This is a genomic window from Bartonella sp. A1379B, assembly GCF_002022485.1.
GTDB lineage: Bacteria > Pseudomonadota > Alphaproteobacteria > Rhizobiales > Rhizobiaceae > Bartonella > Bartonella rochalimae.
Genome location: NZ_CP019780.1, coordinates 346,028 through 461,370, shown reverse-complemented (window position 1 = coordinate 461,370; position 115,343 = coordinate 346,028). Strand labels below are relative to the sequence as shown.

The 115,343-nt window shown below is 36.0% G+C and carries 100 protein-coding genes, 6 tRNA genes, 1 other RNA gene and 3 pseudogenes (2 of these 110 running past the window's edge); 22 read left to right on the top strand and 88 right to left on the bottom strand.

Translation table 11 applies throughout. The annotated features are described in order from the left end of the window. The 8 genes and pseudogenes from bamA to BA1379B_RS01895 all read right to left on the bottom strand — a co-directional run. On the bottom strand, window positions 1-781 hold the 5' end (the start) of the coding sequence (gene bamA, locus BA1379B_RS01930) for an outer membrane protein assembly factor BamA (RefSeq protein WP_035005990.1). Its footprint begins 1,616 nt before the window's first position; 781 of the gene's 2,397 nt are visible here — the first part of the coding sequence; it begins with the start codon at window positions 779-781; its stop codon lies beyond the left edge, outside the window. A gap of 169 nt (window positions 782-950) precedes the next feature. Then, window positions 951-2,119, bottom strand: a pseudogene (locus BA1379B_RS01925) (M50 family metallopeptidase). A 20-nt stretch (window positions 2,120-2,139) separates the two neighbouring features. Then, a complete protein-coding gene (locus BA1379B_RS01920; RefSeq protein WP_035005991.1) occupies window positions 2,140-2,949 on the bottom strand; it encodes a phosphatidate cytidylyltransferase in 810 nt (269 codons plus the stop codon). 463 nt (window positions 2,950-3,412) lie between these two features. Continuing rightward, the gene (frr, locus tag BA1379B_RS01915; protein WP_035005993.1) at window positions 3,413-3,973 is read right to left on the bottom strand and encodes a ribosome recycling factor; all 561 of its coding nucleotides are present in this window, start codon (window positions 3,971-3,973) and stop codon (window positions 3,413-3,415) included. Window positions 3,974-4,010: 37 nt separating this feature from the next. Next, window positions 4,011-4,730, bottom strand: a complete 720-nt coding sequence (gene pyrH, locus BA1379B_RS01910; RefSeq protein ID WP_035005994.1) for a UMP kinase — start codon at window positions 4,728-4,730, stop codon at window positions 4,011-4,013. A gap of 145 nt (window positions 4,731-4,875) precedes the next feature. After that, complete coding sequence (tsf, locus tag BA1379B_RS01905) at window positions 4,876-5,799, bottom strand: translation elongation factor Ts (RefSeq protein ID WP_078692327.1); 924 nt, start codon at window positions 5,797-5,799, stop codon at window positions 4,876-4,878. A 103-nt stretch (window positions 5,800-5,902) separates the two neighbouring features. After that, complete coding sequence (gene rpsB, locus BA1379B_RS01900) at window positions 5,903-6,703, bottom strand: 30S ribosomal protein S2 (RefSeq protein WP_035005998.1); 801 nt, start codon at window positions 6,701-6,703, stop codon at window positions 5,903-5,905. 173 nt (window positions 6,704-6,876) lie between these two features. Beyond that, on the bottom strand, window positions 6,877-7,713 hold the full coding sequence (locus BA1379B_RS01895) for an EipB family protein (protein WP_035005999.1): 837 nt from the start codon (window positions 7,711-7,713) through the stop codon (window positions 6,877-6,879). Window positions 7,714-7,848: 135 nt separating this feature from the next. On the opposite strand from BA1379B_RS01895, the pseudogene BA1379B_RS07145 reads away from it, so the two are divergent. The 4 genes and pseudogenes from BA1379B_RS07145 (at window position 7,849) to BA1379B_RS01875 (ending at window position 11,478) form a co-directional block, all read left to right on the top strand. Then, window positions 7,849-8,274, top strand: a pseudogene (locus BA1379B_RS07145) (RidA family protein). Window positions 8,275-8,434: 160 nt separating this feature from the next. After that, window positions 8,435-8,869: an HIT family protein gene (locus BA1379B_RS01885; protein WP_078673687.1), complete on the top strand. Its 435-nt coding sequence runs from the start codon at window positions 8,435-8,437 to the stop codon at window positions 8,867-8,869. Between the two features lie 952 nt (window positions 8,870-9,821). Then, a complete protein-coding gene (locus BA1379B_RS01880; protein ID WP_078692326.1) occupies window positions 9,822-11,171 on the top strand; it encodes a D-alanyl-D-alanine carboxypeptidase in 1,350 nt (449 codons plus the stop codon). Between the two features lie 31 nt (window positions 11,172-11,202). Next, window positions 11,203-11,478 carry a hypothetical protein gene (locus BA1379B_RS01875; RefSeq protein ID WP_078673685.1) on the top strand — a complete coding sequence of 92 codons (276 nt, stop codon included), beginning with the start codon at window positions 11,203-11,205 and terminating at the stop codon, window positions 11,476-11,478. Between the two features lie 364 nt (window positions 11,479-11,842). On the opposite strand, the gene BA1379B_RS01870 is transcribed toward BA1379B_RS01875, so the two are convergent. From BA1379B_RS01870 to BA1379B_RS01800, 15 genes are all read right to left on the bottom strand, one after another. Beyond that, window positions 11,843-13,240 (bottom strand): L-serine ammonia-lyase, encoded by a 1,398-nt coding sequence (locus BA1379B_RS01870; protein ID WP_035006007.1) that lies wholly within the window; start codon window positions 13,238-13,240, stop codon window positions 11,843-11,845. Window positions 13,241-13,556: 316 nt separating this feature from the next. After that, the gene (locus tag BA1379B_RS01865) at window positions 13,557-14,243 is read right to left on the bottom strand and encodes a nitroreductase (protein WP_035006008.1); all 687 of its coding nucleotides are present in this window, start codon (window positions 14,241-14,243) and stop codon (window positions 13,557-13,559) included. Between the two features lie 1,155 nt (window positions 14,244-15,398). Continuing rightward, window positions 15,399-15,785, bottom strand: a complete 387-nt coding sequence (locus tag BA1379B_RS01860; RefSeq protein ID WP_035006010.1) for a MerR family transcriptional regulator — start codon at window positions 15,783-15,785, stop codon at window positions 15,399-15,401. Window positions 15,786-16,255: 470 nt separating this feature from the next. Further along, entirely contained in the window at window positions 16,256-20,467 is a 4,212-nt protein-coding gene (rpoC, locus tag BA1379B_RS01855; protein ID WP_035006011.1) for a DNA-directed RNA polymerase subunit beta', read from the bottom strand. A 172-nt stretch (window positions 20,468-20,639) separates the two neighbouring features. Further along, on the bottom strand, window positions 20,640-24,788 hold the full coding sequence (rpoB, locus tag BA1379B_RS01850; protein ID WP_035006013.1) for a DNA-directed RNA polymerase subunit beta: 4,149 nt from the start codon (window positions 24,786-24,788) through the stop codon (window positions 20,640-20,642). A gap of 282 nt (window positions 24,789-25,070) precedes the next feature. Continuing rightward, on the bottom strand, window positions 25,071-25,439 hold the full coding sequence (gene rplL, locus BA1379B_RS01845; protein ID WP_035006015.1) for a 50S ribosomal protein L7/L12: 369 nt from the start codon (window positions 25,437-25,439) through the stop codon (window positions 25,071-25,073). Between the two features lie 113 nt (window positions 25,440-25,552). Then, complete coding sequence (gene rplJ / locus BA1379B_RS01840; RefSeq protein ID WP_078674090.1) at window positions 25,553-26,062, bottom strand: 50S ribosomal protein L10; 510 nt, start codon at window positions 26,060-26,062, stop codon at window positions 25,553-25,555. Between the two features lie 357 nt (window positions 26,063-26,419). Then, window positions 26,420-27,124: a 50S ribosomal protein L1 gene (rplA, locus tag BA1379B_RS01835; RefSeq protein ID WP_078673683.1), complete on the bottom strand. Its 705-nt coding sequence runs from the start codon at window positions 27,122-27,124 to the stop codon at window positions 26,420-26,422. Window positions 27,125-27,128: 4 nt separating this feature from the next. Beyond that, window positions 27,129-27,557: a 50S ribosomal protein L11 gene (gene rplK / locus BA1379B_RS01830; RefSeq protein ID WP_035006020.1), complete on the bottom strand. Its 429-nt coding sequence runs from the start codon at window positions 27,555-27,557 to the stop codon at window positions 27,129-27,131. 171 nt (window positions 27,558-27,728) lie between these two features. Further along, window positions 27,729-28,259: a transcription termination/antitermination protein NusG gene (nusG, locus tag BA1379B_RS01825; RefSeq protein WP_035006021.1), complete on the bottom strand. Its 531-nt coding sequence runs from the start codon at window positions 28,257-28,259 to the stop codon at window positions 27,729-27,731. A gap of 20 nt (window positions 28,260-28,279) precedes the next feature. Further along, window positions 28,280-28,492: a preprotein translocase subunit SecE gene (gene secE, locus BA1379B_RS01820; RefSeq protein ID WP_035006022.1), complete on the bottom strand. Its 213-nt coding sequence runs from the start codon at window positions 28,490-28,492 to the stop codon at window positions 28,280-28,282. Window positions 28,493-28,707: 215 nt separating this feature from the next. Further along, window positions 28,708-28,780 (bottom strand) — tRNA-Trp (locus tag BA1379B_RS01815). A gap of 48 nt (window positions 28,781-28,828) precedes the next feature. Next, entirely contained in the window at window positions 28,829-30,004 is a 1,176-nt protein-coding gene (gene tuf / locus BA1379B_RS01810; RefSeq protein WP_035006025.1) for an elongation factor Tu, read from the bottom strand. A 168-nt stretch (window positions 30,005-30,172) separates the two neighbouring features. Beyond that, window positions 30,173-30,246, bottom strand: a tRNA-Gly gene (locus BA1379B_RS01805). Window positions 30,247-30,269: 23 nt separating this feature from the next. Beyond that, window positions 30,270-30,353 (bottom strand) — tRNA-Tyr (locus BA1379B_RS01800). Window positions 30,354-30,573: 220 nt separating this feature from the next. Here BA1379B_RS01800 and BA1379B_RS01795 point away from each other — a divergent pair. Beyond that, on the top strand, window positions 30,574-31,392 hold the full coding sequence (locus BA1379B_RS01795; RefSeq protein ID WP_078673681.1) for a TrmH family RNA methyltransferase: 819 nt from the start codon (window positions 30,574-30,576) through the stop codon (window positions 31,390-31,392). 34 nt (window positions 31,393-31,426) lie between these two features. Here BA1379B_RS01795 and BA1379B_RS01790 read toward each other — a convergent pair whose 3' ends face one another. Together BA1379B_RS01790 and BA1379B_RS01785 are read right to left on the bottom strand one after the other, a co-directional pair. Then, window positions 31,427-32,212, bottom strand: a complete 786-nt coding sequence (locus BA1379B_RS01790) for an ATP12 family chaperone protein (RefSeq protein ID WP_078673680.1) — start codon at window positions 32,210-32,212, stop codon at window positions 31,427-31,429. Between the two features lie 839 nt (window positions 32,213-33,051). Beyond that, a complete protein-coding gene (locus tag BA1379B_RS01785) occupies window positions 33,052-34,035 on the bottom strand; it encodes an RluA family pseudouridine synthase (RefSeq protein ID WP_035006030.1) in 984 nt (327 codons plus the stop codon). A gap of 200 nt (window positions 34,036-34,235) precedes the next feature. On the opposite strand from BA1379B_RS01785, the gene BA1379B_RS01780 reads away from it, so the two are divergent. Continuing rightward, a complete protein-coding gene (locus BA1379B_RS01780) occupies window positions 34,236-36,023 on the top strand; it encodes a glucan ABC transporter ATP-binding protein/ permease (protein ID WP_078692325.1) in 1,788 nt (595 codons plus the stop codon). 94 nt (window positions 36,024-36,117) lie between these two features. On the opposite strand, the gene alaS is transcribed toward BA1379B_RS01780, so the two are convergent. From alaS to rpsL, 35 genes are all read right to left on the bottom strand, one after another. Beyond that, a complete protein-coding gene (gene alaS, locus BA1379B_RS01775) occupies window positions 36,118-38,781 on the bottom strand; it encodes an alanine--tRNA ligase (RefSeq protein ID WP_078692324.1) in 2,664 nt (887 codons plus the stop codon). A gap of 204 nt (window positions 38,782-38,985) precedes the next feature. Then, on the bottom strand, window positions 38,986-40,029 hold the full coding sequence (gene recA, locus BA1379B_RS01770) for a recombinase RecA (RefSeq protein ID WP_035006036.1): 1,044 nt from the start codon (window positions 40,027-40,029) through the stop codon (window positions 38,986-38,988). Between the two features lie 372 nt (window positions 40,030-40,401). Then, window positions 40,402-41,721 (bottom strand): replication-associated recombination protein A, encoded by a 1,320-nt coding sequence (locus tag BA1379B_RS01765; protein WP_078673677.1) that lies wholly within the window; start codon window positions 41,719-41,721, stop codon window positions 40,402-40,404. Between the two features lie 9 nt (window positions 41,722-41,730). Continuing rightward, window positions 41,731-43,125: a DegQ family serine endoprotease gene (locus BA1379B_RS01760; protein WP_078692323.1), complete on the bottom strand. Its 1,395-nt coding sequence runs from the start codon at window positions 43,123-43,125 to the stop codon at window positions 41,731-41,733. 295 nt (window positions 43,126-43,420) lie between these two features. Further along, window positions 43,421-43,849 (bottom strand): 50S ribosomal protein L17, encoded by a 429-nt coding sequence (gene rplQ, locus BA1379B_RS01755; protein WP_035006041.1) that lies wholly within the window; start codon window positions 43,847-43,849, stop codon window positions 43,421-43,423. Between the two features lie 23 nt (window positions 43,850-43,872). Then, window positions 43,873-44,886, bottom strand: coding sequence for a DNA-directed RNA polymerase subunit alpha (locus BA1379B_RS01750; RefSeq protein ID WP_035006046.1), 1,014 nt, complete (start codon window positions 44,884-44,886; stop codon window positions 43,873-43,875). Window positions 44,887-44,981: 95 nt separating this feature from the next. Next, a complete protein-coding gene (gene rpsK / locus BA1379B_RS01745) occupies window positions 44,982-45,371 on the bottom strand; it encodes a 30S ribosomal protein S11 (protein ID WP_035006048.1) in 390 nt (129 codons plus the stop codon). Window positions 45,372-45,505: 134 nt separating this feature from the next. Next, on the bottom strand, window positions 45,506-45,874 hold the full coding sequence (gene rpsM, locus BA1379B_RS01740) for a 30S ribosomal protein S13 (protein WP_035006050.1): 369 nt from the start codon (window positions 45,872-45,874) through the stop codon (window positions 45,506-45,508). 183 nt (window positions 45,875-46,057) lie between these two features. Further along, window positions 46,058-46,636, bottom strand: a complete 579-nt coding sequence (locus BA1379B_RS01735) for an adenylate kinase (RefSeq protein WP_078673674.1) — start codon at window positions 46,634-46,636, stop codon at window positions 46,058-46,060. Next, a complete protein-coding gene (gene secY / locus BA1379B_RS01730; protein ID WP_078673673.1) occupies window positions 46,633-47,979 on the bottom strand; it encodes a preprotein translocase subunit SecY in 1,347 nt (448 codons plus the stop codon). The genes BA1379B_RS01735 and secY overlap by 4 nt, the downstream gene beginning before the upstream one ends. 152 nt (window positions 47,980-48,131) lie before the next feature. Beyond that, entirely contained in the window at window positions 48,132-48,599 is a 468-nt protein-coding gene (gene rplO, locus BA1379B_RS01725; RefSeq protein WP_078673672.1) for a 50S ribosomal protein L15, read from the bottom strand. Window positions 48,600-48,619: 20 nt separating this feature from the next. Continuing rightward, window positions 48,620-48,826 (bottom strand): 50S ribosomal protein L30, encoded by a 207-nt coding sequence (rpmD, locus tag BA1379B_RS01720; protein ID WP_078673671.1) that lies wholly within the window; start codon window positions 48,824-48,826, stop codon window positions 48,620-48,622. A gap of 30 nt (window positions 48,827-48,856) precedes the next feature. Beyond that, complete coding sequence (gene rpsE, locus BA1379B_RS01715; RefSeq protein ID WP_035006058.1) at window positions 48,857-49,405, bottom strand: 30S ribosomal protein S5; 549 nt, start codon at window positions 49,403-49,405, stop codon at window positions 48,857-48,859. 116 nt (window positions 49,406-49,521) lie between these two features. Then, complete coding sequence (gene rplR, locus BA1379B_RS01710) at window positions 49,522-49,884, bottom strand: 50S ribosomal protein L18 (RefSeq protein ID WP_035006059.1); 363 nt, start codon at window positions 49,882-49,884, stop codon at window positions 49,522-49,524. A gap of 12 nt (window positions 49,885-49,896) precedes the next feature. Continuing rightward, window positions 49,897-50,430, bottom strand: a complete 534-nt coding sequence (gene rplF / locus BA1379B_RS01705) for a 50S ribosomal protein L6 (RefSeq protein WP_035006061.1) — start codon at window positions 50,428-50,430, stop codon at window positions 49,897-49,899. Between the two features lie 39 nt (window positions 50,431-50,469). Beyond that, complete coding sequence (gene rpsH / locus BA1379B_RS01700; protein WP_035006063.1) at window positions 50,470-50,868, bottom strand: 30S ribosomal protein S8; 399 nt, start codon at window positions 50,866-50,868, stop codon at window positions 50,470-50,472. 14 nt (window positions 50,869-50,882) lie between these two features. Beyond that, window positions 50,883-51,188: a 30S ribosomal protein S14 gene (gene rpsN / locus BA1379B_RS01695; RefSeq protein WP_035006064.1), complete on the bottom strand. Its 306-nt coding sequence runs from the start codon at window positions 51,186-51,188 to the stop codon at window positions 50,883-50,885. A gap of 24 nt (window positions 51,189-51,212) precedes the next feature. Then, complete coding sequence (gene rplE / locus BA1379B_RS01690) at window positions 51,213-51,770, bottom strand: 50S ribosomal protein L5 (protein WP_078673670.1); 558 nt, start codon at window positions 51,768-51,770, stop codon at window positions 51,213-51,215. Then, a complete protein-coding gene (gene rplX / locus BA1379B_RS01685; RefSeq protein WP_035006067.1) occupies window positions 51,763-52,077 on the bottom strand; it encodes a 50S ribosomal protein L24 in 315 nt (104 codons plus the stop codon). The genes rplE and rplX overlap by 8 nt, the downstream gene beginning before the upstream one ends. A gap of 12 nt (window positions 52,078-52,089) precedes the next feature. Further along, window positions 52,090-52,458, bottom strand: coding sequence for a 50S ribosomal protein L14 (gene rplN / locus BA1379B_RS01680; RefSeq protein WP_013545242.1), 369 nt, complete (start codon window positions 52,456-52,458; stop codon window positions 52,090-52,092). Window positions 52,459-52,605: 147 nt separating this feature from the next. Next, the gene (gene rpsQ, locus BA1379B_RS01675) at window positions 52,606-52,845 is read right to left on the bottom strand and encodes a 30S ribosomal protein S17 (protein ID WP_035006070.1); all 240 of its coding nucleotides are present in this window, start codon (window positions 52,843-52,845) and stop codon (window positions 52,606-52,608) included. Window positions 52,846-52,856: 11 nt separating this feature from the next. Continuing rightward, window positions 52,857-53,057, bottom strand: a complete 201-nt coding sequence (gene rpmC / locus BA1379B_RS01670; RefSeq protein ID WP_035006072.1) for a 50S ribosomal protein L29 — start codon at window positions 53,055-53,057, stop codon at window positions 52,857-52,859. 12 nt (window positions 53,058-53,069) lie between these two features. Then, entirely contained in the window at window positions 53,070-53,483 is a 414-nt protein-coding gene (gene rplP, locus BA1379B_RS01665; RefSeq protein WP_078673669.1) for a 50S ribosomal protein L16, read from the bottom strand. A 36-nt stretch (window positions 53,484-53,519) separates the two neighbouring features. Further along, on the bottom strand, window positions 53,520-54,230 hold the full coding sequence (gene rpsC, locus BA1379B_RS01660; protein WP_078673668.1) for a 30S ribosomal protein S3: 711 nt from the start codon (window positions 54,228-54,230) through the stop codon (window positions 53,520-53,522). Continuing rightward, complete coding sequence (rplV, locus tag BA1379B_RS01655) at window positions 54,230-54,619, bottom strand: 50S ribosomal protein L22 (RefSeq protein WP_035006076.1); 390 nt, start codon at window positions 54,617-54,619, stop codon at window positions 54,230-54,232. Before rplV ends, rpsC begins: the two co-directional genes overlap by 1 nt. Window positions 54,620-54,621: 2 nt before the next feature. Beyond that, on the bottom strand, window positions 54,622-54,900 hold the full coding sequence (gene rpsS / locus BA1379B_RS01650; protein WP_035006078.1) for a 30S ribosomal protein S19: 279 nt from the start codon (window positions 54,898-54,900) through the stop codon (window positions 54,622-54,624). Between the two features lie 15 nt (window positions 54,901-54,915). After that, on the bottom strand, window positions 54,916-55,749 hold the full coding sequence (gene rplB, locus BA1379B_RS01645; protein ID WP_078673667.1) for a 50S ribosomal protein L2: 834 nt from the start codon (window positions 55,747-55,749) through the stop codon (window positions 54,916-54,918). 20 nt (window positions 55,750-55,769) lie between these two features. Beyond that, the gene (locus BA1379B_RS01640) at window positions 55,770-56,063 is read right to left on the bottom strand and encodes a 50S ribosomal protein L23 (RefSeq protein ID WP_078673666.1); all 294 of its coding nucleotides are present in this window, start codon (window positions 56,061-56,063) and stop codon (window positions 55,770-55,772) included. Beyond that, the gene (rplD, locus tag BA1379B_RS01635) at window positions 56,060-56,680 is read right to left on the bottom strand and encodes a 50S ribosomal protein L4 (protein WP_078673665.1); all 621 of its coding nucleotides are present in this window, start codon (window positions 56,678-56,680) and stop codon (window positions 56,060-56,062) included. Before rplD ends, BA1379B_RS01640 begins: the two co-directional genes overlap by 4 nt. After that, window positions 56,680-57,420: a 50S ribosomal protein L3 gene (gene rplC, locus BA1379B_RS01630; protein ID WP_035006084.1), complete on the bottom strand. Its 741-nt coding sequence runs from the start codon at window positions 57,418-57,420 to the stop codon at window positions 56,680-56,682. The genes rplD and rplC overlap by 1 nt, the downstream gene beginning before the upstream one ends. A gap of 27 nt (window positions 57,421-57,447) precedes the next feature. After that, the gene (rpsJ, locus tag BA1379B_RS01625) at window positions 57,448-57,756 is read right to left on the bottom strand and encodes a 30S ribosomal protein S10 (RefSeq protein ID WP_007477064.1); all 309 of its coding nucleotides are present in this window, start codon (window positions 57,754-57,756) and stop codon (window positions 57,448-57,450) included. Between the two features lie 67 nt (window positions 57,757-57,823). Continuing rightward, window positions 57,824-58,999, bottom strand: coding sequence for an elongation factor Tu (tuf, locus tag BA1379B_RS01620; protein ID WP_035006025.1), 1,176 nt, complete (start codon window positions 58,997-58,999; stop codon window positions 57,824-57,826). Between the two features lie 75 nt (window positions 59,000-59,074). Next, window positions 59,075-61,159 carry an elongation factor G gene (fusA, locus tag BA1379B_RS01615; protein ID WP_078673664.1) on the bottom strand — a complete coding sequence of 695 codons (2,085 nt, stop codon included), beginning with the start codon at window positions 61,157-61,159 and terminating at the stop codon, window positions 59,075-59,077. A gap of 31 nt (window positions 61,160-61,190) precedes the next feature. Then, window positions 61,191-61,661, bottom strand: a complete 471-nt coding sequence (gene rpsG, locus BA1379B_RS01610; protein ID WP_035006087.1) for a 30S ribosomal protein S7 — start codon at window positions 61,659-61,661, stop codon at window positions 61,191-61,193. A 21-nt stretch (window positions 61,662-61,682) separates the two neighbouring features. Further along, window positions 61,683-62,054 (bottom strand): 30S ribosomal protein S12, encoded by a 372-nt coding sequence (gene rpsL, locus BA1379B_RS01605; protein WP_035006089.1) that lies wholly within the window; start codon window positions 62,052-62,054, stop codon window positions 61,683-61,685. 453 nt (window positions 62,055-62,507) lie between these two features. Between rpsL and xth the strand changes: the two genes are divergently transcribed. From xth to BA1379B_RS01580, 5 genes are all read left to right on the top strand, one after another. Beyond that, entirely contained in the window at window positions 62,508-63,290 is a 783-nt protein-coding gene (gene xth / locus BA1379B_RS01600; protein WP_078673663.1) for an exodeoxyribonuclease III, read from the top strand. A 125-nt stretch (window positions 63,291-63,415) separates the two neighbouring features. Then, the gene (locus tag BA1379B_RS01595) at window positions 63,416-64,321 is read left to right on the top strand and encodes a transporter substrate-binding domain-containing protein (RefSeq protein ID WP_078673662.1); all 906 of its coding nucleotides are present in this window, start codon (window positions 63,416-63,418) and stop codon (window positions 64,319-64,321) included. 140 nt (window positions 64,322-64,461) lie between these two features. After that, window positions 64,462-65,214, top strand: a complete 753-nt coding sequence (locus BA1379B_RS01590; RefSeq protein ID WP_078673661.1) for an amino acid ABC transporter permease — start codon at window positions 64,462-64,464, stop codon at window positions 65,212-65,214. 2 nt (window positions 65,215-65,216) lie between these two features. Then, window positions 65,217-65,924, top strand: coding sequence for an amino acid ABC transporter permease (locus BA1379B_RS01585; protein ID WP_078673660.1), 708 nt, complete (start codon window positions 65,217-65,219; stop codon window positions 65,922-65,924). A gap of 14 nt (window positions 65,925-65,938) precedes the next feature. Next, window positions 65,939-66,685 (top strand): amino acid ABC transporter ATP-binding protein, encoded by a 747-nt coding sequence (locus BA1379B_RS01580; protein ID WP_035006097.1) that lies wholly within the window; start codon window positions 65,939-65,941, stop codon window positions 66,683-66,685. 475 nt (window positions 66,686-67,160) lie between these two features. Here the strand turns inward: BA1379B_RS01580 and BA1379B_RS01575 are convergent, their stop codons facing one another. From BA1379B_RS01575 to BA1379B_RS01555, 5 genes are all read right to left on the bottom strand, one after another. Continuing rightward, window positions 67,161-69,884: a valine--tRNA ligase gene (locus tag BA1379B_RS01575; RefSeq protein ID WP_078673659.1), complete on the bottom strand. Its 2,724-nt coding sequence runs from the start codon at window positions 69,882-69,884 to the stop codon at window positions 67,161-67,163. Window positions 69,885-70,047: 163 nt separating this feature from the next. Further along, on the bottom strand, window positions 70,048-70,602 hold the full coding sequence (locus BA1379B_RS01570) for a DUF2497 domain-containing protein (protein WP_078692322.1): 555 nt from the start codon (window positions 70,600-70,602) through the stop codon (window positions 70,048-70,050). Between the two features lie 242 nt (window positions 70,603-70,844). Next, entirely contained in the window at window positions 70,845-72,146 is a 1,302-nt protein-coding gene (locus BA1379B_RS01565) for a TolC family outer membrane protein (RefSeq protein WP_153300822.1), read from the bottom strand. Window positions 72,147-72,196: 50 nt separating this feature from the next. Continuing rightward, on the bottom strand, window positions 72,197-72,880 hold the full coding sequence (locus tag BA1379B_RS01560; RefSeq protein WP_078673656.1) for a protein-L-isoaspartate O-methyltransferase family protein: 684 nt from the start codon (window positions 72,878-72,880) through the stop codon (window positions 72,197-72,199). A gap of 191 nt (window positions 72,881-73,071) precedes the next feature. Beyond that, a tRNA-Cys gene (locus tag BA1379B_RS01555) sits at window positions 73,072-73,145 on the bottom strand. A 189-nt stretch (window positions 73,146-73,334) separates the two neighbouring features. Here BA1379B_RS01555 and BA1379B_RS01550 point away from each other — a divergent pair. Further along, a tRNA-Asn gene (locus BA1379B_RS01550) sits at window positions 73,335-73,409 on the top strand. Between the two features lie 743 nt (window positions 73,410-74,152). Here the strand turns inward: BA1379B_RS01550 and BA1379B_RS01545 are convergent. Then, complete coding sequence (locus BA1379B_RS01545) at window positions 74,153-75,400, bottom strand: DEAD/DEAH box helicase (RefSeq protein ID WP_078673655.1); 1,248 nt, start codon at window positions 75,398-75,400, stop codon at window positions 74,153-74,155. A 265-nt stretch (window positions 75,401-75,665) separates the two neighbouring features. Further along, window positions 75,666-76,196 carry a hypothetical protein gene (locus tag BA1379B_RS01540; protein WP_078673654.1) on the bottom strand — a complete coding sequence of 177 codons (531 nt, stop codon included), beginning with the start codon at window positions 76,194-76,196 and terminating at the stop codon, window positions 75,666-75,668. 1,122 nt (window positions 76,197-77,318) lie between these two features. On the opposite strand from BA1379B_RS01540, the gene BA1379B_RS01535 reads away from it, so the two are divergent. Further along, window positions 77,319-77,404 (top strand) — tRNA-Leu (locus BA1379B_RS01535). 301 nt (window positions 77,405-77,705) lie between these two features. Here BA1379B_RS01535 and BA1379B_RS01530 read toward each other — a convergent pair. From BA1379B_RS01530 to BA1379B_RS01460, 17 genes are all read right to left on the bottom strand, one after another. Beyond that, a complete protein-coding gene (locus BA1379B_RS01530; RefSeq protein WP_078692321.1) occupies window positions 77,706-77,969 on the bottom strand; it encodes a helix-turn-helix transcriptional regulator in 264 nt (87 codons plus the stop codon). An 86-nt stretch (window positions 77,970-78,055) separates the two neighbouring features. Beyond that, entirely contained in the window at window positions 78,056-78,679 is a 624-nt protein-coding gene (locus tag BA1379B_RS01525; RefSeq protein ID WP_078692320.1) for a lambda exonuclease family protein, read from the bottom strand. A gap of 71 nt (window positions 78,680-78,750) precedes the next feature. Continuing rightward, complete coding sequence (locus BA1379B_RS06985) at window positions 78,751-79,323, bottom strand: tyrosine-type recombinase/integrase (RefSeq protein ID WP_236829069.1); 573 nt, start codon at window positions 79,321-79,323, stop codon at window positions 78,751-78,753. Further along, on the bottom strand, window positions 79,320-79,490 hold the full coding sequence (locus BA1379B_RS06980) for a phage integrase central domain-containing protein (protein WP_236829068.1): 171 nt from the start codon (window positions 79,488-79,490) through the stop codon (window positions 79,320-79,322). Before BA1379B_RS06980 ends, BA1379B_RS06985 begins: the two co-directional genes overlap by 4 nt. Next, on the bottom strand, window positions 79,480-79,782 hold the full coding sequence (locus BA1379B_RS06975; protein ID WP_236829067.1) for an Arm DNA-binding domain-containing protein: 303 nt from the start codon (window positions 79,780-79,782) through the stop codon (window positions 79,480-79,482). Before BA1379B_RS06975 ends, BA1379B_RS06980 begins: the two co-directional genes overlap by 11 nt. Before the next feature lie 1,304 nt (window positions 79,783-81,086). Then, a complete protein-coding gene (locus BA1379B_RS01515; protein WP_078673651.1) occupies window positions 81,087-82,001 on the bottom strand; it encodes a YopJ/AvrA family T3SS effector serine/threonine acetyltransferase in 915 nt (304 codons plus the stop codon). 2,011 nt (window positions 82,002-84,012) lie between these two features. Beyond that, window positions 84,013-85,638 (bottom strand): BID domain-containing T4SS effector, encoded by a 1,626-nt coding sequence (locus tag BA1379B_RS01510; protein ID WP_194284899.1) that lies wholly within the window; start codon window positions 85,636-85,638, stop codon window positions 84,013-84,015. A 413-nt stretch (window positions 85,639-86,051) separates the two neighbouring features. Beyond that, window positions 86,052-86,903 (bottom strand): YopJ/AvrA family T3SS effector serine/threonine acetyltransferase, encoded by an 852-nt coding sequence (locus BA1379B_RS01505; RefSeq protein WP_078692318.1) that lies wholly within the window; start codon window positions 86,901-86,903, stop codon window positions 86,052-86,054. Window positions 86,904-87,055: 152 nt separating this feature from the next. Continuing rightward, a complete protein-coding gene (locus BA1379B_RS01500) occupies window positions 87,056-87,859 on the bottom strand; it encodes an outer membrane protein (protein ID WP_035006142.1) in 804 nt (267 codons plus the stop codon). Window positions 87,860-88,345: 486 nt separating this feature from the next. After that, window positions 88,346-89,080, bottom strand: a complete 735-nt coding sequence (locus BA1379B_RS01495) for a pyridoxine 5'-phosphate synthase (protein WP_078673646.1) — start codon at window positions 89,078-89,080, stop codon at window positions 88,346-88,348. 80 nt (window positions 89,081-89,160) lie between these two features. Further along, a complete protein-coding gene (locus BA1379B_RS01490; protein WP_035006145.1) occupies window positions 89,161-90,282 on the bottom strand; it encodes an ATP-dependent DNA helicase in 1,122 nt (373 codons plus the stop codon). A gap of 275 nt (window positions 90,283-90,557) precedes the next feature. Then, on the bottom strand, window positions 90,558-91,433 hold the full coding sequence (miaA, locus tag BA1379B_RS01485) for a tRNA (adenosine(37)-N6)-dimethylallyltransferase MiaA (protein ID WP_078673645.1): 876 nt from the start codon (window positions 91,431-91,433) through the stop codon (window positions 90,558-90,560). 73 nt (window positions 91,434-91,506) lie between these two features. Continuing rightward, window positions 91,507-92,991 carry a Do family serine endopeptidase gene (locus tag BA1379B_RS01480; RefSeq protein ID WP_035006148.1) on the bottom strand — a complete coding sequence of 495 codons (1,485 nt, stop codon included), beginning with the start codon at window positions 92,989-92,991 and terminating at the stop codon, window positions 91,507-91,509. A 128-nt stretch (window positions 92,992-93,119) separates the two neighbouring features. Further along, entirely contained in the window at window positions 93,120-94,043 is a 924-nt protein-coding gene (gene hflC, locus BA1379B_RS01475; protein WP_035006150.1) for a protease modulator HflC, read from the bottom strand. Window positions 94,044-94,045: 2 nt separating this feature from the next. Continuing rightward, a complete protein-coding gene (gene hflK, locus BA1379B_RS01470; protein ID WP_078673644.1) occupies window positions 94,046-95,176 on the bottom strand; it encodes an FtsH protease activity modulator HflK in 1,131 nt (376 codons plus the stop codon). 131 nt (window positions 95,177-95,307) lie between these two features. Beyond that, window positions 95,308-95,817: a dihydrofolate reductase gene (locus BA1379B_RS01465; RefSeq protein WP_035006153.1), complete on the bottom strand. Its 510-nt coding sequence runs from the start codon at window positions 95,815-95,817 to the stop codon at window positions 95,308-95,310. Next, window positions 95,814-96,608: a thymidylate synthase gene (locus BA1379B_RS01460; protein ID WP_035006155.1), complete on the bottom strand. Its 795-nt coding sequence runs from the start codon at window positions 96,606-96,608 to the stop codon at window positions 95,814-95,816. The genes BA1379B_RS01465 and BA1379B_RS01460 overlap by 4 nt, the downstream gene beginning before the upstream one ends. A 182-nt stretch (window positions 96,609-96,790) precedes the next feature. On the opposite strand from BA1379B_RS01460, the gene BA1379B_RS01455 reads away from it, so the two are divergent. Further along, window positions 96,791-98,098, top strand: coding sequence for an MFS family transporter (locus tag BA1379B_RS01455; RefSeq protein WP_035006156.1), 1,308 nt, complete (start codon window positions 96,791-96,793; stop codon window positions 98,096-98,098). A gap of 80 nt (window positions 98,099-98,178) precedes the next feature. Here BA1379B_RS01455 and BA1379B_RS01450 read toward each other — a convergent pair whose 3' ends face one another. Next, a complete protein-coding gene (locus BA1379B_RS01450) occupies window positions 98,179-98,484 on the bottom strand; it encodes a DUF2853 family protein (RefSeq protein WP_078692316.1) in 306 nt (101 codons plus the stop codon). A gap of 87 nt (window positions 98,485-98,571) precedes the next feature. Between BA1379B_RS01450 and ssrA the strand changes: the two genes are divergently transcribed. The 4 genes from ssrA (at window position 98,572) to BA1379B_RS01430 (ending at window position 102,634) form a co-directional block, all read left to right on the top strand. Then, window positions 98,572-98,931, top strand: a transfer-messenger RNA (tmRNA) gene (gene ssrA / locus BA1379B_RS01445). 169 nt (window positions 98,932-99,100) lie between these two features. After that, a complete protein-coding gene (locus BA1379B_RS01440) occupies window positions 99,101-99,646 on the top strand; it encodes an SspB family protein (protein WP_035006160.1) in 546 nt (181 codons plus the stop codon). Window positions 99,647-99,658: 12 nt separating this feature from the next. Further along, window positions 99,659-99,838 (top strand): DUF4169 family protein, encoded by a 180-nt coding sequence (locus BA1379B_RS01435; protein ID WP_078673642.1) that lies wholly within the window; start codon window positions 99,659-99,661, stop codon window positions 99,836-99,838. Between the two features lie 348 nt (window positions 99,839-100,186). Further along, window positions 100,187-102,634, top strand: a complete 2,448-nt coding sequence (locus tag BA1379B_RS01430) for an ATP-dependent helicase (RefSeq protein WP_078673641.1) — start codon at window positions 100,187-100,189, stop codon at window positions 102,632-102,634. 331 nt (window positions 102,635-102,965) lie between these two features. Here BA1379B_RS01430 and BA1379B_RS06855 read toward each other — a convergent pair whose 3' ends face one another. After that, window positions 102,966-104,597 carry a hypothetical protein gene (locus BA1379B_RS06855; protein ID WP_194284898.1) on the bottom strand — a complete coding sequence of 544 codons (1,632 nt, stop codon included), beginning with the start codon at window positions 104,595-104,597 and terminating at the stop codon, window positions 102,966-102,968. A 256-nt stretch (window positions 104,598-104,853) separates the two neighbouring features. Here BA1379B_RS06855 and BA1379B_RS01420 point away from each other — a divergent pair. Next, a pseudogene (locus BA1379B_RS01420) lies at window positions 104,854-105,832 on the top strand (M24B family metallopeptidase); the annotation flags it as partial. A gap of 181 nt (window positions 105,833-106,013) precedes the next feature. Here BA1379B_RS01420 and BA1379B_RS01415 read toward each other — a convergent pair. Further along, window positions 106,014-108,935: an autotransporter outer membrane beta-barrel domain-containing protein gene (locus BA1379B_RS01415; RefSeq protein ID WP_236829066.1), complete on the bottom strand. Its 2,922-nt coding sequence runs from the start codon at window positions 108,933-108,935 to the stop codon at window positions 106,014-106,016. 377 nt (window positions 108,936-109,312) lie between these two features. On the opposite strand from BA1379B_RS01415, the gene BA1379B_RS01410 reads away from it, so the two are divergent. From BA1379B_RS01410 to BA1379B_RS01400, 3 genes are read left to right on the top strand one after another with little or no spacing between them, the layout of a single operon-like run. Further along, entirely contained in the window at window positions 109,313-109,912 is a 600-nt protein-coding gene (locus BA1379B_RS01410) for an SCO family protein (RefSeq protein ID WP_035006167.1), read from the top strand. Between the two features lies 1 nt (window position 109,913). Further along, window positions 109,914-110,783 carry a 50S ribosomal protein L11 methyltransferase gene (locus BA1379B_RS01405; protein ID WP_035006169.1) on the top strand — a complete coding sequence of 290 codons (870 nt, stop codon included), beginning with the start codon at window positions 109,914-109,916 and terminating at the stop codon, window positions 110,781-110,783. Between the two features lie 17 nt (window positions 110,784-110,800). Continuing rightward, complete coding sequence (locus BA1379B_RS01400; RefSeq protein ID WP_078673640.1) at window positions 110,801-112,627, top strand: aminopeptidase P family protein; 1,827 nt, start codon at window positions 110,801-110,803, stop codon at window positions 112,625-112,627. Between the two features lie 181 nt (window positions 112,628-112,808). On the opposite strand, the gene BA1379B_RS01395 is transcribed toward BA1379B_RS01400, so the two are convergent. Beyond that, a protein-coding gene (locus tag BA1379B_RS01395; protein ID WP_236829065.1) for an autotransporter outer membrane beta-barrel domain-containing protein crosses the window boundary here: on the bottom strand, window positions 112,809-115,343 show its 3' portion. The gene runs 384 nt beyond the window's last position; 2,535 of the gene's 2,919 nt are visible here — the last part of the coding sequence; its start codon lies off the right edge, out of view — the gene reads right to left on this strand; its stop codon occupies window positions 112,809-112,811.

The window sequence follows — 115,343 nt, the reverse complement described above, 5'->3', positions numbered from 1 at the left end:
CATCATAAACTGCCTTAGATGAAATAACGCGAAAATCAGCATAACCACGACTATAATAAAAACGGCGAAGGGCCTCTTCATCTGCAGCTAGACGATCCTCTGTATAAACGTCACCCTTCAACAATAACGAAAATATTCCTGAAGGCTTCGTTAAAATCACATCACGCAAACGACGCACTCCAAATGTATTATTCCCTTGAAACGTAATATCGGCAATCTTTGTCCTCTGGCCTTCAACGATATTGAAAACCACATTTACACGTCCTTTACCCAAATTAATAGTTTGAACTGTAACAGAAACATTGTTGCGACCAACAGTCTTATATGCTTCACGAATCACTTTTATATCGGCTGAAAGCTTATCAGAACTGAAAGTTTCATTTTGTTTTAGAGTAATGAAACGTTTAAGATCAGGATCTTTAAATGTTTTATTCCCTTGAAAGAGTATCCGATTAACAACCTCATATTCTTTAACGGCTACAACAAGCTTATTGCCTACCTGATTTATTTTAATATCATAAAATAATCCTAGCTCAAAAAGACGTTTCACTTCAGCATCAATATCGCCTTCAGAAAAATTTCTTCCAGCTTTAATTCTCATATTATCTCTAATAGTCTGAGCAGCTACATACTTGTTACCACGAACTTCAATAGAATGAACAATTGATGCTTGTGTTTCCTCAACCATTGCAATTGACATAACAGCTGCTGCTGGAACAACTGCAACTATAGCTAGCACCAATGCAGATGTTGCGTTTAAAAATCTCGAATTCGCAGTCATTAGCCTCTTCACCTTAATACTCTCTTTGTTTTTAGGCACATATCCCTATAAGTTAAGTTACAGCAACTCCTTATTAGGAACTATTTATGCACTTAATTACCATCCCTAGCTTACTACGCCACAATATCTTGCGAATATAGTAAACAACCTGCTAATCTTTAATTATTCCTCAATTTATACAATATTCTCCATAAATAATAGCAAAACCAACAAAATAATCATTAAATAGCGCAAAAATCATAAATACAATGACAATAAAAAATCCTATACGAAAAACAATTTCCTGAATTTTAGCTGGAACTGACTTACCAGTCATAGCTTCAGCAATATAAAACAATAAATGTCCACCATCAAGCGGTGGAATAGGAAAAAGATTAATAAGCCCAATGCGAATTGAAAAAAAGTTGTAAAATGCAACATAGAGGACAAACCTGTTTCACTAATTTTCCAAGCAATCTAAACAGTTTTAGAGGGACCGCTTAATTGGCAATGGTCTTCCTTGCACACCGATTAAACAACTAAAAAAGATTTTTTTGGATAATAATCAATGTTGTACTCTTTAATGACTCTGCTATTGATTCTATCCAATTATAGCAAATATGTTTCTTATAAATTGGATCTAAACGCTCAGAATTATAGAAAACAATAGAAACTCTCACACCAATCATATCGACCTAAACCTGATTGCCAAATCCATCATCTCGCTTGATTACTATAGGTTTAATTAATACCGTTAAAATTTGATCCACATACTCTATTTTAATTCTATAGAATCTCTACCATGTAAAATTACATAAGCTACTAAATCTCCAAAACTTTCAATCTGTTTACCATCCATTTCAACCAAAATGATTCCCCCGTATTAAAACAGCTTGAATAACTGAAGAATCTTTTTCTAGATAACCAAAAACCGGTTCAACAACTACACGTCCATAAAAAAGAAAAAAATGTTAAAATAACAACAGTAAAAAAAAACCTTGAATAAGGGACCAGCAAAAACAGTCATTGCTCTTTTCCAAGCATGAGCGCCCATAAATGAACCAGGTGTAAATGAAGATAATTTGGACGATGATGTTAGTCCATTATTATCTTCAATGAATTTTACATATCCTCCTAATAAAAAAAGCTTTAAACACCACCTTGTACCTCTCTTATCTGTATAACTCAGAAATTCTGATCCAAATCCAATCAAAAAACAGACGCCCGAATACCACACCATCTTCCAATAAGATAATGTCCCATCCCATGTACAAAAACGATAATTAAAATGGTAAAAATAACATTTAAGCCTCTTAAAAAGAGACCACCCACATTAAGTATATGACCTAAAAATTCCAAAGTATCATTTTCCAATAAAATCACATAAAAAAGATTAAAGGAGTATTCATATCAAACATAAACGAGCCAATTATATAAAAAAGAGAAGTAGCACCCACCAACCCGTCCATACGATCCATAAATCCTCCATGTCCAGGTAATAAAAAACCAGAATCTTTAACAGAGAATCGCCTTTTTAGCCATGATTGCCATAAATCACCTATTTGTGAAATAATGGATAATATTAAAGCAAGGAAGAATACAAAATAATTCACTGCACTGATACCAAAAACATAAATCACAACCACTATGCCACTAGAAAGCCCAGCAAGTGTTCCAACGATTGCCCCTGACCATGTTTTGTTAGGAGAAAATCGTGGTGCTAACTTCGGGCCACCAAAAACACGACCACCGAAATACGCAGCGATATCTGTACTCCACACTACTGCAAATAAAAAAATCACTCTCCAAAAACCCAATAAATCGTAGCCTCGTAAACAAGACAAAGCCACTACTGGAAAAGATGCGTATATAAATCCTCCAAAAATCCAACCAGCATTCCCAATAGACAGGAGAGCTAACAATACTGCTAGAATCATTAAAACACTGAACACTAATGAAGCAGATGTACTAAAAATCAACAAGAAACCACAAACACAATAAAAAACACTAGCTAATATTTTTTGTAAGAGGCCCCATTTCTCTTCAGTGATATCAATCCACTCATAAAGAATAAAACCACCAATTCCCCACGTAAACAAAAAAAACAAAGTTCCGCCACACCACGTTAGATACAAAGTAATAGTACCCAAAATAATGGCTGTCAGAATGCGAGACATAAGATTAGACAAAACAATCTCCAAACGATAAAAAAAGAAGAATCAAGTGAAGAGATAATATCCAAAATTTTCTATGCAATATTTTATACCCGTACTTTTCTAAGATTTACTAATAATGATAGTAAAATTCGATAAAAAATGACACTTATAAAACTAACATCATCTATAATTACTTCAAAATTTTATCGATTAAAATAAAAATAAAAACAAAAAGAAAAGAGAGTTAAAATATGTTACCCAATTTTAAAAATCAGAAAACTTCTGCTCATTACTCATGAAAAATTTACGCAAATAATTAAATTTGATATCTATATTCTGTTCACATAAGATATTTTATTATTACAATCGTAAGTCATTTACTGAAGAATTAAAAGATTATCAAAAAAATTGCGAAATAATATATTTTTACCATTCTCTTAATCTATAGTAAATGGCAGATAACAAGAATATGATATCCTTGTCCAATGATAAAAATCTAAACCTGCATAATTTCAGTTTCTTTCAAAACCAAAATTTTATCAATCTCAGCTATAGTTTCATCCGTAAGCTTTTGAACTTTCTCAGACAAACTACGTGCTTCATCTTGTCCAATTTTTCCTTCCTTTTCTAACTTCTTTAAATTATCCATGCCATCACGACGAACATGGCGAGCAGCAATACGAGCTTGCTCTGTATATTGATATGCAATTTTTACTAATTCCTTTCGACGCTCTTCATTTAATTCAGGTAAAGGAATACGCAAATTCACACCATCAGTAATAGGATTTAAACCAAGACCAGAATCACGAATAGCACGCTCAACAGCCCCAACCATCGTTTTATCCCATACAGAGACTGACAGCATTCGTGATTCCGGAACAGAAATATTGGCAACTTGATTTATTGGAACAATAGAGCCATAAGCCTCAACTGTCAAATGTTCTAATAAACTAGCCGATGCTCGCCCAGTCCGCAAACTACCTAATTCATGTTTAAAAGATGAAATAGCACCTTCCATGCGACGTTTCAGATCATCCATAATTAGTGTTATATCCATATTTATGCTTCCCTTCATTGTATCCTGAAAATCACTTTCATTCTGATACTATCGTAAACTGTCCCTCTCCATTCAACACCTTAGCCAAGCCACCCTTTTCATGAATAGAATATACAATAATAGGTAAATTATTCTCACGTGCTAAAGTCACAGCTGTTGTATCCATAACAGATAACCCCCCTTGTAAAATCTCAATATGCGTTAATTTATCAAAACGCTTAGCCATGGGATCTATTTTAGGGTCTGCAGAATAAATACCGTCCACTTGTGTTCCTTTCAACAACACATCTGCACCTATTTCTGCTGCACGTAAAGTAGCTGCAGAATCAGTGGTAAAAAATGGATTACCTGTACCACCAGCAAAAATAACAACTTTTCCTTGATTCATATAGCTTATTGCTTTGCGCTGCGAAAAACTTTCGCAAATTTGCGGCATAGCAATTGCCGATAAAACAACTGATTCAATCTTTAATTTCGTCAATGATGTCCATAATGCCAAAGAATTAATAGCAGTTGCAAGCATTCCCATATGATCGCCAGTTACACGATCCACACCACGTGAAGCAACAGCAACGCCACGAAAAATATTACCTCCACCTATAACAATAGCAACCTCTACGCCCATTGCTCGGACTTCAGCAATATCAGTAGCAATACGATCTACAACTGAAACATCAATGCCAAAACTTTGTCCTCCCATAAGTGCTTCACCAGACACTTTCAACAAGACACGTTTATATCGAAGAGCTAATGTCATTATAATCTCCCAAAAAGCATTTGTACTTTTTGTCTTCGATACACTAAGGGCACCATCTTGTCACGTAATACCCCTGAAATAATTACAATTTTTAATATTTATTGTGCTATAATTTGATGTTTCTAACAAATAATTCGGAAAATAACTAGCTCTTAACTACAGCTGCAACTTCTGCAGCAAAATCAGACTCTTCTTTCTCTATACCCTCGCCTAAAGCAAAACGGATAAAGCCTGTGATTTTAGCTGGTGCGCCAATGGATTGCTCTGCATTTTTCAAAGCAGTTTCAACAGTAATATCGGGATTCATAACAAAAGCTTGAGAAAGCAAAACCACTTCTTCATAAAACTTGCGCATGCGCCCTTCCACCATCTTTTCAATGATATTTTCAGGCTTTCCAGATTGACGTGCTTGATCTGAAAAAATCGACTTTTCCCGTTCAATAGCACTAGCATCAATATCTTGCGCTGTTAATGCTAATGGGTTAGTTGCAGCAATATGCATAGCAACTTGACGACCAAAAGCAGCAGCAGCTTCTTTATTCCCAGAAGTCTCAACAGCAACTAAAACACCAAGCTTACCAAGACTATCAGCAACAGCATTATGCATATAGGAAGCAACAACACCATCAGTAACAGATAATTTAGCTGAACGACGAAATGTCATATTCTCGCCAATTGTACCAATTGCATCTTTAATAACTGTCTCTACAGTCTCTTTAGAACCTGGATAAACAGATACAGAAACAGACTCAGCATCTCCTTTCGTATCTAAAGCAGCAATTGCTACATTGCGCACTATTTCCTGAAATGCATCGTTACGAGCAACAAAATCTGTTTCAGAATTAACTTCAACCAAAACAGCACTTAAACCTTTTGATAAAACGCCAATCAACCCCTCAGCTGCTGTACGGCTAGCCTTTTTGTCTGCTTTGGCTATTCCTTTTTTACGAAGCCAATCAACTGCAGCCTCCATATCACCATTGCTTTCTGCTAAAGCTGCTTTACAGTCCATCATACCAGCACCTGATAATTCTCGAAGTTCTTTCACTTGTGCAGCGGTAATACTCATATTTTCCTCTTTAATTTGATAATAATGAAAGCGCGTACAGAGAAATCCAACGCACACTCAAAACCTTTTCTATAAAAAAAGTGCTTTAACAGAAGTTTTTAAATTATTCTTCAGTAACAGTAGCCGAATCTTCTAAAACAGGCTCCACAGGCACATCTAACACAGGCTCCATAGGCGCATCAACTTGAGCTCCTAAATCAACTCCCATCGTACTTTGCTGACGAGCAATACCGTCAAGAGCAGCACGCGCAATAAGATCACAATAGAAAGTAACTGCACGCGAAGCATCATCATTACCCGGAATTGGATAATCAATATTATCAGGATCACAGTTAGTATCAATAACAGCAACAACTGGAATACCTAAACGCTTCGCTTCTTGGATAGCAATATTCTCTTTATTCGTATCAATGATAAACATAAGATCTGGAACAGATCCCATATCTTTAATACCACCAAGCGCACGATTAAGTTTTTCACGATCACGTTCAAGATTTAAACGCTCTTTTTTAGTAAAGCCCTGCACCCCAGAAGAAAGAGTTTTATCCAACTTTCGTAAACGATGGATCGAATTAGAAATTGTTTTCCAATTTGTTAGCATACCACCCAGCCAACGTGCATTAACATAGTATTGTGCAGAGCGATTTGCTGCATCAGAAATAATATCAGATGCCTGCCGTTTAGTGCCAACAAATAAAACACGCCCTCCACGTGCAACTGTATCTGAAACAACCTTAAGCGCTTGATGTAAAAGTGGAACAGTCTGAGAAAGATCAATAATATGAATATTATTACGCTGACCATAAATATAGGGAGCCATCTTTGGATTCCAGCGATGCGTCTGGTGACCAAAATGCACACCCGCCTCTAAAAGCTGGCGCATAGTAAAATCTGGTAATGCCATAATTTTATCCTTTCCGGTTTGACCTCCGCGGAAAAAGTAAGCAAGCCTACTACCGGTGGACATTTTCCAGAATCACTCTGCACTAGAATCACTCCGTAAACACCCAAAAATCCGCGTGTGAGATAATGCTACCATAATAACATTTGATTTTTTTTCAAGTTATTTTCTGCACATCATTTAATGTTATTAAGTTTGCAGTTATGCAGATCATTTTTCTCATCGAGAAATTGAAGACTCTTCAATTTTAAACGTATTGAGAAATCCCCATAATCTATAAGCAAGTGACGCACTACACCATTTTCATATAAATGAAAACTCTGACGATAAATCGGTAAACCATCCTTGTTTTTTGTATCATCAAAATGAGAAACTATAACATGCCAATAGCCACTCTCATCTAATTTTTTCAATTCCTTTATCTCAGAATCAGATACTGACTTTTTCTTTTCTCCAATAACAACACTTTCTTTTATCACTCTATCGCCACCATTATCTCCATCAAACAAAGTTGTATTATAAAAACGATGACCAGCCTTTGCGTGTCGAATAATATTTTTCAGGCTTGTAATTGGAAAATCAGCTTTCTCAAGCCTATACACATTTTCTTCTGGTTTCTTTAATTTAACTAAAGTTCCATTTTTAGTAAGCTCAGCAATTCCTTCGGTACTCTTTCCCACATTTTTTTCCATTACCTTTTTTATGTCAAAGTGGAATCTGTGACCATCACCTGTTGTATAAGTTTTTACCTCCTGACTCATTAAACGAACAGGCATACCTTCCGTATAAACGCGAACACCAAGGCTAGTATGTGTTGTATATCCCTGACATGCAGACCCCTTGATCTCATGAACCATGCGCCCAGACATTCCTATAACGACCGGATCCCAAGAAGCATTATCCATCTGAAAATCATAAACTACTCGATGAGGAGCTAAAAAAATAGCTTCTTCAGCTCTTACAGAACATAAATAAATAATATAAAAACCTATTATAAACAACAACTTAAGCATTCTTAACTTCCAGACTTATCTCATACCCATCAAATAATCAAAAACAAGAAAAGCTTCTACCTTAATTAACGACAGCATTTTCATTAAATCAAAACTATGCAGCAGGTTATTATATAATAATCATGAGACTAAAATATGACCGAATCAATTGAAAATCATTTAGAAAAATTCAACACTATTATTCTTGAAGTATTACAACCTGTTACAAACTGTAATAGTATTACAAAATGGTAATCAGCTTTTTATCTCTAGTCAGTTACCTCTTACTAATGAAAACCAGTAGAAATTGGGAAAATTGCTGCAACTGTCAACAATAAACAAGCCCAAAACTCAGCACAAGTGTAAGCTATTCCCTGCACAAATAAAAACAGCCCTTGGTAATTTAAATAAAATAAAAAAGTACTTAAAATCAGCGTCTTTGTTGCAGCAGATTCCAACTTTACCAATATTTCTCTCGTTGCTAATGGAGCTTCTGATCTACTTGTAAACCTCCTTGGTGATGAGCCTGGAAAACATGCTTGCTCTGCTATTGGGGTTGCTGTTCTTCCTATGATCGAGTAGAAATAGAAGCCCTTCTTTATAGAAATCTAATATCTTAGATAAAAACAAAAAATTCATTCATATTCTACCAAGTTTTCACATTTCTTCTTTTGCTTTAAGATCTAAACCATTGTAACTAACACTCTTTCTGGATTAAGGACGCTATCAAAGGAAATGCTTCATGCAACAAATTTATGATAATAATAATATTTTTGCTCGATTAATTCGTAATGAAATTCCATCTATTAGAGTCTATGAAAATAAAGATATTATTGCATTTATGGATATCATGCCTCAAGCGGAAGGTCATACGCTAGTCATTCCTCGAAAAAGCTGTAGAAATCTATTGGATGCAGATCCTGAAATATTATTTCCAGTTATTAAAGCTGTTCAAAAAATCACCAAAGCAGTAAAAAAAGCCTTTGAAGCAGATGGAGTAACCGTTATGCAATTTAATGAAGCAGCTAGCAAACAAACAGTTTACCATCTTCATTTCCATATTATACCGCGTATGGAAGGAGTAGAGCTCAATGCCCATACTAATGTAATAACACCTACAGAAATACTTGAAGAAAATGCAAAAAAAATCCGAGCAGCCCTTTTAATGCACCCTTAGATTGCAAAAGTTCCTCTGATCTGTCTCTTTGACAGAAACAAATGAAATACTATCAACTTTTCCCACTTTGAGACAAGTAAACATACTAGAAGGTGAAATTTTAGCAACAGCTCCCCTTCTCCTCCATCCAATTTGAAGATAATTATACTGATTGTACTATTATTTCATAGTTTACCAAATAAAATTTCACCAGTTATTATAAAATTAGTTATTTTAAAATTGGCGTCTCGATCCATCAACTGTGCCTTAAGCTAAAAAGTAGATTTTTGCACAGTCTAACTGATGATTAATTGAGATAAATTTCAAATAAAACAATAGTATCGGACTAATTATGAAATTTCGATATAGATAACTAATTAGTTGCTTATATATTAGCATCGTTGCGATACATTTCAACAACTTCAACGACCTGATTGTGCTATATTTGAGTTAAGCACTAATAGCATAATTAAAATATACAATAATCAAATTTTCTTACTATTCTATTCTGTTAATTGACTATAATGTACCATCGACAATAAAATATTAAATAATTTTAGATGAATCTTCTCAACATCATTTAATAATGATAACTGTTTAAAAATTTTGGTCAATGATCTTTATAAAAAGATCCTTAAATATAATTAATTTAAACCTTTAAAATTTTGAATAATATAATGTATAATAGCGACAATTTTTTTATTCCCCAATTTTTGCCTTTTTCATTATTATAATCTTTTTATTTAGATAATTTCATTATAAATTTAAATTACAATTATTGTAATGTGATTACACATAGAATAAAAGCCCTCTCTGACGGCGATATTTTTTATAATTAGATTAAATTGGGTATAAAAATTCATAAAATGATGTTTATAAATAAATTAGTAATATCATTCGTTTAAATTATATAAAATCAACTAAAAATGTAAATATTAATAAAAAATTTTTAGCATAAATAGGATGTTATTAAGTGTATATCAACTGGTCAGAAATTGTGCATTGCTATAAAAAAGTAGGAATCGCTCTCACTGTTTTAGTTATTTTTTGCTCTTGGGCAATAGCCACTCCTAAAGAAGCTTATCCTGATAAATATGCAGCTATTGTTATAGATGCAAATACAGGAAAGACATTATTTCAAGCCAATGCAACTTTAAAGCGTTATCCTGCTTCTTTAACAAAAATGATGACAGTATACATGATCTTTGAAGCTATAAAAAACGGTCGCGTAACACCAAATACACCCATTCCTATTTCTAATTATGCAGCAACACGCCCACCAACAAAAATTGGTATTAAGGCAGGACAAACAATTTCTATAGAAGCCGCTACTAAAGCTCTTATTACAAAATCAGCAAATGATGTAGCTACCGCTATTGGCGAATATCTTGGTGGAAGTGAACAAAAATTTGCTCAAATGATGACAATAAAAGCGCGCACACTTGGTATGAAAAATACTCATTTTGCCAATGCTTCAGGCCTCCCAGATACACGTAATTATTCTACAGCGCAAGACATGGCCACCTTAGCGTTAGCCTTACGTAGACATTTTCCGGAACAATACAAGCTATTTAAAACAACACATTTTACATTTCGTGGACAGACAATTAATAACCATAATACATTAATCAAAACAATAAAAGGTGTTGACGGAATCAAAACAGGCTATACACAAATGTCAGGCTCTAATTTAGCAACATCAATGCGTATCAATGGACGTTCTGTTGTTGCTGTCGTTATGGGAGGAAAATCATCTAATACACGTAACATTCACATGGCTAATTTATTAAAGCAGTATTTGCCAAAAGCAAGCCGTGTAGAGAGTAATGAACATTTGGTGGCTACTGCTCGCTATAAATTACCTACTGGAGCTGCTACACCTATACCTCTTACAAAAAACAATTTAATTAATTCTGATGATGAAATTTCTAGCCTTTTAACAGCACTTGCAGAACAGCCTAACGATTCTAATACAGCTGTAGCTGCCGTAAACCAGGTTATTATACCAATTCCTAATCCTCACAAAACTGAGACTGTTAAAATGAATACAGTTATTTCTGCTTCTTTATCTAAAAATAGTGGATGGGCTATCCAAATTGGCTCTCTTCCTAGTGAAAAGCAAGCTAAGATCATGCTTTCAAAAGCAACAAATGTTGCTCATTCTACCTTACGATATGCATCTCCGCAGATGCAACCTTTTCAAAAAGATGGACATCATTATTATCGCGCTCGATTTATTGGCTTTCCATCAAAAAAAGCTGCACTGAATACTTGTATGGCTTTAAAGAAAGCAAATTTTAACTGCTATACTGTAGCTTATTAAAAATTTTGAATTCCATGTTAAGGATAGTGCTATGACACATAATGCTACTAACCCATCTGAAAAAGAAAAGCTTTTCAAACAACCATCTCTTCTTTCATTACGATCACTTCACGAAGCTGCAACAAAACTAGCTAATTTAAAACATAACTCAACTACATTGAATACTCATTCTCTTGTCAGCCTTCTCATTTGCCAAACAACTCGAAATCGTCGTTTAGCCATGCCTTCTGTACATATCCACTTACGTGTCGCAAGTAAAACTGGCAATGTACCTATTAAACTCCGCCTAGGAGCAACAAATAAATAGTTTACAATTAAATTTCAGAAAAATATTTTATAAATTTGAATAATTCTTATCTTAAAATCTATAAAGATTATAATGAGCCTGACATTTTTTACTGTCAGTTTTAAAATAATATTATCCTTACAATAAAAGCTGAGAATAGAAAAATATTATATTTCCTTAGTCTATTAAGACCTAAAAAACTCAATTGTATTTTTCATTATCAGAAAAGAAAATCCTATAGAAATTAACAAAAATATTCAGTATTTCTACTCAATAACTTAAAAACTTTCTTAATAGTGCATTACTGCTTAAGTAAGAAAGCATACATTACTGATATTATTGAATTTCTTTACTAGGTTGATGACTTTCTTACACACTAAATGATTTAACAAGATAAAACATTCAACGCAAGACCACCTTTGCTTGTTTCTTTATAACGTTCACTCATATCATGCCCTGTCTGACGCATTGTTTCAATACAAGTATCAAGAGAAACAAAATGGTTTCCATTACCGTGCAAAGCAAGAGAAGAGGCTGTTACAGCTTTAACAGCACCCATCGCATTACGTTCAATACAAGGAACCTGAACAAGACCAGAAACTGGATCACACGTCATACCTAAATGATGCTCAAGAGCAATCTCAGCTGCGTTTTCAATCTGCGCTGGCGTTCCACCCAATGCAGCTGTCAACCCTGCTGCTGCCATAGCAGACGCTGCTCCAACTTCACCCTGACAGCCGACTTCAGCACCAGAGATAGAAGCATTATGTTTAATAATACCACCTATAGCTGCTGCTGTTAATAAAAAATTATGAATTCCCTCTTTATCTGCACCATCATGAAATTGAGTATAATAGCGCAAAACAGCAGATACAACACCAGCTGCACCATTTGTCGGAGCCGTAACAATACGACCACCCGCAGCATTCTCTTCATTTACTGCCATAGCATATACAGAAAGCCAATCATTTGCTAAAAGTGGTTTATTGCAATTTTTTTTCTGATCCTCCAACAGCTTATCATGAAGTCTTTTAGCTCGTCTTGGGATACATAATCCACCTGGTAACTCACCTTCTTGTAAAAGCCCCCTATCAATACAATTTATCATAGCAGAAAAAATCTCATCAAGTGCAGTATTCAAAGCAGCACGGTCCATTTTGGTTTCTTCATTTATACGTTTCATTTCAGCAATTGAAAAACCCGAAGCTTTAGCCATTGATAACATTTTATCAGCCGAATCAAAGGGATATGGCACCTGTGATGTTTTTACTTTTGTGTTATAATCTGCACGATTTAATTCATCCTCAGTTACAACAAAACCACCACCAATAGAATAATAAATCTGTCGTAAAAGAACACTTCCCTCAGCATTAAGCCCTTCAAATGCGAGACCATTAGCATGTCCAGGCAAAATCCTTTTTCTTTCAAAAATGAGATCACTTTCTAAATCAAAGCGATAAACAGGATGACCTTCTGGCCATACTTTTTTTTCACGTTTCACTTGTTCAAAAAGCAACCCTATACAATCAGGATCAACAGTAGATGCTTTTTCCCCTAAAAGCCCTAATACAACAGCTCTATCGGTAGCGTGACCTATTCCTGTAAAAGCTAATGAACCATGAAGATAAACTCGAATATGAGAAATCTTAAGACGCGATGGCTGAGAAAGATTCCTTGCAATAATCTCCTGCAAAAACATATTAGCAGCTAGCATTGGACCCATTGTATGAGAACTAGAAGGACCAATGCCAATCTTAAAAATTTCAAAAACAGATAAAAACACCGCCCACCTCAAAATCAAACGCGGATCTTGAGTACACGTTTTTCATTAAAATTAAATTGTAAAGTAAATAAAAAAAATAATAGCTACAAACATGAACGTAGCACGTCTTGCTACCATCCAGCAATCCTTTTCTATAGCATTTTCCATATCTAACCCTTAAGGAGTAAACAATAACCTAAAACACCCCCATCTCACTATATGAAATATAGTAAAATAAGTATTAAGACGCAATATTAAAATAAAATGTAAAATGAAAAGTTTCATAAAACATTTTGTGTAATTCTTCATTTTATACTCAAACAAATAAAAATAACTCCTAACATGACTGAATAAAACGCACAAAGTTTCTGATCGGTTCGCGCTCAGTCTCAAAATTATTTTCTGGAGCATTTGCATCACGATAACCAAGAGCCATACCACAAATAATACGCTCTTCGGAAGGTACTGACAAAAGTGCACATAATTGCTTATGATAATCAGCAAATGCAGCTTGGGGACACGTATCTAATCCAAAGCCACGCGCAACTAACATAATGGTTTGCATAAACATACCTAAATCAAGCCAACTCCCAATCTCCATATCTTGGTCCATTGTGAATAAAAATCCAACAGGTGCACCAAAAAATGAAAAATTCCGTGCTTGTTGGCGTAACATTTTTTCTTGCTCACCTTTTTGAATTCCAAGACTTTTATAAAGATCTAAACCAACTTTTCTACGTCGAGAAAGATAAGGCTCACGCCATTGACGTGGATAATATTGATATTCACGCTCCCCTTTTATACCCGATAATACCAATTGTGAAAGCTCCTCTCCAACTTTCTGCAACGCTTCCCCTGTCAAAACAATCACTTTCCAGGGTTGAAGATTTGTTCCAGATGGAGCCCGTGCTGCAAATCTTAATATTTGCTCAATTACTTCTCGCTTAACAGGTTGATCAGTGAAAGCTCGAATTGATTTTCGTGATAAAACAGATTGAAAAACATCAACAATAGAACCCTTCATTGTACTTACTTTCTCTTATATGAAAGATAATTTAAATGCCGCTCTTCTTTAATGAAAAAAATAAAAAACTCTTATACTTCCTAATTTAGGATCTCTAGTACACTGGATAAGGCAAATTTGTTGGTTACATGCTTTATCTGCTAATCTTATCTCTTTTTTTCTGCTTACTATGGCTTTCTCTCACCAATGAATTATATAAAAATGGGATAAAATCAATAGATTCTATATTTTTAAAATCATTTGCAGAAACTATACTTTAATGCATATTTCAATTGCCTAATCTTTATAAAATATAAAAACTCACCAAGCTTTAACAAAAACAATAAGGAAAAAATAGCGCGAGTATCATAATGCACATAAATATTCAATAAAGCATAAAATAACCTTTATTATTACAACATTAAACCGCATAATCTGCTCTTATTATGGTATTAAGAAGAACTCATTAAAATTATCAATAAAATCAACTATATGTATTTCTGAAAATCTTATTTTATTTAACAACGGGAACCATTAATTGCAAAAAATATGATTATGTAAAAATTTATAAACACATAGAATATTAAATAAAGAACAAGACAAAATACATCGTACCAAACATAAACAGAAATACGGTGGTATCTCTTGAACGCTTATTGTTTACATTATTTTGCGAAAAAATCCTATCATAAAGTATGATAACTGCATTTAAAATTGTTATTTGACTGCTATAATCTCTACAACTTCTCTTGTAAGTTTTTATTTCCTTACAAAAATATTATAATACATAGAACAAATAGTAATTCTATGATATAATTTCCGTGTTTATACAACAAATTAATTTTTGATACTGTAATCAATAATTTAAGTGTTTCATGCACTATATCAATATGTATTACTTATTCTTGAAAAGACATAAAAATTGTTCACACTAAGTTTGCTCTTATTCCTAGATCAAAAAAAGAGGATAACCGTCTGCCCCAATTCCGGCTACTGCAACAGCTAAAATTACTCAAATCAATTTTGAGTTTAGTGTTTCTCAATCCAAGTTTTGATATTTAGTATTTTAGTGTTACACGTAATTTCTTTTTATATTAGTATAAATATCACTAAAAGACACCTTAATTTTGAGATAGAATTTTACTAAGTTTTTAGTCAAACTTATAAAACTTAAAGTTAACGATTAACTCCTAATTCAGCTAAACTCTCAAAAAAAGTCTCTTCGATACATTCTAAATCATTTAATAAATCAGTAATATCGCTCTGCATCTGCCGCAAATCAGCACGTTTTTTATTGATAGTTTCAATTAATTCTTTAAGTTTTTTTTCATTATCAGGTGGTTTTCTATCTATTGCGAATATATTGGATATCTCAGATAAGGAAAAATTAACCCTCCTAGCCTGTAATATTTGCTTCAATTTACAACGGTCCATTTGCGTATACAACCGCTTACGCCCACGCCGAAAAGGCGTAAGTAATCCTTCTTCTTCATAATAACGCAAAGTCCGAGCAGTTATTGAAAACTCTTGAGTTAAATCATCAATTGAATAATATCCTTGCATTCTAATATCTGTTCAATAAATCAACTACATTGTTATCCAAAACGTATAGGCTTTTTATCAAATCTTAGTTAGAATTTTCTTATTGTTTTCTTTTGAAAGATAAAAAATATAAACTGAAGAAAACTTTCTAAAAAGAATACCTTTTTTATCAAATAATCTAACTTCTTTATCTTATCCCTTGAAAGGTAACAAACAACTACCATTTATTTTATAGATCTTTCAATTTTCAATATACAAAAATAAATTTCTCTTCCTAATTACCTAAATATCGCAAACTTATAGTAGAACAATCAAAATACTAAATATTATAATTAAAAATTTTAATTTACATTAAAATTTCTTAAATCTAAGATCACCTTATAAAACTTTTATAAAAATACATTTATCAGAAATGCTATTCTGAATTTTAAAGCCTAATAAAAATGCCTAATTTTATTTCAGGCGCTTTACATCTTTCTTAGCATTATTAATCATTCTGCAACAGTACTAGTTGTCATATTTGTTAACATAGCTTTCGTGGTTTCGTCATCACTGGATTTTCGGCGCTCATTCATAATCAAATCATCACGAACAGTAGCAATACGACGAATTTGGGCAATCGCACCACCTGTACCTGCAGGTATAAGCCGACCAACAATAACATTTTCTTTAAGCCCTTGCAGAGTATCAATTTTTCCAGAAACTGCCGCTTCAGTAAGCACACGCGTTGTTTCCTGAAATGACGCTGCTGAAATAAAAGAGGGTGTCTGAAGAGATGCTTTTGTAATTCCAAGAAGTATAGGATTACCTACTGCAGGTTTTTTACCTTCCGCAATTAGATTATCATTGATTTCGTCTAACTCAATACGATCAACATGATCACCTGCAATATAACCAGAATCACCAGCTTCAGTAATTTCAACTTTTTGCAACATCTGGCGAACAATCACTTCAATGTGCTTATCATTAATCAAAACACCCTGTAAACGGTAAACTTCCTGAATCTCATTAACAAGATAAGACGCCAAAGCTTCAACACCTTTAATTGCCAAAATATCGTGAGGCGCTGGATTACCATCAAGGATATAATCACCTTTCTCAATCTGATCACCCTCTTGCAAATGAAATAATTTACCCTTTGGAATTAAATATTCTATTGGTTCAAGGGATTCATCATGTGGTTCAATAATAATACGGCGTTTATTTTTATAACCACGACCAAATCGAACTGTACCACTAATTTCAGCAATAATAGCATGATCCTTTGGACGACGTGCTTCAAAAAGCTCAGCTACACGTGGCAAACCACCGGTAATATCCTTAGTTTTAGCGCTTTCCATTGGCAAACGTGCAATAACATCGCCTGCCTTAACATAAGAACCAGGCTCAACAGAAAGAATTGTCTCTACCGACATCATATAACGGGCCTCGCCACCTTTATACAATTTAGCAATAGTTTCGCTTTTCTTATCTGTATAGATGATAATCGCTGGTTTTAGCTCAGCACCACGTGGGTTAGCACGCCAATCAATCACCAAACGCTTAGTAATACCTGTAGATTCATCAGCTGTTTCAGTAACTGATAAACCATCAACCATATCTTCAAAACCTATATAACCATCGACTTCAGTCAGAACTGGCCGTGTATAAGGATCCCACTCTGCTATACGTTGACCGCATTTTACAACATCACCATCATCAACAAAAATACGTGCTCCATAACTAATACGATGTACAACACGTTCTTTACCAGCCTCATCCTTAATAATAATAGCCATATTGCGCCCCATAACCACCAAATGGCCTTCAGAATTCCTAACCACGTTGCGGTTACGAATTTCTATTGTACCCTCATAAGACGCCTCAAAATAAGATGAATCAACAACCTGTGCTGTTCCACCTAAGTGGAAAGTACGCATCGTAAGTTGAGTTCCTGGCTCACCAATTGATTGAGCTGCAATAACACCAACTGCTTCCCCCTGATTAACCAATGTTCCACGTGCTAAATCACGACCATAGCACTTAGCACAAACACCAAGACGCGTTTCACAGGTCAAAGCAGAACGTATTTGAACAGACTGAATCCCTGCCTCTTCAATCTTAGCAACATCAGATTCTTCAATCATTGCACCACCTTCAAGAATAACCTCACCAGAAACTGGATGCAAAATATCAAGAAGTGCCGTACGACCAAGAATTCTCTGACCAAGAGAAGCAACAATTTGTCCTGAATCAACGATTGGCTGCATAGTAAGGCCTTTCATAGTACCACAATCAACCGTTGAAATAATAGCATCTTGCGCAACATCAACAAGACGCCGCGTTAAATAACCAGAGTTAGCAGTTTTTAAAGCAGTATCAGCAAGCCCTTTACGTGCACCGTGCGTTGAATTAAAGTATTCATTAACAGTCAAACCTTCTTTAAAATTAGAAATAATTGGTGTTTCAATAATTTCACCCGACGGTTTTGCCATTAACCCGCGCATCCCAGCCAACTGCCTCATCTGATTAGCAGAACCACGCGCACCGGAATGTGACATCATATAAATTGAATTCATTTGCCGTTTACGACCTGTCTTAGGATCAAATTCAATTGCTTGAATACGCTTCATCATCTCATCGGCAACACGATCGGTACATTTACCCCAAGCATCAACGATTTTGTTATATTTCTCACTTTGGGTAATTAAACCATCACTATATTGCTGCTCATATTCCTTAGCAAGAGCTTCCGTTTCTGCTACTAAATGAGACTTACTATCAGGAATAACCATATCATCTTTACCAAATGAAATTCCAGCACGACAAGCATGAGAAAAGCCAAGCTGCATGATACGATCACAGAAAATCACAGTTTCTTTTTGCCCACAATGTCTATAAACTTGGTCAATCATTTTAGAAATATTCTTTTTAGTCATTTCTTGATTAACAATATCAAACGAAATATTCGGATTTTTTGGTAAAAGTTCACCAATAATTAAACGACCAGGTGTTGTATCATAGAGTTTCGAAACAACTTCACCATCCTTATTAAGATCCTTAAAACGGCCTTTAATTTTTGTATGCAAAGTTACAATTTTATTTTCTAGAGCATGATGCAATTCACCCATATCTGCAAAAGCCATCCCTTCACCTGGTTCTTTTTCAGAAACAATTGAAAGGTAGTAAAGACCAAGAACCATATCCTGTGATGGAACAATAATCGGTGCACCATTAGCTGGATGAAGAATATTATTGGTTGACATCATCAAAACACGAGCTTCAAGCTGCGCTTCAAGAGAGAGAGGGACGTGAACAGCCATCTGATCACCGTCAAAATCTGCGTTAAATGCTGTACACACTAACGGATGAAGTTGTATAGCTTTCCCTTCAATCAAGATAGGTTCAAAAGCCTGAATTCCTAAGCGGTGAAGTGTCGGCGCACGATTCAGCAACACAGGATGTTCACGAATAACCTCATCTAAGATATCCCAAACTTCTGGATGTTCCTTTTCAACAAGCTTCTTGGCCTGCTTTACAGTAGATGAATATCCCTTTGCATCAAGTCGCGCATAAATAAAAGGCTTAAATAACTCAAGAGCCATTTTTTTCGGAAGACCACATTGATGTAATTTCAATTCAGGACCTGTTACGATAACAGAGCGACCTGAATAATCAACACGCTTCCCAAGTAGATTCTGACGGAAACGTCCTTGCTTACCTTTTAGCATATCTGAAAGGGATTTTAATGGACGCTTATTTGCGCCAGTAATCACACGCCCGCGACGACCATTATCAAATAACGCGTCAACGGCTTCTTGCACCATACGCTTTTCATTGCGGATAATAATTCCAGGAGCACGCAACTCAATTAATCGCTTTAAGCGGTTGTTCCGGTTAATAACACGTCGATAAAGATCATTCAAATCTGAGGTAGCAAAACGACCACCATCTAATGGAACCAATGGACGCAAATCTGGTGGAATGACTGGAATAGTTTTCATAATCATCCACTCTGGTTTATTACCAGATTCAAGAAAATTCTCAACGATCTTAAGCCGTTTAATCAGTTTTGCCTGTTTTAATTCTGAAGTTGTTTCCGCTAACTCCATACGCAAATCATTAGCAATTTTATCCAATTCCATTCCCGCAAGAAGCTCATAAATAGCCTCTGCACCAATCATAGCTGAAAATTGATCCTCTCCAAATTCATCAACAGCAAGCATATATTCTTCTTCTGATAAAAGCTGATGTAACTTAAGAGATGTCAATCCTGGTTCTGTAACAATATAATTCTCAAAATAAAGAACTCTTTCGATATCTTTTAAAGTCAAATCTAAAAGAGTAGAAATACGACCAGGTAATGACTTAAGAAACCAAATATGAACTACGGGAGCTGCAAGCTCAATATGACCCATACGCTCACGACGCACCCGTGAAAGAGTGACTTCTACACCACATTTCTCACAGATAATACCCTTATATTTCATACGTTTATATTTACCACATAAACATTCATAATCTTTAATAGGGCCAAATATACGAGCACAAAAAAGACCATCACGCTCTGGCTTAAATGTCCGGTAGTTGATAGTCTCTGGTTTTTTAATTTCACCATATGACCAAGACAGAATCTTCTCAGGACTCGCAATAGAAATACGAATAGAGTCAAATGTCTGCACTGGTGCCTGAGGATTGAAAAGATTCATGACCTCGTGGTTCATGCTGTTCTCCTTCAAAGATTCTAAAACTAGCCACAATAGCTTTTCTCTTTGTTAAAGCTTTATTTGAGACTTGTTTTCACTTTTAAAATGTTCCGCCATCTAATAGAAATTTCTCTATTATAACTTTATAAAAAAATCAGAGCATACTATTTTAAAATATGCTTCCTCAAAATTAACCTTCTGAATCAGATATTACTCGTTGTGCAATAAGTTCACGTGCATCATCAAGCTCTACATTAAGACCAAGAGAACGCATTTCCTTAACTAATACATTAAAGCTTTCAGGAATACCTGCTTCAAATGTATCATCACCACGAACAACAGCTTCATAAACTTTCGTTCGACCGGCCACATCATCTGATTTAACCGTCAACATCTCCTGCAAAGTATACGCAGCACCATAAGCTTCAAGTGCCCAAACCTCCATCTCACCAAAACGTTGACCACCAAATTGAGCCTTACCTCCTAACGGCTGCTGTGTAACAAGTGAATAAGGTCCAATTGAACGCGCATGTATCTTATCATCAACAAGGTGATGCAATTTAAGCATATAGATATATCCTACAGTCACTGGACGATCAAAAGGCTCTCCAGTACGACCATCATAAAGCGTAACTTGTCCTGAACTATCTAAGCCTGCATCTTCCAACATCATATTAATATCAGCTTCATGGGCTCCATCAAAAACAGGTGTTGCAATCGAAACGCCTTGCTTCATCTGAAGTGCTAACTTAATAAGACTTTCATTATCATAGTGGCGAACCGGCTCATTACGATCATCATCAGGAATGAGATTTTCAATACGTTGACGCAAAGGCAATATATCTCCGGTTTCCTGATAAAGCTTTATTAAATCACCAATTTTTTTACCCATACCCGCACACGCCCAACCAAGGTGTGTTTCAAGAATTTGGCCAACATTCATACGACTTGGCACACCCAAAGGATTCAAAACAATATCGGCATGCGTTCCATCCTCAAGAAATGGCATATCTTCTACTGGAAGAATACGTGACACAACACCTTTATTACCGTGACGTCCTGCCATTTTATCTCCTGGTTGAATTTTGCGCTTCACTGCAACAAAAACCTTCACAATCTTCATAACACCAGGAGGCATTTCATCGCCTCTTTGAACTTTTTCAACCTTATCCATAAAACGACGTTGCAGTGCTTTTTTTGATTCATCATACTGCTTATGCAAAGCTTCAATTTCATTCTGAAGTTTCTCATCCTCAACAGCAAACTGCCACCACTGATATCGTGGATACTGTTCCATCACTGTACTATCAAGAGTCTTTCCTTTGGAAAAACCTTTTGGACCTTCTATCGCAACTTTACCCGTTAATATATCCGCAAGACGTGCATAAACACTCCGATCCAAAATTGATTGCTCATCATCACGATCTTTAGCCAAACGCTCAATTTCTTCACGTTCAATTGCCATTGCGCGCTCATCTTTTTCTACGCCATGGCGGTTAAAAACACGAACTTCTACAACAGTACCAAAAGTTCCAGGAGGCATTCGCATAGAAGTATCACGAACATCCGAAGCTTTTTCACCAAAAATCGCACGTAAAAGCTTTTCTTCCGGCGTCATTGGACTTTCACCTTTTGGTGTAATTTTACCAACTAAAATATCACCTGGATGAACTTCAGCACCAATATAAACAATACCTGCTTCATCAAGATTTCTTAATGCCTCTTCTGCAACATTAGGAATATCGCGGGTAATTTCTTCTGGCCCAAGCTTTGTATCACGTGCAGCAACCTCAAACTCTTCAATATGAATCGAAGTAAATACATCATCAGCAACAATGCGCTCAGAAAGTAAAATAGAATCCTCATAATTATAACCATTCCAAGGCATAAATGCCACAAGAACATTTCTCCCAAGAGCTAAATCACCAAGATCTGTAGATGAACCATCAGCAATAATATCACCCTTTTCTATCCGATCTCCTACGTGTACGAGAGGACGCTGATTAATACAGGTAGACTGATTGGAACGCTGAAATTTCTGCAAACGATAGATATCAACACCAGACTTTGAAGGATCTAAATCCTCTGTTGCACGAATAACAATACGCATTGCATCAACTTGATCAACAATACCACCACGTTTTGCACCAATAGCAGCACCCGAATCACAAGCAACTATTGCTTCCATACCTGTACCAACAAGAGGTGCCTCTGCACGCAAAAGTGGAACTGCTTGACGTTGCATATTAGATCCCATCAGCGCACGATTTGCATCATCATTTTCTAAAAATGGAATAAGGGCAGCAGCTACAGAAACTAACTGTTTTGGCGAAACATCCATCAAATCTATATGATCACGCGGCGCCATTAAAACTTCACCAGCATGACGACAGACAACAAATTCTTCCGTAAAACGTCCTTCTGCATCCAATGAAGAGTTTGCCTGAGCCACATAATGTTTTGATTCTTCCATAGCAGAAAGATAAATAACTTCTTTCGTTACCTTACCATCAATAATCTTTCGGTATGGACTTTCAATGAAGCCATACTTATTAACCCGAGCAAATGTTGCTAAAGAATTAATCAGACCAATATTCGGTCCTTCCGGTGTTTCAATCGGACAAATACGACCATAATGCGTAGGATGCACATCGCGCACTTCAAAACCTGCCCGCTCACGGGTTAAACCACCTGGACCAAGAGCAGAAAGACGACGCTTATGGGTAATTTCTGACAATGGATTGGTTTGATCCATAAATTGCGATAATTGTGAGGACCCAAAAAACTCGCGAACTGCAGCTGCTGCTGGCTTTGCGTTAATCAAATCCTGTGGCATAATAGTATCAATTTCAACCAACGACATACGTTCTTTGATTGCACGTTCCATACGAAGTAAACCAATCCGATATTGATTTTCCATCAATTCTCCAACCGACCGAACACGACGATTGCCAAGATTATCAATATCATCAATCTCACCACGACCATCACGCAATTCAACTAACATTTTAACAACAGCAAGAATATCTTCTTGGCGCAAAATGCGAACTGTATCTGGACAATCAAGCCCCATACGCAAATTCATCTTAACTCGCCCAACAGCTGAAAGATCATAACGCTCTGGATCAAAAAACAATGAATGAAACATAGCCTCTGCTGTATTAATTGTTGGCGGTTCACCTGGACGCATTACTCGATAAATATCAAATAAAGCATCCTGCCGGCTTTCATTTTTATCCACTTTTAAGGTATTACGAATGTATGCACCAACATTCATATGATCAATATCAAGAATATTAATCTGATCAGCACCAACATCAGACAAAATCTTTAATGTTTTTTCATCAATTTCATCTCCAGCTTCAAGATAAATCTCACCTGTTTGATAATTTACGATATCTTCTGCAAGATAGGATCCCAACAAATCATCTTCACTAACTTCAATCGCTTTTAAACCTTTTTCTTCTAAAAGCTTTGCAGCGCGAACTGTTAGTTTTTTACCAGCTTCTGCTACAACCTCACCACTATCTGCATCAACAAGATCAGAAACCAGTTTCATGCCCCTAAAACGATCAACTGAATAAGGAGTACGCCACCCATTCTTAGTACGTTCATAAGAAACTTTATTATAAAATGTCGACAAAATATCTGATGCATCCATACCCAGTGCCATTAAAAGACTTGTCACTGGAATCTTTCGCCGCCGATCAATACGAACATAGACAATATCTTTAGCATCAAACTCAATATCAAGCCACGAACCACGATAAGGAATCACACGAGCTGCAAAAAGAAATTTACCTGATGAATGAGTTTTTCCTTTATCATGATCAAAAAAGACACCTGGAGAGCGGTGCATCTGCGAAACAATAACACGCTCTGTACCATTAATTACAAACGTACCATTATCAGTCATTAAAGGCATGTCCCCCATATAGACACCTTGCTCTTTAATGTCTTTAATATCTTTTGAACCAGTATCTTCATCAACATCAAAGACAATTAAACGCAATATCACCTTTAATGGCGCTGCATATGTCAAATCACGTTGATGACATTCTTCTACATCAAATTTAGGTGGATCAAATTCGTAACGAACAAATTCAAGCATAGCTGTTCCGGAAAAATCCGAAATAGGAAACACCGATTTAAAAACAGCCTGCAAACCTTCATCTAAACGCCCGCCTTCCGGTTCCTCAATCATAAGAAATTGATCATATGAAGCTTTCTGAACTTCAATAAGATTCGGCATTTCTGCTACTTCAGGAATCTTACCAAAAAATTTACGCACACGTCTACGGCCATTAAATTGGGACATCATCGCTAAAGTCTGAGCCATTGTTGCTCCTCGATCTTTACTGCTCAAGGTAGACTAAACCTTGATAGCTTTATGTCATCAGTCTGCATACATACAGACCAGCTCATTTGATACCCTTTTAAGTATCTCTAATTTTTATATATCTAAACAACCAATATATCTACTTAATTTGACTTTACCATTAGGCCGTTTACAACAGCCCATTCCCTTACAGCTACTAAACTGTAAGGAAAAGGATTATCTCAATCAAGCCCCTTTTCTCAGGGAAATTGGCACACATCAATATTTACCAATAAAATAAACTTACTTAAGCTCAACCTTAGCACCAGCAGCTTCAAGTTGGGCCTTAATTTTTTCTGCTTCTTCCTTAGAAGCACCTTCTTTAATAGGCTTAGGCGCTCCCTCAACTAAGTCTTTTGCTTCTTTAAGTCCAAGCCCCGTAAGAGCCCGAACTTCTTTAATAACATTAATCTTTTGAGCACCACCATCTGTAAGAATAACATCAAATTCTGTTTTCTCTTCGGCAGCTGGAGCAGCAGCACCAACAGCAGCAACCGCCACAGGAGCAGCAGCAGAAACACCCCATTTTTCTTCAAGTAATTTTGAAAGCTCTGCAGCCTCCAAAACAGTAAGGTTAGAAAGATCTTCTACGATCTTTGCTAGATCAGCCATTTTAAAATTCCTTCACTTAAAAGATTTGAATTATTGTTTAGAAATTATCCAAAAAAACAGAAAACTATCAAGAATTTCTGTAAGCTTAGATTACAAAAAACAGCATAGCTGCTTCATCCTCCTCGAGCATATGCACCAATAACACGCGCAACCTGACCAGCAGGCGCATTAATAACCTGAACAATACGGGTTGCAGGAGTAGAAACCATACCCAAAATTTTTGCCCGCAATTCGTTCAATGAAGGCAATGAAGCCAAAGATTTTATAGCATCAACACTTAAACTTGTTTCACCCATTGAGCCACCAAGGATAACAAATTTATCATTAGCCTTTGCGAAATCAACAGCAACTTTCGATGCTGTAATTGGATCTTCTGAATAAGCAATAAGTGTTTGCCCAGTGAACAGATCCATCATTTCTTCAGATTTTGTACCCTGAAGAGCGATTTTAGCAAGACGGTTTTTGGCGACTTTAATAGCACCACCTGCTTCACTCATTTTTGAACGAAGATCGTTCATTTGCGAAACAGTCAAACCAGAATAATGTGCAACAACAACAGAACCTGACTCTTGAAAAGTCTTGTTAAGCCATGCAACAAATTTTCCTTTTTCCGCTTTATTCACTGTCTTTCTCCATTTAACAGATCTATTAAAACAAATCTGTTGGTTACCTTTGATAGCATGAAATTCTTCTATGCTAACGATGAGGATCCTGCCCCCTTCTTCACGCATAAACGATCAAAGGCAATCTTGGCTCAAACCTTTTAAGTTTATTAACTTCAAAGTTCTTACCCCAATCTCATGCAGGCCTTTTCTAATTAAGACACCTAAACAAGGTATCACCTACAATCTCGGACAGGACATTCCGGAATTTCTCCCGGTATGACCTGAGCTTAATAAAGCTCAGATAACTGAATGCCAACTAAAACTGATAACTAAAATAATCTCAGCCATCAGATACACAATAAAACCACAAGTTTTTCATATTGTCTCTGAACGAACTGTTGCAGGATCAACCTTTATTCCAACACCCATAGTTGAAGAAACTGCAACTCGCTTAATATATTCTCCCTTTGCACCTTGCGGCTTAGCTTTATTAACGGCACTAACAAAAGCTCTAATATTTTCCACTATTTTCTCAATTCCCAGAGAAGCCTTACCGATGCCAGCATGCACAATACCAGATTTTTCAACACGAAATTCAACAGCACCACCTTTAGAAGCCTTAACAGCACTAGCAACATCAATTGTTACAGTACCAACTTTTGGATTCGGCATCAAACTCCGTGGACCAAGAATTTTACCAAGACGACCAACAAGAGGCATCATATCTGGTGTTGCAATACACCTATCAAAATTAATTGTTCCACTATTAACAGTTTCAAATAAATCTTCAGCCCCCACAATATCTGCACCAGCAGCTTTAGCCTCTTCGGCTTTAACGCCACGCGCAAAAACAGCAACACGAACATTTCGACCTGTTTCATTAGGCAAATGAGCAACACCCCGAACCATCTGATCTGCATGACGAGGATCAACACCCAAATTCATCGAAATCTCGATTGTTTCATCAAATTTAGCAACAGCGCGTTCTTTGACCATTGAAATAGCATCTGTTAAAGCGTAAAGCTTATTAAAATCAACACCTTCACGAATTTTATGTATTCTCTTTGCTATCTTTACCATAATATTAGCCTAACACCTCTAAGCCCATAGAGCGAGCAGAACCTTCAACCATGCGCATTGCTGCTTCAATATCATTTGCGTTAAGATCTTTCATCTTTGCCTCCGCAATCGAATGAATCTTATCACGAGAAATCGTCCCCACAAACACTTTACCTGGCTCTTTAGAACCACTTTTTAAATTTGCTGCCTTTTTCAAAAAAAAAGATACCGGAGGCGTCTTCAATGAAAACGTAAAAGACTTATCTTGATAGTAAGTAACAACTACTGGAATCGGCGCACCTTTTTCCATTTCCTGCGTAGCTGCATTAAAAGCCTTACAAAACTCCATGATGTTAATACCACGCTGCCCAAGAGCAGGACCAATCGGAGGTGATGGAGTAGCCGCCCCTGCAGGAATCTGTAATTTCAACTGACCTACACTTTTTTTTGCCATAATACCCTGCCTCTAAATTTATACTGGTAAATTGGCTACTTAAATTATGCCAAAAAACCACTGCAGTTTGATAGTCTGGATCATTAAGCTGGCAAAAGCCATAAATCACCTTCTATCTTGATACATTTCTCTATATTTTTAAAGTGATCAAAAAAATCACTTTAAGCCCAATCAAAGCTTTTCAACCTGATCAAACTCTAAATCAACAGGCGTAGGACGCCCAAAAATTAACACTTCAACCTTAAGGCGAGAGCGCTCTTCTTCAACCTCTTGAACGATACCATTAAAAGAAACAAAAGGCCCATCTGCTACTCGAACCTGCTCACCTACTTCAAATGACATAGAAGATTTTGGAGACTCAACCCCTTCCTTAACCTGTTTAAGAATTTGCTCAGCTTCGCGATCAGAAATAGGAACAGGACGCGCATCTGAGCCTAAAAATCCTGTCACTTTAGGAGTATTCTTAATAAGATGATAAACCTCATCTGTCAACTCAGCACAAACAAGAATATAACCAGGAAAGAATTTACGCTCAGAATCGACCTTACGACCACGACGAATTTCAACAACACGCTCAGTCGGAACAAAAATTTTTTTAAATAAATGATCAAGCCCTTTTTGCTTTGCTTCTTTATCAATAGCTTCCGCTACCTTTTTTTCAAAGTTTGAATATGCTTGAACAATATACCAACGAGCAGCCACAGTCACATTTCCTTGCACTATCAACTAAAAAGATACTTTAGAAGATCAATACCCTGCCATACACCAAAATTTACCGTCTGATCCACAACAAAAAAGAAAACTGAAGCCAATGCAGTTACCACTAACACCATAACAGTAGAAATCACTGTTTCACGACGCGAAGGCCATTTTACTTTAGCTGTTTCTGCGCGAACTTGTTTTAAAAAGGTAATAGGATTGATTTTAGATACCATTAATCACACTACATTCTTTCTAATCTTATTGCAAACTATACAATAAAAAACATGACAAAAATGCGAAAAGTTACAACAATCCTTACGCAATCCCATCATCTTTTACTCAATACAGATTCATGTACAAAAAAACAAGCCCTATATAAAAAAAAGAAAATAAACATAACTAATCTGTCTATCCTCTCTCTAACTGTGATTCAAATCACAATCCACGGCAGGGGCAGCAGGACTTGAACCCGCGACCTGCGGTTTTGGAGACCGCCGCTCTACCAACTGAGCTATACCCCTAATCTTTTAGAAAAATATTTTAAATATATCCTAAGTAATTTATCTCACCTATTCAATAATTTTAGATACGATACCGGCCCCAACGGTGCGACCACCTTCTCGGATCGCAAAACGAAGCTTCTCTTCCATTGCGATTGGAACAATCAAAGAAACATCCATTGCAACATTATCACCCGGCATAACCATTTCCGTTCCTTCAGGAAGCGTAACTATACCTGTAACATCGGTCGTACGAAAATAAAATTGAGGACGATAGTTTGTGAAAAACGGTGTGTGACGTCCCCCCTCATCTTTCGTTAAAATATAAGCCTCAGCTTTAAATTTAGTATGAGGTGTAACAGAACCAGGTTTCGCCAATACTTGACCACGTTCAATCCCCTCACGATCAACTCCACGAAGCAAAGCGCCTATATTATCACCAGCCTGACCTTGATCTAAAAGTTTCCGAAACATTTCAACCCCGGTAACCGTCGTCTTAGATGTAGGACGAATTCCAATAATCTCTATCTCTTCACCAACTTTAATAATGCCACGCTCAACACGACCTGTAACAACCGTACCACGACCAGAAATAGAAAAAACATCCTCGATAGGCATCAAAAACGGCTGATCAACTGGACGCTCAGGGGTCGGTATATATTTATCAACTTCACTCATCAAAAGACGAACAGAATCTTCACCTATACTCTTATTTGAATCCTCAAGCGCAGCCAAAGCCGAACCCTTAACTATAGGAATATCATCTCCCGGAAAATCATATTTCGATAAAAGCTCACGAACTTCAAGCTCTACAAGCTCTAAAAGCTCGCTATCATCAACCTGATCAACTTTATTGAGAAAAACAACAATCGCTGGAACTCCAACCTGGCGGGCCAACAAAATATGCTCACGCGTTTGAGGCATAGGTCCATCTGCTGCAGAAACAACTAATATCGCACCATCCATTTGGGCCGCTCCTGTAATCATGTTCTTAACATAATCCGCATGACCAGGACAATCAACGTGAGCATAGTGACGGCTCTCCGTTTCATACTCAACGTGCGCAGTAGATATCGTTATACCACGTGCCCGCTCCTCAGGCGCCGCATCAATTTGGTCATACGCTTTAAATTCACCAAAATACTTCGTAATCGCTGCTGTCAATGAAGTCTTCCCATGATCAACATGACCAATCGTACCTATATTAACATGCGGCTTCGTACGTTCAAATTTGCTCTTTGCCATCGCCGTCAATCTCTTGTCTTAAATTAGTTAGTATAAAAAGGTTCTCAGAACCAAATCAAACCGGACTAATACCTCAGTCCGGCATAACAACTATAAAACGAAAATATTCGTCTCTTTATTATGATGATGGAAAACACCCACCATTTTACTCAATCGCCAGCTTATGTCTGGAGCGGGTAGCGGGAATCGAACCCGCGTATTCAGCTTGGAAGGCTGCTGCTCTACCATTGAGCTATACCCGCACATATCAGCTCTATTTGATGAATGGTGAAGGGGGTTGGATTCGAACCAACGTAGCATACGCAACGGATTTACAGTCCGTCCCCTTTAACCACTCGGGCACCCCTCCATTACATCGGTAGAGCTGGGCGATAAAGCATCACTACAACCAATCTCTTTCTACTAAGTTTAGACTGGCTGAGGGTTGGTTATGGCGTTTAGTATTGCATCTGTCAACAAAATAAATATGGTTCTTTACAAATTTTCTATTAAATAATTTAAAATTTTATATTTTTTCTATATACAAATTTCTATATACAAATCCATTATAAACATAATATGAAAAAAATATGCCTAAAGACTCTCATTATGCTCGTCTTCGTCGCCGATATCGTGATACAAAAGGCTCTTTTTTTCAATCTACAACATATGTAAAACAACCACCTATCCCATTACAAAAAGAACAAATTTACCTTTATGGTATTCATCCAGTTCATGCAGCGTTGAAGAATCCTAGAAGAATTTTAAGACATCTGTATGCTACACCAAATGCTTTAAAGCGTCTTGATATAAACGAATCAAATATAGCGTGTCCTATAACACCATGCTCACCGAAAAAACTGGAAATGTTTGTAGGAAGGGAAGCAGTTCATCAAGGAATTGTATTAGAAACTGAACCTCTAAAATCACGTTCTTTATCGGAACTGACAAATACCGATCTTATCATTATCATGGATCAAATTACTGATCCACATAACGTTGGTGCTATTATGCGCTCTGCCGTAGCCTTTAAAGCTGGAGCAATCATTACTACTAATCGCCATTCACCACAAGAAAGTGGTGTACTTGCCAAAGCAGCGTCTGGAGCTTTAGAACTCATTGAATACATTACTGTACGCAATCTTTTTAAAGCACTTCAAGAACTTCACCAAATGAACTTTATTAGTTTTGGACTTGATTCAGAAGGTAAATTTCCTTTAGAAACAGCGTTAACAGGGACTAAAATCTCCCTTATTTTAGGAGCAGAAGGTAAAGGCTTACGTCAAAAAACACGGGAAAATGTGTACTCACTAGCACGCCTTGATCTGCCTGGAGATATTAAGTCATTAAACGTTTCAAATGCTGCAGCAATCGCGCTCTACGCAGTATACAAATACCTTAGACAGTAACTTTATTCTCCTATAGTAAATTGAAATGAGAATTTCATTTTGAGCAAACAGTAATAATTGTAGCTGCTGCATTAAACTCAGACTTTTTATAAGCACGACGTGTTATTGTTTCCTCATCTTTTCCCCATTGTTCCATTGTCCAATCTTCATCTAAATGTGCTATAGCCCAAGCATCATCTGTACAAATCTTCCCCTCAGCTACAGCAAAAGCAATAAGAGCTGATCCTGTCAATGTAGTCATTGCATGAAGTGCAGCTAACGTATAAGGAGATTCTATCTTGCGTAAATAATTGCTCACCGCTTGAATAGACTCAGGTGGTTGTTCAACATGCATAAGACCTTCTACTAAATTAAAATGTGTACCTAATCTTTCTTCTGCCCAATCAAGTAAAAAGTCCCATTTTTCAGATTGTCGTTTCACTAATTCTTTTGGTGTTTGTGCTCGATAAAAAATCATATCACATGCAACAAAACGCAACAGATCTTCAAAAATAATTTGCATATTATCAATTATACCGTCAATAACAGTATTAACCAAACGCGTAATTGGCATTTTTGCTGGATCAATCACCGCTTTTTGGGCAGTAAATTCTTGTGCTACCAATCCAGCAAGCATTTCTACCGGTAGAAAAAAATCACGTTTTGCAGGTGTCTTTAATAGTTTCCCATCTAGTAAAATAAAAAATTTTCCTTCTTTACAGGTGACGTCTACTTTTTCGTAAAACCGCTTAGGCAATGGCCGACATGATAATTTTTGAGGATGATGAAAAGAATTACCTTCATTCAATAACGTATCAACATCACCTAAAATTTCACGCATTTTTTTTCTACCTTTAATATTTTCAACAAGCCTAATAAGGTTTCTAGAATAAAATTTGCAATTATTAGCTACAAAAATACTGTACAGCAATTTTAAAACATATCAACTACAGTCATTCCAACAAATACTAAAGTATTATGCCATTTAACTATCAACAATCTTATACTATATCTCTGTATGATAATCTCAACATCAGCTCATAAGCTCTTATAATCATTGATTTATAAATCAATATCCTTAATTTTCATGGAACAATAAATGCTAAAGCAATGTCTTATAAAGTAGAAAAGGTTCATCCAATATTACTTATAGTAATAATATCACCATCTCATAGGAAAATAAGGAAGAGTTTAATTTAAAAAGCAATGTAATTTCAATCGACAATATAATACTCACAACACCATAATATATCAGTTATAGGAGATGTTTTATAAACATATTGAGTATTTAAACTGCATATTGCTTTTGATGCTTTTCAGTAAGTACCCGCTAGTTTTAATAAGATAGATCATTCATTCAAAAGATAATTTTTAAAAATCCTTCCACACGATCTTTCTTCTGGATTTTTTATTAATTTTTATTTAAGAATCAATATATTAAAAGACTTTTATCTAATATCTTGATATCATTACTGCTTCTAGAGTTCTTAAAGGATTTTCATTTATATGTTAACTATTTTTGTAACACATAAATGATTTTGTATTTGTTTTAAAATGAGATAGGTTGAAATAAGAGAATGTTACTCTATTTTAAACTTTAATTCAAAATAAAGTAATATATTACCTTTATAAATCAATTAGTTATAAATATTAAGGAAAAAAAGTACAGTATTGTTTCTATTATTCTGTATCACCATCGATTTCGTTAAAAGCGAAAAGATTAAAACTTTGCACCATATGAGGTGGTAAAGGTGCAGTAACATCTAATATGCCTCCTGAAGGATGAGGTATACGGATACGACGTGCATGAAGATGAAGCCGATTTTGCATTCCTCCTGGCAAGTCCCAATTACTATCAGAAAAAAAATATTTTGAATCGCCAATAATCGGATGATTTATATAAGCAGCATGAACACGTAATTGATGTGTTCTTCCTGTATAGGGTTCCATTTCAAGCCAAGAAAGAGCTTTTCCTCGCGTATCCAAAACACGATAATAAGACACTGCATGATTGGAATCTGGTTGTCTACGTTCACAAACACGCATTTTATCACCTTGTGCAGTTATTTCTCTGACCATCCATGTCGAAATTTTATCCTGCTTTTTTCTAGGCACCCCCCGGACCAATGCCCAATAAGTTTTCTTTGTTTCTCGTGTTCTAAAAGCAGCAGTCAAAGCCTGCGCAGCTCCTCTTGACCGTGCCACAACAAGAACACCAGATGTCTCACGATCAATGCGATGAACCAATCGCGGTTTTTCGCCTTTTTTATTGCGCCATACTTCAAGCATACTATCAACATGACGCGTCAAGCCAGAACCGCCTTGTACCGCTAAACCTGCTGGTTTATTAAAAACAAAAATTTTTGAATCTTCATAAAGAAGCATATCTTTTAAGATTATGTCATTGTCCTGTCCACAAACGATTTTATTGATTACAGGAAAGCTATCCTCTTTATCTATAAGTAAAGGGGGCACACGAATAGATTGCCCCATAACAAGGCGCACATCATTTTTAACACGTCCACCATCAACCCGTATCTGTCCAGAACGTAGAAGTTTTTGTAAATATCCAAACCCAACATCTGGATAGTACACCTTAAACCAACGATCTAAACGCATTCCATTTTCATCTGCTTCAACCTTTTTTATTTTTACGCCCACCATAATAATTCTCTTATCATAAAATTTGTTATTAACATTCTCATCCTACTGTATATAAACACAAAAAATGATTTTATAAATTGACGTTATCACGCTGCGTTACAATCCGTATTCAAAATTGCATTCTCCTACTGCATAAATTTTATTAGTTTCAAAGACCAATCGCTAAGAGAATCTTGAGTGAGAATTGGAGATAATCATCTGTGTCTTTATTTAAAATTTATGCTCGTGTTCTTTCTTATCTCAACAAAGAAAAAAATGCATCCATTTTAATCTGCTCAGCTAATGTTACTTTAGCTATAATTACGATTATAGAACCTATTTTATTTGGACACGTTATTGATGCAATTGCAGATAAATCTGGCATTATTTCGACCCTCATAATGTGGGTAGGCTTTGGTGTTTTTAATATTATTGCTTACGTACTCGTAGCACGTAGTGCTGACCGCTTAGCACATAGACGTCGCTTGACTGTTTTAATAGAATCTTTTGAACGTATCATTGCTATGCCATTAATCTGGCATCAACAACGTGGAACTTCTAATGCTCTTCATACACTACTACGTGCAATAGATTCTATGTCAACCATATGGCTTGACTTTATGCGTCAACATCTCTCAACTCTTGTTGCATTACTTGTTCTCGTGCCAATAGCTTTCAAAATGAATTGGCGTCTTTCAATAGTCTTGCTTGTCCTCGCTATTATCTATGTATTAATTGCACGTTTAGTAATGCAAAAAACAAAAGATGGACAAGCAGCCGTAGAACGCTACCACCATAATCTTTTTAAGCATGTCAGTGACTCAATTTCTAACGTTTCGATTGTACAAAGTTATAATAGAATATTAGAGGAAACCTCCATACTTCATCAACACGCAGCTGATCTTCTTAAAGCCCAAAATCCTGTTTTAAATTGGTGGGCTCTCGCTAGTGGCTTAAATCGAATGGCCTCAACAATTTCAATAGTGTGTGTCCTGATTCTAGGCGCCTTTTTTGTAACAAAAGGCCAAGTGCGAGTAGGAGAAGTTGTTGCTTTTGTTGGATTTGCTCAATTAATGATTAATCGTCTTGATCAAATTAGCAATTTCATCAATTTAGCTATATCTTCACAAGCAAAACTAAAAGATTTTTTTGAAATGGAAGACTCTACTGTTCATATCAATACACCAGAAAATCTTCCTTCTCTTCAAAATGTTAAAGGTGAAATTCAGTTTCATCATGTGTCCTATAAATTTCTTAATTCCTCTCAAGGTGTTTTTGATATTTCATTTAAAGTTAAAGCAGGACAAACCGTTGCGATTGTAGGGCCAACAGGTGCTGGAAAGACAACATTAATCAATTTGTTACAACGCGTATATGATCCTACAATTGGGCACATCAGTATTGATGAAATAGATATACGCACAGTTAATCGTGAATCCTTGCGCAAAGCTTTAGCAACAGTCTTTCAAGATTCTGGTCTTTTCAACCGTAGTATTCGCGATAACATTTCAATAGGCAAAACAACCGCAACAGATGAAGAACTTTATGAAGCTGCAAAGATAGCTGCTGCTCATGACTTTATTCTAGAAAAAAATGATTGTTATGATACATTAGTTGGTGAGCGCGGTTCACAATTATCAGGTGGAGAAAGACAACGATTAGCAATCGCACGTGCTATCTTAAAAAATGCACCCATCCTTATTTTAGATGAAGCAACAAGTGCTCTTGATGTTGAAACAGAAGCTCGTGTTAAAGATGCTATCGATTGTGTAAGTCAAAACCGCACCACTTTTATTATAGCACACCGTCTTTCAACAGTTCGCAATGCTGATCTTATATTATTTTTAGATCATGGCCGTTTAATTGAAAAAGGTAGCTTTCAAGAACTGATTAGCAAAGGCGGTCGCTTCTATAAATTATTACAAACTGGCGGCTTAATGAGTGATCAAGAAACAACGAAAACAGAAAATGAAAACATAGTGCCATTACACAAAGCTATTGCATCATAAAATTTTTGTTTTCTACGCTTTTACACAAAAATTTAATGTAACGATATACAGTTTAAGCTTTCTTAAAAACTGTAACATACAACAAGAATAAAAATTACCCTTTAAGAAAAGCTTTTAATGCCGTAATCGCTTCATCAGCTTTATCTCCTTTGGAACCACCAGCCTGTGCCATATCAGGACGGCCACCACCACCTTGGCCACCAAGAACAGTGGAAACAACACGCACTAAATCAACAGCATTCAACATATTTATTAAATCATCAGTAACCCCAACAACAGCGCTTCCTTTGCCATCTTCCGAAACACTAATAAAAGCAACCACCCCAGATTTAATTTGCTTCTTTCCAGAATCTACCAACGCTTTAAGATCCCGCACCGCAATGTTTCTAAGAACGCCCCCCATAAAAGAAATACCATTAATAATTGTAATGTCCTCTTTTCTACCCTGTAGAGCTCCACCATTCAGCGCAACATTTTTACGTGTATTATTCAACTCTTTTTCAAACTTACGACGATCATCAAGCAAATTCCTTATACGTTCTTCCAAATTAGCAGGAGAAGTTTTTAAAAAACTCGCCATTTCATAAATTCGCTTATCTTGTTGACGTAAATAAAGGCGTGCAGTTGTACCCGTTAAAGCTTCAATACGACGAACTCCAGAAGCTACAGAACTTTCACCAACAATATGAATCAAACCAATATCACCTGTTCTCTGCACGTGCGTGCCCCCACAAAGCTCAATTGACCAATGCCTTGTTAATTCTGTTGGTTCACATCTCTCTCCCATAGAAACAACACGAACTTCATCACCATATTTTTCCCCAAACAATGCCATTGCTCCTCCCAAAATTGCATCATCCAGCGCCATCAAACGGGTTGTGACCTTACTATTTTGCAGCACAATATCATTTGCCAAATCTTCTACTCTTTTTAATTCTTCTGATGAAATTGGCTTTGGGTGAGAAAAATCAAAACGCAACCGACTAGGAGATACTAAAGATCCCTTCTGTGCAATATGCGGCCCTAATATACAACGCAAAGCTTCATGCAATAAATGGGTAGCAGAATGATTAGCACGAATTTTTCTACGACGTTCAGAATCAACGGCCAGTTCCACACAATCAGATATCTGTGCTTGGCCAGATTTTACTTCTCCAATGTGAATAAAAACCCCATCACCCCTTCTCTGGGTATCATGCACTTCAAAAACAAAAGACTCACCAGAAATAACGCCACTATCACCTACCTGCCCACCAGACTCAGCATAAAAAGGTGTTTGATTCACAACAAGCATAGCATCTTGTCCTGAAGAAATATGATCAACAATTTCACCATCACAAACAAGAGCTGTAATAACGCCCTCAGCTTTTTCTGTTTCATAACCTAAAAATTCTGTAGCGCCTACCTTATCACGAATAGAAAACCAAATTGTTTCTGTTATTGATGCGCCAGAACCAGACCAATTGGCGCGATTTTCGGCTTTCTGAAGCTCCATTGCTTTTTCAAAAGCATCAATATCAACAGATATTCCGCGACAGCGAAGGGCATCTTGCGTCAAATCAAGTGGAAAACCATATGTATCATAAAGTTTAAAGGCAACTTCACCGTCCAAATGATCACCTTCTTTAAGATCAATGCTTGCTTCATTTAATAAACTAAGCCCTCGTTCAAGAGTTTTATGAAAACGCGTTTCTTCTAGCTTTAAGATTTCTGAAATTAAGGACTCAGCACGCACTAACTCGGGATAAGCTTGCCCCATTTCGCGTATTAAAACAGGCAAAAGTTTCTTCATTAATGACTCTTTAGCACCAAGAAAATGAGCATGACGCATAGCACGACGCATAATACGACGTAAAACATATCCTCGTCCCTCATTGGAAGGAAGAACACCATCAGAAATCAAAAACGCAGAAGAACGGAGATGATCAGCAATAACACGATGGCTGGCAACAAACTCACCCGTTGCCTTTATACCTGTTATCTCCTGTGAAGCGTGAATTAATTTACAAAAAAGATCAATATCATAATTATCATGAACACCTTGCAAAACAGCTGCGATGCGTTCTAATCCCATACCAGTGTCAATAGAAGGACAAGGTAATTCAGTTCGCTCTTCTTTATTAACTTGCTCATATTGCATAAAAACAAGATTCCAAATTTCAATAAAACGATCACCATCCTCATTAGCACTTCCAGGAGGCCCACCAAAAATTTCATCGCCATGATCATAAAAAATCTCTGAACAAGGACCACATGGACCTGTATCTCCCATCGACCAAAAATTATCATTGGTTGCAATACGGATAATTTTTTCGTTCGGAAGCCCCGAAATTTTACGCCATAATTCAGCTGCAATATTATCAGTATGATAAACTGTGACCAACAATTTATCTTGCGAAAGACAAAACTCTTTGGTTAAAAGATTCCATGCAAAAAAAATGGCTTCTTCTTTAAAATAATCACCAAAAGAAAAATTCCCAAGCATTTCAAAAAAAGTATGATGACGCGCTGTATAACCAACATTATCAAGATCATTATGCTTTCCACCCGCACGAACACATTTTTGCGCTGTTGTTGCTCGTTTATAAGGGTATTGTTCAAGTCCAGTAAAAACGTTTTTAAACTGAACCATTCCTGCATTTGTAAACATCAATGTAGGGTCATTGCGTGGAACCAGTGGACTCGAAGAAAGAATTTCATGTCCATTACGACGAAAATAATCCAGAAAAGCTGACCTGATACTATTAACACTATTCATATTTACACCTGTAGAATACAGTAAAAAATCGCAAAACCAAATAACTACCTAATACAGCACTCTTTGCTCGCTTTAGTGCTTTAATCAAGACAAAAATATTCTCTGCAAAAAAATAAAAAGTAAACGATCTTGTACTTCAAAATTCTAACAAATAAAAACAGAATAAACTTTAAATAAAGGAATCCTATTCAAACTAATATTATATCAGATTGTTTCCTCACCCTCTGTACTTTCTACTCCAGAATTTTCTAGCAATTCAATTGCGATTAGACCAGCATTCTGTCGTAAAGCTGTTTCAATCTCAGCCGCTATCTCTGTATGTTCACATAAAAACTGCTTTGCATTTTCACGCCCCTGCCCTAAACGCTGAGAATTATAAGAGAACCATGAACCAGATTTTTCTACAAGACCAACTTTAACACCTAAATCTATTAATTCTCCTAATTTAGAAATGCCCTCACCATAAATAATATCAAACTCAACTTGCTTGAATGGAGGTGCTAACTTATTCTTTACAATTTTAACGCGAGTCTGACTCCCAATAATTGTATCACGATCTTTAATAGCTCCAATGCGACGAATATCCAAACGAACAGAAGCATAAAACTTTAAAGCATTTCCACCTGTTGTTGTTTCAGGAGAACCAAACATCACACCTATTTTCATACGAATTTGATTGATAAAAATAACCATACAGTTAGAGCGAAAAATCGATGCTGTTAATTTTCGTAATGCTTGACTCATCAACCTAGCTTGTAATCCAGGTAAAGAATCGCCCATTTCACCATCAATTTCTGCACGTGGTGTCAAAGCTGCAACTGAATCAACAACCAGTACATCAACGGCACCAGAACGAACAAGTGTTTCTGTAATTTCCAATGCCTGTTCACCAGTATCTGGCTGAGAAATAAAGAGATTTGCTAAATCAACACCAAGTTTACGTGCATAAATAGGATCAAGAGCGTGTTCTGCATCAACAAAAGCACAAACTCCACCATTTTTCTGCGCTTCAGCAATAGAATGAAGAGCTAATGTTGTTTTCCCAGAACTTTCTGGCCCATAAATCTCAATAATGCGCCCTTTTGGTAGTCCACCTACCCCCAAAGCAATATCCAAAGATAACGAACCAGTCGAAACGGTCTCAATTTCAACAACTTGCTCTTTCTGCCCAAGACGCATAATCGAGCCTTTACCAAATGAACGTTCAATCTGTGAAAGAGCAGCCTCTAGAGCTTTTGTTTTATCCACAACTATATCCTTAGTGAGTTATAACAAATTTAATATACAGTATATACTGTTCTCTTCGCCTAATTAAAGCCTCGAATTTGGATGTTCACAGACTATTTCTTTTATTCTTAGTTAGATTCAACAAAATCCAATTCCCTCCACTTAAAAGAAACTACGTTTTCTTCAAGAGATAACATATTAGAGAGAGTCGCTTACACACTAAATTTATATACCGTTAATACCTTTTTCTTTAAATAAATCAAATACCCCCTACTCTATAGAACAGCAGTAAGTTCTTTTAGTTTAATCTGAATCTTAATTAAAATTATAATAATTATGACTAAATACAAAAAAACAATCAAAAATACATTCTCTCTTACTCTCTCTAAAATTTTATTTTTGATTAACTCGTTTTTGTCGTAACTTCTTCCACCAATCAAGACGCTTTATAATTTCCCGCTCAAAACCACGTTCTTGTGGCTGATAATAGATCTGATGCCCAAGTTCTTCAGGAAAATATTCTTGCCCTGAAAACGCATCTTGTTCGTCATGGTCATAACGATAACCATGCCCATATCCCTCTTCTTTCATAAATTTTGTAGGAGCATTAAGAATGTGCTTAGGAGGAGATAAAGAACCGTTTTTGCGAGCACTATGCATTGCCGCTTTATAAGCAAGATAAGTTGCATTTGATTTTGGTGCAGTTGCAACATAAAGACATGCTTGCACAAGAGCTAACTCTCCTTCAGGTGATCCTAAATAACTATAGGCATCTTTTGCTGCATTACAAATTACAAGAGCTTGTGGATCTGCTAAACCAATATCTTCAATAGCTATGCGAACCAACCTACGCCCAATATATAAAGGATCTTCACCCGCATCAAACATACGTGCAAGATAATACAGTGCAGCATCAGGGTCAGAACCACGAACTGACTTATGCAGTGCTGAAATAAGGTTATAATGACTATCTCGTCCTTTATCATAAATCGGAGTTCGACGCTGAATTATGGCTTGCAGAGTTTCGGCATTAAAAACTTCTTCTGACTGTGCAGCACGCCAAATATCTTCTGCTAATGTTAAAGCTGCTCGTGCATCACCGTCAGATATCCTTATTAAAACTTCTCTCGCATGATCATCTAAAGGCAGTGATCTTCCCTCTACTTTTTCAGCGCGTTTCAAAAGTATGTCCAAACTTGCATTATCATGCGCGCGAAAAGTTAAAACACGTGCACGTGAAAGAAGAGCAGCATTAAGTTCAAATGAAGGATTCTCAGTTGTTGCTCCTACAAGAATTATAGTTCCATCTTCCATAAAAGGTAAAAAACTATCCTGTTGAGAGCGATTAAAGCGGTGAATTTCATCGATAAATAATAATGTCTGACATCCAGACATCAAACGGGCTCGGGCTACTTCAAAAATTTTCTTTAGTTCCGATATTCCAGTAAAAATAGCAGAAACTTGTTCAAAGGCAAAATTTGTTTCAAGTGCCAACAAACGTGCTACCGTCGTTTTACCTGTGCCTGGTGGTCCCCAGAAAATCATAGAACTAAAAGAGCCAGACGCAACCATGCGCGAAAGAAAGCCCTCCGCTCCAATTAAATGGTTTTGCCCTACCACTTCATGAAGAGAGCGAGGACGCATCTTTTCTGCAAGGGGACGATTTTGATTAACACAAGAATCAAAGGGTAAAGTATAAAAATCTTTATTCAAATAAAACTCTCAACGAATCAATTGACGAATATGTAAACCATTGCGCTCATATTCTATTTCCCAAATATGTGAGTGTTTTTGCATAAGCACTTTTTTTAACTGACTTACAGTTTGAATTTTATGACCATTAACAGTATGCAAAATATCTCCAGGACGAAAAATACCCGCAGCATTACTTCTTTGGTCAACCTCAGTAATTATCACACCTTTCACAGTAACAGGAAGATGAAATCGTCGACTATTGTACCGCGTTAAATCTAATACTTCAGCACCAGAAAGGGGATTTTCTCCCACAATTTTTTCAGATTGTACAAATGCAGATTCTGGTGTTGATAATACAGTTATTTCTGTTTTAAAAATTTTTCCATCCCGTAAATATTCTAAAACAAGGCTCTGCCCAATCCTAGTTGTCATCAAACGATATCCAAGACTATCTGGACTCTCAATTTGCATCCCTTGCACACTCAAAATAACGTCACCCACTTTCAAACCAGCTTTCTCAGCCGGACTACCTTTGATAATCTCAATAATGAGTGCACCATACGAATGTTCTAAACCCAAACCACTTGCAATATCAGGTGTAATACTTTGAAAAGATGCCCCAATATAAGGGGGCACAAGAAACTTTTCACCACGCTTCACTGTATCAAGCACAACTTTAATAAGATTAACTGGGATAGCAAATCCAATCCCTACAGAACCACCTGAACGTGAATAAATAGCCGTATTAATCCCAATTAATTGACCTTTCATATCAATTAAAGCCCCACCAGAATTACCTGGATTAATAGCAGCATCTGTTTGAATGAAAAAATCAAAATCAGAAATACCTATACGCGTACGTGCTTGTGCTGAAACAATGCCACTTGTAACCGTCTGACCAACACCAAAAGGATTACCAATTGCTAGAACAAGGTCTCCAACTTCCACTGCATCAGAATCTCCCAAAGGGAGAACAGGAAATTGAGCATCTTTTGAATTAATTTCAAGTACTGCAATATCTGTTGTTTCATCCTTTAATATAACTTTACTTTCAAATTCCCGGCCATCAGAAAAAGCAACTTTAATTTCGCTAGCATCCTTAATAACATGGTAACTAGTAACAATCAAACCACGTGCATCAACAATCACCCCAGATCCTAATGATGACTGAGTACGCAAAGATCGCTTACCTTGATAACGACCAAAAAATTGTTCAAAAAATGGATCTCCCTCAAAAGGCGAACGTACTCTAACTTTTCGTGCAGCATAAATATTCACAACGGATAGAACAGTCTTTTTCACTAAAGGAGCAAATGAAAAAGTAATATCTGACTGTTTTTGTGGAATTTGAGCATTCGCATAACAAAACGTTATTTGTGCCATAATCACAAAAAAAAGCCCTATTAAAATAGAATATTTCATTATTAGCTCCTTCAAAAACAAAAGCTTACTTCTTAATAAGATAAGAAGACCTCCTTACTTACCTTGAAAATCGGTGATCATCACTAAATAATCAATGATTTAGGCACAAAAAATTTATCCAAACAACAAACAATATAGAAATTAAACAACTCAACGAATAAAGTCACCTCTCTCCTTTTTACATAATAGAAAAAATTAGCTCTACAATTTTAATGAAAAAACGCCCTTAAAATTTAATAAAAAAACCGCCTTTAAAAGACGGTTTTTAAAAAGCTAATAAGAAAAATTGCTCCTTTTATGAAGCAGCTTCTTCTTTAACAGCTGTTGTTTCCATACGTGCACGATCAACAGCACCTTTTGCGTCAACATCGCGATCAACAAACTCAATAACAGCCATAGGAGCATTATCACCGGTACGAAAACCTGCTTTCATAATACGCAAATAACCACCTTTACGTGATGCATAACGTACCGCTAACGTATCAAACAATTTCGCAACATGCTTCGCATCACGAAGAGCTGAAATCGCTTGCCGACGTGCATGCAAATCTCCACGCTTACCAAGCGTAACTAATTTTTCAACGACAGGACGAATTTCTTTAGCCTTTGGAAGCGTCGTCATAATCTGCTCATGCTCAATAAGCGAAGCCGCCATATTTGCAAACATTGCTTTACGATGACTAGCAGTCCGGTTCAGCCTACGACCTGATTTACTGTGGCGCATAAGCCTTCTCCTTCAATGTTAATTTAATACTGATCTTCATAACGTTTCGCAAGATCATCAATGTTATCAGGAGGCCACGCAGGAATTTCCATCCCAAGATGGAGTCCCATACATGCGAGAACTTCCTTAATTTCATTCAATGATTTCCGTCCAAAATTTGGTGTCCGAAGCATTTCAGCTTCTGTTTTTTGTATAAGATCACCAATATAAACAATATTATCATTTTTAAGACAATTTGCTGAACGCACTGAAAGTTCTAATTCATCCACCTTTTTGAGCAAGGCTGGATTAAAGGAAAGTTCAGAATCCGGCTCTTCCACCAATTCTTTTTGTGGTTCTTCAAAGTTAACAAATACCAACAATTGATCTTGAAGAATACGAGCTGCAAAAGCAATCGCATCTTCACCATTAACAGCGCCATTCGTTTCGATTGTTAATGTCAATTTATCATAATCTAGAATCTGTCCTTCACGTGTATTCTCTACTTTATAGGATACTTTACGAACTGGCGAATAAAGGCTATCAACAGGAATAAGTCCTATTGGTGCATCATCAATACAATTTCTCTCCGATGGAACATAACCCTTTCCTGTATTGACAATAAGTTCCATGCGAACTTCTGCGTCCTCATCCAATGTGCAAATCACATGCTCCGGATTAAGAATTGCCATATCTCCAACTGTTTGTATATCTCCAGCTTTAACCACTCCGGGTCCCTCTTTACAGAGAATAACCCGCTTAGGCCCCTCCTCTTCCATACGTATAGCAATCTCTTTGATATTTAAAATAATATCTGTAACATCTTCACGAACACCCGGAATTGACGAGAATTCATGTAAAATACTATCAATTTGTACAGCAGTAACTGCAGCACCACGAAGTGATGATAACAACACACGACGCAATGCATTTCCTAATGTCAAACCGAAACCACGCTCAAGAGGTTCTGCAACCACACTTACAATATTCGGATCATTATGCGCGTGAAACTCAACTTTACTGGGTTTAATTAATTCCTGCCAGTTTTTCTGGATCATATTTTTATTCCTGTTCTTTAGTTCCGTTACCATTCAATCGCAACGGCCAGCGTGAACATCGGAGAAACCTCCGACAATGAAAAACAATACCCAAATTAAACACGCCGCCTTTTTCGCGGACGACATCCATTATGAGGAATTGGTGTCACATCACGAATGGAAGTAATTAAAAAACCAACAGATTGCAATGCACGTAAAGCGGATTCACGACCTGCTCCGGGCCCACAAACTTCAACTTCCAACGAACGCATACCATGTTCTTGTGCTTTTTTGGCACAATCCTCTGCAGCAACCTGTGCAGCAAAAGGCGTAGACTTACGTGATCCCTTAAATCCTTGAGCTCCAGCAGATGACCATGCAATTGTATGTCCCTGAGAATCAGTAATAGTAATCATTGTATTATTAAATGTTGAATTGATATGTACAACACCTGATGAAATATTCTTACGCTCGCGACGACGAATACGTGTGGCTTCCTTGGCCATAGCCTTCCTTTCAACGATCTCTTTACTGCCGTAATACCAGCAGCTCCACCTTATTCGCTCTTGTTTTAAATATTCAACAAAAACAAAATATCTAAAATAAAACCTTCACAATCAATTAAAGCAATTAAAGATTTTTACTTCTTCTTACCAGCAATTGCTTTAGCAGGACCTTTACGTGTACGCGCATTTGTATGCGTACGCTGCCCACGAACGGGCAAAGAGCGACGATGGCGTAAACCACGATAACAGCCAAGATCCATCAAACGCTTTACACTCATCGCAACCTCCCGACGGAGGTCCCCTTCAACCTGATAGCTTTGGTCTATTGTCTCACGAATCTGTAAAACTTCTGCATCCGAAAGCTCATGTACACGACGCTCTGGAGAAATACCAACTTTCTCGATAATTTCCTGAGCAAATTTTTGTCCAATCCCATAAATATATTGAAGCGCAATAACTACACGCTTATTTGTCGGGATATTGACGCCAGCAATACGGGCCACGCCTATTCTCCTTGAGTATGTTAACAGTTTACCATAAAATACTTGAAGCATTTTATAGAAAAAAATGGCTTCGGTTCAAACATATTCCGAATCCTGTTATTCCTACTGAAATGAATCAAAGCGATTTCTGATAGATTTCATTATAAAAGTCAACTCTTTTCAATTTATTTCTGATAAAGTCCTTCATTTAAAAAGCTCTTTAATTGCGCGCGATACATCAGAAATATCAGCCATTCCATCAACCGTTTTTAGTAATCCAATATCTGAATAAAACTTTGATACAGGAGCTGTTTTCTCACGATACTCAACTAGTCGTTTTGCAAAAGCACCAGGATTATCATCTGAACGAACCTGCCCACCAGAAACAACGGTTTCCTGTACACGCTTTTTTATACGCTCAATCAACGCATCTTCATCAACAACAAGCTCAATAACCGCATCAAGTTGTACATTTTTTGATTTTAAAATTTGCTGCAATGCCTCTGCTTGTGCCAAGGTCCGCGGATACCCATCCAATATAAAACCACCCACGCAATCACTTTCACTAATACGATCTGATACAATTCGATTAACAATATCATCAGAAACCAAAGAACCAGATTCCATTATTGCTTTAGCTTTTTTACCAACTTCTGTTTCTTTCATAATAACTGCACGCAGCATGTCACCGGTGGACAACTGAGGAATAGTATATTCCTCAGTAAGCATTTTAGCTTGCGTACCTTTGCCAGCACCAGGAGGACCTAAAAGAATCACCTTCATCGTCTTCTTCTACCTCCACGAAGTTTTGATTTTTCAATCAATCCCTTATATTGGTGCGCAACAAGACTCCCCTGAATTTGAGCAACTGTATCAAGTGTAACAGTAACAACAATGAGTAAAGATGTACCACCAAGATAAAAAGGAATATGCAATGTTGATATCATAAACTCAGGAAGTAAACAAATCAGAATAATATAAATAGCTCCAATAACAGTAATACGCGTTAAAACGTAATCAATATACTCAGCCGTACGCTCACCAGGGCGAATCCCTGGGATAAAACCAGAATGCCTTTTTAATTGTTCAGCTGTATCACTTGGACTGAATACAATAGCTGTATAGAAAAAGCAAAAAAATGCCATCAAAGCAGCGTAAACAATCATATAAAGTGGTTGTCCATGACTAAGGAAAAAAGAAATATTTTGAACCCATTGCGGCATTTTATCAGAAAAATTATTAATAGTTGCAGGTAATAATAATAAAGATGAAGCAAAAATTGGCGGAATAACACCAGCAGTATTTAACTTCAAAGGAAAATGAGACATATCACCTTGAAACATCTGATTTCCAACTTGACGCTTTGGATACTGAATAATAATCCTCCTTTGTGCCCGCTCTACAAAAACAATAACTCCAATAATAAGAACAGCAACAACAACAATTCCTATTAATAAAAAAGTTGATAAATCAGCTTGACTATGAGCAGTTAAAAGTTGAGCAAACGTAGAAGGAAAATTTGCTACAATACCTGTAAAAATAATGAGAGAAATTCCATTACCAATGCCACGTGATGTAATCTGCTCACCAAGCCACATCAAAAATATTGTGCCACCAACTAATGAAATAACTGCTGAAATACGAAATATTATACCTGGTTCTATAACTATTTGGAGACCTGTTCCTATACCAGTTTCAAGCGCAACTGCAATACCAAAAGCTTGTAAAATTGCCAATATAACAGTCATATAACGAGTATATTGATTGATGATCTTACGACCCAATTCCCCCTCTTTTTTGAGAGCTTCTAATGAAGGAACAATCGATGTTAATAACTGTACAATAATTGATGCTGATATATAAGGCATTATACCTAAAGCAAAAATTGCCATACGCCCAACAGCACCCCCAGCAAACATATTAAACAGCCCTAATACACCAGATGCATGATGTTCAAATGTTTGTCGTAAAACATCAATATTAATACCCGGTAGAGAAATATAAGTACCAAAACGATACACAAGAAGCGCAGCCAAAGTAAACCAAATACGTTTTTTTAATTCAGTTGCACGCGAAAAAGCGCCAAAATTCATATTGGAAACCAATTGCTCTGCAGCCGATGCCATAAATTTTCTCCAGTTTATAGGCTAAATCTTTAACTTAAATAAACATAACCTTTAGAATTCATACCACCATATAAAAAACGAAAGGCTCAATATTCTTTATAAATAATGAAGTAAAAGAGAGTTCATATTTCCCTGCATTATTTAGTCCGTAATTATTGAGTAACTTTGCAAAAATTAACCTGACCACCAGCCTTTTCAATCTTTTTACGAGCCATTTCAGAAGCCCCAGAAACATTAAATGTCATCTTAACTTTTAGCTCTCCATCAGAAAGAAGACGCACACCATCTTTTACCCGACTAATAATACCAGCTTCTTTTAATGTAACAACATCAACTGATTTCTCAATATCCAATTTACCCGCATCAACTGCTAACTGAATACGGCCTAATGAAACTTCATTGTAAGCTTTAGAAAATAAATTCTTAAATCCGCGCTTTGGTAAACGGCGATAAATAGGCATTTGCCCTCCTTCAAAACCATTAAGCGACACACCAGAACGTGACTTCTGACCTTTAACACCACAACCACCAGTTTTACCGGTTCCAGAACCAATACCACGCCCAATACGCTTATAGCTCTTTGTTGCGCCCTCACGATCACGTAATTCATTGAGCTTCATTTTATATACTCCTGCAACCTTTAATTTTTTTCTATAACGCGAACAAGATGCTTAACCTTAGCAATCATACCCCGCACACAAGGTGTATCTTCCAAAACACGACGACGATGCATTTTATTTAATCCAAGTCCCTTTAATGTTGCACATTGAACTCGCGGTTTTCGAATCGCACTTCTAATTTGTTCTACCGTCACAGTCTTGCTAATCTGAGATTTTTTTTGAATCATTTTTAATTCCCTTTTCGACAAGCCTAGACATTATTCTTCCGAATCAATCATATTTTGACGACGCGACTGCAATACTGAATACTTAATACCTCGCTGGGCCGCAATACTTTTAGGATGCACTTGGCGCTTTAACGCATCAAAGGTAGCACGTACCATATTATAGGGATTTGATGACCCTAATGATTTCGCAATAACATCCTGCATACCAAGTGTCTCAAAAATAGCACGCATTGGCCCGCCAGCGATAATACCAGTACCAGCAGAAGCTGCGCGTAACAAAACATAACCAGCACCATGACGACCTTCAACATCATGATGTAATGTACGTCCAGACCGCAGCGGTACATGAATCATTTCACGTTTTGCAGACTCTGTAGCCTTACGAACTGCCTCAGGCACTTCACGCGCTTTACCATGACCAAAACCAACACGCCCCTTTTGATCTCCAACAACAACAAGAGCAGCAAAACCAAAACGCCGACCACCCTTCACAACTTTAGAAACACGATTAATATGAACAAGCTTATCAACAAACTCACTATCACGTTCATCCCGATCACTACGCTCTTTTTGTGCCATTCCTCATTCCTTTTTTCTTTTCCGGAAGCACGCTAACAAAGTCCCAGCACGAAATCAAAGGAACTTGCATGAAATATCCTAAAGATCTCCTTACTAAACTTTCTAAGCTATACACTTTAAAAATTTAAACCACCCTCACGAGCAGCTTCAGCCAAAGCTTTTATTCTACCATGATAAACATATGGCCCACGATCAAAAACAACTTCATTAACACCAGCTTTTTTCGCACGCTCAGCAATTAACTTACCAACAACAAAAGCAGCTTCTTTATCAGAACCACTTTTTAAAGAGTTCTTTAAATTCTTTTCAAGAGTACACGCAGAAACAAGAGTATGTCCACGTGTATCATCAATAATTTGAGCATAAATATTCTGATTTGAGCGATAAACACTAAGCCGTAGACGACCATTATCAACCGCTTTAATTTGACGACGAACACGTTGGGCTCTACGTTGAACAATCCGCTTAGAAGAAACCATGTCATGAAATCCTTATTTCTTTTTACCTTCTTTACGAACAATATGCTCATCTGCATACTTCACACCTTTACCCTTATAAGGTTCAGGCGCACGATATTTGCGAATTTCTGCCGCTACTTGTCCAACCTTCTGTTTATCAATTCCGAAAACAACAATTTCTGTCGGCTTAGGAACTGTTATAGTAACGTCAGCTGGTACTTTATAAATGACATCATGAGAAAAACCTAATGATAACTGAATATCTTTACCCTGCAACGCAGCACGATAACCAACACCATTAATTTCCAGTTTCTTTTCAAAACCATCTTTTACACCACAAAAAATATTCCCAATCATTGAGCGTGACATACCCCACTTAGAACGAGCACCCTTTGATTGATCACGTGGCTCTACTAATACAACATTTTCCTCAAGCTTAACTAAAACCTCATCATTAACGACATAACTCAGCTCACCTTTCGGACCTTTTACCTTAACCAACTGGCCGTCAATGATAGCGGTAACTCCAGAAGGAACTGGAATGGGTTTTTTTCCAATACGAGACATTATTCTTAACCTGTTTTTCTTCCATTTTCTTTAAATTAATCAGAAAACACGACAGAGAAGCTCTCCACCAACATTTTGTTTACGCGCCTCATGATCCGCCATCACTCCGTTAGGAGTTGATAAAATTGAAATACCAAGACCATTCGCCACTGGAGGAATAGCTTTAGCAGAAACATAAACACGACGACCTGGCTTTGAAACACGCGAAATTTCACGAATAACGGCTGAACCTTCAAAATATTTTAGCTCAATTTCAATTGAAGATTTTCCATTACCTAAATCAACCTGATTATATCCACGAATATAACCTTCCAATTTCAGAGCATCAAGAACCCCTGCACGAAGTTTAGATGCAGGAGTAATGACCTTTCCTTTTTTACGACCAAGCGCATTCCGAATACGGGTTAACATATCACCAAGAGGATCTGACATAGACATCTAATAACCTCTCCCTACCAGCTAGACTTAACAATTCCAGGAATATACCCCAAAGACCCAAGATCACGCAATGCAATCCGTGACATCTTTAATTTACGATAATAAGCACGCGGACGACCCGAAATTTCACAACGGTTACGAATACGAACTTTTGCAGAATTACGAGGCAACTGTGCCAACTGAATAGAAGCTTTAAAGCGCTCTTCAAGCAAAACTTCCTGATTCATCACTATTGCTTTTAAACGCGCACGACGTGCAGCATAACGCTTCACCATCCTTTCACGACGTTTATTTTTTTCAACGGCACTCACTTTAGCCATAACTTCACCTCGCTATATTTGCCGTTACGAACGAAACGGAAAATTAAAAGCACGTAATAACTCACGCGCTTCATCATCCGTTTTCGCTGTCGTACAAACAATAATATCCATACCCCAAATCTGATCAACTTTATCGTAGTTAATTTCTGGAAACACAATATGCTCTTTAATACCCATAGCAAAATTGCCACGACTGTCAAAACTTTTTGGATTCAAACCACGAAAATCACGAACCCGTGGAAGCGCAATTGTAATAAGACGATCCAAAAACTCAAACATACGATCTTTACGTAGTGTTACCTTAGCTCCAAGAGGCATCCCTTCACGTACTTTAAAGGTCGCAATAGAATTACGTGCACGGGTAACAATAGCTTTTTGACCCGTTATCAATGCCAAATCTCCAGCTGCAATAGAGGGCTTTTTTGAATCAGCCGTCGCCTCACCGATCCCCATATTAATCACAATCTTATCAAGACGGGGTATTTGCATTTCATTTTTATAATTAAACTTTTCTTGAAGTATTTTACGAACCACTTCAAAATAATGCGCCTTCATACGCGGCTTTTGTTTTTCCTCAGCCATTAATTAATTCTCCTGAACGCTTGGCAAAGCGAACCTTATCACCATCCGCATTCAAACGAAAACCTACACGAGTAGGCTTACCATCTCTAGGATCAGAGAGTGCTAAATTAGATAAATGAATAGGAGCCTCCTTAGAAATAATTCCAGCTTCTTGCTTTTGCGTTTGACGTTGATGACGTTTAACCATATTAAGCCCAAGCACAAGAGCATTATTCTCCTTTGGATTCACCTTGATGACTTCACCTTTACATCCCTTATCCTTACCGGACAAGACAACCACTTTATCACCTTTTCGAATCTTTTGCATAATATCCACCCCTTATAATACTTCAGGAGCAAGAGAAATGATCTTCATATGGTTTTTACCACGAAGCTCACGGGGAACCGGCCCAAAAATACGTGTACCAATTGGTTCTTTCTTATTATCAACTAAAACAGCAGCATTCCTATCAAAACGAATTACACTACCATCCACGCGACGAATATCTTTGGCAGTACGAACCACTACAGCTTTCATCACATCTCCTTTTTTTACACGTCCACGAGGAATAGCGTCCTTAACCGAAACAACAATAATGTCGCCGACCAAAGCATACTTCCGCTTTGAACCGCCTAACACTTTGATGCACATGACACGACGTGCACCAGAATTATCTGCAACATCGAGGTTTGTTTGCATCTGAATCATGAATGGCCACCTTTTCTTAAACACCCATATCCGGATAAATATTTGATATACCTGAACTCACCCGCCAAATAACGATAAAGTTTTTATTTCAAAACCCACCAATGAATATAAACCAAAATTAAATTTTAAAACAACCCACCTAGTTAACTACGCTACACTATCTTTAACGACAATCCAACGCTTATCTTTCGAGATTGGCTTAGATTCCTGAATAAAAATCCGATCTCCAATTTTGAACTGATTATTCTCATCATGTGCTTTATATTTTTTAGATTGCCGAACCGTCTTTTGAAGCAACGGATGAGAATAGCGACGCTCCACCTTAACAACAACAGTTTTATCACTCTTGTCACTAACGACAACACCTTGCAAAATGCGTTTAGGCATATCTTACTTCCTTAAGCCTTGTTTTCGTTCATTTTCTGACGAAGAAATGTTTTAATACGTGCAATATTACGACGAACTTGTTTAACCCGTGTAGTCTTCTCTAACTGACCTGTTGCTTTCTGAAAACGCAAATTAAACTGTTCTTTTTTTAATTTAGCCAATTCATTTTTCATTTGCTCGAGCGTTTGCGCTCGTAATTCTGCAGCTTTCATTGCCTAACCTCTTTATTCAGAAATACGCTGTACGAAACGAGTCTTAACAGGAAGCTTTGCTGCACCTAACCTAAGTGCTTCACGCGCCACATCCTCAGAAACCCCATCAAGCTCAAACATAACACGCCCAGGTGCAACACGCACCGCCCAATAATCCACACTCCCCTTACCTTTACCCATACGAACTTCAGTTGGCTTAGACGTAACAGGAACATCCGGAAAAATACGAATCCATACACGACCAGAACGCTTCATATAACGTGTAATTGCACGACGCGCTGCCTCAATTTGACGGGCAGTAACACGCTCTGGCTCAATAGCTTTCAAACCATAAGCACCGAAATTCAAGCTTGTTCCTCCCTTTGAAGAACCATGAATACGCCCCTTAAATTGTTTACGGAACTTTGTGCGCTTTGGCTGCAACATTGCTCTCTACTCCAAATTTCTAACTCAACCACAAAATTAAACATTTTCGCGGCGACGATTCAATAAAGAACTCGAATGATCACCCTCTACAGCACGACGCTCCGAAGCCATTGGATCATGTTCAAGAATTTCACCCTTAAAAACCCAAACTTTAACACCACAAATACCATAGGCAGTTTTAGCTTCTGCTGTACCATAATCAACATCAGCTCGCAATGTATGAAGTGGAACACGACCTTCGCGATACCATTCCATACGAGCAATCTCAGCCCCTCCAAGACGACCAGAGCAATTAATACGAATCCCTTCAGCTCCAAAACGCATAGCAGACTGAACAGCACGCTTCATTGCACGTCGAAAAGCAACACGACGCTCAAGTTGCTGAGCAATAGACTGAGCAATAATTGTGGAATCAATTTCTGGTTTACGAATTTCAACAATATTCAGTGAAGTTTCAGCATCAGTCATTTCTGAAAGCTTGCGACGCAACTTCTCAATATCAGCACCTCTTTTACCAATGATTAAACCAGGGCGTGCTGAATGAATAGTTATACGACACTTTTTATGAGGACGCTCAATAACAACCTTAGAAATGGCAGCTTGCTTTAATTCCTCAATTACATACAAGCGAATTTTTACATCTTCATGAAGAAGACGCCCATATTCACCACTATCAGCATACCACCGTGAATCCCAGGTCCGATTAACTCCAAGACGAAGTCCTATTGGATTGATCTTCTGTCCCATTATGCAACCTCCCCTTTTTCTACAACTTCACGAACAATAATAGTGAGATGAGAAAATGGACGCTTCACTCGACTAGCTCGACCACGCCCTCGAACATGAAAACGCTTCATTACAATAGATTTACCAACATATGCTTCTGCAACAATCAAGGAATCAATATCAAGATTATGATTATTTTCCGCATTAGCAATTGCCGATTCAAGAGCACTTCGAACAGTACCAGCAATACGCTTACGCGAAAATGCCAAATCAGCCAATGCCATATTAACTTTTTTACCACGTATCATTTCAGCAACCAAATTAAGCTTCTGCGGACTTACACGAACTGTTCGGGCGACAGCTTTTGCTTCAATATCTTTAAGTTGGCGTGGAACCTTAGCTTTGCCCATTCCTACTTCCTCTTCGCTTTTTTATCTGCACCATGCCCATAATAGGTCCGGGTGGGAGCAAATTCACCAAATTTGTGCCCGACCATTTCTTCAGAAACAGAAACAGGAATATGTTTATTGCCGTTGTAAACACCAAAAGTCAAACCAACAAATTGTGGTAAAATAGTAGAACGGCGACTCCACATTTTAATTACCTCATTACGTCCACTAGCGCGAACTTTTTCTGCTTTCTTAAGAAGATAGCCGTCAACAAACGGACCTTTCCAAACTGAACGAACCACTTTAGACTACCTTTCCTATTTCTTACGCTGGTGACGAGAACGCATAATAAACTTGTCAGTGGCTCTATTAGAACGTGTACGCCTACCTTTCGTAGGCTTTCCCCAAGGAGACACTGGATGACGACCACCTGATGTGCGACCTTCACCACCACCATGCGGATGATCAACTGGATTCATAGCAACTCCACGAACATGTGGACGCTTACCACGCCAGCGTGACCGACCAGCTTTACCATCACTAATATTCCCATGATCAGGATTTGAAACAGCACCAACCGTTGCAAAACAATTACCTGAAACCAAACGTTGTTCACCAGAATTAAGACGAAGAATAGCCATCCCTTCATCTCGCCCAACCAATTGCACATAAGCCCCTGCTGAACGCGCAATCTGACCACCTTTTCCAGGCTTCATTTCAACGTTATGAACAATAGTACCAATAGGCATATTACTAAGAGGCATCGCATTGCCTAACTTAACATCAACATTTGAACCAGCAATAACAGAGTCACCAACATCAAGACGCTGCGGTGCAAGAATATAACTCAAGTGCCCATCTTCATAACGAATCAACGCAATAAAAGCCGTACGATTTGGATCGTATTCCAAACGCTCAACTTTTGCAAACATATCACGCTTGATACGCTTAAAATCAATAAGCCTATAACTACGCTTATGACCACCACCTTGAAAACGAGCAGTAATTCTGCCACGATTATTGCGACCACCTTTTGACGGCAAGCCCTCTGTTAATCTCTTTACAGGTTTACCTTTATAAAGATCAGAACGATCCACAATAACGAGCTGACGCTGTCCGGGCGTAGTCGAATTAAAATGCTTAAGTGCCATTCTTCTAACCTCTGAACCTTCTATAAGCCTGCTAAAAAGTCAATTGATTGATCTTTGACAAGCGTTACAATTGCTTTTTTAACATCACTTTGCCGACCAACAATACCTTTGAAACGCCTCATTTTGCCCTTACGAACTATTGTATTCACTGCCTTAACCTTTACACTAAAAAGTGCTTCAATAGCAGCTTTAATTTCAGATTTTGTTGCTTTCTGAGCAACCTTAAAAACAACTTGATTATACTCAGAAAGCATAGTCGACTTCTCAGTAACAACTGGACTTAAAATTACATCATAATAACGAAGATCCGTCATTTGAAACGCTCCTCAAGTGTCTCAACAGCCTCTTTTGACAAAACAAGCTTGCTGCGACGCAAAATATCATAAACGTTAATCCCCTGAACTGGTAAAACATCAATATTAGGAATATTAGATGCTGCACGAAAAAAATTCATATCAACTTCTTTTCCACCAATTAACAAAGCATTATTGAAACCAAGTTTAGAAAAATTCATATTCAGCATTTTTGTCTTTGCGTCTCGAATACTAAGCTCGTCAACGATAATCAAATTATCTGTTTTTAATTTGACCGATAAAGCTAAACGCAACCCAAGAGCACGAACCTTTTTAGGAAGGTTATGCGCATGACTCCGCATCACCGGACCATGTGCTTTACCACCACCTCGGAATTGCGGTACCCGAGCAGAAGAATGACGGGCACGTCCAGTTCCTTTTTGTTTAAACATTTTCGCCCCTGTTCGCGATACATCAGACCGCCCTTGTGACTGATGCGTACCTTTTTGACGACGTGCAAGCTGCCAACGAACAACACGTTGCAAAATATCCTCACGAGGAGTAAGACCAAAAATATTTTCAGAAACTTTCAATTTACCGGCTTCTTTACCATCAAGAGTTTTTATAACAAGGTCCATCATTCGGCTCCCTTAGATTCAGAAATTTCCGCCATTAAGGGAGTTGATCCCTTTTCCTCTTTAACAAGTCGGCGAATACCAGCAGGTTTTGGTGCATTATCAGGAAGACGCTTTTTTATAGCATCTCGCACTAAAATCCAAGACCCTTTAGAACCAGAAACAGAACCACGCACTAAAATCAAACCACGATCAACATCCGTAGAAACAACTTCAATATTTTGAGTTGTTACACGTGCTTGCCCCATATGACCAGCCATTTTTTTGCCTTTAAATACTTTTCCAGGATCTTGACATTGACCTGTTGAACCATGAGCACGATGTGTAATAGAATTACCATGGGAGGCACGATGCCCACCAAAATTATGCCGCTTCATAACACCGGCAAACCCTTTACCAATACTTACACCTGTTACATCAACCCTTTGACCTGGCACGAAATGTTCCACTGTAATTTCAGTACCAACATCAAGTAAATTATCAGGACTAACGCGAAATTCTGCTATTTTAGCCTTTGGCTCAACTACAGCTTTAGCAAAATGCCCACGAAGAGCTTTAGATGTATTTTTAATTTTAGCAAATCCTACACCTAATTGAACAGCAGTATAACCATTTTTTTTAACTGTACGTTGAGCAATAACCTGACATTTATCTAGACGAAGCACAGTTACTGGCACATGCTCACCAGCATCATTATAAATACGGGTCATACCTAACTTCTGTGCTATTACACCTGAACGCATTGGGGCAGTTCCTTCTGTCTTCAAACCTCAGAGCTTGATTTCAACATCTACACCAGCAGAAAGATCAAGCTTCATCAGCGCATCTACCGTTTGTGGTGTTGGATCAACAATATCAAGAAGACGTTTATGCGTACGCATTTCAAATTGTTCACGACTCTTCTTGTCAATGTGTGGGCCACGATTAACCGTAAACTTCTCAATCCGTGTTGGAAGCGGAATAGGACCACGGACATTAGCACCAGTACGCTTAGCGGTTGACACAATTTCACGCGTCGATGCATCAAGAATCCGATGATCAAATGCCTTTAAACGAATACGGATATTCTGGCCATTCATGCTCTTTATTTCCTTAACATATGAAATGTCCTCAACAATCAAAGACATTTCTCAATGATTATCTCACCTATTCAATAATTTTAGATACGATACCGGCCCCAACGGTGCGACCACCTTCTCGGATCGCAAAACGAAGCTTCTCTTCCATTGCGATTGGAACAATCAAAGAAACATCCATTGCAACATTATCACCCGGCATAACCATTTCCGTTCCTTCAGGAAGCGTAACTATACCTGTAACATCGGTCGTACGAAAATAAAATTGAGGACGATAGTTTGTGAAAAACGGTGTGTGACGTCCCCCCTCATCTTTCGTTAAAATATAAGCCTCAGCTTTAAATTTAGTATGAGGTGTAACAGAACCAGGTTTCGCCAATACTTGACCACGTTCAATCCCCTCACGATCAACTCCACGAAGCAAAGCGCCTATATTATCACCAGCCTGACCTTGATCTAAAAGTTTCCGAAACATTTCAACCCCGGTAACCGTCGTCTTAGATGTAGGACGAATTCCAATAATCTCTATCTCTTCACCAACTTTAATAATGCCACGCTCAACACGACCTGTAACAACCGTACCACGACCAGAAATAGAAAAAACATCCTCGATAGGCATCAAAAACGGCTGATCAACTGGACGCTCAGGGGTCGGTATATATTTATCAACTTCACTCATCAAAAGACGAACAGAATCTTCACCTATACTCTTATTTGAATCCTCAAGCGCAGCCAAAGCCGAACCCTTAACTATAGGAATATCATCTCCCGGAAAATCATATTTCGATAAAAGCTCACGAACTTCAAGCTCTACAAGCTCTAAAAGCTCGCTATCATCAACCTGATCAACTTTATTGAGAAAAACAACAATCGCTGGAACTCCAACCTGGCGGGCCAACAAAATATGCTCACGCGTTTGAGGCATAGGTCCATCTGCTGCAGAAACAACTAATATCGCACCATCCATTTGGGCCGCTCCTGTAATCATGTTCTTAACATAATCCGCATGACCAGGACAATCAACGTGAGCATAGTGACGGCTCTCCGTTTCATACTCAACGTGCGCAGTAGATATCGTTATACCACGTGCCCGCTCCTCAGGCGCCGCATCAATTTGGTCATACGCTTTAAATTCACCAAAATACTTCGTAATCGCTGCTGTCAATGAAGTCTTCCCATGATCAACATGACCAATCGTACCTATATTAACATGCGGCTTCGTACGTTCAAATTTGCTCTTTGCCATTTGAGCTCTCCATTTTCTGTTCAAATTATGAACTAAGTTTAAAATTAATATACGATTATAAATTACGTATATTGATTATGCATATTTTTTCTGAATCTCCTGTGCTACAGCTAAAGGAACAGGCTCATAATGATCAAATTGCATTGTATATTGAGCTCGCCCTTGACTCATCGACCGAAGTGTATTCACATAACCAAACATATTCGCCAAAGGAACCATTGCATTCACAACTGTCGCAATACCACGAGCTTCCGTACCTGAAATTTGACCTCGACGAGAATTTAAATCACCAATCACATCACCAACATAATCTTCTGGCGTCACAACCTCTACCTTCATAATTGGCTCAAGAAGCTGAGCACCAGCCTTTTGCGCCCCTTCCCGAAATGCTGCACGCGCAGCAATCTCAAAAGCTAAAACAGAAGAATCAACATCATGATAGCCACCATCAATCAAAGTAGCTTTTACACCAAGCATAGGAAATCCTGCAAGAGGGCCTGACCCCATAACACTTTCAATACCTTTTTGAACACCTGGGATATATTCTTTAGGAACGGCACCACCAACAATCTTTGACTCAAAAACGAAGTCATCACCATCATGAGGCTCAAAAATAATTTTTACACGAGCAAATTGTCCAGCACCACCAGATTGCTTCTTATGGGTATAATCAATTTCAGCAACTTTTGTTATTGATTCACGATAAGCTACTTGAGGCTGCCCAACATTAGCTTCAACCTTAAATTCACGCCGCATACGGTCAACAATGATATCAAGATGAAGCTCACCCATTCCAGCAATAATTGTCTGACCAGATTCTTCATCCGATTTAACACGAAATGAAGGATCTTCTGCAGCCAAACGACTAAGAGCAAGCCCCATTTTCTCTTGATCTGCCTTTGTTTTCGGCTCAATAGCAATCTCAATAACAGGTTCAGGAAATTCCATCCGCTCCAAAATAACAGGCTTCAAAGGATCACAAAGAGTATCACCTGTTGTTGTCTCCTTAAGACCAGCAAGAGCAACAATATCACCAGCAAATGCTTCTTCAATATCCTCACGAGAATTAGAATGCATCTGAAGCATACGCCCCAAACGCTCTCTCTTTCCCTTCACAGTATTCTCAAGAGAAATACCTTTTTGGATTTTGCCAGAATAAATACGACAAAAAGTCAAAGACCCAACAAATGGATCATTCATAATTTTGAAAGCAAGCATAGAAAGCGGAGCTTCATCTGAAGATTCACGCGTTGTTTCAGATTCAGTCTTAACATCAACACCACTAATAGCGGGAACATCAACAGGAGAAGGAAGATAAGAAACAACAGCATCTAAAAGCGGTTGAACACCTTTATTTTTAAAAGCTGTACCACAAAGAACCGGATGAAACTGAACCTCCACTGTTCCTTTACGAATAAGAGCCACAAGCTGTTCATTGGTTGGCATAACCCCTTCCAAATAAGCTTCTGTCGCAGCCTCATCGACTTCAACAGCCATCTCGACCAATTTTTCTCGATATTCCTCTGCCTTCTCCTTTAACTCAGCAGGTATCTCACCTACTACGGCCGAAGCTCCAATGGAACCATCCCATGTCAATGCCTTCATCTCAACAAGATCAACAACACCTTCAAAATCATTTTCAGCACCAATCGGTAACTGCAAGACAAGAGCCTTAGCTCCCAATCGAGAAGCAACCATTTCTACACTACGATAGAAATCAGCCCCAATCTTATCCATTTTATTAACAAATACCATACGGGGCACACGGTACTTCTCAGCCTGCCTCCAAACAGTCTCCGTCTGAGGCTCCACACCTGCATTCGCATCCAACAACGCTATCGCACCATCAAGAACACGCAAAGAACGCTCAACCTCAATTGTAAAATCAACGTGACCAGGCGTATCAATGATATTAAAGCGTCGTTTTCGACCATCACGACCTTCCCAAAAAGTCGTCGTAGCAGCAGATGTAATTGTAATACCACGCTCTTGCTCTTGCTCCATCCAATCCATTGTAGAAGCACCATCATGCGTTTCACCAATCTTGTGATTCTTACCAGTGTAGAATAAAATACGCTCAGTCATCGTGGTTTTACCGGCGTCAATATGCGCCATAATACCAAAATTACGATAATCCTCAATTTTATATTCGCGAGCCATTCTTTTTGCCTTAGATCTTTTCTAAACACACCTACCAGCGATAATGAGAAAATGCACGATTAGCCTCAGCCATACGATGAACATCTTCTCGCTTTTTCACTGCAGAACCACGATTATTAGCAGCATCAACCAACTCACCAGAAAGGCGACCAACCATTGTTGTTTCATTCCGCCCACGCGCCGCTGCAATTAACCAACGAATAGCTAAAGCCTGCCGACGATCAGGACGAACATCAATTGGAACTTGATAAGTTGCACCCCCAACACGACGTGACCGAACCTCAACATGTGGAGCTACATTTTCTAACGCTTGATGAAACAGAGCCACAGGATCTGTCTTAACTTTATTCTCAACCAAATCAAGAGCGCCATAAACAATACGCTCAGCCACTGACTTTTTACCATCAAACATAATGGCATTCATAAATTTTGTAATAACCAAATCACCAAATTTAGGATCTGGATTAATTTCACGTTTCTCTGCTCTATGACGACGGGACATTGGCTTTGTCTCTCAAAATATTTATTTCGGACGCTTTGCGCCATATTTAGAACGACGCTGTTTACGATTTTTAACACCCTGCGTATCAAGCAATCCACGAACAATGTGATACCGAACCCCCGGTAAATCCTTTACACGACCACCACGAATCATTACAACAGAGTGCTCTTGAAGATTATGCCCTTCTCCAGGAATATAACCAATCACTTCAAATCCATTTGTCAAACGAACTTTAGCAACTTTACGAAGAGCAGAATTTGGCTTCTTCGGTGTCGTTGTATATACACGAGTACAAACACCACGCTTTTGCGGATTTGCCTGAAGAGCAGGAACCTTATTGCGTTTAACTGGCACTACACGTGGCTTTCTAATCAACTGATTTACGGTAGGCATGCAACCTTCCTTTTTAACAATCTGCGTTCGTCATTCCCACTTGGGCTTCTATTATCTATTCCGATAATATTCAGAATAAATATATATTCATAATACAAAATCGGGCATGACTGCATAAACAGCTTACCCGACTACTAGCATAGGAGGTTACAACCTCTTGCATTAGCATTTGTTTTTAGATCTTACAAACTTCTCTTAAGATGAACTAGATCATCTTAAATCTCAATGCGCTTTCGTACTGAACATGATAGTTTTTAATAGCGAGAACATACACATTCGTCAAGTACTAAACATCAGAAAAGTTTCTAAAAGTAAAAATTCAAAAAACAAAAAAAGCTAATACACAAAATAACAAACTCATAAAATAAAAATAGCCCAATATATTGGGGGTAATTACGTAATATTTAACAGAACAACTTGCTAATTACAATTCTGATACTTAAAACTAACAGTATGAAAATAGCAACGTGGAATATAGCCGGTATAAAAGCAAGACATGAAACATTATGTAAATGGCTAAAACAGAATCAACCTGATGTAGTTTGCTTACAAGAAATTAAAAGTGTTGATGAAAATTTCCCACGCGATACAATTGAAAATTTAGGTTATCATATAGAAACGCATGGACAAAAAAGCTTCAATGGTGTTGCAATTCTTTCTAAAACAGTACCTGATGAAGTTATTCTTCGATTACCAGGTAATAATAATGATATGCAAGCACGTTATATTGAAACTGTTTATTCAACAAATACAGGAAGCATTCGTGTTGCTTCTCTCTATCTTCCAAATGGCAATCCCATCAATAGTGAAAAATACTTGTATAAAATAGAATGGATGAAAAGATTGTACACACATGCAAAATTATTACTTGCATATGAAGAACCTCTAATCCTTGCCGGTGATTATAATGTTATTCCAACCCCATTAGATGCAAAAAATCCCCAAGAATGGAGTAACGATGCTTTATTCCTTCCACAAATAAGACAAATATTTCAATGTATTACTCATTTGGGTTTTTATGACGCTATCCGAAATGTAACAGATGCTCCATCATTCAGTTTTTGGGATTTTCAAGCTAACGCATGGAAAAAAAATAATGGTATACGCATTGATCATTTATTATTATCACCAGAAGCTGCAGATCAGCTGATTTGTGCCTATAGCCAAACAGAGGCAAGGGGATATCAAAAACCATCAGATCACGTTCCCATTTGGATCGAGCTCAACTGCAATTAATTAAGATATGATAAGATATATAAAAAAAATCCCACCTAAAACAATAAATATGCTACATCATACATTGAAATATATCCTGAATACAGCAAACAATAATAAAAAATTATATAAAAACGGAGGAAATAATGAGAAAATCATTTGTAATATTTATTGCAGCAATTTTTATGGGATTAACAAACATTGCTCACGCTACAAACGATACACTGGAGAAGATTAAAAGAACGGGAGAAATCACTTTAGGTGTTCGCGAATCATCAGGTTTGGCCTACGCACTTGGTAACGGTAAGTATACAGGCTTCCATACTGAAATGGCAGAACGTATTATTAATGATATCTCAAAAAAAATTGGTCAACCAATCAAAGTTAATTATCAGCCCATTACATCACAAAACCGAATTCCTTTGCTGAAAAACGGTACTTATGATTTTGAATGTGGATCAACAACAAATGATTCTGCTCGCAGTAAAGAAGCTGCTTTTGCATACACAACCTATGTTGAATCAGTTAAAATCGTTGTAAAGAAAAATTCTGGCATTCAATCTATTGATGATTTAAATGGTAAAAAAGTCGCAACAACTACTGGTACAACAGCTGTGCAGCTTATCCGTAAAAATAAACGTCAAAAAAATATTCATTTTGAAGTTGTGAACGGTAAAGATCACGGAGATAGCTTCTTATCACTAGAATCTGGTCGAGCTGACGCATTTGTTATGGATACATCAATTCTCTCTGCGCATATTGCTAAATCAAAAAATCCATCCGATTATATAATTCTTGACACTACACTTTCTGTTGAACCTATCGCTTGTATGCTCCGACTAAATGACAAAAACTTTGAACAAACCATTAACGATAGTATCGTACGCCAAATCAATGATGGATCACTAGAAAAACTTTATAATAAATGGTTCATGGAACCAATCCCTCCTACAAATACTATCATTAATCTTCCTCTCTCTAAAGAAACCCAATATGCTTGGGAGCACCCAAATAATAAGCCACGGGAAGCCTATATAGAAAATAATCTATAAAATCATTATAAGAGAATGACTATACTCTTTATAAATTAGGTATAGTCATATTCTAAATTTTTCAATACACTTAGCCTGTATCAATATAGCTGATCTATTTTCTCTACTTAGCAGCTAATTAACTTGAGGAAAATCAATTAATGGACTTTTCGTTCCTTTGCACAGATGATCTTAATCATACACTGGTAGCCGGATGTCTCGGAACTCCTGGCATAAGTCATACCTATTTGGATACACTCCTCGATGGTTTTAAAAATACAGCCATATTATCTATCTATTCATTGGTACTAGCTGTATTTATGGGTGTTATTATAGGAATGATACGTACTCTGCCTAAAACTTCCATCATTAATAATTTTTTACGTGCTGTTGGTACTTTTTGGGTAGAAATTATGCGTAATATTCCTTTACTTGTTCAAGTATTTTTATGGTATTTTGTCGTACCTAAAATTTATCCACCTGCAATGAATTTTCCACCCATTTTATTAATAATCTGCGCTTTAGGTTTTTTTACATCCGCGCGTATCGCAGAACAAGTTCGCTCCGGTATTGAATCTATTCCTTCTGGACAACATTATGCTGCAATGGCAATGGGATTTAACACTTACCAGAGCTACCGTTACATCATATTGCCACGTGCTATTCGCACAATCATGCCCCCACTCACTTCAGAAGCAATGGGTATCGTAAAAAATTCATCTATAGCATTCGCTGTTTCTATTAATGAACTAATGCAATTCCAATATCAAACAATTGAAGAAGTAAGTCATGTTTATGAAAACTATCTACTTGTTACACTCCTTTATATTGTCATATCTCTGTTCATATTCATCCTTATGACCATAATTGAGAGAGCAATTAGGATTCCTTGTTTTCAAACAGAGGGGCGCTAAATATGATAATAGAATTTATAAATACCTATTCTCCTTTTAATTTTTCAGAATTTGATTTTTCGTTTTTTACTTTTGATATATTCTGTTCTTATATTTTATCAGGTTTGCTTTTTAGCATTTTTCTAACGATTGTTACGACGGTATTTGGTCTTATCTTTGGCGTATTATTAGCAATGATGCGTCTTTCTTCTATTAAATTGCTTTCTACACTTGCTATAATTTACATTACTGCCATGCGATCAATACCACTTGTAATGGTTATTTTATGGTTTTTTGTGCTTCTGCCTTTGATAACAGGTACATCAATCGGTGCGAATAAATCAGCATTAATTACTTTTACTGCATTTGAAGCCGCTTATTTTGCTGAAATTATGCGTGCTGGCATACTTTCAATTTCGCAAGGACAAAAACATGCAGGTCAAGCTCTCGGAATGACGTACTGGCAAAATATGCGTATTGTGATTCTTCCACAAGCATTCAGAAATATGCTACCAGTCTTTCTAACACAAATTATTATACTGTTTCAGGATACAACACTTGTCTATGCAATCAGTGGCAATAGCCTTTTGAATGGATTTGATATTGTCTCTAACAATTTCGGTGTAAAACAAGAAGCTTATATTTTAGCAGCAATTTTCTATTTCCTGATCTGCTTTACATTATCGCAAATAGTTTTACTCTTGCAAAAAAAAATATCCATTATTCGCTAACAGGGGAGAAAATAATGTCTACTCATATGATCGAAATGAAAAATGTTTCTAACTGGTATGGCGAAGTTAACATTCTTAAAAACTGTACAACCAATATCAATAAAGGAGAAGTAGTTGTAGTTTGTGGACCGTCAGGATCTGGTAAATCAACCCTCATAAAAACTATTAACGCCTTAGTGCCTTTTCAAAAAGGGGAAATTTGGATTGATGGCATACCAGTTCATTCAAAAAAAACTAATTTATCCAAATTGCGTAGCCATGTAGGAATGGTATTTCAACACTTTGAGCTTTTTCCACATTTATCCGTCATGGAAAATTTAACTATTGCACAAATTAAAGTTTTAAAACGCAGTAAAAAAGAAGCGCTTGAGCGTGGCTTATTATATCTTGAACGTGTTGGACTCATCGAACATAAAGATAAATATCCTGGTCAGCTTTCTGGAGGACAACAGCAACGTGTTGCTATTGCGCGCTCTTTAACTATGGACCCATTTGTTATGCTCTTTGATGAACCAACTTCTGCTTTAGATCCAGAAATGGTAGGTGAAGTATTAGACGTCATGATAGGCCTAGCAGAAGAAGGTATGACAATGATTTGTGTTACACACGAAATGAGCTTCGCACAAAAAGTATCAAAACGTATAATTTTTATGGATCAAGGAATGATCCTCGAAGATTGTTCATCTGAAGACTTTTTCTCCAACCCACAAGCTAGAACACCAAGGGCTCAAGAGTTTTTATCAAAAATCCTTAATTATTAATCATTACAGTGTAATTCAGCTTATACATAACCTAAATTTTTAATTATGTGCTTTTATGAATTGTTAATTTTATTCAAAATTAACAATTCATAATGCTATTGTTTATTATATTTAAATTTTCTCTAAAAATAAAAAAGTGAGTTCTTAAATGGACAACCCAATATCGACCTTATACATTAATTGTTTAATAAATCTCAATTAATATTGTTCTACACAGATTGTTTCCTCAAAAAGAGTATATTTCCAAAAATAATGCGAATAAACAAACCGCTTTTTTCAATTACAAACCAAAATTATCATACTTCTGTATAAGATTTTCTTCTTCTATTAATTTTTTCCTAAATAGTATCTAGAATATTTACTAATTTATAAAACTCCACTTAATCATAAATTGAGTGACCAATGTACGCGCATAAGTCACCCACAATACCATTTCAAATCTTTTTTAACTTTCAAAAAATAAGAAAAATCTGAATTAAGCTAGCCGTTCTAAAGCAATAGATACTTTCTTTTTTGCTTCATACAACTCTGTAATTCTTCTACGTTCAAGCTCAATAATTTCCTGCCTTGCATTTGCTATGAATTTTGGATTATCTAATTTAATTGATATTTTCTCAATATCCTGTTCAATTTTATCCATACCCCTTTTCAAACGAGCACGTTCGGCATCTAAATCAATCAACTGCCCCAATGGTAAGCAAAAAGTTGCCTCTCCCAAAATTATTTGAGCTGATATAGCAGGAACCTGATCAGAAAAATGAATCTCTCCGATACGCGCTAATCTTTTAAGAATAGCCTCATAACGATGTACACGTTCTTGTATTACTTGCCCTCCTTCTAAAATTACGAGAGGTGCCAGTGCACTTACTGGAACGTTCATCTCAGCACGCACAGAACGAATACCACTAACTACATCAATAATCCAACTAATATCATTTGCAGCTTCTTCATCTTTAAACATCATTTGTGGCCATTGCGTTAATGCTAACATATTCTCACGCTTCATGTCTTGCATTGCCGTAAGAGACCACAACTCCTCTGTTACATGAGGCATAAAAGGATGGAGAAGTTTATAAACTTCATCAAGAACCCAAGCTGTACACGCTTGTGCTTCCTTTTTAGAATCTTCATTTGAACCTTGAAACACAGGTTTAAGAAGTTCAAGATACCAATCGCATAATGCATTCCAAACAAACCGATACAACGCGTGAGCAGCATCATTAAATTTATAGTTTTCAATGCCCTTAGTAACTGCCAAAACAGTTTTGGATAATTCTGTTAAAATCCAACGGTTAATTGCAAGTTTCGTTTTTTCTGGTTTGAAAGCCAAATCATGCCTAACACCATTCATTTCAGCAAATCGAGTGGCATTCCACAATTTCGTAACAAAATTACGATAGCCTTCAACACGTGAAGGATCAAGTTTTACATCACGACCTTGCGCGACCATAATAGCTAAAGTAAAGCGTAGTGCATCTGCACCGTATTGATCAATGAGTTCCAATGGATCAACAATATTTCCTTTTGATTTTGACATCTTTGCACCGTACTGATCCCGCACTAGAGCATGTACATAAACAGTTGGGAAAGGAACTTCTCCCATAAAGTGCATACCCATCATCATCATACGAGCAACCCAGAAAAAGATGATATCAAATCCAGTAACCGATAAAGATGTTGGATAAAAAGTTGTTAACTCAATTGTTTTATCAGGCCACCCTAGCGTCGAAAAAGGCCAAAGAGCAGATGAAAACCAAGTATCTAAAACATCCTGATCACGTGTTAATTGAACTGTTTTACCATAATGAGATAAAGCTGAATCTAAAGCCTCTTTTTCACTTTTTTCAACAAAAATCATACCATCAGGACCATACCAAGCAGGTATCTGATGTCCCCACCATAATTGGCGAGAAATACACCAAGGCTGAATATTTTCCATCCAATTGAAATAAGTTTTTTCCCAACTAGCCGGAATAAATTTCGTTTTCCCTTGGCGAACAGCTTCTATCGCTGGCTTTGCTAATTCAACAGCATCAACATACCACTGATTTGTTAAAAGCGGCTCAATGGGTACTCCACTTCGATCACCATGAGGAACGACGTGAAGATGCTCATTAACAGTTACACAATAACCTCTTTCTTGCATCCAAGAAACGATACGATTTCGTGCAACAAAACGATCAACTTTATCTAAATATTCCACCAACGCATTCAATTCATCAGACAAGACTAAGCCATTAAAAAATGCCTCATTATCACGCAAAAAAATCTCAGCTTTTTGCGTCAAAATATTAATTAAGCCTAAATTGTGCCGCTTTCCTACTTCAAAATCGTTAAAGTCATGTGCTGGTGTGATTTTTACAGCTCCACTCCCCTCATCAGGATTAGCATAAGAATCACCAACAATTAACAACTTGCGACCAACGAGGGGGAGAATAACATTTTGTCCTATGAGATCTTTATAACGATCATCTTCAGGATTAACCGCAACACCCGTATCCCCCAACATTGTTTCAGGACGTGTTGTTGCAACTGTTATAAAAGTTGTAGAATCATTCGGATCAAAAACTTTTCCTTCAAGCGGATACCTAAAATGCCACAAATAACCTTTGACCTCTTTCGGTTCAACTTCAAGATCCGAAATAGCCGTCAACAACTTTGGATCCCAATTGACTAAACGCTTGTCCTTATATATTAACCCTTGCTTGTAAAGCTTAACAAAGACTTCACGGACAGCCTGAGATAAGCCCTCATCCATTGTGAATCGCTCGCGTGACCAATCACACGAAACGCCAAGGCGTTTGAGTTGATTAGTGATAATCCCTCCAGCTTCATGACGCCACTTCCAAACGCATTCAATAAACTTTTCTCTTCCCATTTCTTGACGCGTTAGCTCTCGACGTTCTGCAAGTTGGCGCTCAACAACCATTTGCGTTGCAATCCCTGCATGATCCATACCCGGCTGCCACAGCACATTTTTGCCTTGCATCCGTTGAAAACGCACCATAATATCCTGAATTGTCGTATTTAATGCATGGCCCATATGAAGTGAGCCTGTGACATTCGGCGGCGGCAGCATAACGCAAAAAGATTCTGCATCAAGCTCTAAATCTATCTTTGTTTTAAAAGCCCCACACTTTTCCCATTCTTTTGCAATTCGCGGCTCTACAGAGCTAGCATCGTAGTTTTTTTCTAGCATCTTATCCACTTAATTTCACAATACCGCTGAAAAAACAATTCATGATCAAAAACTAGCTACATCACATCAAAATACTATTTACCTAAATAGCTTTATAAAACCACGTCAGAACTCTGATAACCAAGTTAATAAATAGCAGATTATATAACGAATTTAAAAGCTCTTAAGATAAATTCTTAACGGTTTTGACAATTTCTTCACGTAGGATTTTTTCAAGTAAAATAGGCAATTGACATTGTAACCATTCCGCTATAGCGGGACGCAACACATCTCTTGCAACCTTTTCAGCAGAGGAAACAACATACGCAGATAACTCTACACAATCAGAAGATGAATTTCTTTTCTGTGATACAAATGCCTCATCATATTGTTTTACTTTATGAACAGAATTTTGCTCTTCAGAGGAAATATTCATCCCTTGCATATCTATCTTATCTTCCAATCTTGCACCATCCTTAAAAGGAGAAATTCCATCTTCAGCAGAAAAACCAATACGATCAGCCAAAGCCTTCATCGCATCATCGACGGATAAAGTCGCATCATAAATACCTTCTGATGGCTTTACTGAACTCTTTGCAGAAGCATTTGCTGCAATAGACTCACCATATTCACCTGAGAAATTATCAGACTGAACTGTATTTTCTTCAATTATTTCACGGATAGATGTTAAAATCTCATCCATACTTGGCTCATGTAACGCATTTGAACTCTGTACCATACTTTAAACCTCTCGAAACGCAAAAACAAATGAAACTACCATTTTACTGTAGTAAAAGAACGACAAAGTCAACACATCTCTTTGTCTTAAATATGATACTACACACAACTTTTTTCTAACGTCATATAAAATGTTATTTAGGCAAAACATATTTTCAATATTAACAATTAATTTATGATCTACCCTTTATGCAAACTAAAATTATTTTAATATGTGAAAACTACTAATTATATCCTCGTTTCTCAGCGAATATATTTAACCGTTTTCAAACCCAAATAATTTGCAGTCAATTTACCAACAGAATATTGAACACTATAACTCGCAACAATAACATTACATTCTGCTGTTATTAGCGCAATTTGAGCATTAATTAACTGCATCTGAGAGTTTAAAACATCTAATGTGGTTGCCTGCCCTACACGATTTTCTTGAATACGACCTTTAAAAGCAATGTCAGCAGCACGAACACTCTCACGATAAGCTGCAACAGATGCACGTGCTCCTTCTAACTGAAACCAAGCAGAAGTAAGCGCTTGCTTTACTTCATTTTGAGCCAAATCAAGCTGAAAATGGGCTTGTCTAAATTGTTCTTTAGCCTGACGAATCTGCGCAGATGCACGTCCCCCTTCAAAAATTGGAAAACTAAGCGAAAGCCCTACGGATTGAGAAACTCCATCCTCTCCAGGCCCTCTATAAATCCGATTATAAGATGTTGTCGCAGACAAATCAATTTTAGGAAGCAATGCTCCTTCTTTCGCTTTAACATTGTAAGAACTAGAATCAATTAAATATCTTGCATAAAGAATCGCTGGATGCGTAGCGATACTAATTTCATAACCGGAATCAAGATTCACTGGTAACTCTTTTGCCATCGGTGGACGTTCTAATTTTTCAGGATCAGCACCAATTACTTGCCGATAAATTGCTTCCGCTGATTTTACATTAGCATGAGCAATACTAAGCTCAGAAACAGCAACAGAACGAGCTGCTTGTGCTTGAGCAAAATCAATACGCCCTCCTTCCCCTACCTCAAGTTTTGCTTTATCTGAACGAACTTGCTCTTCAAGGGCAATCAAATTTTTTCGACGCAGTTCAGCAATACGACGTGCTTTGTAGACATTAGTGTATGCTGTCACAACTTCAAGAAACATATTCTGCTCAGCATTACGAAAATATTCATGCTGCGCTTGCATTTTTAATTTAGCTGAAAAAAATGTATTTTGCGTAATAAAACCATCAAATAATCTTTGATTTAATCTTATTCCTATAAATCCAGAAGTACTATAAGGAGCTATAACAGCTTTATTTCGACTATAGCTCCCAATTCCTTCAATTTGTGGAAAAAAGCCTGACCCTGCAATAACCACATCATCATTTGATATGCGCACAGCCGCACGCTCACTATTCAATTTAGCATTATGCAGATAAGCTTTAGCAAAAGCATCCATTAATGTATCAGCACAAGCCAATTCAGAGACAAAAATGCAAAAAATCAGAAATAAACATACTTGAAGTTTCTTGTTTATTTTAAACACAATATAAATCCTAAATTAATTATACTATTCTTTATCTATTCATTCATAAAAAATCAGCATTAAAATACAAAATCAGGCAATTTTAAAAATTCAGGTAAGGGTTTTACAGAAAGATTAAAACTACGACAGACCGAAATAGTACTCTCTTTTTTTACATAGATTCGTGCAATACCAGCATTTCCATGTCCTTCAACCACAATAAGACGCCCACCTTCTCTCATTTGATCAAAAATACCATCAGGAATGAAATCAACAGCACCTTCAATAAAAATTACATCATAAGGACCTTTAATAGGATATCCCTTCTCTAAGGCTCCATGAACAACCATGACATTATTACACTTATTATGCTCTTTATGCTCTAAAATCTTGGCAGCCTGTTCTGCAAGGATCTTATTGCTTTCTAAGGCAATAACGGATTTCGCAAGTTTTGAAAGCAATGCAGAACAATAACCACTATTTGCACCAATATCCAAAACAACATCGGATGATTTTATAGCTGCCAATTGTAATAACTTCGCTAAAGATGCAGGTCTCATTAAATGACGTACAGATAAATTACTCTGCGCTGGAAATACAACAATATCAGCATCACAATAACTTAAATTTCTAATATTTTCTGGAACGAAATCTTCACGTGGCACTGTTAAAAATGCTTTGAGAACTAACAAATCTGTTACATCTACTGTACGAATTTGATTATCAACCATTTTATGGCGAAGTTCTACAAAATCTATAATCATCACTAATCTTCTCTCCCATACGCAATAAAAGCTCTAACAAAGCAGAAACAGTTTAAGATATGAACATCTTCTACTACTTACTGGTGCGACAAAAAAGTAAGATCCTAATTGCGCCAATTTAATGTACACGGTATTCTACTAAATACGCAAGCAACTCATTTAAGATTTTGAGAATTATCAATCAAATTAGCTGGAGGCCTCGCCCGGAATCGAACCGGGATACAAGGATTTGCAGTCCTCTGCGTAACCATTCCGCCACGAAGCCCCATTAAAATGTAAAGACTGTCAATAAGGGAAGGCAAAGCATCCGTCAAGGCAAAGAAACTTTTTCTAATCTTTTTATTTATTACATTATAATTCTAATTCGAATATTTAAAAAATTAAAATAATTTTTCTCTTTGCAAATCAATATTGCTTTGCTATAGGCTTTGTAAATTAGATGGTTATATACTGTTCCTCGGTAGCTCAGTGGTAGAGCAACCGGCTGTTAACCGGTTGGTCGCTGGTTCGAATCCGGCCCGGGGAGCCATTTTATTTTATACTTCATATAACTTATTGTTTTTATATATCTTTTTTTAAGGTGAGGGAATAGGATTTCACGTTTTCTTCCAAAATCTATTGCGAATCAGTGCTTCTTTCTGAATTGTTTTATAGCTTCTATAATCTGCGTAATTTAGCCTTTCATATATATTGCCAACTGCGCCGACTATTCTGTTTGTTATACTTGAAGATTTATCTTACTAAATTTGAGCTGATGATAACAATGTTTCTTTGCTCTAGGTAAATGAAAAACTATCTTATGCAAAAATCATATTCATGATATCCTACAGCCATTAAACAGAATCAGTATACGCATAGAAATCATTTTTCTTGTTAGTTTTATTTTTTATTTTCAATCGTTTTACAGCTCTTTTTAATAGATTTCTTTATTTAACTTTCTTCTTAAAGATAAAAAGTTCTTACTAAAATCATAAAAAAGTAACGAAGGCTGTCATCATTAACAATAAGCACAAATAAAGCTTAAATATCCCTACAACATTATAAAATAAGCTGATTCACATTAATATACCTATAGTAACGTATTCATCTTGCTTACTACATCTAAATAATAATAGTTTTATATCCAACAATGTATAAAAATAAATTTTAGTAATTCTTTGTAAAGTTCTACTATTTATCTAACTTTGAAAACGCAATAATTCCATATATTTTGTGTTTTTTTATTTTAATCAGATTTTTTACTTTTTGATTGTGCAATTTTATCGATTCCATTCAAGATTTTTTCCGACCTTTAAATCCTTTTAAGCGATGTTTTTTACTACCTTCTCGCTTGTAAATTTTCGGTTCAGATAGTTTTTCAGGCAATGGCGCGAACTGCAGAGGAATCTCTTTTCGTTTTAATTTCATACGAATCAGACGCTCTATAGCACACAAACGTACCTGTTCTATTTTCTCATCAAAAAGTGTAATAGCATCACCAGATGCACCATTACGTCCCGTACGACCAACGCGATGCACATAGCTTTCAGCGTTATCTGGCAAATCATAATTAATAACATGGCTGATTCCAGGTATATCAATACCACGTGCAGCAATATCAGTCGCAACCAGAACTCTTACCAGTCCTTCACGAAAATTTTTTAACGCACACTGCCGAGCATTTTGTGATTTATTTCCATGAATTGTAGCAACAGAATATCCTGTTTTTGCTAAACTACGCGCAACAGAATCAGCTCCATGCTTAGTACGTATAAATACAATAACTGAAGTCAAAGCAGGATTTGTCAAAAGTTTACTCAAAATACTCTTTTTTTCACTTGTAGAAACACAATACAGTACTTGAGTAATCTCCGCAGCAGTGGTTCCTTGAGAAACAACTTCTATTTTTACTGGTTTCCTAAGTAAATTATCTGCAAGCACATTAACTTCTTTTGACATTGTCGCAGAAAAAAGTGCCGTTTGACATTTCTCATGCAAAAAGTTTGCAATTTGTCGCACATCACTAATGAAACCCATATCTAACATACGATCAGCCTCATCTAGAATAAAAAAACGAGACTGAGAAAGATCAACATATTTACTACGGATAAGATCCATTAAACGTCCAGGTGTTGCGATCAAAATATCAACACCCTTTGCCATCCGTCTAATTTGTATCAAGCGTGACATTCCCCCTACAATCAAACATGTTGAAAGATGAGTTCCTTTTGCAACAGCACTAATTGCTTCCTCAATCTGAATAGCAAGCTCACGCGTAGGAACCAAAATTAAGGCTCGCGCAGTTTTAGGATAACGCTTATCACCTAAAGTTAAAATCCGGTTCAAAATAGGTAAACTGAATGCCAATGTTTTTCCAGAACCAGTTTGTGCAATCCCTAAAATATCATGCCCTTTTAACATTACTGGGATAGCTTTCTCTTGAATAAACTTAGGTTTATTCATACCAGCACTAAATAGGTTTTTAACTAAAATAGAGGACAAACCTAGTTCTGTAAAAACATTTTCTTCACTTACACTCAAAATAAAATTTTCCCTAACTCTATAATTATCAATAAATTACAAGCTAAATTGTAGTATTTCTGAAACCATACAATAGAGTCATAATTTTAATTTTGTGGACTAATGCTTGAAATAAAAATAAGCCATCAAACACCATACATGGGCATATTAACCCAAAATAAGATGTATAAAACCTTTTTGTGTAAAAACCTAATTCATCAGCGCAAACACCTTAATAGGCAATATTACTGAATTAACATAAAAAGCAATTACCTTGCAAAATTATTTATTTTTCTATTACTGTTTCCTTTGGCATATTTATTCCCTTAAAATCAGGATAAATCTCCAAAAAAACTGTATTTTGTATAGTCTTCTGTCCCCCATAAACTAAAAACCATTTACCATTATCAAAAATCGCTAAGGTTTTATATTTTATGATACGATCCTTTGTCTCAATAACAGTTGGAATCAAAGCATAAAAAATATCATTATTAATTTGCTGATAGTCTATTTCTTTTTCATCTAAATGATAAGCATCAGTAGACAAATTTGCGAACTGCATATGAAGTTGCTCAAGAAAATTATTACGTAAACTATCCTCTGTTGCATTTAGCCGGCGTGCTATTTCTCTATAAAGCCTATCAGACATATGAGCAGCAACAATAGAAAAATTTTTATTTTTCATGGCTTTATTAATATCAACAACTAAATTTGAAAGCGCATTTTTTTGCACTATTGTTAGCTCAGCCGCTACATTATATGTCCCAATAGCCAATAATAAAGATACACTCAGCATAAAACAAAAAATGGACTTCATTTTCTATATTCCTTCGTTTAAAAAAACTTCAAATGACAAAACCAAGCAACTCTATAACCGTCTGCAATATCGGAACATTTCTAATAAAATTCTTTAATTTATCTTTATAAGTCACTGAAACTAATTTGTTTTAAAATAAAAATAATATAAAAATTTATAACTCATTTCTGAGATACCAAAAATGTATAGTCTCATCATCAAAATAACAATTCGAGCCCAAAACTATGTCCTTTATAAAAGGTCACCAAAAACTAAAATAAAATATTGCTCTACCCCTGAAAATGTGAAATCGTTCTTTAATACCTAGAAAATATTTAAAATCATTACCATTAGAAACAATTAAAAATTTTTTTTCTCTTTATAAAAAAAGACTTTTGAGAGCATCAATCAACAACAACTATTTCAAAAACAATACCTTCAAAATTCAACATTTCAATCATCGTCAAAAAAATTCGATTTTTAGGAGTTATAATAAGAGAATACGTAAAAACCGTTCTAATATCCCACAATCTAATTATGCTCGTTTCAGCTATAATAGTCTCATCTACAAATATATTATATTTTCTAATTTTATATGCTTTTCACTACTTAAATAAAGAAATCAACTTCCATAATCTAATAAAAAGAAACTCTGCTTACCAGCCATATTAAAAAATAAATTATTTACATCACTAATCAGACCACTTTTTCATACAGATAAAATCATCAAATCTAGTTTGTTTTTCTCATTAGAGTTTTATTATAAACCAGCTTAGCATCAAACTATCGTTTGCGATCTATCAAGAATTATCAAAATCAAAAAGTACCACAATTTTATATGACCGGAGTTTAATTATTAAATCTTTATATTTTCAATAAACATCTGCATCATATTCTTGACTAAAAAAATCATTTTACTGAAACAACATTTTCAAAAAATTATGTAAAATATCATAGCTTTAGTTATATTATAAACAAGTTCACTCATAGCACAAATTGTTCTCTTTTATCACGAACATCCTACAGATTTTCTGTCATAAAAGTTATAAGTTTTCTGTCAAGAATTCTATTAAAAGTCGAATATCTCAGCTTTTATTATTAATCCTTGATTCAATAGAAGATATAGCTTATGAGAAATTGTCCGCGGACGTGATGAAATCGGTAAACATAGCAGACTTAAAATCTGCCGGCCTAAGGCCTTGCGGGTTCAAGTCCCGCCGTCCGCACCACGACATGTGAATTTTCACTTATTTTTCAGTAGTTTATTAGAAATCAGAAAAAATTAAACCACCTTTTAAAACGCTATAATAACACTCTCAGATGGTACTGAGATAATACTAAATACGAATCATTGCTGCTTTTTTTGAAGCATCTTTTTAGCACTTTCCCCCTCCCCGTCATAAAAAATTAGGAGATAGAATCAACTTTCTAAACTAAGCCGCTTTCATAGCAGATCTTGTTAAATCAAAATGTAGTCTTTTCCTTCTTCAAATGCATACTGATTAACGCGGTTTGTAATTTGGAACCTCTTCATAATTCTACTGAATCTCTCTCCGTTTTTTTTGCTTCAATATAACGATCAATTTCAACAAGATTCCATTTTAAATATCGTCCTTCTTGTATAGGCTTAGGAAAAGCTCCAATTTTTACAAACTCTCTAATGTATGTCATTGACATTCCAAGATAAATTGAGAGATCTTGTATATTGACAAGCCGTTGCAAACGCATCAACAGTAAAGCTTGTTCGAATAAGCTTACTTTTTCTATTGAGGCAGTTAATTTTTCTTCATTCATTTAAAATTTTCCTTATTATCTAAGTGTTGAGAATAATTAAATGGGCGGGGACGCTGGAGGGGGATGGCTGGAGCGTCCCCATAACTTTAAGCCGCTTGAGCTGTAATCTTTTTGATGTCTTGTTCGATTTCTTCTAAAAATGTTTCCACTGCTTGATTGATGGATTCTATCTGTTCATCATTCCGATGGATCCGCTGAACCTTGAGACGTAAGTGAGCAGATTGTCCTGAAAACCCGGGATCATAGCTCACAAAGTCACACCACTGACGTCCTGTACAAGCCATTTGAAATTGCATTTGTGCTAAATATTCTGGTTTGATTTTTTCTGTCATCCAGAAACGAAGGTGGTTTACAGACTGGGGACATTTAATCTCTATGAGCCCATTCTCACCAATGAGACCATCAGGGCTTGCACCAGCCATTTCGATTGTAGGATGTGGGATGAAACCACATGGAGTAACCTCTCTATCATAAACAAAGCTATATTCTTTGAGGGCATCCCCTTCATGTTCAATGCCCCGTTGCATAGCAGATGTTGTATAAGAATGGCTGATTTCACCGACTAAGCATTCTGTCATGAGTTTGATTTTGTATTCCTCATATTTGCTTGTGGGCAAATTTCTAGCGGTTCGACTAAGAATGTTGTAAACATTTGAGGCGGTGACTTTTCCTAAACGTGCCTGAAACCATTCTGCAGTTCTTTGTTCCATCTCACACCGCTCTTTGTTCTTGGTGATGAACACTGTCTTGACTATAAGTTTCATCATAGTCATAGACGAATTCAGCAGGCTGTTGTTCTTGAGGGGATTGTTGTTCTCTTTTTTTCTGTAGGAGATGTAAAACAGTCTGTCCTTCTTGAAGAGAAAGGTCTGTTATATTTCTGACATTGGCGAAGCTCAAAACCTTTGTCTTTCATGAATTTAGAAAGTGTTACATCAGATATAGGCTTTCCAGAACTCCCAGCAAATAAAAAACCATTTTTTTCTATTTTTTTTGCTTTTTCAATAACAGCAAGCGCTTCAGCTGTAAGCGGCACACGAAAATCAGAAACCTTTCCAACAATCCCCTTCATATTTTTTTTTGGGATAATCCATATTGATCCATAAATCTCTTCTGACCGAATATGCCTAATTGGCATAGAACGAACACCCGTCAAAATAAGAAGTTTTAAAGCTAGATTTGATACAATCTCATCATTTAAAGATTGAAAAAATTTAGGCACTTCTTTCCACGGCATTGCTGGAATATTTTGGGTATTTTGAATAAACTTTCCTAACAAAGCTTTTGCTTTTGGTATCAATTGCATATCCACATCTATACCAAGTGCCGCCGCATGTTTTATAGCTATATTCAAGCGGGATAGAGCTTATTTGCTGTTTCGTTTTTTGTCTTCCAAATGGGAGAAATGCATCCTTTTATATCAACTTGCGTCAATTCAGTAATTGGCATATCACCAAGTTTAGGAAAAATATGTAACTCAAGAGGTGTTAACCACCTTGCTACTTTTCCTTCATTTTTCAATTCGTTTTTTTTTCGCTTCAAAAGCGCTAGAGGCAATTTCTCGTAAAGAAATACCACCCCCTGCCCGACGCAAATATTCTTTTTGTTTTTGGCGAATTGGGTCAATTCCTTGATTTAAAAGATCACGACAAGCTGAAGCCTTGAGCCGTGCCTCTTTTAAAGATACATTGCGACAGGAACCTAATCCCATTTCTCGTCGTCTTTTGTCGTCTTTTATTGAGATCAAACCTAAAAACCCATCGTCCTTGATCTGGTTCAGTTTTGATAAGCCATAAACCAGCTCCGTCAGCATATTTGCCTTTAGATAGATTTTTTACAGATAAGACAGATAATCTATCACGCGTTCTTATTCTCCGAACCACCTTTTGAACCATCTTTTGAATTGCGCTTGGAGCACTTTCATCTGGTACCAAGATTATATACAAAAGGCAATTTAATAAATAAAATTAAATAAAAACAAATAGTTATTAAATAGAAAAAAAGATAAACCGCGCTATCAGGTGATATTGTAGAGAGTTCTAAGGGAAGAAAAAATTAGTGCAAAAATGGTGCACGCTGTCTGCACCATTTTTCAATAAATTGATTAAACAACAGAGCTCCCTTTGTGAAGCTGTCATAACACTATTAAACAGAATTATAATTCTGCAAAGTTGTAAATCAATTCAAGTATAGTGATTCAGTTTATATTTATCACGTACTGTAGAACATCTTTTATATCAGAAATAGCTTTGAACAATAGTATTCATTTCTAAAAATGAGGTCCTATTGGTTTCGAGGATAACATCACTAGCTTTATACGGTGATCTTTTTATTGCAAAGAATATTTTAATCAAATCCTACTTTAGTATATTGATTATACAAAATCTAATTTTAGTGATATTGTCATAAGTAATCACACAAAATACTTTTGTGTATTGAAAGATGATATCTTTTAAATTTCGTTTGTCCTTAAATTGATAATACAATGTGTTACAATCTTCTCACTTTTTTAAATATAGAGAATCTATATGAGAAGTATTTTTATTTTTTCACAATTTAATAAAAACTTCCTTGTATTTAACTTTATTAAATGAATTTCATATACTTATATCACAAATACATTCAATAATCTTTTCTTTCAAATGAACGAGCATTTTTAATGCTTCTAGATTTATTGTTGTAATTTAAAAGTGCCATAAATTCTACGAACAATAAATAGTTATTTTCAAAAGATTCTTTTGTTCCTAACATTCCTTTAAGTTAATGGAAATTGACTCGATCTTTTCTATTAACTCCTCTGTTTTATGCAGAACGCAATACTAAAAGCTCCCAAAAAACCGATTAACATCATTAATGTAAATTTTATAACATCATTATATACTCAAGCATGCAACGGCTAAACTCTTTAATTTTTTGCAGAAAAGAAATAGTTTCCACAACCCATGCTAATAATTCAGCGTTCCTTAAACGCTTGCTTCTTAGCACCTATATACATTGTGTATACTTTATTAAGTAATAAAAACTACTCTTTAACACGGCAGATATAAACACCCCACAAAAGCCTAATCCTGAATTTATATATTTTTTGAGATTGACAATTTGATCCAAGATTTATATTTACCTTATCAAAGATTTATATTCATAAACTCTTTTTTTATGTAGCGAACAAGATACCCGTTTATTATCTACCACGACTGAATTCTTATCAAACCTCTCCAAAATAACTTCGCCCTTCTTGTTAATAATTGTCCGTTTAGCTTTCGGATTTGATTCTATATATTCATTAAGGCGGTTTACGCTCTGCGTATGTTTGTAAAAAGTGGCTGGAAGATACTTGTCTAGCTCATCATAAGATACAAAAAAATCTGATTTACACAAGACATTGTTAATATTATCTTTGTGTAGTTTTTCTAATTTATCCATTTCACAATAAAGCTTTTTAGCTAGAGCCAAACTAAAAATCCCACATTCAGAAGCACTCCGTTGAATATCCATTTCTACTATAGAAAAATGACAATTAGGTAATTGACTTTCTTCAATGGCCATTTTTACTCTCATTGCTAGTACCGCCGGCTTCATATGCTTGAATGATACAGGCTCAAATAATATCAAAGACATCCTCTCATTGATCATTCGATGATCGAGAACTGCAAAATGGATTTCGTTATCTCCTAAGCTAACTATCAATCTAGAAAGTTGAATCTTATTATCTATTGTGTTTTTTATTAATATAGGAACATCCTCAGGTGTTGCAGAGAATTTAAGGTTCATTAGTAGATATTTTTCATTTGCTTTCTTTATCAGAGAGGGCATCATTGCTAAATCAAGCTCTCCATAAAGCATGTCATACCAACTACCATGCATCATGTCGTTTTCTAGACGCATAATAGTACTTTTTAATGGTTCAGCATTCCAAAATATAAAATTATACTTTTTTCTAAATCTAGTATTTTCTTTTTTCTGACACACAACATCGCTTTTATTTTTTTTTGAACAACAAATTATGTTTAGTAAATCTTTTAGTTTGGGCATATATTAATTTCCATATTGAGAATTATCACTAGATAATGAACCTCATTTATGACTTTACAATGTTATGCTTTAATCTCTTTTTCATTCTAAAAAATGAGGCAATGAAATTGTTTTGTAAAAACTAAGCTGCTTTCTAAAGGAAAATCTGAATTTTCAGAACAATCGCTTAGCTTTTACTAAAGAAAGTCCTACCATTATATCTGTATTGAAAATTAAGCCACATGCTAGAGCGTCTTTGTACTCTCCTTCAGGCTCACCTACCAAAATTAAAATCACATTCAGCCAGGCCATATATCGTGTTTTCAAGCCTGTATGAATTTCTTCTTTTCAGCTAAAAGATTTTTCTTGCGTCAGCTATTTCAAGCAGCAGCGCAAAGCTTTTATATTGCAAACAAAACAAACAATTATTATCCTATACTGTTTGAAAAACAAGAACGCATAAAATCCCTCATACGAGCTATAACCACTAAGGTTTTTAAAAAGTCCGTAATTTTATTCATAAAACCAGCCATTCATAATATCGTGACATATAAAATAGAAAATATGAGAATACCTGTACTCTTAAACAGATTTTATTTGCTTATTCAATATCTCAATAGGCCTTTGATATCTTCAACAGAACAATTATTAACTTGTTTATCACTATAATAAACAGATTGTGTTCGTAAATAAAGCCTATCTTCAAACTCTTCATACTGATGTCTTACCAAGAAAGCCTTGTGTGTTTGTTGCTAGCATTTCAAATGCTGATCCTTATTCAAAAATCAATGTTTTTAGAAATCTGGCAGAGCGTTACCATACTAATAAAAGAATAATTTTCAAAATCTTACTCAAAAATGCTAATCATATTTAAATTATGAAAAGCGATTTCATAGTTTCTTAATACAAGTAAGAAAAGAAAAATGCATTGTACAGTTAACTCTTAGAAAACAAAATACAATGCAAAAATTCCATAGAAATAACATGAAACATTTGTTGTAAAGTATTGGAAATAGATAAGCGTTTTATAAATTTTAGGAACATAAAGACGGCACAAGAGAGAGCTTAAAAACTATCAACATCATAATATTTATAAGGTTTTAGATTATAATACCAGGTATAGCTATATAAATAAATGTAGATTTATGAAGAAGCAAACGCTTATAAATAAACTTAAATACAAACCACTCATCAATGAATAAATAAAGATTATATAAAATCAAATTATTATTAATTTATTTTAGTTAGTTATCTTGGAACTGATCTGAAGAGAAAGGCAATAGTATAATTTCTCAAAATAAATAAACTAGCTCACCCTCTTCATTTCATCTAAAAATCTTAAAGAATTATTAGTATTGATACAGCTAAAGATATCATTACTGCACGGTTTAAGAAATCAATTCCTAAAAAATTAGGAATCGCTACATCTCATTTTTACAAAAATCTTGATCAGGAATATTAAAACAACTTACTGTTGTAAAAAAATTATATAATACTTCAAAAACTTTAGATTATAGAGTCTATCCTAATCTCATTGTAATTTTTAAATTCTTCTTCAGCTCGTGTACTGATAAAGTTCTATTTTCCAAGCTAATAATTAATTTGTTCAAATGAGCTTTTAAAAAGCTTTATAGAATAATCAACAATGTATGTTAAAGAAAGATCTTCCTAAACTAGTTTAAGTAGTTTTCTCGTCATCAGTGCCATTTTGTATAAATTTTCCCTTAACATAATTTAAAGACTACTTTCAAACTATCTTTTAATGCCACCATAACATCATTAAATGGATTCTAATCATGTAAAATTGCAGATTAACATTCCCCTCCACACTTCTAAATTTTTCTGTTTAAATAAAATCAAGAGCGCTATCTGAATCTTTCAAGCTGTCCAACACTCTTTCTTTGAATTCAACAATAAAAGACTAATCATAGCACTTCTCTTCACATCTGAATGAGATAACACCTAACGCTTAGCCCCCCCCAACTTGAAAGGTCTTAAAAAAACTCCTATAAATGAAATGGAAAAACACATTTTAACAAGCCATAGCTGTCGCCTTTAAAGCATTCGCTCTAAGTACTTGTATTTTCTTTTGTATTTCTTTGACTTCCCCAATAGTTTTTATAATTGCCTTTGCTTTACTTTCTGATATGCTAATACTTTTAGCAAGTTCTTCATAGTTCTTATCATTGATTGCCTTACATTCACATGGTGAAAGACGGTGATTAACTTTAATGATAAAATCAGAGATACTTTTATTAAGAAATGAAAGATTCCATGATTTCAGAACTTCTTCCCGCATATCTTCTGGCATATCAAGAATGCATTGCACTTCCTTGCTGGGCATTTTTACTACCTGTCCACAACGTTTTTGTCTTTCTTTATACTCCTTTAAGATTTGATTTCTAGAATCTTCTACAATATTTGCATAATTTTTAATTTCATTACTCAGTTTACAAAAACTTTGATTAGTAGCTTTAGTTTTTTTACTTATGAAATACTTTTTGTTATCACAACATGCCATAATTTGTTCAGAAAACACCTCCCCTAAATTCGGATCCATATCAATCATGTTTATTATCTCGTTCAATTGATCCGAACGTCCATAAATAAATCTTGCACAATGCTGGATTTTATCTCGTTGCTCTCGAACAGAACTATATTCTAAAATTTTTTCAATCATTTCATCTTCGCTCAAAGCAGCTAATTTTTCTTCTGGGATAAAAATTTCTTTAAGATCTTTAGTATCTAAAGCTGTAAAAATGAAATCACTACCAAGTTTGAATGTCCTTAATTGTTCTGGTGTAAGGGAATCTTTATTGGAGAGGATACAAGTATCTCCCGCTTCTATTACAATAAAATCTGAAGCAAGGAATTTACCAATCCCCTTATAGGTTTCACCTTCTCTCGCTACTGTAATCAACTTTTCATTCGAATCAAAGATATTATATTCTTTGGCATTGCTTATGAATTGCTTTAAAATACCGACCTTTTCTGGATTGGAAATATCTTCAAACAAATGTCGCAAAGGCTCCATATATGCGTTTTTTGTAGCCTCAACACTCACATATGTCATGCGCTTTGTTGTTGTAGCGGAAAAGTCAAGTTTATAGCCTACAGATCTGGCTAGCTTTACAAAAAACAATCTTTGTACGCGTCCATTACCTTCCCTAAAAGGATGAATATAATTGATAGAGCCAAATATTTTTGCTGCATTATGAACAAATTCTTCACGCGATAAGCCTCTCAAATAATTCTTCTCAGCGAGTTTTTGATCGATGAAATCTAAACCTTCCTTAATCTTTGAACCAAATGCAAAACCAAAATCGGAATCACACTTTGCCATGGAGGGCATCACAGCCCTTGTACCATCTGAAAATGTAAATGGAACATCACGGGTGCACCCAGCCCATTCCAATGCATGCTGAAATAAACGTTTATGCAAATACTTTAGATAAGAAGAATCAAACCGCTCTGGAGCAGGTTCTTCTAGCACCTTAACAGTTTCTTTTAATGCATCATGCGTCATTCTCTCCTCGAACTTTTGACACTCCATGATTCCATATTTATTCTTCAACACTCTACTGTCAGGATAGACATAATTTTTAGGAGAAGGGATGTTAATATCCTCCAACTTTATCATCATTTCACTTTTCTTCATAACAACACCCTGATAATTTAGATCTATACAATACCCCCTCATATATCTTCATCAAATTTTAAATCTTTTAAGATAAGAAAATACACCTTGTCCATTTACAATAAAAGCTCATGATCTATATTCACTAATTCGTAACACAATTGTAATTTTTTATATTGAAGTGTTAAGAATTATAAAATCATCAGTTAATATTTTCATACACTCTGATTTGCTTTTTAATTCGCTTGTATAAAAAGATATATCTTTATACTTTGCACTCTATACTGTACTAATACTAAACACTTGATTGTATTAAATATTTTCCTAATTTACAAACAAAACGTATAAAACTAAGTGAATTTTCCAAAATTAATAGGTCTTAATCCATAACTTTTCCTTCATTCATATTAGCTAATAATATCTAAGAAATTTTATCATCTCATTAATGATTTATATTCAGTAATCCTTTTTTTGTGTGCTGATGCAGACATATTTTTACCCCTTTTTACCATTGTATGTCTTTCAAATCTCTCAAAAATGGTTTCATTTTTTTTGTTAACGATTTCTTTTTCAGATCCTGGATTTTTTTTCACATATTCCTCAAGACGCTTCAAACCTTGTACGTGTTTATAAAAGTCGATTGGAAGATATGTATCTAATAAATCATGAGACAAATAAACATCTCTATCCCACCGATCACCTTTAATATTATCTCTATGCAGTTTTTCTAATTTATCAGATCGAAGATAAAGTTTTTTAGCGAGAGCTAAACTAAAAATTCCACATTCAGACATACTTCGCTGAATGTCCATTTCTACAATAGAACAATAAAAATCAGGCAATTGGAGACCTTCAATGGCTTTTTTTACATTTGATATTAGTATCAAAGAAACCTCATTATTACATCTTGTGCACTCAAATAATATAAAGGAAAGTTTATTGTTGATAGTTTTATGATCAATTACTACAAAATGGGGCATAACATCAGTCAGTACATTCACTATAAACCTCGAAGATTGAATCCTATCACCGATTGTTTTTTGCACAGATGCCGCCAAATCTTTAAATGTCGTAACAAGCCTAAGATTCATCTTTGGGTATTTATTGTTTGCCTGCTTTATTAAAGCAGGCATCATTTTAAAATCGATATCTGAATAAATTTCTTCTATCCACTTTCCATTAAAGATATCATTCTCCAAACGAATAATAAGATCTTCTAATGTCTCATTTCCTTCAGAGATTAAGGAGTCATTAGCCTGAGTAATTGGACTTGATGACTGCAACATAACACAAACCTCCATATCAAATAATTGAGTTTTGCACTCAAACTAAAGACATTTCGTATTAAAGCCTCATATGCTGAAAAGTAACAACGACAAAATGTACAGAAACAAAAACGTCATCGTTGATAGAACTGTTCAATGAGCTAATCTAAAATTCAAAATTTACAAGCTACACCAAAATAAAAGGCATTGCTTTTATAGCTAACGTTCATATTATTATTTACAAATTCCTTTTTACCGAAATCTGAATAATTGTATTCTGCACGTAAAATAAAATTATCAGTTATTGCAAAATCTAAACCACCACCAATGGTATAACCATTCATTATCTTTGAATTGGAAGTTGATAATACAGGGGGCGTCTTTTCTAATGAACTTCTTGTCAATGAATTATTTTTCGATGGCACAAAAAACTTTAAATAAGTACTCTGAAGCTTTGTCACAGAAATACCACCAGCAATATAAGGCATAACACGATCAAAACTAAACCCAATACGCCCGCGTATAGCACTAAGCCATTTTTGTTGTAAGCTTTGTTTTATATCAAAATCTATCTGACTCTTCTTATTATTATCAGCTTTTAAAGAAGCAATAATATCAATAACTTTTGTATCCTTTGCGCCAGACCAATTTATATCGGTATCAAAGCCCAAAACAAAACCATTGTTAATATTAATATTTAAACCTGTATAAAGACCACCTACAACACCTGAGAGCTTAGGTGATGATTGATTTTGAAATATAATGTTATGCTTTACATTATTTGAGTCTATAAAACTCGACGTACTCTGACCTGAAAAAACACCAATTTTCCCACCAAAATAAAAACCTGTCCACGAAAAAGTAGACGACAAAACAACAGGTGAAGCAGTATATGATTGATAAGGAATCACAAAGTCTGTTGCCTGAACTATAGAAATTGAGAACAATGTAAAAACAGACGCTGTTAAATATTTCATACAAAACTCCGAAAATAAAACTATAGACATATAATGTTACATTTTTCTTTCAACAGATCTGCAGCACAAATAACACAATTATAAAAAATAATTAAAATATTGCTGAATTTATAGCTTTCTATAGTTCTATAATAAAGCCATCAGGCATTAATCAATATTATTTATTAATAACATATTGATTTCTAAAAATATAATATAACTACAAAATGTTTTTAAATGCTTGAGATAATTAAACAAAGCATTACCTATGCTTTTAATTATTAGAAATTAGGAGGTTTTTAATTCAAAATAGATATATTCGAACTGCAACTAACCTACTTTTAGAAAAAGCGTTATCTGTCAGATCTTAATTAAAGCAGCAAGCAGTAATTTTATAACTAAGTAAGAATTCAAATTGTTACACAATAAATAATACTTTTCAATAATGACATAAGAGTATTTAGATACTAAATACAATCGATCGTTACATTGCCTTGAATAGATAACTTATGCCAATAACCGAATGAAACGCTGAACAGTTTCATGCATTCCATATTCTAATGCATCAGCAATAAGTCCGTGTCCAATAGAAACTTCATTAATCCAAGGAATCCGATTAACAAGGGCAGGAAGATTAGCAATTGTTAGATCATGGCCTGCATTAATATGTAATTGTAATTCTCTTGCTTTTTGTGCTGCCAAAGCTAATTTATCTAACTCCTGTGTTTGTTTTTCTTCATCATCAAACGCACCACCATAAGGTCCAGTATAAAATTCTACATAATCAGCGCCAATAGCTTTAGCAATATCGAGATCGTCTAAAATTGTATTAGCAAATAATGACACACGAATATTTTTTGCTTTTAAGCGTTGAATAACAGGCGCTAAAAATTCTGCACTGCTAGCAAAATCCCAACCGTGATCGGAAGTGGACTGATCTGGAGTGTCAGGAACAAGAGTAATTTGATCAGCATATTTTTCTGCTAAATCTAAAAATGTATCACTTGGATAACCTTCAATATTAAATTCAGCATTAGGAAAAGCATTATTCATTAAAAAACGTATTTTTGGTAAATCAACAAAACGGATATGTCTTTCATCCGGACGTGGATGGACCGTCAAGCCTGCTGCGCCAGCAGAAAGCGCTATATATCCAATGTTTTCAATGCTTGGCCATGGAAGATTACGCCTATTACGCAAAACAGCAACAGCATTAAGATTAACTGAAAGTTTTATTACCACACACTATCCCACTTCTATAATACTCTGATGTTAAGAAGAAACATATCTAAACATAATATCAAACAATAAAATATCTTGTGCTATCGAACAATTGTTAAGCGCTCTGCTGCCCGTGTAATTCCTGTATAAAGCCATCGTGCGTACATATCACGAAATGCAAAACTTTCATCAAACAAAACCACATTATCCCATTGAGATCCCTGAGCTTTATGGACTGTCAAAGCATATCCATAATCAAAATCATCATATCGTTTTTTTAATTGCCATGAAATCTGATTATCAGGATTCTCAAAGATTGCTTTTAAAAGCTTAACTTTTGCTACCCCACGTTCACTATCTTCCGGCTTAATAATAAGATTTATACCTGGTTTAACAGTTTCTTTCTGTGAAGTCATAACTTTCCATAAAGAACCATTCAATAAACCTTTAGTAGGATCATTTCGTAAGCATACAAGTTTATCTCCAGCCTGTGGATAATCCGTTGTAAATCCCTTTAATTCACGTAAACGTTTATTATAAAGATAACGCGTTCGATTAATACCTACTAAAAGTTGATCAGCTTCCAGTACTAATTGTTGGTTAACCTCTTTACGAGTAACAACACGTGCTAAACCATAATCTCCATAAGAAATATCACGTCCCTCACGCACATCCATAGCTAAACGAATAATCGGATTATCACGTGCTTGTCTATGAATTTCTGATAACAGAAAATCTGGCGTGCTTTCAGAAAAAAAACCTCCTCCCGATATGGGAGGTAACTGACCAGGATCACCAAGAACCAGAATTGGTGTTCGAAAACTCATTAAATCACGCGCTAATTGCTCATCAACCATTGAGCATTCATCAACAATAACAAGTTTAGCTTGTGCAACTGGACTTTGTCGATTCAATGCGAATGTTGGTGTAAGGGATGTTTTACCTGTTACTTCATCAGACACTTCTTCTTCACCGCGAGGGCAATAAATTAATGAATGAATAGTGCGAGCATTACTAGCCCCCTTAGAACGTAAAACTTCGGCTGCCTTACCTGTAAAGGCAGTAAATTGAACAGGACCGTCAACTGTTTCAGCAAAATAACGAGCAAGTGTTGTTTTTCCAGTTCCTGCATAACCAAAAAGCCGAAAAATAGGTGATTTCCCATTTTTCAACCACGCGGCTACAGCCTTTAATGCATTATCCTGTTCTGATGAAAACTGCATAACCTATAAAATGAGATTCGTACAAAAAGTGCAAGCACTCTAAAAATTGACATTACTGTAAGTAAAAAAATTTTATACGTATAATATTTGCTAAGCTAAAATCTATTATTGTTACACCTGTATGCATATTGAAATCATTTCTAAATAAAGCAACTAAAATAAAATATTTTAAATCTTAATTGTCACGATTTTCTTTCTTCATATGATTATCTTCAAAAGAAATTTCATCTAAAATACCCTCTTCTCTTTAAGCTATCTTCAAACTTTTAATATTTTTATGCAGCGATAATTTTCCATTCTTCATTTAATTGGTTACGAAACCAAGTCATTTGCCTTTTTGCATATCTCCTAGTTTTTGTCTTTGCTGTCTCAATAGCATTCTCAAAACTTAAATGTCCATCTAAATAAGCTATAAATTCAGGTAAACCAATCGCTTTCATCGCTGGTAATAAAGGAGAAAGCATAAGTTGCTTTATAATAAGAACCTCTTCTAAAACTCCTTGTTCAACCATACGATCCAATCTCTTATTGATGTTTTCATAGAGCTGTTGACGCGGTGGAATAAGAAGAATCTTTTCTGAACAATCCTTTGCAATCAAAGATGTTGTTTCTTGTTTTTGCCACCAACTAAGTGCTTTACCTGTCACATCATAAACTTCCAAAGCGCGTATAATGCGTTGACCATCTTGCGCACAAATACGCTTAGAGAGCTCAGCATCAACTTGTAATAACTGACGATATAGATTCTCAACCCCCTCTTCTTGAAGTCGACGACGCCACTTTTGTTGACAGACATCTGGAATATCCGGAATTTCTGAAATTCCTTCCAAAAGAGCACGAAAATAAAGACCTGTTCCACCAACAAAAATAAGTGACTTCGATGTCATTACATTTAAAAGCTTTTCTACATCACGCAACCATTGTCCTACAGAATAACTAACAGAAGGACTTACATAACCATAAAGGTAATGAGGAGAAATTATAATATCATCTTCTGTTGGTCGTGCTGTCAAAATATTCAAAGTGTTATAAATTTGCATTGAATCAGCGTTAATAATGACAGCATTTTTTTCTTGAGCTATTTTTAACGCAAGTTTTGACTTACCGCTTGCAGTTGGACCCGCTATCAATGTGATTGTCCTTTGTGTCATGAAAAGCAATGCCTTCATCTTTTTCTGCAAATGTTTCTGTTAATGAGCAATAACAGACAAAAATACTACAGCATTAATCCATTTGGATTAATACAACCCGCAATTCTCCATCTGGACGAGCAACAACAAATAAAGCATTTTTACGCCCAGTTTCACGTAATTTACGAAGACGTTTTTTGGCATCTTCAATTGTTGTGATCGTGCTTTGATTAATATCAACAACTACCTCACCAACACGAAGACGTTTTTTATCAGCTACACTATTTTGTGCAACGGATGTTATAATTAATCCATTAAGCTTATCTGAAATTGAGTAACGTTGCCGCAAATCAGCTGTCAATTCTGATAACGTCATTCCCATATGTTGCATTATCATCTTTTTGGGTACATTATCATTTTCTTTATCATCAAACTTTTCTATTATATTTTCATCCAAATCTGTTTCAACCAAACGACCAAGTTTAACTTTTACTGTTTTCTCTTGTCCATTACGCAAAACTGTAACGTTGACTACTTGCCCTTCTGAGCCTTCTGCTATTAAACGCGGTAAATCATGCATATTTTTAATTTTTGTCTTTCCAAAGCAAAGAATAATATCACCAATATGCAGCTGACTATTATCAACTTCCGCATTTTCTATTTTGCCTACAACTAATGCTCCAATAGCCTTATCGAGTTTTAAATTTTTTGCAATATCATCTGTAATCGGTTGAATTCGGATAGCTAACCAGCCACGTTTTACTTCTCCAAAATTACGTAACTGATTTATAACAGAAAGAGCCATATCAGAAGGTATGGCAAAACCAATACCTATCGATCCAGAAGCAATTGCTGTATTAATGCCAATCACCTGACCACTTCTATCAAATAATGGGCCTCCAGAATTACCTCGATTAATCGCTGCATCTGTTTGAATAAAATTATCATAAGGACCAGCATTAAGATCACGATTACGTGCAGAAATAATTCCAACCGTCACACTACTACCAAAACCAAGAGGATTGCCTATAGCCATAACCCAATCACCAATACGTGCGTTTTCTGATCTACCAAAACGTACAGCTGTTAATTTTTTTCCTTTTGGATCGACCTGAAGCAAAGCCAAATCTGTTTTGCTATCTTTCCCAAGCAATTTTGCCTTTAACTTTGTACCATCAACAAAATTAACCTCAATATAATCAGCATCAGCGATAACATGATAATTTGTAACAATGAGCCCTTTTTGTGCATCAATTACAAAACCTGACCCTAGAGAACGCACTTTTTGAAATTGGCTATCTTTCTTATCATCTCCAGGTGTAAAAAAATCATCAAAATATTCTTGTAATAATGAATCTTTTGGAACGATTGGCAAAGAAGTATCTTCATCCTGCTCAGTTCCATCAACTGTTTGCACTGTAGAAATATTCACTACAGTATCTAAAAGCGTTGTAACTAAATCAGGCACTGATAATGGTGCATCTTGTTGCAAAACAACATTAGACCAACTTATTGATCCCGATAAACACAAAACTACAGAAATAGTAGTAGCTACCGTAGAAAAACACTTAAGAAACATATTTTTACCTATAATACACATTTATATGAAATTAACATGCATTCTACAATATCATACCACTTTCATCATCAAAGAAAGAATCCACGGATCAAGTTTTTCATAAAATGATAAATCTTATGATAACGTTACTATTTATCAATCACCATCTTATTATCCAAGACCTCTACAGGTGCAAATATTTTATTTGCTTGTGGTGGATTACGGAAATAAAAAAAGAAGTCCTCTTGTGGCGAAATTACCATCGAAGTGTTCTCTAAATTCCTGTACTGTTCCATTGCTAACCAAAAATCGTAAAATGATGGATTAACTCTTCGTGCATTCAATAAAAGACGAATACTCTCAGCCTGCCCTTCACCACGGGTAATTTCAGCATCACGTTTCGCTGCTGCTACGATTTCTTCATATTTACGATTAGCTTCTGCAATAATTCGATCCCGTTCTTGCTGACCACGAGCACGAATATCTTCTGCCGCAGCTTCACGTTCAGCTGCCATTTGTCGATACACATCCTCTGAAACAGCATCAGTTAAATCAGTTTTACGAATCCGCACATCAACAATAGTAATCCCTAAAGATCCTGCATCTACAGAAAATTGGCGCTGTACTTCAGCCATCATCGCTCCACGTTCATCCGATAAAGCCGCTTTAAATTCTCGCTTACCATAAACAGCACGCAAAGCATCAATAAAACGCGGTGCAAGATTTTCACGCGCAGCAATCTGTGGACGACCAGATGCAATACGTTGTAAAAATAGTTTCGGATTCGTAATCCGGTAAATAAAAAACGCATCCACTTCATAATATGCACCACCACGAACCTGAACAGATTGTGTAGGTAAATCATAACGCAACAATCGATTATCAATAATAACAGTATGATCAAAAAAAGGAACCTTAAAATAAATACCAGGTTTAGGTTCTACATTAACAATTTGTCCAAAGCGCTTAATAGCTATCTGTTGACGAGGATAAACAATAAAAACAGACATCCATAAGGCTATAAAAACAAATATGACAGTTCCTAAAATAAAAAAGAAACGAGATTGCTGCATAATTAGTATCCCTCAGAAGCGTTAGAATCCGATAGTCTTACAGAACGCTTTGACTTTGTTATTGTTTTATTTGATGAACTGCCGAGCAATTCGTTTAAAGGTAAATAAGATACCGTCGGAGAAGCTGTTTGATCCAAAACTATCTTTCTTGGAGAAGAAAAAATACGTCCCATCGTCTCCATATAAAGACGATAGCGAGCAGCCTCTGGTGCAATCGCAGCTTCACGCGCTATAGCTTGAAAACGTTCAGAACGTCCTATTGCTTCTTCAATCATCTGCGCTTTTTCACCTTTTGCAACTTCCCGTGTGCGTGCAGCTTCACCATTAGCTAAACCCATCTTAGTAAAATGTACACGATTACCCTCTTCAATCATTCGTCCTCGTTCCTGCTCTGCCTGTTGAACAGAATTAAAAGCAGCAGCAACTTTAGTAGGAGGCGCAGCTTCACTAATTGACACACGATTTATTTCAACACCAAGTTGATATTTATCTGCAGTCAATTGGATAATTTTTTTGACATCATCAGCAACTTCTTCTTTTTTATCACGCAAAACATCATCAACTGGCCGCGAACCAATCACCTCACGCATTGCACTTTCAGCAACTTGACGAACTGTACCTTCTTGGTCATTCACATTAAACAAAAACTGACTGGGATTTGAAATGCGATAATAAACAGAAAAATTAACATTAACAATATTTTGATCACTTGAAAGCATCAAACCTTCACTTTGTTGCAATTGACTAGACTGACCACCAATAGCAATAGTTTTTTCTGTTAAAGGAACTTTCATATAAGTTTCAATTGGCCAAAAATGAAAATGTAGACCATCACTGATAATGCCTTCTTTAGGAACGCCAAAACGCAATTCCACAGCTTGTTCATTTTGTTGAACGATATACATAGATTGAAAACACCAAAAAAATAAAACAAGCAGAAATAATATAATAAAAACACCACCGCCACCAAACTGTTTGATCTGATCCTGCCCCTTACGAAAAATATCATCAATATTAGGGCCATTACTACCACCAGAACCAAAAGGTTTCTTAGGCGATAATTTTTTATCTCCATCGGATTTATTTCTATCGCCACTCCATGGGCCACTACCATTTTGATTTGTCCAGGGCATTATCACCTCATTTAGATTAATGTTATTAATCAAATCTTAATAATTTACAAAACTTGATCTCTGATTTCAGTTTAAAGCGCTTATTATTTTCTTACAATGTAAATAATAAATGCTTTCAATATCTCAAACGATCATTTCCGTTCATAAATCACAAAACGTGTTGGATAATCATCTTTCTCACCTTCTGGAATATATTGTGTTTTAATCATAGTCCACTTCTCTTTATCAAAAACAGGAAAAAAACTATCGCCCTCAATAAAAGCTAGGATCTCAGTAAGAAATATTTTATCAGCTATTTGTAATCCTTGTTGAAAAATTTCACCACCCCCAATAATAAAAAATGCATCTGCACCACTTTGAAAAGCAACCTGTTCTGCAATATGACAAGCCTGAGATAAAGAATGAGCAATAACAGCACCTTTAGGCATTAACATACGATTGCGAGTAATAACAATATTCGTACGACCCGGTAAAGGGCGTCCAAGAGAATCCCAAGTTTTTCTTCCCATAACAATAGGCTTATTTAAAGTTAAAGTTTTAAAACGTTGCAAATCTGTTGATAAATGCCAAGGCATCGCACCCGCACAACCTATAACATTATTTTGTGAAACAGCTGCAATCAAACAAATTGAAAGAGTCATACTGCCACCGGTGCTTTGATATGTGGAAAAGCTTCATAATTAAGCAACTCAAAGTCCTTAAACTTAAAAGAGAAAAGATTTTTTACTTCTGGATTAATAAGCATCGTTGGTAACGCTTTCGGTGTACGAGATAATTGCTGTTTTGCCTGTTCAAAATGATTTAAATAAAGATGAGCATCACCAATAGTATGAATGAAATCTCCTACTTGTAAATGGTTTATTTGAGCAATCATCATTGTCAACAATGCATAAGAGGCAATATTAAATGGAACACCCAAAAAAATATCTGCTGAACGCTGATACAGTTGACAAGATAATCTACCAGCAGCAACATAAAATTGAAACAAACAATGACAGGGAGGTAAAGCCATTTCCTCTATCGCTGCAGGATTCCATGCAGATACAACTAAACGACGTGAATAAGGATCCTTTTTAATCATAGCTAAAAGATTTTTTATTTGATCAATATGACGCCCATCCGATGTAGGCCAAGAGCGCCACTGATAACCGTAAATAGGACCAAGATCCCCCTTTTTGTCAGCCCATTCATCCCAAATAGATACGCCGTGCTCTTTTAACCATGTAATATTTGTATCACCTTTAAGAAACCATAAAAGCTCGTAGATAATTGAACGCAAATGCAGTTTTTTTGTTGTCAACAGTGGAAACCCATCCTGTAAATTAAATCGCATTTGATATCCAAAAACCGACCTTGTCCCAACACCAGTTCGATCGAAACGATCAATACCATTGTTTAAAACATGAAATAAGAGATCAAGATATGCTTTCATATTAATGTTTATGCCCGATTCTGCATACTGTTAAAACAGAAACTTTAAAACTCACAAAAATACAATGTAATGCGCCTTAAAATGATCTGTTTACAAGAAATTACCATTATACGATTGAATTTTAATGATTCAAATTGTAAAAAGCAAATTGTAAGTAACTTAATTAAAGAGGGACGGTCTCCATGGAGAATGAAGAAACTTTAGCACTATATGATGCGAAAAAACGTATTCGGTCTATCATATCTAGTGCCTCAGGTAATTTAGTAGAGTGGTATGACTTTTATGTTTATTCATTTACTTCAATTTATTTTGCATCGCAATTTTTCCCTTCAGACGGCAACGTTATACTCCAGCTTTTTAAAGCTGCTATAGTTTTTTCTATTGGTTTTCTTATGCGCCCAATCGGTGGATGGCTCTTTGGATTCATTGCTGATCGTTATGGACGTAAACGATCAATGCTTATTTCTGTTTTTATGATGTGTAGCGGTTCATTCCTAATTGCTATACTTCCTACCTATGAAACTATTGGAGCCTCAGCAGCAGTTCTTTTACTTTTACTCCGAATGCTTCAAGGACTTTCTGTTGGCGGTGAGTACGGAACAACAGCAACTTATATGAGCGAAATTGCTCTTAAAAACCGACGAGGATTTTTTAGCTCTTTTCAGTATACTACACTGATTGGTGGTCAACTTCTTGCCAGCCTTGTTATATTTATTTTAGCCCTTTATCTTACAGAGGAACAACTAAAAGCATGGGGTTGGCGTATTCCTTTTGCTATTGGTGGATTAGGAGCCATTGTTGCAATCTATCTCCGTCGTTCACTTCATGAAACAACAACTAAAGAGAATCGTTCTAAAGAAAAAGCTGGTAGTATTAGAGAACTTTGGCGTAACCATCGGAAAGCCTTTTTTCTAGTGATTGGTTTCACAGCAGGAGGATCACTAACATTTTATACCTATACAACTTATATGCAAAAATATCTCATTACAACTACTGGCTTTGATAAGCATACAGCTACAACTATAATGACTATTGCACTTTTTGTTTTTATGTTACTTCAACCAGCATTTGGTGCTTTAGCTGATAAAATTGGAACAAAAACTTCACTTATTATTTGGAGTGTCTTATCTGTCATCTTCACAATTCCTGGACTTTATATGATTGGCAATACTAACAATTCATGGGTTGCATTATCAATCCTTATTGGAATGTTATGCATTATCAGTTTTTATACATCCATTTCTGGTATCGTTAAAGCAGAAATGTTCCCATCTTCAATACGAGCAATGGGTGTTGGTTTATCTTATGCTATTGCCAATGCCTTATTTGGTGGATCAGCCGAATCTGTAGCGCTTTTATTAAAAGATATTGGATATGAATTTATCTTTTATCTTTATGTAACTGGCATGATGACTGTTGCATTCATAGCAGTTCTTTTAATGCCTGACGCTCGAAAAAGTGGATATCTCCAAGGTGATGATATTCACTAAATATTCTTATAGTAAATAAAAAAGTCTAAAGAAATTTAGACTTTTTTGAAAATTATGATACAAAATTTAGTTTCAAATATTTAAATTTTATCAAGCGCATTAACTTGCTTGGCAAGCAAATAATAAAAAGTAACACGATTTTTTTTGCGGTTTCCTGACATCATTTCAGCAACTTTTGCGACAGCTTTTTGTGCATTTTCCTTATCAACATCCAATACATCTTGCGCCCATTTTACAACACGCTCTAACTCTTTTTGATCTGATGTAGAAACTAACGATGCATCTTGATGTCTCATTACCAAAGTTAAACGACATCTAAGTCGTTCTATTACAGCTTCATCAGGATTTACATCATATAATTTAATATTTTCTAGATCATTCACCATTTTGCAGTCCCTCTCATAATCAGTAACTATACACAACCACATTATATTTTTATCTCAATAATTAGAGGATTTAAAATATTAACAATCCCCCTTTTCTAAAAACTGTTATTCGTTTATATTTAAAAAGCTGTCTTTTCAGCTATGGTAATAAATGGACAATGAAATAAACCAATTGGACCCGGGGGCGGTACCCGGCGCCTCCACCAAAATATAATAAAATAAAGATTATATTTTTATGGGGGCGAAACAGGATCGACAAGGGTGTAAAGATTGCTCTTTTACTCGGCATTGTACCACCGTTATCGGACTAAATGAGTAGTTGCAAATGACAACTATGCGGAAGCACGTCTCATCGCTGCTTAAGCGATGCGAAAGCTTCAAACTAAGTCTTAAACCGTCGCAGGTCTAAGCGGGGTTCGAAGGCACCTGGCAACAGAAGCCTTCACTTTTAGACCTATTTATTTTTGAGCTGTCAGAAAGTATTTAAAATAAATTCGTGTTTTTCTTGATTAATTAGGTGCATAGTAAGTAAAATGTTGCTAGCTTAAAAAAACATGTTATTGCACTGTATTATTCATATTTAATCACTGCATAAATTTAGGAGGAATAAACTTCGATGGTTCAAGATCAGATCCGTTACGACATTCTCGTTCAGGATGCACTTCGCGGAGTCATCCGAAAAGTTTTATTGGAAGTAGCCAAAGCAGGACTTCCAGGTAATCATCATTTTTTTATCACTTTCTTAACAAACGCACCAGGAATCAAAATTTCTCCTAGACTTCAAAAACGCTATCCTGATCAAATGACCATCGTACTGCAGCACCAATTTAGAGATCTCAGTGTATCAGAAACTGCTTTTGAAGTAACACTTTCCTTTGGAGAAATTACTGAAAAACTGGTCATTCCTTTTAATTCTATCCAAGTCTTCTATGATCCTATAGCAGCTTTTGAAACAGCATTTGATCTTCCCCCTAGCCTTATTTCAGGAGAGAACCAAAATCCAGAAACTGCTTCGTGTTCTCCTTTTACTCCTTCAGATAAACAAAAAAAGGAAAATATATCTACAAAAATATCAAATCTTAAAACGGAAAAAGAGCCATCAAATAATGATTCTAAGCAAAGTGCTGATATTGTTTCTTTGGACTCCTTCCGAAAAAAATAAATGAATGACTCTATGGCTACAATAATTAATCTTCGTCAATTTCGAAAACAGAAAAAACGTACAAAACTAGCTATTCATGCAGAAGAAAATCGCTACCGTTTTGGACGAACAAAGCTTGAAAAACTTTTTGATAAAAAAGAAAGTCTAAAAGCCCAAAAATTTCTTGATCAAAATCATCTCTCTAGCGATTAATGAAAACAGAGAAGAATGATACTATTCATTAATCAAAAGCTTTTTTCTCCAAGAAATCTTTTTTGATTTCCTCGCAAAATATGATTTTTCTATAATTTCAATGTAAACTTATACTAAGATAAAGCCTTATTTTTCTTTATGTTGTGACTTTTTATGTATCCATTATAATTGAAAATAAGCTTGTAACTTCATTTCGTATATATATCTTTGGTAGCTTCTTATCATAGCACTATGTCTTTATCTCCTCCTGTGATCTCTATATTTTTATTTAAATAAATGTGTCGTGTTTTTTTAAGAAAATAATTTTTATCTGGCGTTCAAATCAAAAAAATACTAGATAAAGTTATAATGAATGACTTTTCCGATCATATAACGTCTCTTAAAAATGACGTATCTCCTCATAAGCCTGAAAATAATTCTAGGTTAATGACGCATATATCAGAAAGAAAAAACACGCAATATAAGCCTAACTATTTAGAAAAGCTGAATCCAGAACAAAAACAAGCTGTCATCAATACAGAAGGACCCGTTTTAGTTCTTGCGGGTGCAGGTACTGGAAAAACCCGTGTTCTTACTACTCGCATTTCTCATATTTTGCATCTCGGACTTGCACACCCTAAACAAATATTAGCTGTTACTTTTACCAATAAAGCTGCACATGAAATGAAAACACGTATCGGTGAGCTTGTTGGTGAAACTGTCGAAAATATGCCTTGGCTTGGAACATTTCATTCGACTGGAGCAAAGATTCTACGTCGTCATGCAGAACTTGTTGGCTTAAAAAGCAATTTTACCATTCTTGATCGTGACGATGTTATTCGTCTTTTAAAACAACTCATTCAAGCTGAAGGATTGGATGATAAACGTTGGCCAGCACGTAACCTAGCAATGATGATTGATTCTTGGAAAAACCAAGGACTTTTGCCTAATTCTATTTCAGAGGGTGATGCTTATTCTTTTGGAAATGGAATAGGACGAAAACTTTATCGTAATTATCAGGATCGACTTAAAAATCTTAATGCCTGTGATTTTGGCGATCTTTTGCTGCACTCTATTTCCATCTTTCAAAATAACCCAGACATTCTTCGCGAATATCATAATAAATTTCGCTATATTCTTGTAGATGAATATCAAGATACAAATATAGCACAATATCTCTGGCTCCGTCTTTTGGCTCAACGCCATGAAAAACAGATTAATCTTTGTTGTGTAGGAGATGATGATCAATCTATCTACGGGTGGCGTGGAGCAAAAGTTGATAATATATTGCGCTTTGAACAAGATTTCTCTCCTGCAAAAATTATCCGTTTAGAACGCAATTATCGCTCTACATCACATATTTTAAAAACTGCTTCTCATCTTATTTCTCATAATCAAAATAGACTTGGAAAAACGCTTTTTTCTGATCAAATAAATAGCGACGATGAAAAAGTAAAAATTCATGCCGCATGGGATTCAGCAGAAGAAGCTCGTGCTATTGGAGAAGAAATTGAACAAGCACAACGGGCGGGTCATTCCTTAAATCATATAGCTATATTGGTGCGAGCATCATTCCAAATGCGTGAATTTGAAGATCGCTTTGTCACACTTGGTCTCAATTATCGCGTTATTGGTGGTCCGCGCTTTTATGAACGAATGGAAATACGTGATGCCTTGGCTTACTTACGTGTTGTTGTTCAACCAGCTGATGATCTAGCTTTTGAGCGTATTATCAATATACCCAAACGCGGCCTAGGAAATGCAACACTTCGTCATCTTTATAATAGTGCACGTGCGCGCTCTATTCCCCTCTTTGTCGCCGCAGCTGAAATAATTACAACAGATGAGCTAAAGCCTAAAATACGCAATGCTTTACGAGATGTTGTAGAAAACTTCTACCGCTGGCAAAGCATGTTACAACACACACCACATACAGAGCTTGCCGAAACAATTCTTGATGATTCAGGCTATACCGCAATGTGGCAAGAAGATCGTTCACCAGAAGCACCAACACGACTAGAAAATCTTAAAGAAATGATCCGTTCTATGGAACAATTTGAAAATCTTCGTAGTTTTTTAGAGCATGTTTCACTAGTAATGGATTCTGAAAGCAATGAAAACATGAATGCAGTTAATATCATGACTCTTCATTCTGCTAAAGGTCTTGAATTTGAAACTGTCTTTCTTCCTGGTTGGGAAGAAGGTCTTTTTCCGCACCAACGCTCATTAGATGAAGGTGGTCATTCAGGATTAGAAGAAGAACGTCGCCTTGCTTATGTAGGAATAACAAGAGCAAAAAAACACTTACATATATGGTGTGTATCCAATCGAAGAATTCATGGACTTTGGCAATCTACAATCCCTTCTCGTTTCCTCAATGAATTACCAGAAGAGCATATAAAAATAACAGAAATTGAAACATCTTATGGTAATTATAACCAAACACACTTTAAAAAGCAAAATCCTTTTCGTAATAATTATTCAACACCAGGCTGGCAGCGTGCTCAAAAAAATCAAACAAAAACAACGCATAATAATTGGAGAAAACAATCGGCTGCTCATGTTGAAAAAATTTGTTATGGTGATATCGATTTAAACTTTGGAATTAAACAACTCCGCCAACAAAAAAACATTGAAGGAACTATCATTGCAAAATCAGTCTCTAATAAATCCTCAGCTTTCTCTATAAATGATCGGATTTTTCATATAAAATTTGGTTATGGTCAAATTAAAGCAATAGATGGCAGCAAATTAACTATCTTCTTCGATAAAACCGGAGAAAAACGTGTTCTTGATAATTTTGTAATAAAAGCTTAGTGCGATGTAATATAAGTTATCTTTCCAAATAGAAGCTCAACTTTCAATCACTTAATTGTATTTTAGCTATAAATCGTTGATTTATAAAGATAATCCGTTACTTTGATTAGAACAGAACAATACCATGCATCCTCTGCTCATTGTTTAAACAGATAATCTCTGTTCTATGCTAAGAAAAAATTTTCGACTTAATTTTTTACTGATTTTTAGCATAAAAAACCATAAAATTTCATGCTATCTTACAAAAGTGTGACTTCTATTTGTACAATGAACAACACCTTAAATTACAACTCTATTGTAAACTATAACATTTTTAACAGTTTTAATATTACTACAAGCTTAGAGAACGCCATCTAGATTTAGGTTTACGAATTTTAATATTGTTGCGAATTTTCTTTTTGTTAATTTGATCATTGTTACAAATTTCTATGTCACCAAAAATCTCAACATCACCACACATTTCAACATTCCCGCGAACTTGTATTTTATAACCAACTTTGGCATTATCATAAACTTTTGCATTTTCGTAAATCACAGAATTGTCCATAATCTGAGCTTTACCATAAACATATGCATTACCACTAACTATCGAATGACCAGAAATCTTAGCGTCTTCAAAAATTTTAGCAGCACCATAAACCTTCGCAGCTTCAAAAACTTTAGCATTACCAAAAATCTGAGCACAATGATAAATCTTAGCATTACCAAAAATCATAGCGTTACCAAAAATCTCAATATTACCCATAATCACAGTATCATCATAAACCTTAGCATTTCCATAAACTTGCGTATCCTCACAAATCCTCGCGTTTCCGTACACTTTAGCACTATCATAAACCTTAGCGTTATTTTTAACTATAGCTTCATCATAAACTGCAGCATTACCAAAAATCACGGCATTATCACAAACATGAGCATCACCATAAATCTCAGCATTACCAGAAACTTGAACATTATCACTAATGAAGGCCTTACCATGAATCCTAGCGTTTTCGAAAATCTTAGCATAATATAAAATCCGAGCTTTTTCATAAACTTTGGCATTATGCGAAATCTTAGAACCACAAATCTCAGCATCCCCATAAACCATTGCACTATCACAAATCTCAGCTTGACTCATAACCATAGCATTATCAAAAATCCTAGCATTACCAAAAACTTTACAATCTTCAACTAAAGCATTATCATAAACCTTAGCATTATCATAAACCTCAGCGTCACCACAAGTTACGGCATTACCATAAACCTCGGCATTACCATAAACCTCGGCATTACCATAAGTTACGGCATTACCATAAACCTTAGCAGCATCATAAACCTCAGATGCACCAGAAATGCTAGCCTCACCAGAAACCTTGGCCTTACCAGAAACCTTGGCATAACTATAAACTGTAGCATTACCAGAAATTATGGCATCACCAGAAATGGTAGCATAATCACAAACTGTGGAATTATTATAAATCTTGGCATCACCAGAAACGGTAGCATAATCACAAACTGTGGAATTATTATAAATCTTGGCATTACCAGAAACGTGAGCTTTGTGGTAAACTTGAGCAAAGTCACCAACCCAACAATTGCCTTCATGAGATAGATTGCATTCATCTTCAATAAATCCCCCTAGATCACCTGCCTTTATATCTCCAAAATCCCTAAGGGCTCTAATGCGATAAAGTTGAATAAAACCGTATGATACCTCCTCGTCTGTAAGTTCATACTTCTCGTCTGTAAGTTCATACTTCTTGAGTTTATCATAGGATTTAATCTGATTTTCTTCAGATACTTGAGCGTTAGCAGTAGCAACCCGAAGTTTCCCTTCATCTGACAAACTCTCAGTCTTTCCAATCAAATCATCAAAATCATTTGAACTGATATGTTTAGAACGTTTAACAGCTTTAGTATGATTCAACTTTTTATTGTCAACTATTGTGCTTCCATCTACAGATTCATATTTTTTAGACATCAAGAAACTCTCTTAATTTAATCTCTAAACTAAAAATTTTACTCTTATACATCCCGCTTTTCTACAATTTTTTGCCAAAAGTGTCAAAATGTTCTTTACGCAGCACAAATTATTTATATTTCTTGTTAGTATTTTCACCTATAACGCGTTTTAAAATAAGCCTTTAGGTGAGAATTTTCGCTCACTGCTTCTAATGGCAAAGTAGTCACTGAAGTCTACATCCGAAACAAAACTGCAGTAATTTTCTTTGGCTACTTTAACGTGCGAAAAGTTACGTACTGTTATTGAAGATACAGGGGGGTCTTTCCGTTAGACTAAGGGATCCTGTTATCTTACCACGTGCCATTAAAAATACTACAGAGCTCAATGGTTCACGCAGAGCACATTTATGTGATGGTATAGCTCTTACTCGTTTTTTGTCCTGGCTCGATAGACAAATACCAGGTACAATTGATGAAATTTCAGCTGCTAAAAAATTAGAAAAATTTCGTATTATAACAACACAAGAAATGGGAATGAAACTCGAAGATCTTTCCTTTGACACGATTTCAGCAGCAGGTAAAAATGGTGCAATTATTCATTATCGTGTAACCACTCAGACAAATAAACGACTGAATGCAGGTGAACTTTATCTTGTTGATTCAGGTGGACAATATCGAGAGGGCACAACAGATGTGACTCGTACGGTAGCGATTGGAAACATTGGAGAAGAAGAAAAGCGCTGTTTTACCCTTGTTCTCAAAGGCATGATTGCTCTTTCAAGTGCAAGATTTCCGAAAGGGACACGCGGACAAGATATTGATGTTTTAGCACGTAATGCTTTATGGAAAGCTGGTTTTGATTATGCACATGGCACTGGCCATGGAGTTGGTTCTTACCTCTCTGTTCATGAAGGACCACAAAATCTCTCACGCTATGGAAGCCAAGAACTTATTCCCGGTATGATTATCTCTAACGAACCTGGATATTACCGTGAAAAAGCTTTTGGTATTCGTATTGAAAATTTGATGATTGTCAAACCAGCACAAAAAATTACTAATGGCGATATAGATATGCTATCATTTGAAACGCTCACATATTGTCCTATTGATCGACAATTAATTCTGATAGAGCTTTTAACGACACAAGAGAAACAATGGCTTAACGACTATCATGCCCGTGTTTATCAAGTTAATGCACCCTACCTTGATAAAGAAGATAAAAAATGGCTGAAAAAAGCTACAATGCCTCTTTGAGAGTAAAGACACCTTTAAATTAAATATCTAATCTAAAGAAATCTTCAAAAAACTCATTTTCATTCTATAAATAGAGTGCAAAATAAAATACTCTCATTCCTAGAAATCAGAGCTAAAGCTTTATCAACCAAATTTTCTAGGACTTGAGCACAACTGACAAATATAAAACCAATCCTTGCTTTTAAAATTGATAACGTAAGCCACCCGAAACACTAATTCCAGAAAAGCCAGCTTTGGTTAATTTATGTTGGTATAACAAATCACCATGAAGTGCTATAGCATTAGACAATTGAGCATGAACACCCGCACCTGTTTCAACTGTAGAACCGAATGCACCTAACTGAAATGCATCTTTAAAATGCACTATCCGCTTCTTTTCATAACTATGCGCAACATGAAGTTTACTATAAAAAGAAACAACATGTCCCTTTTCGGAAGAAGCAAAAGCTTTTATTAAACGACCACCTATCCGCCCTATCAATTGATCATGCTTTCCTAAATCAATATCAAACCGATCAATATCACGCGCTTCATCAAACAGGAGAGACTGGTAAATAACTTGAAGCTGTGGCTCAAGAATAAAACCATGATAGCCTGTGATAATGGCCTGACCACCCGATAAAGCAGCATTCAAAAGTCTCCCTTTTAATTCTGCTGTTTTTCCACGAGAAAGAGTGACAACATCGCCCTTAAAAAAATCATACGAGAGAAAGCCATTCGCATAAAAGCCTGTATCATGATCCAAATTCACATAAAGCTTGCCTGACCATTTATCAAAAACACTCTTTTGACTGTGTTTAACTGCACGAGGATGAAGAGAGAGCTGACCATAACCGCCCATAACTCCAAAGGACGAAGTACTATCTTTACTCTCTAATGTATTGAATACAATTCCTGCTGTCGCATTATTATAGTCAAGATCAGCTCCATAACCATATTCAAAAACAGACAAATTGGAAGTATAACTATGGTTACTGCCATAACCACGGATGAAAAAGTTTGTCTTTCTCTTTTTAGCCGCTTCATGAAAAGCACTTTGCATGATTTCCAACAGTTCATGTTGATTACTTACATCGACCAAACCTGTATGAAATAAAGCATGAGGTAAAAGCAAATAACTTGGGAGTTGTGGCACAACTGTCGGTACTATTTGCAGCCGATAATCCCAAAAATTACTACTAGAGTGCTCACCTTCTTTTCCATTCTGCCCAACCAACTTTTGTCCTGGATCCGCTTGCCCTAATTGGGAACTTGGACCATACGCAGAAAGAACATACTGATAAGGTAAATTATCTGCTGTAATATAATCATCCTTCAGTTTGAAGGAATCTTCTTGCGCTGTACCTGAAACTTGAATAAGCGAAACACCCTGGGTATTACCTGAACCCGTTTTATCTCCTAGATGTCCTGCAGTTGTAGAAACAGAAACTACAGTAACACCAGATACATCACCATCGATTAAAAGCCGATCTGTATCCGAGTTACTTTGATCTAAATAACTATTAAGATAAAGCTCCGCATTACCCTCTGCTGTATAAACAAGACTATTCCCTGTGCCAATAGAGAGTGTTTGATAAACATTATCGCTTGGCTTTTCAAAAATAATTTTACTATTCTTAAGTGTCACAGTAGAAATAAATGATTTATTATTATCAGTTCCCTCATTCCCTCGATCACCCCGTGATTTTCTTTTTGTTAAAGTCCACATCGAGTTATTCTCTAATTTCAAATGCGCTTCAGCTGAACCAGAAATTAAAGCACCCCCTTCGAGCTGTGAGTTATTAGCTTTAATGTTTATAATCCCGCTAGTACCTTCTAGCAAAAGACCACCGGAAAGTTTTGTATCTGATAAATTAAAAGTAAGCTCCGCCTTAACACCATTATAAATAGCGGTACTATTAGGAACAATAAAATTTGTTTTTTTCAAAGAAATAGTTGCAGATCTTTCAAACTCCTTGTCCTTGTCATCACTAACAGAAGGTACTCCATACATGCCATAATATTTATCACCCTCTATTTTAACGTCTACATTTTCAAGATTTACATTCTCTTTCTTCTCCTCCTCCTCATCATCTTCTTCATCGTCACTCTCATCTTCATCACCATCTTCATCTGCTGTCTCATAATCTTCTGTATCCTCATATGGTGAAAAGTCAAATACAAATCCATTCCCACTTTTGAGATGAACTTTCCCTTCCTTCATCTCAAAAGTACTCTGTGGATGCATATAAACGGCAGCACTACGACTATAATCTACATTCTCGTTCGTCTGGACAGAAGTATTATCATTAATAGTATCATTAATAATATTAACTTTCTCTAAAGAAACCTCTCCTGTATTCATATAAACTGCGGAACTTAGAGTAAAATTAATGCCTGCATCCGATTTATCTATACCCTGCATATCAATATAGCCACCTTTTGTAGTGAAAAGACCTTTATCCCCTTTTAATACTAAAATATTTGTATCCAATAGCTCAACTATAGAACTTGAACCCTTAGCTTTAACAGCAATCTTATTATTACTTATCAATGTCTTATCTGCGTTTACCGAACTATTTTCTACAACAGAAATACCTATCGTTAGGTCTTTTAAGGTCAATTCATTAGCAACAATTGTTCCCCATTCCCCGAGCAGTATACCAATATAAATATCATCATCACTGTGTACGGGGCCTAGAATTTGCACGTTATTTACATCAACATTACTAGTCGTATTTTTTTTCTCTTTTTCACTCTCATTCTCTTCATCACTCGAACTCGAATATATACCAATTACTCCACCGGTTTCAGAAGTTTCACTGTCTGTCCGTTTCCTACTATTATTCCGTTCAGAATGATTTCCCATTTGATATTTTCGGTCATTTATCTGTCCATTTACACTTTCTTTACACTCTTTCACAATGAAAGTACGGCTACCCAATTTCATAGTGGTCTTGTTCGAACTTGAAGAAGCTTTACCGTTCGCAGCGTTACTTTTCTGACACTTCTTAACAGAACCAGCCTCATTAGCAAAAGAAACATTAGAAGGACTAACTAAAAGAGTATTAAGTATGAGAAAGAAAGAAAGAAAGAAAGAAAGAAAGAAAGAAACGCGCAACATTAAAATACCAATAACTTTTCAAAATAAACTGAATACATTATGGATTATATTAAATAAATAAACACATTTCAAGTTATTATCATAACATAAGTTTTTCACATATTGAACTTATCTATTAACATGTATTGAATAAATATAAATAAAGTTAAACTTTACACTTAAATACAAAAAATTCTTTCGAATACCTATTCATTTTTCACATATTGCTTTTGCAATAAAATATACGAAACGATAGTATGCAATATTTTATCTAGATAAAATATCTCTTTGTTTATATATTTTTGGGTACTCATCAACATACACACTTTTTATCCAAAACAGTGATTGCAAAATTAAGTTATAATTGCTATAATTTTTGTATATGAAAGAGTTAATTTATGAAAAATATAATACGGATACTAGGGCTAACTGTTATATTTCTTGCTGGTGTTTTCACCTATGATGCGTTTAGAAATAAGCCTTTAGGTGAGAATTTTACGCTCATTGCTTCTAATGGTAAAATCGTCACTGAAGCCGACATACGAGATAAACCTGCAGTAATCTTTTTTGGTTATACTATGTGCCCTGATAGTTGCCCTACTACACTTATGGATCTTAATCGGTGGCTTATGGAAATTGGTCCAGATGCAGATAGATTGGGTGTATGGTTTGTCACGGTTGATCCTGAACGCGATACACCAGAGGTGCTTCATGAATATTTAAGCAATTTTACTGATAAAATTATTGGTATAAGTGGAGATCCTAACGCAGTTCATAAGATGGTTGCCTCTTTTAATATTGTTTCTGAAAAAGTAATCGGAACAGATGACAGCAACTATACCTATAACCACACAGCTGCCATTTTTTTGCTAAAAAAAGGTGGTAAACTAGCCGGAATTATTCCATATAATGTTGAAGAAAACGAGAATAAATTAAAAGACGATATTGCTATTACACGGCTTAAAAAGCTCGTTTCAAGTTCCACTAATAAAAAATAGTATGTCACAACAAATTCGTCTATATTGGACAGCTCTTAAAAATGAAGCAGAGAAATTTTACGCTCGTATGGAAGTAGCCTTTGAAGAGGAAGGTTATCCTCTTGCTCTTACAGAAATAGACGACAAAAATGCTATTTATGAGATTTCACTCTATGTTGATCAAAAAAATCAGAAAAGTGCTTCTCAACGTTTTTCAAGCATTCTTGCAATAGATCCACATAAAATTAATATAGAAATCTTGCCTAATATTGATTGGGTAAAAAAAAGTCTTGCAGAATTGAAACCGGTATGTGCTGGTCCTTTTTTTATTCACGGTAGCCATGAACGACAAAACATTCCACCTAATGTTTTGCCTATCGAAATTGAAGCTAATCAAGCTTTTGGTACAGGTCATCACGGAACGACATTTGGCTGCTTAGAAATGATTACCAAAGTAATACAAAATGAAAACCCGAAAAATGCCCTTGATATCGGTACAGGTAGTGGAATATTAGCTATTGGTATCGCGATGCTTAAACCTATTGTTGTGCTTGCAGCTGATATAGATCCAATAGCTATTAAAGTTGCACAACAAAATATCAGATTTAATGGTGTTACAGACTATGTTACAGCTATTACAATTACAGGTTTTAGCGATAATAAAGTCGCATCACGCGCTCCCTTTGATCTTATTGTTGCTAATATTCTTGCAAACCCTTTAATCGAGCTTGCACATAATATGGTGCAAGCATTGCGAAAAGGTGGATCTATTATACTATCTGGAATTATTGAAGAGCAGCATGATGATGTTTTAAAAGCTTACGTAAAACAAGGTTTAAAACATATTGAAACATATTCCCAACAAGGGTGGATTACTTTGCATCTGAAATAAAAGAAAAGAACATCTTTATGTATCAATCTTTTGAAATAAGCACAAATCCCACTTATGCTGCAAAACGCGTTGCGGCTCTTCGTAAAAAAATTGATCACTTTGGACTAGATGGCTTTTTAGTACCGCATACAGATGAACATCAAGGAGAATATGTTCCTAAACATGCTCAACGTCTTGGTTGGCTTACTGGTTTCACTGGATCAGCTGGTATAGCATTGATTTTAAAAGATCAGGCTATTATATTTACAGATGGGCGTTATAAACTTCAAGTCCGTCAACAAACAGATTCCTGTATCTTTAATTATGAAGATTTAGCAATCTGCTCACCAGCACAATGGCTCGAGAAAAATAAACAAAAACTTTCAATTGGTTTTGATCCATGGCTTCATACTATTAATGCTACAGCTATATTGAGGCAAGCATTAGAATTGAAAATAGGTGGGAAACTTATAGAAAGTGAAACCAACCTCATTGATCTTATTTGGAATGATCAACCCAAATATCCACAAACTCCTTTATCAATTCATCCTCTCAAATATACAGGGTGCAGCACCAATGAAAAGCTATCACAAATTCGCAAAAACATAAAGCAATCTGGTGCAAATGCTTTTATTTTTACAGATCCGTCTTCTATTGCATGGACATTCAATATACGTGGCAAAGATGTTTCTAATTCTCCCTTTTCCCTTTGTTTTGCCATCATTTCAATTACAGAAAAACCAATCTTATTTATTGATAGTAAAAAAGTTGGTAGTAAGCAAAGACAATACCTAAAAAGTTATGCAAAACTATATGAACCAGAAGAACTTATTTCAAATATCAAAGATCATGTTCAACAAGGTACTGTTTTTGCTTTAGATCCATTTTTAACGTGCGAAAAGTTACGTACTGTTATTGAAGATACAGGGGGGTCTTTCGTTAGACTAAGGGATCCTGTTATCTTACCACGTGCCATTAAAAATACTACAGAGCTCAATGGTTCACGCAGAGCACATTTATGTGATGGTATAGCTCTTACTCGTTTTTTGTCCTGGCTCGATAGACAAATACCAGGTACAATTGATGAAATTTCAGCTGCTAAAAAATTAGAAAAATTTCGTATTATAACAACACAAGAAATGGGAATGAAACTCGAAGATCTTTCCTTTGACACGATTTCAGCAGCAGGTAAAAATGGTGCAATTATTCATTATCGTGTAACCACTCAGACAAATAAACGACTGAATGCAGGTGAACTTTATCTTGTTGATTCAGGTGGACAATATCGAGAGGGCACAACAGATGTGACTCGTACGGTAGCGATTGGAAACATTGGAGAAGAAGAAAAGCGCTGTTTTACCCTTGTTCTCAAAGGCATGATTGCTCTTTCAAGTGCAAGATTTCCGAAAGGGACACGCGGACAAGATATTGATGTTTTAGCACGTAATGCTTTATGGAAAGCTGGTTTTGATTATGCACATGGCACTGGCCATGGAGTTGGTTCTTACCTCTCTGTTCATGAAGGACCACAAAATCTCTCACGCTATGGAAGCCAAGAACTTATTCCCGGTATGATTATCTCTAACGAACCTGGATATTACCGTGAAAAAGCTTTTGGTATTCGTATTGAAAATTTGATGATTGTCAAACCAGCACAAAAAATTACTAATGGCGATATAGATATGCTATCATTTGAAACGCTCACATATTGTCCTATTGATCGACAATTAATTCTGATAGAGCTTTTAACGACACAAGAGAAACAATGGCTTAACGACTATCATGCCCGTGTTTATCAAGTTAATGCACCCTACCTTGATAAAGAAGATAAAAAATGGCTGAAAAAAGCTACAATGCCTCTTTGAGAGTAAAGACACCTTTAAATTAAATATCTAATCTAAAGAAATCTTCAAAAAACTCATTTTCATTCTATAAATAGAGTGCAAAATAAAATACTCTCATTCCTAGAAATCAGAGCTAAAGCTTTATCAACCAAATTTTCTAGGACTTGAGCACAACTGACAAATATAAAACCAATCCTTGCTTTTAAAATTGATAACGTAAGCCACCCGAAACACTAATTCCAGAAAAGCCAGCTTTGGTTAATTTATGTTGGTATAACAAATCACCATGAAGTGCTATAGCATTAGACAATTGAGCATGAACACCCGCACCTGTTTCAACTGTAGAACCGAATGCACCTAACTGAAATGCATCTTTAAAATGCACTATCCGCTTCTTTTCATAACTATGCGCAACATGAAGTTTACTATAAAAAGAAACAACATGTCCCTTTTCGGAAGAAGCAAAAGCTTTTATTAAACGACCACCTATCCGCCCTATCAATTGATCATGCTTTCCTAAATCAATATCAAACCGATCAATATCACGCGCTTCATCAAACAGGAGAGACTGGTAAATAACTTGAAGCTGTGGCTCAAGAATAAAACCATGATAGCCTGTGATAATGGCCTGACCACCCGATAAAGCAGCATTCAAAAGTCTCCCTTTTAATTCTGCTGTTTTTCCACGAGAAAGAGTGACAACATCGCCCTTAAAAAAATCATACGAGAGAAAGCCATTCGCATAAAAGCCTGTATCATGATCCAAATTCACATAAAGCTTGCCTGACCATTTATCAAAAACACTCTTTTGACTGTGTTTAACTGCACGAGGATGAAGAGAGAGCTGACCATAACCGCCCATAACTCCAAAGGACGAAGTACTATCTTTACTCTCTAATGTATTGAATACAATTCCTGCTGTCGCATTATTATAGTCAAGATCAGCTCCATAACCATATTCAAAAACAGACAAATTGGAAGTATAACTATGGTTACTGCCATAACCACGGATGAAAAAGTTTGTCTTTCTCTTTTTAGCCGCTTCATGAAAAGCACTTTGCATGATTTCCAACAGTTCATGTTGATTACTTACATCGACCAAACCTGTATGAAATAAAGCATGAGGTAAAAGCAAATAACTTGGGAGTTGTGGCACAACTGTCGGTACTATTTGCAGCCGATAATCCCAAAAATTACTACTAGAGTGCTCACCTTCTTTTCCATTCTGCCCAACCAACTTTTGTCCTGGATCCGCTTGCCCTAATTGGGAACTTGGACCATACGCAGAAAGAACATACTGATAAGGTAAATTATCTGCTGTAATATAATCATCCTTCAGTTTGAAGGAATCTTCTTGCGCTGTACCTGAAACTTGAATAAGCGAAACACCCTGGGTATTACCTGAACCCGTTTTATCTCCTAGATGTCCTGCAGTTGTAGAAACAGAAACTACAGTAACACCAGATACATCACCATCGATTAAAAGCCGATCTGTATCCGAGTTACTTTGATCTAAATAACTATTAAGATAAAGCTCCGCATTACCCTCTGCTGTATAAACAAGACTATTCCCTGTGCCAATAGAGAGTGTTTGATAAACATTATCGCTTGGCTTTTCAAAAATAATTTTACTATTCTTAAGTGTCACAGTAGAAATAAATGATTTATTATTATCAGTTCCCTCATTCCCTCGATCACCCCGTGATTTTCTTTTTGTTAAAGTCCACATCGAGTTATTCTCTAATTTCAAATGCGCTTCAGCTGAACCAGAAATTAAAGCACCCCCTTCGAGCTGTGAGTTATTAGCTTTAATGTTTATAATCCCGCTAGTACCTTCTAGCAAAAGACCACCGGAAAGTTTTGTATCTGATAAATTAAAAGTAAGCTCCGCCTTAACACCATTATAAATAGCGGTACTATTAGGAACAATAAAATTTGTTTTTTTCAAAGAAATAGTTGCAGATCTTTCAAACTCCTTGTCCTTGTCATCACTAACAGAAGGTACTCCATACATGCCATAATATTTATCACCCTCTATTTTAACGTCTACATTTTCAAGATTTACATTCTCTTTCTTCTCCTCCTCCTCATCATCTTCTTCATCGTCACTCTCATCTTCATCACCATCTTCATCTGCTGTCTCATAATCTTCTGTATCCTCATATGGTGAAAAGTCAAATACAAATCCATTCCCACTTTTGAGATGAACTTTCCCTTCCTTCATCTCAAAAGTACTCTGTGGATGCATATAAACGGCAGCACTACGACTATAATCTACATTCTCGTTCGTCTGGACAGAAGTATTATCATTAATAGTATCATTAATAATATTAACTTTCTCTAAAGAAACCTCTCCTGTATTCATATAAACTGCGGAACTTAGAGTAAAATTAATGCCTGCATCCGATTTATCTATACCCTGCATATCAATATAGCCACCTTTTGTAGTGAAAAGACCTTTATCCCCTTTTAATACTAAAATATTTGTATCCAATAGCTCAACTATAGAACTTGAACCCTTAGCTTTAACAGCAATCTTATTATTACTTATCAATGTCTTATCTGCGTTTACCGAACTATTTTCTACAACAGAAATACCTATCGTTAGGTCTTTTAAGGTCAATTCATTAGCAACAATTGTTCCCCATTCCCCGAGCAGTATACCAATATAAATATCATCATCACTGTGTATGGGGCCTAGAATTTGCACGTTATTTACATTAACATCACTAGTCGA

Coding starts and splice junctions, on each gene's coding strand:
- BA1379B_RS01540 (WP_078673654.1), bottom strand. CDS start 76,196: ATGAAGTCCATTTTTTGTTTTATGCTGAGTGTATCTTTATTATTGGCT.
- rplA (WP_078673683.1), bottom strand. CDS start 27,124: ATGGTAAAGATAGCAAAGAGAATACATAAAATTCGTGAAGGTGTTGAT.
- BA1379B_RS01490 (WP_035006145.1), bottom strand. CDS start 90,282: ATGCAGTTTTCATCAGAACAGGATAATGCATTAAAGGCTGTAGCCGCG.
- BA1379B_RS06855 (WP_194284898.1), bottom strand. CDS start 104,597: ATGTCTAAAAAATATGAATCTGTAGATGGAAGCACAATAGTTGACAAT.
- rpoB (WP_035006013.1), bottom strand. CDS start 24,788: ATGGCTCAGACTTTAGCGATGATGTCCCAATTTAATGGCCGTAGACGT.
- BA1379B_RS01430 (WP_078673641.1), top strand. CDS start 100,187: ATGAATGACTTTTCCGATCATATAACGTCTCTTAAAAATGACGTATCT.
- secE (WP_035006022.1), bottom strand. CDS start 28,492: ATGGTATCTAAAATCAATCCTATTACCTTTTTAAAACAAGTTCGCGCA.
- BA1379B_RS01640 (WP_078673666.1), bottom strand. CDS start 56,063: ATGACGGATCTTCGTTATTATGATGTAATTTTAAGTCCAGTTGTTACT.
- rplP (WP_078673669.1), bottom strand. CDS start 53,483: ATGTTGCAGCCAAAGCGCACAAAGTTCCGTAAACAATTTAAGGGGCGT.
- xth (WP_078673663.1), top strand. CDS start 62,508: ATGAAAATAGCAACGTGGAATATAGCCGGTATAAAAGCAAGACATGAA.
- BA1379B_RS01750 (WP_035006046.1), bottom strand. CDS start 44,886: ATGATCCAGAAAAACTGGCAGGAATTAATTAAACCCAGTAAAGTTGAG.
- hflK (WP_078673644.1), bottom strand. CDS start 95,176: ATGCCCTGGACAAATCAAAATGGTAGTGGCCCATGGAGTGGCGATAGA.
- pyrH (WP_035005994.1), bottom strand. CDS start 4,730: ATGACATTAGCTCTTCGATATAAACGTGTCTTGTTGAAAGTGTCTGGT.
- rpsG (WP_035006087.1), bottom strand. CDS start 61,661: ATGTCCCGTCGTCATAGAGCAGAGAAACGTGAAATTAATCCAGATCCT.
- BA1379B_RS01500 (WP_035006142.1), bottom strand. CDS start 87,859: ATGAAATATTTAACAGCGTCTGTTTTTACATTGTTCTCAATTTCTATA.
- BA1379B_RS01440 (WP_035006160.1), top strand. CDS start 99,101: ATGGTTCAAGATCAGATCCGTTACGACATTCTCGTTCAGGATGCACTT.
- tuf (WP_035006025.1), bottom strand. CDS start 30,004: ATGGCAAAGAGCAAATTTGAACGTACGAAGCCGCATGTTAATATAGGT.
- BA1379B_RS01480 (WP_035006148.1), bottom strand. CDS start 92,991: ATGTTTCTTAAGTGTTTTTCTACGGTAGCTACTACTATTTCTGTAGTT.
- rplC (WP_035006084.1), bottom strand. CDS start 57,420: ATGCGTTCAGGTGTAATAGCACAGAAGTTAGGTATGACCCGTATTTAT.
- hflC (WP_035006150.1), bottom strand. CDS start 94,043: ATGCAGCAATCTCGTTTCTTTTTTATTTTAGGAACTGTCATATTTGTT.
- rpsC (WP_078673668.1), bottom strand. CDS start 54,230: ATGGGACAGAAGATCAATCCAATAGGACTTCGTCTTGGAGTTAATCGG.
- rpsN (WP_035006064.1), bottom strand. CDS start 51,188: ATGGCTAAAGTGAGTGCCGTTGAAAAAAATAAACGTCGTGAAAGGATG.
- BA1379B_RS01465 (WP_035006153.1), bottom strand. CDS start 95,817: ATGACTCTTTCAATTTGTTTGATTGCAGCTGTTTCACAAAATAATGTT.
- frr (WP_035005993.1), bottom strand. CDS start 3,973: ATGGATATAACACTAATTATGGATGATCTGAAACGTCGCATGGAAGGT.
- rplX (WP_035006067.1), bottom strand. CDS start 52,077: ATGCAAAAGATTCGAAAAGGTGATAAAGTGGTTGTCTTGTCCGGTAAG.
- BA1379B_RS01760 (WP_078692323.1), bottom strand. CDS start 43,125: ATGAAATATTCTATTTTAATAGGGCTTTTTTTTGTGATTATGGCACAA.
- rpsQ (WP_035006070.1), bottom strand. CDS start 52,845: ATGCCTAAACGCATTTTGCAAGGTGTTGTCGTTAGTGACAAGAGTGAT.
- BA1379B_RS01785 (WP_035006030.1), bottom strand. CDS start 34,035: ATGGTGGGCGTAAAAATAAAAAAGGTTGAAGCAGATGAAAATGGAATG.
- BA1379B_RS01885 (WP_078673687.1), top strand. CDS start 8,435: ATGCAACAAATTTATGATAATAATAATATTTTTGCTCGATTAATTCGT.
- BA1379B_RS01580 (WP_035006097.1), top strand. CDS start 65,939: ATGTCTACTCATATGATCGAAATGAAAAATGTTTCTAACTGGTATGGC.
- rplB (WP_078673667.1), bottom strand. CDS start 55,749: ATGGCACTTAAGCATTTTAATTCGACTACGCCCGGACAGCGTCAGCTC.
- BA1379B_RS01865 (WP_035006008.1), bottom strand. CDS start 14,243: ATGAAGGGTTCTATTGTTGATGTTTTTCAATCTGTTTTATCACGAAAA.
- BA1379B_RS01400 (WP_078673640.1), top strand. CDS start 110,801: ATGTATCAATCTTTTGAAATAAGCACAAATCCCACTTATGCTGCAAAA.
- rpmC (WP_035006072.1), bottom strand. CDS start 53,057: ATGAAAGCTGCAGAATTACGAGCGCAAACGCTCGAGCAAATGAAAAAT.
- tuf (WP_035006025.1), bottom strand. CDS start 58,999: ATGGCAAAGAGCAAATTTGAACGTACGAAGCCGCATGTTAATATAGGT.
- BA1379B_RS01735 (WP_078673674.1), bottom strand. CDS start 46,636: ATGAAGGTGATTCTTTTAGGTCCTCCTGGTGCTGGCAAAGGTACGCAA.
- BA1379B_RS01410 (WP_035006167.1), top strand. CDS start 109,313: ATGAAAAATATAATACGGATACTAGGGCTAACTGTTATATTTCTTGCT.
- BA1379B_RS01525 (WP_078692320.1), bottom strand. CDS start 78,679: ATGGAACAAAGAACTGCAGAATGGTTTCAGGCACGTTTAGGAAAAGTC.
- rplK (WP_035006020.1), bottom strand. CDS start 27,557: ATGGCAAAAAAAAGTGTAGGTCAGTTGAAATTACAGATTCCTGCAGGG.
- BA1379B_RS01895 (WP_035005999.1), bottom strand. CDS start 7,713: ATGCTTAAGTTGTTGTTTATAATAGGTTTTTATATTATTTATTTATGT.
- rpsE (WP_035006058.1), bottom strand. CDS start 49,405: ATGGCACAAAAAGAGCGTAGTGATCGGGATGAACGTGATAGTGAGTTT.
- secY (WP_078673673.1), bottom strand. CDS start 47,979: ATGGCATCGGCTGCAGAGCAATTGGTTTCCAATATGAATTTTGGCGCT.
- rplR (WP_035006059.1), bottom strand. CDS start 49,884: ATGGTTTCTTCTAAGCGGATTGTTCAACGTAGAGCCCAACGTGTTCGT.
- BA1379B_RS06975 (WP_236829067.1), bottom strand. CDS start 79,782: ATGCTGACGGAGCTGGTTTATGGCTTATCAAAACTGAACCAGATCAAG.
- BA1379B_RS01530 (WP_078692321.1), bottom strand. CDS start 77,969: ATGAATGAAGAAAAATTAACTGCCTCAATAGAAAAAGTAAGCTTATTC.
- rplV (WP_035006076.1), bottom strand. CDS start 54,619: ATGGGCAAAGCTAAGGTTCCACGCCAACTTAAAGATATTGAAGCAAAA.
- BA1379B_RS01575 (WP_078673659.1), bottom strand. CDS start 69,884: ATGCTAGAAAAAAACTACGATGCTAGCTCTGTAGAGCCGCGAATTGCA.
- miaA (WP_078673645.1), bottom strand. CDS start 91,433: ATGACACAAAGGACAATCACATTGATAGCGGGTCCAACTGCAAGCGGT.
- rpsL (WP_035006089.1), bottom strand. CDS start 62,054: ATGCCTACCGTAAATCAGTTGATTAGAAAGCCACGTGTAGTGCCAGTT.
- rpoC (WP_035006011.1), bottom strand. CDS start 20,467: ATGAACCACGAGGTCATGAATCTTTTCAATCCTCAGGCACCAGTGCAG.
- rpsH (WP_035006063.1), bottom strand. CDS start 50,868: ATGTCTATGTCAGATCCTCTTGGTGATATGTTAACCCGTATTCGGAAT.
- BA1379B_RS01875 (WP_078673685.1), top strand. CDS start 11,203: ATGACACATAATGCTACTAACCCATCTGAAAAAGAAAAGCTTTTCAAA.
- BA1379B_RS01510 (WP_194284899.1), bottom strand. CDS start 85,638: ATGAAGAAAAGTGAAATGATGATAAAGTTGGAGGATATTAACATCCCT.
- rplF (WP_035006061.1), bottom strand. CDS start 50,430: ATGTCTCGTATTGGAAAAAAACCCATTCCAGTTCCTTCTGGAGTTACC.
- rplO (WP_078673672.1), bottom strand. CDS start 48,599: ATGAAGCTCAATGAATTACGTGATCGTGAGGGCGCAACAAAGAGCTAT.
- BA1379B_RS01570 (WP_078692322.1), bottom strand. CDS start 70,602: ATGGTACAGAGTTCAAATGCGTTACATGAGCCAAGTATGGATGAGATT.
- BA1379B_RS01405 (WP_035006169.1), top strand. CDS start 109,914: ATGTCACAACAAATTCGTCTATATTGGACAGCTCTTAAAAATGAAGCA.
- BA1379B_RS01505 (WP_078692318.1), bottom strand. CDS start 86,903: ATGTTGCAGTCATCAAGTCCAATTACTCAGGCTAATGACTCCTTAATC.
- alaS (WP_078692324.1), bottom strand. CDS start 38,781: ATGAATAGTGTTAATAGTATCAGGTCAGCTTTTCTGGATTATTTTCGT.
- rplL (WP_035006015.1), bottom strand. CDS start 25,439: ATGGCTGATCTAGCAAAGATCGTAGAAGATCTTTCTAACCTTACTGTT.
- rplE (WP_078673670.1), bottom strand. CDS start 51,770: ATGGCTGAGGAAAAACAAAAGCCGCGTATGAAGGCGCATTATTTTGAA.
- rpsK (WP_035006048.1), bottom strand. CDS start 45,371: ATGGCCAAGGAAGCCACACGTATTCGTCGTCGCGAGCGTAAGAATATT.
- BA1379B_RS01415 (WP_236829066.1), bottom strand. CDS start 108,935: ATGTTGCGCGTTTCTTTCTTTCTTTCTTTCTTTCTTTCTTTCTTTCTC.
- BA1379B_RS01455 (WP_035006156.1), top strand. CDS start 96,791: ATGGAGAATGAAGAAACTTTAGCACTATATGATGCGAAAAAACGTATT.
- BA1379B_RS01435 (WP_078673642.1), top strand. CDS start 99,659: ATGGCTACAATAATTAATCTTCGTCAATTTCGAAAACAGAAAAAACGT.
- rplN (WP_013545242.1), bottom strand. CDS start 52,458: ATGATTCAGATGCAAACAAACCTCGATGTTGCAGATAATTCTGGTGCA.
- BA1379B_RS01590 (WP_078673661.1), top strand. CDS start 64,462: ATGGACTTTTCGTTCCTTTGCACAGATGATCTTAATCATACACTGGTA.
- BA1379B_RS01450 (WP_078692316.1), bottom strand. CDS start 98,484: ATGGTGAATGATCTAGAAAATATTAAATTATATGATGTAAATCCTGAT.
- BA1379B_RS01585 (WP_078673660.1), top strand. CDS start 65,217: ATGATAATAGAATTTATAAATACCTATTCTCCTTTTAATTTTTCAGAA.
- rpsB (WP_035005998.1), bottom strand. CDS start 6,703: ATGGCATTACCAGATTTTACTATGCGCCAGCTTTTAGAGGCGGGTGTG.
- BA1379B_RS01595 (WP_078673662.1), top strand. CDS start 63,416: ATGAGAAAATCATTTGTAATATTTATTGCAGCAATTTTTATGGGATTA.
- BA1379B_RS01790 (WP_078673680.1), bottom strand. CDS start 32,212: ATGCGTGAAATTTTAGGTGATGTTGATACGTTATTGAATGAAGGTAAT.
- BA1379B_RS01795 (WP_078673681.1), top strand. CDS start 30,574: ATGCCTAAAGACTCTCATTATGCTCGTCTTCGTCGCCGATATCGTGAT.
- rpsJ (WP_007477064.1), bottom strand. CDS start 57,756: ATGAATGGCCAGAATATCCGTATTCGTTTAAAGGCATTTGATCATCGG.
- fusA (WP_078673664.1), bottom strand. CDS start 61,159: ATGGCTCGCGAATATAAAATTGAGGATTATCGTAATTTTGGTATTATG.
- rpmD (WP_078673671.1), bottom strand. CDS start 48,826: ATGATTCAAAAAAAATCTCAGATTAGCAAGACTGTGACGGTAGAACAA.
- tsf (WP_078692327.1), bottom strand. CDS start 5,799: ATGAGTATTACCGCTGCACAAGTGAAAGAACTTCGAGAATTATCAGGT.
- BA1379B_RS01460 (WP_035006155.1), bottom strand. CDS start 96,608: ATGAAAGCATATCTTGATCTCTTATTTCATGTTTTAAACAATGGTATT.
- BA1379B_RS01560 (WP_078673656.1), bottom strand. CDS start 72,880: ATGATTATAGATTTTGTAGAACTTCGCCATAAAATGGTTGATAATCAA.
- BA1379B_RS01860 (WP_035006010.1), bottom strand. CDS start 15,785: ATGCAAGGATATTATTCAATTGATGATTTAACTCAAGAGTTTTCAATA.
- rplQ (WP_035006041.1), bottom strand. CDS start 43,849: ATGCGCCACAGTAAATCAGGTCGTAGGCTGAACCGGACTGCTAGTCAT.
- BA1379B_RS01515 (WP_078673651.1), bottom strand. CDS start 82,001: ATGCCCAAACTAAAAGATTTACTAAACATAATTTGTTGTTCAAAAAAA.
- rplD (WP_078673665.1), bottom strand. CDS start 56,680: ATGGACCTTGTTATAAAAACTCTTGATGGTAAAGAAGCCGGTAAATTG.